Origin of the sequence: Pseudoalteromonas sp. NZS71_1, assembly GCF_015864305.1 — a bacterium.
Taxonomy (GTDB): Bacteria; Pseudomonadota; Gammaproteobacteria; order Enterobacterales; family Alteromonadaceae; genus Pseudoalteromonas; species Pseudoalteromonas arctica.
The window spans coordinates 1-112,140 of record NZ_JADYXM010000013.1 but is presented as its reverse complement, the minus strand read 5'-3'; the positions used below and the strand labels follow the sequence as shown (position 1 = coordinate 112,140).

Here is a 112,140-nt window from a genome sequence, read left to right as displayed (position 1 = left end):
ATGATTGCTTTATATTGTTAAAGAACGTTGCGATTATAAAGTTAAACTTTATCTCGCTAGGGCTGCGCATATTACGCTTTCCTATTTTTTTGTCAACACTTAAATTTAAACTTTCTAAAAAGATTCAAACTAAGTTTTACTTAACACCCTGAGTTGTTCGTGCCTCGCTATGCGTTGGCGTTTCCCGTCTCAGTGGGGTCGCATTATAGGGAGATCCGAAAACAGATCAACCCTTTTTTGAAGAAAACTTGAAATAATGTGCTGTTCGCACATATTTGCATCGAAATGGTTACTTTAAACACTAAAAAGGCCCTGGTGGGCCTTTTTAATTAGTTTACTATGAGCTTCCACCCAAGTTTACCTTGTTGTTTAGACTCTTGTTGTAGCTCGCTGGCCATTAATGGATGATCTTTTAACCAGTTACTTTCAAACTTAAGGTCTAACACTTCATTTTTAGCAGTTAACTTAAACTTAGGCAGTACGTCATCTTGTCTGCGCATTGATAAGATGACTGCTATTCGTAGTAATCTCACTATATATTGCGCTAATAGACTATTTACGCCGAGTGAATTAAAACAGCCTTTTGGAAAATCAGAACGATGCGCATCCGCTACCGCTACTATTAATTTATGCTCTGACTGTGAAAAACCAGGCATATCAGTATTTTCCAAAATATAAGCAGTGTGTTTATGGTACTGCTTATATTCTATTAGTAATCCAATCTCATGAAGCTGCGCTACCGCTTTTAATAGTGGTAACCCATTTAAACTTTCAATTGGCCAATCTTTATCAATACTTACCGCTAACTGCATAGCCAAGCTTGAAACTCGACACGCTTGTTTTTGATCAACGTGATAACGACTCATAAACCCATCAACTGTGCGTTTACGAATGTCGTTATTATGAAACTCCGGAACCATGCTATATAAAACACCTTCACGCAGTGCTCCACCCGCCAACCCCATTTTTTCTATTTCAAGAGATTCAAATAGTGCGATTAAGATTGCAAGTCCTGATACAAATACCAGTCGACGGTCTTCACTTAATCCAGGAAGGTCTAGCGCTGCAATAGTGCTAAATGCAATTGCTTGCTCTTTTATAGTGTTGAGCTTTTCAAGCGTAAGTAAATCGTCAAGATTTTGAGCGACCATAATTTCTTGAATTGCTTGCACTGTGCCAGAAGCACCAGATGCAATTTGCCATCCCGCTGTTTTATATTCTGGAGAAATTTCATCAATGACTGTACGAGCTGCCTTTATGGCTGCGTTAAAGTTACTCTTACTTAATTGGCAATCTTTAAAGTAGCGCTCAAGATAGGTAACACAGCCCATATTGAGGCTTTTGTAATGTAAGGCATCAAATGCTTTACCAATTACAACTTCGGTACTTGCACCACCAATGTCAATAACAAGCTGTTTGCCAGTACAAGATGAAGTATGAGCAACACCTTTATAAATTGTGCGCGCTTCTAATTCTCCGCTAATAACATTAATGTTATGGCCAAGAATCTTTTCTGCATGATTTTTGAATACTTCGGCGTTAGTTGCTAACCGTAAGGTGGCTGTTGCTACTATGGTGATGTTTTTATCTGGGATATCTTGTAGACGCTCAGCAAAAAGGGCAAGGCATTCCCAGCCTCGCTGCATTGCTTCAGTGCTCAATACGTTATCTTTATCAAGCCCTGCGGCTAATCGGACTTTGCGTTTAACACGTCCAATTGTTTGTAGACCGCCAGCAATTGATTTGGCTATAAGCATATGAAAGCTATTTGAGCCCAAATCAATAACTGCGTACACATTTTTTTGCGGTTTAAGTTGCCCCACCGTTCAAAAACCTCTAGTTACTACTACTTATACAAACGGTCGTTTACGACCGTCCTTTTTGGTAACTATTATTTGGGCGACGTCCGCTGTTATTACTACGGTTACGTGGACCTGTTGAATAGTTGCGCTTTCTTTGAATAATAGGCTGAGTTAAATCATCTAGCAATGCTGTTTTATCATAATGTGATAAAGGAATGCTGTGCTCTATATATTCTTCAATTTCATGCAGGTTATATGCATATTGCTCACATGCAAAACTAATTGCGTGGCCTGATGCACCAGCGCGGCCAGTACGACCAATACGGTGAACATAGTCTTCACAATCGTCAGGTAAATCAAAGTTAAATACATGACTTACTTCTGGAATATGAAGACCACGCGCTGCAACATCAGTCGCAACCAAAAAGTCTAAGTCGCCTTTGCTAAACTGCGCTAATATAGTTTGGCGTTTTTTCTGGTTAACATCACCAGTAAGCATACCTACACGATGACCGTCTGACTTAAGCCAAGCATATACTGTTTCACAACTGTGCTTGGTATTTGCAAACACGATTGCTTTCTCTGGCCATTCTTCTTCAATTAAGGTTAACAACAGCTTAATTTTATCTTCTTGCGAAGGATGAAATAGCTCTTCTTGAATACGTTTACCCGTTTTAACGTCAGGTTCAATTTGAACATGTTCTGGGTTTGTCATGTGCTCAAAAGCTAATTCTTGTACGCGATACGATAATGTGGCAGAAAATAATAAGTTTAAACGCTTTGATGTATCTGGCATACGATCGAACATATAGCGAATATCTTTGATAAAACCTAAATCGAACATACGATCAGCTTCGTCAAGCACGACTACCTCAATTTCATTAAGGGTGTAACAGCCTTGCTTATACAGATCAATTAGACGACCTGTAGTACCAATTAAAATATCAACGCCTTTTTCTAGTTGTGCACGTTGTTTTTCGTAATCTTCGCCACCATATACTAAACCTAAGTTAAGATTACAGTGCGGCGCTAAAATTTTAGCATCTTTGTGTATCTGAATCGCAAGCTCCCGAGTAGGGGCCATGATCAGGGCTCTTGGATGTTTACTAGGTGCTTTGCTAGATTGTAATAACCGATGGCACGTGGCAGTTAAAAACGCCAACGTTTTGCCTGTACCTGTTTGAGCTTGGCCCGCGATATCGCGTCCATCACAAATAAAAGGTAGGCATTTTGCTTGAATAGGTGTGCAATATTCAAACCCATTCTCGGTTAAACCGGCAACCACTTCCGGTGCGATAGCAAAGTCTGAAAACTTTTTATCGGTTAAATGTGTCTTAGTCATAGCGTTTAAGCATAACGTTTAAACTTGCAATAAGAAACAAGAGTGTTTAAATACGCACTAAATATTTCGCCTAACTAAATCGGAGAGCGCAATGAGCGAGAAAATAATCCAAATTACTGACGATAGCTTTGAAGCTGACGTATTACAATCTGACAAACCAGTACTAGTAGATTTCTGGGCTGAATGGTGTGGACCTTGTAAAATGATCGCCCCTATTCTTCACGAAGTTGCTGATGAATACGACAGCCGTGTGACTGTTGCTAAATTAAACATTGACCAAAATGCTGGCACACCGCCAAAATTTGGTATTCGTGGTATCCCTACTTTACTTCTTTTTAAAGATGGTCAAGTAGCTGCAACGAAAGTAGGTGCTCTTTCAAAAACTCAACTTATTGAGTTTTTAGAAAACAACATCTAACTGTAAGCTAGAACAATAAAAAGGGCTTTTTGCCCTTTTTTAAATTTATTTTGTATAAAGACTGGACGCTTTGCCAGTGAACTGCTAGTTTATAAAGCCAACTAATCCTTAGTTATATTCAACAAACCTCACTCAACGATCAAAGCGATTTTGAGTATGACAACTGTAATAAAGAACCCACCAATATGCATTTACGCGAATTAAAAGACAAGTCCATTAAAGAGCTTGTAGACTTAGCTGAGTCCATGGGGCTCGAAAACGTAGCCCGCTTAAGAAAGCAAGATATCATTTTTGCCATTCTTAAATCCCATGCCAAAGGCGGAGAGAATATCTTCGGCGGCGGTGTATTAGAGATTTTACAAGATGGTTTCGGCTTCTTAAGATCATCAGAAGCCTCTTACTTAGCTGGCCCAGATGACATTTATGTTTCACCTAGCCAAATTCGCCGTTTCAGCATGCGTACTGGCGATTCAATTTCAGGTCTTATTCGTCCACCTAAAGACGGTGAACGTTACTTTGCTTTACTTAAAGTAAATGAAGTTAACTTTGATAAACCTGAAAACTCTCGAACTAAAATTCTTTTTGAAAACCTTACTCCATTACATGCAAACGAACGTTTTCGCATGGAACGTGGTAACGGCAGTAAAGAAGATATTACAGCCCGTGTACTTGATTTAGCATCTCCTATTGGCCGCGGCCAACGTGGTTTGTTAGTAGCTCCGCCAAAAGCGGGTAAAACAATGCTACTTCAAAATATTGCACAATCAATTACGCACAACCATCCTGATGTAACATTAATGGTTTTACTTATTGATGAACGTCCGGAAGAAGTAACAGAGATGCAACGCCTAGTTAAAGGTGAAGTTATTGCATCAACGTTCGATGAACCAGCTTCTCGTCACGTACAAGTTGCCGAAATGGTTATCGAAAAAGCAAAACGCCTAGTTGAACATAAAAAAGATGTTGTTATCTTATTGGATTCAATCACTCGTTTAGCACGTGCTTATAACACCGTTATTCCTTCATCAGGTAAAGTACTTACTGGTGGTGTTGACGCTAACGCATTACATAAACCTAAGCGCTTCTTTGGTGCTGCACGTAACGTTGAGGAAGGTGGTAGCTTAACAATCATAGCTACAGCTCTTATCGATACTGGCTCTAAAATGGATGAAGTTATCTACGAAGAGTTTAAAGGTACTGGTAACATGGAACTTCACCTTAACCGTAAAATTGCGGAAAGACGTGTATTCCCAGCTATCGACTTTAACCGCTCAGGTACTCGTCGTGAAGAATTACTAACAAAACCAGATGAACTTCAAAAGCTTTGGATTTTACGTAAAATTGTTCATGACATGTCAGAAATTGATGCAATGGAATTCTTAATCGATAAACTATCGATGAGCAAAACCAATGATGAATTTTTTGATTCGATGAGACGCCAATAAAAGCGTTTTAATTGAATAAAAAAGCGCCTTAGGCGCTTTTTTTATGTCTGGATTAAATACAGTTTAACTTTCATTATACTTTTTAAGTACACCCTGCAGCGTATCAACGAGCGCTTTAAAGTCATTTGCACTGCTTTTTTGGCTTCTGCGTAGAAGTGCTCTGTCTAAATTTTTAGCCGATTGCGCAATTTCATCCAAACCAAACATTTGTGCAGCCCCTAAAATGCGATGGCTATCTTTTTGTAGCGCATCTAAATCTTCGCTTATAAAATGCTGCGTAATCGTTTCACTCTCCAAAGCAAAGCTCTGCTTGAAACTAATCACAAGATCGCTCATATCAACTTCATTTTGCTTTGTAATTGGCTGATCTTCTGCATTATGTAGGTGACTAGAAAGCGCTTTATAAAATGACTCTTTGTCTATCGGTTTACCTAAGTAACCAGTAAACCCTAACTCTAAATAACCATCCACTTCATGACTCATAGCATTTGCTGTTAAAGCAAAAATAGGTCGCTCAAAACCACATTGTTTTAATAGCTGAAAAGCAGAACGCCCATCCATCACTGGCATTTGAATATCGAGCAATACCAAATCTGGATATTCTTTTAAGCACTGCTCTACCGCTTGCTCACCATTTTCAACAGCAATAACCTCGAGTCCCATTGAGCGTAAATAACGACTTATTAACCTACGATTATCAGGATGATCCTCCGCAAGTACGACACGACCTGCCAATTGCTTATTTGCCTTAGGAGCACTTTGAGTTTCAATCATGCTTTGAGATTTATTTACTTCTGCGCACGGTAAAAAGAACGAAAACTGACTGCCCTTTTTGTATTCGCTTTGTACGCTGATATAACCGCCCATCATCGCAGCTAATTGTTGCGATAAGCTAAGGCCTAACCCTGTACCACCAAAGCGACGGCTAATGCTGTTATCAGCTTGGCTAAAGCATTCAAAAATAAGCTTTAACTGTTTAGAGCTCATACCAATACCGGTATCTTTTACAATAATAACTAGTCCTTGCTCACTCTTATTTAATGCAATAATGATCTGTCCAGAATGAGTAAACTTAATAGCATTTGCACATAAGTTTATAAGAATCTGTTTTACGCGTATTAAATCCAGCTTAGTGTAAAACTCATTACCCACTTGATTGTCTAAAATAAGGTGTAGATTTTTTGCTTTTGCTTGGGTGATAAACATTGCGTGCACATCATTTACCAGCTCTACAATATCAAAGCACGAAATATTTAACTCTAATCTATTGGCTTCAATTTTACTTAAATCGAGTACATCATTTATTAAGCTTTTTAAATGGTCACTGTGACGCTGAATTACTCTTAATTCATCTTTAAGTGACTCAGGCTCATATAATTCATTAATCAAAGCATCTGTTTGCCCTAAAATAGCCGTTAGTGGAGTGCGAATTTCGTGACTAATATTAGCCAAAAACTGGCTTTTAACATCGTTGGCTTCTCTCAGCTCTTGTGCAATTGCCTGCAATTCTGCAGTACGTTGCGTAACTTGTTCTGTTAACTGCTGCTTAGCGCGTTTTTCTGCACCACGGCGATAAAGCGCGATACCAGTTACGACAACTAAAAGTAATAGTAAAAAAGAGAATAAAGTAAGCTGAGAACGCTGCGACATTTTTAGCTCTTGCACACGGCGATCTTGCTTAAGTTTTTCTATCTCTTGGTTCAATTGCGTTGCTTTAAATTGATGCTGAAGTACCGCTAGTGCATTTATAATTGCCGTACTTCTAAGCTTTCGCAACTCACTAATATATTTTTGTTGCAAAGCCATTGCGCTTGAATAATCGCCTTTACTGGCTTCAAGAAGTGCTTTGGCCCCTAAGCTCTCTCTAATTATTCGCTCACTACCATATTCATGAGCAAGTAAAATAGCTCTATCTAAATTTATTTGCGCCTCTTCTAAGTTACCCTTAACAAACTGAATTTTAGCCAGCGCATGTAGCGCATTAAGCTCTAAATTATGATTATCTATTTTAAGGGCGTAGTACTCACCTAATTTAGCTTGCTCGTACGCTTCATCCACTTTTTTTAATACTAAATTAGTATTTGCTAAATTTGTATATTGTGTAGATAACTTATTGTAATCATTAGCTGAAATATAATAGCGCAGCGCTAACTGATAATAATGCAGTGCTAAGTCAAATTGATTACTCTCCATATGGGCAACACCCATATTGTTATATACCTGCGCAATACCGCTTTTATCATCTAATCGTTGATAAACCTTAAGTACATCTTGATAAAGACCAAACGCACTATCGTAGCGTGATAAGCGTATATAAACGCCTGCTATATTAAGTAGTATATCGGTTTTATCTTGCTCACTACCGTACGCCTCGTAGATAGCTTTTGCTTTTAAATAAAACTCTAGGGTATCGCCTAGCTTATTCATATTAAAATAGGCCAAACCAATATTATTTAATAAGTTTGCCTGCTCTAGTAATTGCTTATTCTTTTCTGCTAATGCTAGGGTACGGGTATATTCAATAATCGCTTTTTGAAATAAGCCTTGATAAAAAAGTACAACACCTTGCATTTTAATTGCACGAAAGTGCTCATCAGGGAAGAAAGTATCCGAAGTATGTTGTTCAAGTAATTTAAAGTAATGTAATGAGTCTTTAAAATTATCAACCGATAACGCAGTATTACCCAATGCCGAATAAACAGCGACACGCTCTTTTTTGGAGGCATTTTTATTAGCAAGTAGCATGTTTGCTAATTGTAATTTAGGCTCCCACTGCACTTCGTTTTTGAATTGCTCAAATAACGAATCATTATTTTGGGCATAGCTAGGAGCTATTAGTACACAGCATATAGTAAATAAGAGGCATTTTAACTTGCCCAGCATAATTTTAATCCTTCAAACCGTTACTTATATCAGTGTAATCTTTATTGAAGATACACCAACTACTAGGGCCTAAACAATGCTTAACCCACTGATTGATGAGATTTTTGAGCTAATACTAACAAAGCAGGTTTGGCAAGTTCATACTTTAGCAGCAGAACTGACAAACCGCAGCGCTATGACCACTCTCGATAAAAGTCCTGAACGTGATTTATTTAAACGTAACTTTTTAATCATGAATGCACTGTACCAACTGCAGGCACAATTACGCCCTCAGAGTTTACTCATTTCAGCTCTGCATATCGAGCTTTTAGAAAAAGGAGATAATAGTTTAGTAACAACAAGCGAAAATTTGCGAGATTATTATTTAGATTGGCATAATTACGATACCAGTGAAGAGCAGATTGATGAGCTTTTAAATAGCTTTTGGCGTCAGTTTAAAACGACATCACCACAACAGGCTTTAAATGAAAATGAATTTAAAGCATTGGCTTTAGAATGGAAGTTACCTGAAAATTTCACTCTTAAAAATGTTCAAAAGCGCTGGAGACAACTTGCATTACAAGTGCACCCAGATAAACCAAATGGCTGTGAAGTTGAGTTTAAAAAAATAAAAATACAATACGAGCAGCTAAAGGTAGCTGCTCGTTAATCTATTAATTTAGAAGTTTAAATTAACGAGTAAGGCGGCGTGCGCGTATTTTACGCCCTTTAATATTGCCTTCGGTTAATTTACGAAGCGCAGGTTTTAATGAGTTACGCTCAACAGCAACAAACGCTACGTTATCAAGTACGTTAATTTTACCCACCTGACGACCTGCAACCCCATCTTTACCCGTTAAAGCACCTAAAATATCACCTGCACGTACTTTTTGTTTTTTACCTGAATCAATCATCAAAGTAACCATTTCAGGGCGGTACGGTGGCTTGTCTAATAAATTAAATGGTGGCATTTGCTCTGGAGTAATATCACGTTCGTAATGTTCGCCTATTTGAGCAATTTTAAACGCTTCTGCTTCACCGTAAATAGAACATGCAATGCCCTTTTTACCAGCGCGACCTGTACGACCAACACGATGCACATGTGTTTGCGTGTCATGTGCTAAATGGTAGTTAATCACCATATCCATGTCGTCAATATCTAAACCACGTGCAGCAACATCGGTTGCAACAAGTATTGAAGCACTTTTATTTGAAAAGTGAATTAACGTACGTTCACGATCGCGCTGTTCTAAATCACCGTGTAGCGAAACAGCACTAAAGCCTTCATCAGCTAAATCGTCACACACTTGTTGTGTTTCTACTTTAGTATTACAAAACACAACACAGCTTTGTGGTGTAAATTTAAGTAATAATAATTTTAGCGTTGGATAGCGCTGCTTATTATTATCCATTTTGTAGAAGTACTGCTTAATTGTGCTTTTGGCTTGCTCTTCTTCTACTTTAACCATTTCTGGATTTTTAAGTACACGCTTAGCAATTGCTTCAATAGCTCTTGGGAATGTTGCACTAAATAACAATGTTTGACGATTTTGTGGAATGCGCTCAATAATTGCATCAAGTGTATCTTGAAAACCCATATCAAGCATTTGATCGGCTTCATCAAGTACCAATGTTTCAACATCATCTAAACGTAAAGTACCTTTACGAATATGGTCATCAACACGCCCAGGTGTACCAACAATAATATGCGCGCCATGTTCAAGCGAGCCTATTTGTGGACCAATTGATACACCGCCACATAACGTTAATATTTTAATGTTATGGATACCGCGCGCTAATTTACGCATTTCAACCGCAACCTGCTCGGCAAGCTCACGAGTAGGACACAAGACTAAAGATTGAATACGAAAGCGTTTTACGTTTAATTTAGCTAACACACCCAAGCTAAACGCAGCAGTTTTACCTGAACCGGTTTTTGCCTGAGCAATGATGTCTTTACCAGCAAGTACAGGCGGTAAACTTTGCGCTTGTACAGGTGTCATATGCGCATAACCAAGTGTTGATAAATTATCAACGAGTCCAGCTGGTAAAGCCAAAGATGAAAAAGCAGTTGAAGTCACAGTAAGTTCCATAGCAATAAAAATAACGTGGGGGAAAGCCCCACTAAATATGCTGCTAATAATAGCAGAATTCGTAATTAGCAACCATTAACAAACACATAATAAAGCACGTTAACAAAAGGTGTTGAAAATGATAGTAGTTTGCATTAAGATCGCGATTGTTTTTTACATATCACTGCTGGAAGCAAACAATGAAACTGAATTCTCTTTACATAGCACTATTAGCAAGCATTACAACAAACACATACGCAAACACTACTGACCTTGAGCGTATAGAAGTAAAAGGTAGCTACTTTAACGATTACAAAGTAGATAACGCTAATGGCGCAATGAGAACATCAGCTTCATTACTTGAAACCGCACAATCTGTAACCGTAATAACCGACACTATTATTAGTGAGCAACTTGCCACTACCCTTGGCGAAGTACTAACAAATGACGCAAGCTTAACTGCAGGCTCACAACAACGAAATCGTGAGGTATTTAACTTGCGCGGCTTTGAGCTAAGCTCATCAACAGGTTATTTACGTGATGGGCATCAGCATTGGTCGCACTACCAACAACCAATCGAAATTTTACAACAAGTTGAAGTAATTAAAGGCCCATCGAGCATTTTATATGGTCAATCAGGTCCGGGTGGCTTGGTGAACATGGTTACTAAAAAGCCTACAGCACAAACATTATTTAATGCCAGTGCCGATGTAGATCAACATGGCTCAACGCGCTTTATGGTTGATGCTGCAGGTGCCTTGACTGAATCTGAAGATTTACGTGCTCGTGGTATTTTAGTTAAACAAGATGTTGATTACTGGCGTGAATACCAAAACGGTGAAAACCGCGAGCGTGACCGCTTTTTAGGTGCTTTAGTTGTAGATTACGATATTAGCGACAACGCATTAGTACGTGTGCATTACGACCGCACAGACGACGAAGCCGGTTTAGATACTGGCGCATGGATAGACGAAAACGCCAATGTAATTGGTGATGATAAAACAATCCGTGATATGTCTTGGGCATTTACCGACATAACCGTAGAAAACCTAGGTGTAGACCTAGAAGTATTTTTAACCGATAACTGGCAAGTAAAGCTTGGCTATAACGAACAAACGTTTGAGCGCCAACGCTTTGAATCAGCACCGAATATGCCAAGTGACTTTGTTGAAGGCGATAGTTATGAATCTCGCCCTTACGACCGTTTTGATGATTGGCAATTTAAAACTGCATTTATTGATTTTATTGGTGAATTTAAAACAGGTAGCTTACAGCACCAATTTTTAATTGGCGCAAACTCGCTTGATTATTACTACGGGCAACGTCGTACCTCTGCCGACTCTTTTGATTTTTCTGCAGGACAAGCAGAACCATCTCGTCCATCAGTAAGCTATAAAACAGATGATACAGTAAGCGAAACTGAATACGACTACTACGGAATTTACGTTCAAGACTTAATTTCGTTCTCGCCTGAGTGGCAACTATCATTGGGTGGTCGTTACGACAAACAAAATAGCACAGGAAATGATAACGAATCATTTGTACCAAAAGTAGGTGTGCTTTATCACCCAAATGCTTCTGCAACTATATACGCTAGTTACTCAGAAGGTTTTGAGCCTCAAGGTAGTGAAACACTGATTGATGAAACAGATGTAAATAACGGCATGAAATTAGATGCTGTTACATCTAAGCAAAGAGAGATTGGTATTAAATGGCAGTTATTTGATGACCGCCTAATGCTTACCAGTGCTATTTTTGATATTAGCAAAGAAGGTACTCTTGTTAGCGAACAACTTGAGACGCCTATTGGCTCATTCACAAGTGAAACAAACCAAGTGGGTGAACAACGCCACAAAGGTGTTGAAGTAAGCGCACAAGGTGCCGCTACTGACCGCTTATTTGTTATGGCATCAACTATGTATCTAGATGCTAACTTTGAACGCGATGAAATATTGGAAGGTAAACGCCCTACCGATGCACCAAAATGGTCGGCATCACTTTGGACGCGTTATGAATTAAACGACGCCATTGCACTTAATGCTGGTGCTTTTTACGAAGGTGAGCGCTTTGCCGATAGCGCTAATACAATTACTAAAGATGCCTATACGCGTGTTGATGTAGGTGCAACTTATAAGTTTAACTTAAGTAATACCGATATTAACTTACGCCTTAACATCGAAAACTTATTTGATAAAAGCTATTTAGGTGGCGGCGGCACAAATAATGTAACTGTTGGCGAGGGCACAAATCTTCGTTTAGCTGCGCAATTTAGCTTTTAAATAAATGCCTTAAATAACAGCTTTAAAATATAGCCCGCGTACATTTACGCGGGCTTTTTTATATCTAAATATTCACACCTAACAGCATTAAACCTATTACAAAGCCTATTCATCTCATCTATTTTTTATCATGTTTGTTACATGCTCTAATAGCGCTAATTATTAAAAAGGCCTACCAAAATGAAAAAATTAATTACCGCACTGCTGCTTACTAGCAGTATGGCTGCAAACGCTAACAGCGCCGAATTTACCCAAAAGCAATTACAACAAGTAGACGAAGTGCGCACCTCTGCACTAAATAGTGATTTAAGTTATAAATTACTAGAGTCATTAACAACTGAAGTAGGCCCACGCCTTCCTGGTACCGAAAACGATAAAAAAGCCGTGGCATGGGCTCAAGCCAAATTTAATGAACTGGGCTTTGATAAAGTATGGTTAGAAAAAGCCACATTTCCTGAATGGCGCCGTTATAGCGAAAGCGGAAAAATACTAACACCAAGCGAGCAACCACTGCACTTAACTGCATTAGGTAACAGTATAAGCACGCCAAAAGATGGGATTACAGCGCCGGTAGTCTTATTCGAAACACTTGATGAATTAAAAGCCGCACCGGCAAACAGTTTAAAAGGTAAAATTGCGTATATTAATTACCGTATGAACCGCGACATAGACGGGAATGGTTACGGACCTGCTGTAAAAGCACGCGGTACAGGCGCTATAGAAGCATCTAAAAAAGGCGCTGTTGCCTACATGATGCGCTCGGTTAGTACCGGTCATCATCGCTTTGCACACACTGGCGGTAGTTACTACAAAGAAGGTGTTACAAAAATACCTAACGTAACAATTGCTAACCCAGATGCAGATCAAATAGCACGCTTAGTTGCTTTAAATAAAGACGTATCGGTAAATATTAATGTGCAAACCGAAAGCCTTGGTGAAGGCACTGGTTATAACGTGATTGGCCAATTTAATGGTACCGAAAACCCTGAGCAATATGTATTAATTGGGGGGCATTTAGATTCTTGGGACTTAGGGACTGGCGCATTAGATGACGGCGCAGGCGTTGCACTAACAATGGCAGCCGCTAAACATATTAGCGATGTAAAACGTCCTAAGCGCAGTATTCGTGTGGTACTTTTTGCAGCTGAAGAGCTAGGTCTTTGGGGTGCAAAAGCTTATTTTGCAGAGCATAAAAACGAGCTAAGCAATATTGTTGCAGCCGCTGAGTCTGATTTTGGCGCCGATGTTGTATATGCTTTTGAATCGAACGTAAGCGCAGAGTCACTTCCTGTAGTTCGCGCTATAGCAAAAGAACTTGCGCCGTTAAATATTGAGCACATTGGTAAAAACCAAGCGAATGGTGGCCCCGATCTAATTCCACTTAAAGCAGCAACGTCAGCGCCTATTTTTGAACTTGCTCAAGATGGAACAGATTACTTTGATTACCACCATACAGCTGACGATACGCTTGATAAAGTAACACCTGCTAAGCTTCGTCAAAATACCGCTGCATATGCTGTATTTGCTCTAATGGCTGCCGATGCAAAAACCACTATCAAGCCTAAAGCTCAAAATAAGTAATAACAGACATACTTACTTACAGTTTGTAGCTTTAACTAACACGCTTCTTGTTTTACCTTTAGGTAATTAAACAAGGAGCGTGCTTTATGTTACTTTTCAATACGAGTGAATCATTTCCACATTTTGCACAAATAACACGCTGCCCTCACTGCCAGAGCGACGCCTACCATTTAGTAAATAAAAGCCGCTATTTACGATTTAGCATTTTACCTATGCTTGCCTTAAAATTAAGCTATAAACGCGAGTGCTATCAATGCGGAAAAAGCGAACCTGTTAAAATACCGCAACTACCGTTAATAGAAAAACTAAGCCTACCTAAATACTTTATTGGCGTATTTTTATTGCTTTGGATTGTTTCGTTTTTTTATCAACAACACCTTGATACCGAGACTCAAAAGCAAAGCTATTTGAATACACCTAAAATATATGACACCTACTTAGTACACGCCGACAAATTTACACACGAACCCTGGACCCTAACCAATTTAAGAATTGCTCAAGTTTTAAGTTTTGACAAGCAGTTTATTACCTTTCAGATAAGCAACTACAGCTATAAACGTAATAATAGTATTACCTTGGCAATGCGTACCAGCCAACTAATTCAAGACAATTACTTCTCCACTAAAACAATCACCCTCCCTCGTGATGAAGTAAAGCGTTTGTATAAAGACGAAGCTATTTATGATGTGCTGCGACCTTATGCCAACAGCCTTTATGGCGGGTTTGTGATGTTTCCTCCCAAACCTAAGCCACTATATAAAGGTTTAAAACTCGATAAAAACAATCAACAAGGCATTATTTATTTTAAAGATAAGTTGTTTTTTGAAGCATTTAATAGCTTTAAGCAAGCTGCTGAAGCGGGTTCTCAATGGGGGCAATTAAATTTAGCGCAAATGTATCGTGATGGTCAGGGAATAGCTCAAAATTATCAACAGGCTATTTATTGGTATAAAAAGGCCATTGAGCAAAAAAATACTAAAGCACAATTTGAATTAGAATCGCTTTGTAAAATAGCTAACTGTGAATGAGTGAATTTAAATATAGCTGGCGCAACAAGTACGCCAGCTATAAACTATTTTTTAAATAACTTTGTATAACTTACATGTATAAGCACAACAACTAAGCCGGCAATAACACCTAGCAAACCATCAAACAAGAGAGGCGCTAATACTTCTCCTGTGCCGCCAGCAACAGACTGAGCATAGCTTGTTACATCCACTTGAGTATGATGCAGTAACTCAACACCATGCACTAAAATCCCGCCGCCTACTAAAAACATTGCAATGGTGCCCGCAAATGCTAAAAACTGCATCAACCTAGGCGCTGCTGCGAGTAAGCCTTTACCAAGTAACTCTTTAAATTTATTAGCTGACACTTTAGATTGGTTGAGTAAATAAAGCCCGGCATCATCCAGCTTTACAATACCGGCCACTAAGCCATAAACGCCAATCGTCATTATAATTGCGATAACACAAAGCACTAAAGCTTGGTTAAGTAATGTAGCGCCTGCCACAGTGCCTAAAGTAATAACAATAATTTCGGCAGAAAGAATAAAGTCGGTTCTTATTGCCCCTTTTATTTTTTGTTTTTCATACTCAACTAAATCTAATTTTTCATCTTCATCTACCACTTCATTGTGATGAGGCAAAAACTTAGCAAATACTTTTTCAGCTCCCTCAAAACACAAAAACAAACCACCCATCATTAAAAGCGGTGTTATTAACCAAGGTAGCCATACGCTTATTAATAAAGCAGCGGGTACGAGTATCGCTTTATTTAAAAATGAGCCCTTTGCCACAGCCCAAACAACCGGTAATTCACGCTCTGCTGCAACACCTGTAACCTGCTGTGCATTGAGCGCTAAGTCATCGCCTAATACACCCGCTGTTTTTTTTGTTGCTACCTTACTCATTGTCGCAATGTCATCAAGTAAAGTGGTTATATCGTCTAATAACGTTAAAAGGTTAGTGCCTGCCATAAAGCTTCCGAGCTCAAAAAATATTGCTATAAACATAACGTAAAGCGCTACTTTCACCAACGGTTAATTTTGCTTTGTTATTCTTACATTAGATTAAAATTTTGCCCTGTGTTTTAACTAACTTTTAAAGAAGATGGGAGGAAAAATGAAAGTATATTTAGCATTAATCGCTATTTTACTAAGCTTGTCCGCATGTAGTGATTTACAAACCAGTACTGCTTACCAATGCGATGATGAGAGCGTAAAACTCAATATCATTAATAATTCTGAAGCCGAACTTATCTTTAACAATAAAGTGCATGTACTTAATCACGAAAAAAGTGCATCAGGGAATAAATATATAAGTGAAGAGGTACTGTTTTGGGGTAAGGGAAATGAGGCCATGCTAATCATTGCTGGTAAAAAAAGACAGTGTATCAAGGTTTAACACAAAACTAACCAATAAATTACAGCAATGCTACAATAATTGAAGACCCATTATTGTGATGAAGTTATGCGTTCAATTGCGATCAAACATAAAATAATTTTAGCTTTTACAGCCATTGGTTTATTGGTGCTAACAAGTAGTGTGTTTTTTTATTGGTCATTAAACAAAATTAGCGTTAACAATACCCGAACCGAAAAATTAGCAGTTCCGGTACAACAGTTCAGTAAAGATTTAAGGCTATCATTACTGTCTATTACCAAATTTAATGCCTTAGCTTACAGCCAAGCAAACCTTGATTTACTTCAACAAAATAAAAAACAGGCGCAAGCTGAACAACAACAATTTAGCGATATGCTCAATTCGTTAAGCACTCAACTAAATCAACAAATAACAATGCAAAATTTACTCACCAGTACCAACGCAGGCTTCGAGCAACTGACTAAAGTAAGTGTCGCAATGTTTAGTGCTAAAGAGAGTAAGTTTGTAGCGCAAAATTCCACCATAGAATTATCAGCAACGTTTAACGAGCAACTTTACAATTTAAGTTCTAACTTACTTGATATAGAACTTTTAGAAGTGCCTGCAAAACAGCAGGCGCTACTTAATGCGATGTTTGGAACAGCGACCCGTATAGATGATTTATTGTTTAACTTAAGCAATAATATAAAAAGCATTACTCAAACTACAAGTATCAATGATTTAAATAGCCATCAGCAAGATACCCTATTTCTACTAGATAACATCCAACCTAATTTCACCTATTTAGAGCAACAAGCGCTACCTTTTAATAATGCGTTTAATGCTAAAAATTTAACGACTAAGTTTAATCAATTAAGAGAGTTACTTAACAACGATACAGGAATTTATGCCCAACAAAATAAAGTACTCAAAAGTACTATTGCTGCGGCTCAAAATTTTGAACACTTTCAACAGCAATTTATAACAACAGAAGGTCAGCTTATTGAACTTAATAAATTGGCTGATGAGCGCTTTAATGCCTTACAAACTAATGCAGAGGCCGCCATAAATACAGGGATTAGTTCTGTAGTAATTATTACGCTTGTTTTAATTATATTGATTATCGCTATCTCTATTTTTACAACTCGCGCAATGCTAAAACCGCTTAAAAAAGTAAACCGCGATTTAGCCCGAATCGCCTCAGGTGATTTATCAAAGCGAAGCCATCCGCGCAGTAAAGATGAATTTGGTACTTTGCTAAATAACATAAATAAACTCAGTGAAGACCTTACCCAGTTAATTGGCGCAATTAGTAGTGACGCCCATGAACTAGACCGCAGCGCTATTAAAACCAGTGAAAAAGGTCAGCAAATGACGGTTGTTGCACAACAGCAGTTGGAGCGAAGCGCGCAGGCAACATCGCTTGCACAAAATATGCTAACCAACTCACAAGCGGTTTATGAACAAGCAGATAAAACATCAAGTGAAATAACCAATGCATCGCAATTTGCCAATGACGTAAACAAGATTGCTAATAAAAATAGTCTAAGTATAGAAACTTTATTACAGCGCCTTGATAAAGCAGTAGGCAGCACTGAGGAACTAGCCCAACACACTCAGCTTATTGAAGCCATTGTTGAAACAATTAGCAGCATTGCCGAGCAGACCAACTTATTGGCACTCAATGCTGCAATTGAAGCAGCGCGAGCGGGTGAAAACGGACGCGGGTTTGCTGTAGTTGCTGATGAGGTTCGATCATTAGCTGCACGTACACAGACCTCGACTAGCGAAATAAACACCATGATCCAAACATTGCAACAGCACACTCAAACAACTCAAGAACACATTACCGATGGCCAACACCAAGCCAAGCAATGTGTTAAAAACAGCACTGAACTAAATAAAGCCGTAGAGCGTATTAAAAGCACATTGTTGTCTGTTAATCAGATGAGTGAGCAGATTGCTCATGCATCACATGAGCAATTGACTAACAGTAACGACATTCAACAAATAATGGCCAAGGTGACAGAGCAAGCAACCTTGAATGCCAAAAACGCGACAACCCTAGCAAGCGAAAGTGAAGACGTAAATCAACTTGCACACTCCTTAACAAGTGCCGTAGAGCGCTTTAAGTTTTAAGTGCAAGTAATGACTTGGCTTGCATGAAATGGGTATAATACTTCAACTCTTTTGCTTAATAGCGGCCCACAATGAAATATAAAGATCTACGTGATTTTATCGATTTGCTTGAAAAAAAAGGCGAACTTAAACGTATCACCCAAGAAATCGACCCGTATCTTGAAATGACCGAAATATCTGATCGCACATTGCGTGCAAAAGGCCCTGCGTTATTATTCGAAAATCCAAAAGGCTACGATATGCCGGTGCTTACCAACCTATTTGGTACACCAAAACGCGTAGCAATGGGCATGGGCCAAACAGATGTTAGCGAGCTTCGCGAAGTGGGTAAGCTACTCGCTTTTTTAAAAGAACCTGATCCACCAAAGGGTATTAAAGAAGCTCTAGGTGCTATACCTATTTTTAAGCAAGTGCTTAATATGCCTGCAAAAGAAGTTAAAAAAGCGCCTTGCCAACAAGTAGTTTTAGAAGGCGATGATGTAGATTTAACTAAATTACCTATTCAACATTGTTGGCCAGGTGATGCAGCGCCATTAATTACTTGGGGCCTTACAGTTACTAAAGGGCCTTATAAAAAGCGCCAAAATTTAGGTATTTATCGCCAGCAATTATTAGGCAAAAATAAAATAATTATGCGTTGGTTGTCGCATCGTGGTGGCGCGCTTGATTTTCAGGAATGGTGTAAAGAAAACCCAGGGCAACCTTACCCTGTATCGGTAGCACTAGGTGCCGATCCAGCTACTATATTAGGTGCAGTAACGCCTGTACCCGACACATTAAGCGAATATGCATTTGCTGGTTTATTACGTGGTAGCAGAACCGAAGTTGTAAAATCTATTTCCAATGACTTGCAAGTCCCTGCCAGTGCAGAAATAGTACTTGAAGGTTACATTATGCCAGGTGAAATGGCGCCAGAAGGCCCTTATGGTGACCATACCGGTTACTATAATGAAGTAGATGATTTTCCAGTAATGACGGTCACTCACTTAACGCATCGTAAAGATCCTATTTATCACAGCACATTTACTGGCCGCCCGCCTGATGAGCCTGCTATTTTAGGTGTGGCACTTAATGAAGTGTTTGTGCCGATACTACAAAAGCAATTCCCTGAAATTGTCGACTTTTACCTTCCGCCGGAAGGATGCTCATATCGTATGGCGATTGTAACAATGAGAAAACAATATCCTGGCCATGCTAAGCGCGTGATGATGGGAGTTTGGTCGTTCTTACGTCAGTTTATGTATACCAAGTTTGTAATTGTGTGCGATGACGATATTAATGCCCGTGATTGGGAAGATGTTATTTGGGCTATAACAACCCGAATGGATCCTGCTCGCGATACAACATTAATAGAAAACACACCTATTGATTATCTCGATTTTGCATCGCCAGTCTCTGGCCTTGGTTCAAAAATGGGAATGGATGCCACCAATAAATGGCCTGGCGAAACCACCCGCGAATGGGGCGAGCCTATTGTTATGGATAAAGACACCAAAGACCGCGTAGATGATATTTGGGAAAGCCTTAATATTCTTTAAGTGTTTATATGTAAGTACATAACAGGCTATAAAATAACCCTGCAGATATGCTAGAATCGAGTTATTCGATTGCGTATCTGCTGTTTAAAGCGCTGCTAAAAGGTAAAAAATGCAAACATTAAAAGCTGAAGTTGTAGCTATCAGCCCACTTACAGAATTTGTTCACAAAGTAATTTTAAAGCCACAACAACCTGTGACCTTTGAAGCTGGCCAATACATGCAACTCGTATTGGGCGAAAAAGACAAACGTGCTTTTTCTATAGCTAGTCGCCCTTCACAGTGCGATGCAATAGAACTGCATATTGGCGCGTCAGGTGCCGATTCGTATGCAATGCAATCGCTGGAACATTTACGAAACGCCCATACCACTGGGCAGTTAGTAGACATTGAAGCTGGCTTGGGTATTTCACAGTTGCGCCTGCAATGTGAGCGCCCTATTATTTTACTTGCCGGTGGCACTGGTTTTTCATACGCAAAATCAATGGCTGATCACTTAGCTGAAATTAAGTGCGACCGTCCTGTATTATTTTACTGGGGTGTAAAAGAAGAGTCAGCTTTATACGCACATACAGAAATGCAAACATGGGCCGATAGCCACAAAAACTTTGAGTTTATCCCTGTGGTAGAAAATCCATCTGCTAATTGGCAAGGTCACACTGGCTATGTACATAAAGCGGTAATGCAAGATATTGTATCACTTGAACCATACGATATTTATATGGCCGGTCGTTTTGACATGATAGGTATTGTCCGTGATGACTTTATTACTCATGGTGCAATTCGTGAAAACATGTACGCAGATGCATTCGCATTTATCAAATAATTGAAATTAACTTTCAGTTATGAATAAAGGCACCTAATCGGTGCTTTTATTTTATATAACAACAAATACTTAATAGTTAAAACCTATCAATCTCATCAACATAAACAATTTCCTAAATCCCTATCTATAAACCATACTTTGTATAGAACATCAGCGGGAGAGACCCAAATGCTAAATACAAAAGTAAAATATTTTATGCAACGCAAGTTGCCAAATATCACACCAGATACAGAAATGACGACAGCCATAGCAGAACTACAAAAATTTAAACTACTTGGCGCACCAGTATTTGATAAAGATAAATGCCTAGTCGGATTTATATCTGAGCAAGAACTATTAAAACCACTTACGCAAAGCAGTTATTTTTGTGATGGGATGGTTAAAGTATCGCAACTTATGCAAACAAAGGTAGTGACCGTTAGCGGCGATACCAATATTATTGAGCTTGCAGAGCAAATGCAGCCCGGTAAACCAAAAAACTACCCTGTTGTAGAGGGTGTTAAAGTAATCGGCATGATCAGCCGAGCAGATGTACTTAAAGCACTTTACGATAATTACATAAGTTGCCAAACACACTAAATTGCAGATAACAAAATGCCGCTTATATAAAGCGGCTTTTTTAATATTCTTAAATTAACGTGCGCTAACGATTGCTGAAAGCTCTTTTTTATCGCCATCGCTTAAAAATGCTATTTCTAATGCATTTTTTTGGGCTTTTTCCATATCAGCTTGAGATAAGCCCGCTTTAGGTGCTGCAACGGTATATTCGTACTCAATTTCAATGCCTTCAACCGCAGGGTCATCAGTATTAATACACGCTAAAATACCGTGATCTAAAAACTGTTTAAGTGGGTGCTTAGCTAAATCGTTTACTGTACTGGTTTGAATATTACTTGTTAAGCACGACTCAATACCAATACGGTTATCGCGTAAGTAATCCATTAGTTTTGGATCTTCAATAGCTTTAACGCCATGCCCTATTCGGCTTGCACCTAGCTCATTAATTGCTTGCCAAATACTTGGAGCACCGAGTGCCTCTCCAGCATGAATAGTCGAAGCTAAATAAGCATTTCGTACTTGTTTAAAGTGCTCTACAAACAACTCACCAGGAAAGCCAATTTCGTCACCGGCTAAATCAACAGCGACTAAATCATTTTTAAATGCGAGTAAAGCATCAAGCTCTTTTTGACATGTTTTTACGCCATAAGTACGCGATAAAATACCAATCAAGTTAGCTTTTATATTTGCACCCTTTGTTGCTGATTTAATACCATCAACAACCGCCTCTACAACCCCTTCTGGGTGTAAACCTTGGCTTTGTGCCATGTAGTAAGGGCTAAATCGAAGCTCTACATAATCAAGGCCTTGTGCTTGTGCATCTTCAATGTTTTCAATCGCTATGCGTCTACACGCATCGTAGTCGCCAAGTACAGTGACACCCCAATCTAACTTTTGTAAAAAAGCCATAAGGTTTGGCTCAGGGTCAATAACTTGAACATGAGGAATTAATGCCTCAACGTTATCTGCAGGTAACTCTATATTAAACTGACGACCAAGTTCTAATATGGTTTGCGCACGTACATTACCATCTAAATGACGGTGAATATCTAGCAAAGGTAATTTTCTATTGATCATAATAGCAACCCAGTTTAGTTAAATTTGCGCGCATGATACGCAGATATAGTTATTTTTCAAGTCTATATGGTTTGCGTTAAGTTTAAGCGGTCATATGTCTGCTTTTTGTGCAAAAAATAACGTTACTTATTTATTTGATAAATAGTGCCAAAGAGTTTTAAAAAGCGTATTTGCATCAATAGGTTTGGTAATATAACTATTCATTCCAGAGGCTAATGCCTTTTTAACGTCATCGTCATGGGCGTTCGCCGATAGCCCTATTATGGGTAAATCAATTAACCCTAAATCACAACGAATTACTTTTGTTGCTTGGAGTCCATCCATTTTTGGCATCTGAATATCCATAAGAACAATGTCGTAGCTATTTTCGGTTAGCTTTTCTATGGCTTCAAAACCATCATTAGCAATGTCGGCAATACACCCTTTTGTTTTTAAAATGGCACTGGCAACATGCTGGTTAAGTGGGTTATCTTCGACTAAAAGTAACTTATAGTTTGCGAATGATAAGGTACTTACATCTATTTCGTCGTATTGCTGTTGAATTTTCTCTGCCTTTGGTAAAGGCGATATAAGCGGCAAACTAAATGTAAATGTAGAACCTTTGCCTTCATAACTAACTAAATCAATTGCACCACCCATTAACTCAACCAGCTTTCTGCAAATACTTAACCCTAAGCCTGTACCACCATATTGACGTGAGGTTGAGCTATCGGCTTGCGCAAACGGTTTAAACAATTGTTTTTGTGCTTCGCTACTAATACCAATACCCGTATCGTTAATACTAAAGTAAGTCATTTTTTTCGACTGCCAAATTTTCAGAGTGATCTCACCTTCCCCTGTAAATTTAACCGCATTATTGAGCAGATTCAGCAGCACTTGTTTTAAGCGGATTGGATCGGTATTAATGACCAAATTTGATGTTTTATCAAAATCGAGACTTAACTTTATTGATTTAATGTCAGCTTCAAACTGAAGTAAATTAAGCATTTCATCCGCTAAACTCGCTACATTAATAGGCTCTTGCATTAAGTCTAGCTTGCCTGCTTCCATTTTTGAAAAGTCGAGCACATCGTTCAATACCCGTAGTAAAACACCAAGTGCCCCATCTGCTTGTTCAATGTAACTTCTTGCTTGTTGCCAATCATTCTGTTGCAGCGCTAAATAATGCAGCCCTTTTATACCGTTAATAGGGGTGCGGACTTCGTGACTCATGTTTGCTAAAAACTGTCCTTTAATATGACTCGCTTCATCTGCTTTTTGTTTTTCTTTGCGTAATGTATGCGTTTGCTTAGCCACTTGTTCGCGAATTTGTATGTTTGTACCTGTAACTGAAATCAAAAATGTAATCAGTAACCACACAAACAACATACCTACTATTTGTGCAAGCCAATACATTAACCAAGACGTTCTAACTATTGGTTCATATAACTCGACCTGCCACATGCGTTTGCCAATCAACAATTGATATTCTTTAAACAGCGTTTGCGAGTTATCGGTATCGGCAATATAAATTGCCTGCTTTTTCCCTGGTATCGTTGTATCAAAAAAACTGACTGAAATTGAGTTGTTGTGATCAAATAATAGTGTTTGCGATAAGCGTTTCAGACTGACAATCGCTGCCACAAAACCTTGAAAATCATCTTCGGTAGACGACTCTCCAAAAACAGGATATAAAAAAAGCACACCGTCTTCAGCTGTATTTTGGACTAAATTAATTGGCTCACTTAGTGCAAGTTCATTAAGCTCTTTCGCTTTGCTAAGCGCTGCACCTCTTACTTTACTAGAAGCTAAATCAAACCCTAAAACACCTTCATTATCTTTTAAGGGATATACATATTTTACAGGAAAGTAATTACTACGAGTACCTGCAGGTTGCCAACCTCCATCAAGTGACTTTTCTTTTATGTATAAAGTTTTGCCTGTGGCTGTATTTTCATGTGTTTCAAAATCTGCGAGTTTATTTGCTGGTACATAAGGTATCCATTCAAATGCTAAAATTTCTTGGCTATAGTCCAACTGCTTTGAAGTAAATTGTTTAAACTCTTTAAAGTTCACGTCATTACTACTAGCAAAAAATGTAGCTAACAATCCTAAGTGAGCAGTAATACCATCGAGCTTCTGGCTTATAGCATTTTGCACAGTAAGTATTTTGGCTTCTTGCTTTTGAATGTCTTTTTCTTTTTTAACACTGGCAGCGCCATAAAAACTAACGCTGATCAGTATATAAATTAATAGTGAAGGTAAAATTACCAACATACGGTGGCGTACTTGCGTGTAATTAAAGGCTGCGAGCATGAGTGGAGTAAATATAAGTACACCGATACTGTCACCAATCCACCATGCTATAAAGCTATCAAAAATAGCATGCGTAGGGATCACATTATTCAATGCTAATAAGCTAGTTCCCACACCTGCAGCAATAACACAGCATATTGGCCCTGCTACTATTAGGCTCTGCACACTGTGTTTTAAAGAAGATAAATCTAGTGGAGCCTTTATAACATTTACTATGATTTGACGACCAATCCAAGCCTGTAAAACAGAGGCTAAAGTGACGCAAATAGCTTGTAAAAGCACATTAAAATGAAGAATATCTACGGTGTTATCAAGATGAATTAAGTTAGTACAGAAAGCACCAAGAATAAGGCCAATAAATGACTTACGTCCCCAAATTAAAAAGCTCGCTAAAGCAATTCCTGAGGGCGGCCAAGAGGCGACCGCATAGCCATCAACAGAAAGAAGTGAGTTGCTAAAATACCCAGTAAAGAAGTAAGCACAAGCCAAGCTAAGGGTTAATATTAAAAACTTTCTCAATGCTTGTGCTCCTGAACTACAAAAAATGCTAAGTAGTTATAGTGTAGTCATTTATTGATATAAAACGAGCGCCTTTTCTGCTTGTGCACTATTTTTATAACTTAAAACAGCTTGTTCAGAGAACTGTTTTTTATTGTCACTATTCAGTGCTTTATCAAAAATTCTAGCTGCTAAGTCATAATCACCTTTAGCATTAGCAAGGCAAGCCAGCGCAAGTAATAGTGAATTATTTGAATCATCCTTTTTAAGGCGTTCTTGTATGTTTATTTGCAACTTAGGCGCGTCGGCTGCTGTTGCTTTACTTAATATATTGGCAAGCTCTAAGTGTTGCTCATTATGCTTAACCATTTTAATTAAGTCACTTTCGATAACAGCCAATTGACCTGCTTGCGCCATTTGCATTAAATATGCGGTGTGGGCATGAGCTTGCAGCTTTTTCGGTAGCTGTTTATATTTTTCACTCAGTTTGTCTGCATCTAACGCATTAAAGTAGGCACTAAATAACTGCGTCCACTGTGCATCAGTAAGTGCTTTTTTGCGTAATAAACGCGGCAAAAAATCTTCCAGCGCACTAAAGTGTTGTTGCTGTACTAATACTTCTGCATAAAGTTTTAACTCAAGTGCGGTGGCTTTTTTAGCTTCTGCGCTAATACGCATTTGTGATTCAATCGCGCTACTGTCGCCACTTGCCAACCATAGCTTTGCTACTTTTAATTGATGCTCTGGGCTTATTTCAAATAAACGCTCAAGTGCTTTATCTGTTTGATTATTAGCAAGCGCTGCTTTTGCAAGTAATGCTAAGCGAATATCTTCAAACTTATCTGGTACGCTATTACCCGATAGAGCCTGCTCTACATGCTCATAATCATCATTAATAGCACTCCACAGAGCCTGCTCAATAGCTACTTGTTTGCGCTCTTGGCTACGTGCAAAAAAGCCATGCTTAGTATTATGATAAATCGATAATAAGTAGCGGATTAGCTTATATGTTAAATATAAAACAACAGCGGTAATGACTGCCATTATACAAAACGATACTATCGTGCCTTCTATCGTCGTATTGTTAAATGAAATAAGTACATAACCTTTTTCATCTAGCACAAATGGAGTAACCGCCAGTACAATAACAATAGCTACAATTAAAATAATTAGCCCTATCATTGCGCCCACTCCTTAACCTTTTGTGTACTATTTAAGGTTATTTTTGGATTAAAATTAAGCTGCTCTTTTTCGAGTTTAGACAACGCTTTAAGTACCGTTTTGGTTGCATCATCGTCTTGCTTAAAGTACTCACCAACTAAACGTTTTGCTTCACTTAAGGCGCTAAAGAAAATACTCGCCTGCTTACTCATAAGTGCATCTTGTGCCTGTGTTATATTAAGCTTGATACGTTGATTAATTAAATGGCGCTCTTGATCTGTAAGTAATGGCTCAATGGAAACACCTTCGTGCTGGCGAATAGTAATAAAGCTATCCACAATTTTATTCCAGCTATTACTCAGGTTTTGCTGCCAATCACTCACGTCATCACTTAAAGCATTTTCATCTATTGCAGCCGCTTCTTCTGGCAAGTTAACCGCATTAAAAACTAAATTATCAACGCTATTAAGTGCACTGTTTAGCTGTAAATAAATAGCCTCTGTTGCTATAGGTTTAAGGCTATCAAGTGTTTGTATGTCTTGCATAATAGCTTGGCGAACTTCAACTGTTCCTGGGTGTTCGCTAAGTAATGCATCTAAGCGCTTTAAAACAGCAATAGTGCCTTGGTAATCTTTTTCAGCCCATAGTTTAAATTCAGCCATACGCTGTAAGCTGGTTACCTCATATGGGTTTAAAGACGAGCCTTGTTGCTGCGCTTTTTGCAGGGCTGCTTTTAGCTCTTGCTGATTTTGAGCTGCACTTTCACTTAGGGTTGCGGCTACTTTTTTCTCACTATTAAACAGCGCTTGCTGCAAATTAGATTGCGCCGATTTAAGTGCTTGCAGCTCTTGAACGAGTAACTTATTTTGCTCGCTTAACTCATTAACGGCTAGGTTTTGCACCTTACCAGCATTTAATTTTTGATAAAACTCGTATCCAACACCAGAGGCCACAATTAACGAAATAAGAAGCGCAAGTGCTGCAACCTTACTTACCTTTTGTTTGTTTTTTTCTGTCGTATTTTTTGTAGCTGCTGGCTCTTGCTTAGCTGATTTAGCTGAGGCCGGGTTAGCTATTGTTGATGTGGCTTTTTCTGCCGTAACTGGCTTTGACTGTTCGCTCATGTTGCTACCTTGCTGATTTATGCAGGTAAACATAGCATTATCGCTAGCCCCTGCTGCAATGTGTATATTAGCCGAACTTACCTGTTGCAACTTTAAATAAGCGGCTATCCGCTCGCTTGCAACATAAAATCGGCACTGTTGTAACCATTGTAGTTGGTGTGCAGTAAGGCTTTTAAATATAGCATCAACTGCTGCATTACTTGTTATGACTATACCGTGTACATTCTGGCTTTTCCAGTGGTCTGTCCAGTTAGGGATGATACTCTCTGTGGGTTCACGTTTGTACACAACACAATTATTTAAAAAAGCACCACGCTCTTTTAGCGTTTTAGCTAACTCAGGGCGGCCACCTTGCCCCTTAACTAACACTATATTACTGCCATCAACCTCGGCGAGTGATTTGAGCGCAAGTAACCCTTCTGAATCATACTGCTTTGGTACTGCTGCGCGCACACCAAATTGCTCATATATAATGTCGGCTGTTTGTTGTCCAACCGCATAAAACTGCGCTTTGGTATTTATATCGGGTTTTAATTGCGAAAGTGCACTGACTGCATCTTGCGATATAAATATTATTTTATCTGCATTTAACAGCGGACTAAGTCCAGTGCTGGAGGGTGTTAAATGCGTTATTTTTAATACCGGAAATAAAGACGCCTGATAACCCGCTTGCTCAAGTTGCTGTGCAAGGGCTGCGCCTTTTCCTTCGGGCCGAGTTATCAGAATATGTGTCATTTATGCGTCTCTATAAACTTCAGCTAATATTTTGTCTGCGCCTTGAGCTAGTAATTTTTTAGCAAGCTCAATACCTAGTTCTTCTGCGTCATTTACATGACCTGTTACTTCGTCACGTAAAATTTCGCTGCCATCAACAGCCCCCACTAAACCACGCAAATGTACCTGCTCGCCATCAACTAATGCATAAGCACCAATAGGAACTTGGCAACCACCTTCTAAATAGCGGTTCATCGAACGCTCTGCATTTACGCGAATACGTGTTTGGGTATGCTCAAGTGGTGCAAGTAATGCTTTTGTTACTTCATCATCAATACGACATTCAATACCTACAGCGCCTTGACCATTTGCCGGTAATGACACTTCTGGCTCAATGTAGTCAGCAATACGCTTACTCATTTTTAAACGAATAAGCCCCGCTGCCGCTAAAATAATAGCATCGTATTGGCCATCATCTAATTTACCTAAACGCGTATTTACATTACCGCGCAAATCACGAATATCTAAATCAGGGCGAAGTGCTTTAATTTGGCACTGGCGGCGTAAGCTCGAAGTACCCACAATGGCGCCCTGTGGTAGCTCGTTTAAATTTGCAAAATTGTTTGATACAAACGCATCACGCGGATCTTCACGCTCACAAATAGTATACAGCTCTAATCCTTCTGGGAACTCTACTGGCACGTCCTTCATAGAATGCACGGCAATATCAGCTCGGCCATCTAACATAGCTTGCTCTAGCTCTTTAACAAATAAGCCTTTACCGCCAATTTTAGCCAATGGCGTATCTAAAATTATATCCCCTTGCGTCGACATTGGGACTAATTCTACGCGCACATCTGCATGAAAACGCTCAAGCTCTGCTTTTACAAATTCGGCCTGCCAAAGTGCTAAGGCGCTTTTGCGCGTTGCGATGCGTACTAATTTTGTTTTTTCTGTCATAGGGGTATCCAATTAATTACTGCGTTTAGCTAGTTTTAGTCAGCTAAAATTCTAAATTCTTTTTGGGCAATTAAATTGCCTTGCTCATCAACTACATCAACACGCCAATGGCCTGTTTGTGTGTCCATGATATTTTTTGTTGAGTACGTTCTGTAGCGAGGCGAAGTAACATTAAGTGTAATTTCAGCCATAGTTTCACCTTCAAACGACCAAACATGCTTAACTTGCTGCCCTTGAAGGTTTTTAATCTCACTAAAAAACGATACGCCTTCATCAAACTGACTTAATCTAATATCAGCAGCAAACACATTAGTGGGCTCACGCTTACTTACTTTACGAGTAAGTACTGCACGGCTAATTTTACCTGTATCTATTTGCGCCCCCAATGCCACACTTGCCACTTGTGCTGTAGGTGAAAAACCTTCAGTGCCACTCAATGCACCATCATCACTTTCTAAATCTAAAAGTAAGTCGCTTTGACTGGCTGGCTCAGCTACGTTTTGAGCTTCTGCGGTTTCTTCTTGCACATCATTATCAAGGTTTGAGTTTAACTCTGTATTAATACTCTCACTTTGATCAATCACAATATCGTTGTTAGCTAATAAAACTGTATCAGTATTTACAAGCTCAGCGTCATCAGATGTATTACTTGAAATGCTTAGTTGAGCCTCATTTTGCTCAGCTGACAACGGTTCAATCCGAGCTTGCATTACCTCTGCAGGCTCATTAGGGGTATTGTTTACTGATGATTCAAGCTCAACATCCGTTACTTCAACGCTTGTCTGGTTTTGAGCGTTACTACTAAAGCTTAAAAATTGCTCCTGCTCATTTGGATGCTCACCTTGCTCTGCACTGGCTGACGTTGTTAAGCCATACACAACTGCTGCAGAGGTCATTAATACCAACATAGCAATACTCACAATACGACGCCAATTCCACTCGTAGCTTACCGTTGGTACACTCTCTTGTGGTTCGCGTTTAACATTTGCTTTAATAACTATTTTTTGACTCATATTGACCTCAGCGGTTCCAAAATTAGCTTAAACGAGCAATTAACCATTGGCGAATAGCTTGCAATTCTTCTGCGCAAACTTGGTGGGCCATCGGATATTCTTGCCAGCTTACATCCATGTTATGTGCTGTTAATACTTCAAACGCACTTCTTCCCGCACTATGCGGTACAACATTATCTTGGCTACCATGAGCCATAAATACGTTTAAATCAGTATGCTTTGCTTCATCAGCAAATTTTTGCGGCACACACATATAAGTAGAAAGCGCCATAACACCCCCAAGCTTTTGCTCAAAGCGCGGTGCTAAATGCAGAGACACAACACCACCTTGAGAAAAACCAGCTAAAATAATTTTATTAGCAGGTATGCCATTAGCAATTTCTTTATTAATTAACTCTTCTACCTTTGCAGCCGAATCCCTTACGCCTTGTTCATCGGCACGCTTATCTAATTCTATAGATTTAATATCGTACCAAGAGCGCATTTCCATACCACCATTTATGGTGACCGGTTGTACTGGCGCATGCGGAAAAACAAACCGTATACCAAGCTCACTTGGTAAATTAAGCTGCGGAGCTACTGGCGCAAAACCATCCCCAGAGTCACCTAAACCATGTAACCAAATAACCGTTGCTTTGTGCTCACTTTGGGCTGCATATTCTACAAATTCTAAACTCATAGTGATGATTGCCACTTAACTTCTTGGCCTGCTTGGCGAGTTGAGGCTTCATTTATAAACGCCCAAAATTCAGCGCCAGAGCGGTTATCAATCCATAACCCATCACGCATTTCAAAATGATGTCCATTAAACTTAGTCGCAACCCATACTTGATGAAGAGGTGCTTGCTTGTTAATCACTATTTTACTTTTATCAGGAAAAATAATTTCTAAAATACCTTGTGCCGATTCGTAATCTAAATCAGCTTCGCAATCATCAACCTGCTCTTCAATAGTGAACATAAGAGCTTCGGCTAATTGGTGATATTCGTGTTCAGTCATTGTTATTTCCTTTGCAGGCGAGCCGCCTAATATTGGGTACGTTTTAGCTTTGAATTAGCTTTAAAAATGTGCAGCTAGTGCCTGTTAACCTTTCAGAATTGAAATTTGTTCTATCTAGGGGCGATTTAATCGCGGCGCGAGATTTGTAACCTAGTGGACTAAGTTAAAACCGAGCAACAAAGAGTAAATCGTTCCTAGGACGAACCCAACGGGCAGCGCAAATTCAACCTCGAGAGATAAACAAGTCCTAGTGTAACAGGAATAAAATCATCCGCGAATAGCTGCATTTTTTAGATATTCTGTTACTCTGCGATTATAAAGCCAGCAACCGTATTAATCTAATGAAAGCGACACATACCTTACAATTAAAAAAACTATTAATAAGCACTGTACTGTTAAGCGCCTTAGCTGGCTGCGGACAAAGCGGTCCGTTATATTTACCAGAGCAACAAACAGAGCAAAACCAACCTCAAAATACAGCTAAACCAGCCACTACCGCTGAGCAAGTCAATACATCGCAAAGTCAGGAGCAATAAATGGATTATTTTAACTACAAAAACAACCAATTATTTGCCGAAGATGTAAGTGTGGCAAGCATCGCGCAGCAATACGGTACGCCGTGTTATGTGTACTCGCGTGCTACATTTGAGCGCCATTACTTAGCGTTTGCTAACGCCACTAAGAATCATAAAAGCTTGGTATGTTACGCCGTAAAAGCAAACTCAAATATAGCCGTGCTTAATATATTAGCGCGCCTAGGATCGGGTTTCGATATTGTATCCAAAGGCGAACTTGCGCGTGTAATTAAAGCGGGAGGCGATGCTTCTAAAGTGGTTTTTTCGGGCGTGGCGAAAACAGCAGACGAAATAGCGTACGCATTAAAATTGGGGATTAAATGCTTTAACGTTGAATCAGCCTCTGAGCTTGAGCGTATTTCTGAAGTGGCTTGCGAGCTTAACTTAGAAGCGCCTATTTCTATTCGCGTAAACCCCGACATAGATGCAAAAACACATCCGTATATTTCTACTGGTTTAAAAGAAAATAAATTTGGTATTGATATACAAACTGCTGTAAGTGTTTATCAACAAGCAGCGGCTTTACCTGGTTTAAAAATTATTGGTGTTGATTGCCATATTGGCTCTCAATTAACTGAAGTTAGACCATTTTTAGAAGCCCTTGATAAACTCATGGCGCTTATTGATGAGCTAAAAACCAACGGTATTGAGCTAACTCACTTAGATATTGGTGGCGGTTTAGGCGTGCCATATAACAATGAGCAACCACCGCACCCAAGTGAATATGCAGCGCAAGTAACCGAACGCTTAGCTAACTACAAACACCTTGAACTTATTTTTGAACCAGGGCGCGCTATTGCAGCTAATGCAGGTATTTTAGTTACTCAAGTTGAATTTATTAAACAAAACCAAGACAAATTTTTTGCCATTGTAGATGCAGGTATGAACGACATGCTTCGCCCTGCGCTTTATCAAGCGTGGCAAAAAATCATTCCGGTATCCGTTCGCGACGACGAAACACCGACTCACAACTTTGATATTGTGGGTCCGGTGTGCGAAACCGGCGACTTTTTAGGAAAAGATCGTGAACTAGCGCTTAAACAAGGCGACTTACTCGCACAACGAAGTGCTGGTGCATATGGCTTTACCATGAGTTCAAACTACAACTCGCGCCCGCGTGTTGCAGAAATAATGGTAGATGGTCAGCAGCACCATCTTATTCGTGAACGCGAAACTATTGAAAGCCTTTATCAAGGTGAGAAAGTTTTACCATAAACGTTTTTGTCTACTAGCTGCTCTGTGGCATGATTAGCACAGAGCAAAACCGAATTAGAGCGCTATGTTAGTTAATTTTTCCAAAATGCACGGCTTAGGCAACGACTTTGTTGTGATTGATAACATTACACAAAATGTTTTTTTGTCGCGAGATCAAATCAAAAAACTGGCAGATCGCCATTTTGGCATTGGCTTTGACCAATTGCTGATGGTTGAAGCGCCGTACTCTCCTGATCTCGACTTTCATTATCGAATATTTAATGCCGATGGTACCGAAGTAGAACAATGCGGTAACGGCGCACGCTGTTTTGCCCGCTTTGTACGTATGAAGGGCCTTACTAACAAGCATAAAATTACTGTGTCGACCAAGTCGGGCAACTTAACGCTCTACATAGAAAAAGACGGTCAAGTAACGGTTAACATGGGTCATCCAAATTTTGAGCCAAGTAAAATCCCTTTAAAAGCGAGCAAGCGTGAGCTTACTTATATTATTAGAACCGAAGAACACACTGTATTTAGTGGCGCGGTATCTATGGGTAACCCGCATTGCGTGCTAGAAGTTGACGACGTAACCACCGCGCAAGTTGATATATTGGGTCCATTACTTGAAAACCACGAACGTTTTCCGCAAAAAGCGAACATTGGCTTTATGCAAGTTGTATCGCATGAACACATTAAATTAAGAGTGTGGGAGCGCGGCGTTAACGAAACCCTAGCCTGTGGCACAGGTGCGTGTGCAGCAATGGTGATTGGTCATATGCAAAATAAGTTATCAACAACTGTTCAAGTAGATTTACCAGGCGGTAGCTTACAAGTACGTTGGAGTGGCGAAGGTCACCCAGTACGCATGACTGGCCCCGCAGAGCATGTGTTCGACGGGCAAGTAGCGCTATGAGCGAGCTAAGTAAAGAACAGGTTATTGATTACTTACATCAACATCCTGATTTTTTAATTCAGCACCCTGAGCTACTCGCACAACTTGAGCTGCAACAGCAAGCTCAAGGTGCAACGTCGTTGGTACATATTCAGCAACGCCAATTACGCGAGCACAACACGCTTTTAAAAAGCCAAATAGACACTATGAGCAAGCATGCAACGCAAAACGAGCTTGTATATCGTTTGTTTAGCCAGTGCCATCGCCAGCTTTGGAATCATAACGATTTTGACACCCTTGCAAATAATCTACGCAATATAATTTGCTCAAGTGAAGATGTTAACGACTGCAAATTAGTGAAATATAATCTCGAATACGACGAACTTATTGCCCATCGCCTTACCCATTCAGGGCATTATTTAGGGCGTATTAATCAGCAAGAGCGCGAATTATTATTTAGTGAAGATACACAATCTGTCGCGATTTATTTAATTGGCGACACTAAACACCCTATCGCTATTTTGGCGTTTGGTAGCAGTAACGTAAACCATTTTGAGCCCGCTCAAGATAACCTCTTTGTACTCGACTTTATAAACGCATTACACCTGCGGTTGCAAAAACTAGCATGAGTGACGATGCGCCTAATATTACCCAGTTAAGCGACAATTGGCGTACACCCATAACGCTATTTAGCGATTATTTAAAGTTTGAAAAACAGTATTCAGCGCACACAGTTAATCAATATGTAAGTCAGCTTGGCTTTGCAGCCCTTTATTTTAGCAAATTATGTGATGACTGGTTTGGCGTGCAAGGCGAGCATATTCGCCGCTACAGCATGGCACTACGCTCAAAACAATTAAGTGGGCGTACTATTAGTTTAAAGCTCAGCTGCATTCGTAGTTTGTATAAGTTTTTAAAAGCAAAAAACATTGCCGAGCAATCGCATTACCATAATCCGGCAATAGGTATAAAAGGCCCTAAATTTGCAAAGCCCCTGCCTAAAAATCTCGATGTAGATCAAATGGCACGCTTGCTCGAAATACCCGACGACGAACCTCTCGCTATTAGAGATAAAGCAATGATGGAGCTTATGTATTCATCAGGGCTGCGTATAAGCGAGTTAGTTGGCGCTAACATGCAAGATATTAGCGCTGCCAATGGTGAAATTTTAGTGCGTGGTAAAGGCAATAAAGAGCGATTAATTCCGGTGGGCAAAAAAGCGTTAGACGCATTAAAAAAATGGCTCACAATACGCCCTCAATTTACAAAGCCCGATGAAATAGCAGTATTTTTAAGTAGCCAAAAAAATCGTATTTCGATTCGCCAAGTGCGCCTACGCATGCAAGAGTGGGGAATAAAACAAGGCATTAGCTCGCAGGTTCACCCGCATAAGCTGCGCCACTCGTTTGCGTCACATATTTTAGAATCATCTGGTGATTTACGCGCCGTGCAAGAATTACTAGGGCACAGCAGTTTGTCGGCTACACAAGTGTATACGCATTTAGATTTTCAACATTTAGCCAAGGTGTACGACAACACTCACCCTCGCGCAAAAAAACGAACTGATTAGGAAAATAAATATGATCCGATTTAATCGTGCTATTAAGCCATTTTCTGTCATGAGCTTTGATTTAGACGACACGCTATACAGCAATCACCCTATTATAAAAGCAGCCGTTAAAGCCCAACAAAATTATTTAAACGCGCTACTGGGCTATCAAGAGCAAGGTCCAAAGTACTGGCAACTATGTCGCGAACTTGCCGTAATACAAAACCCAGATCTCGCAGATGATGTAACTAAATGGCGCAAACACACCCTACGTTTAGCGCTTTCTAAACTTGGGTTTACCGCAGATGATGTAGAGCGCCATGCAAATGCCGCCTATAACGCCTTTGCCGATGCGCGCAGCAACATAGTCGTAAGCGATGACGTACTTAACTTACTAGATAACCTAGCCAAACACTTTACGCTTGTTGCGATTACTAACGGTAACGTTGAAATTGAACGCTTTAACTTACACGATAAATTTGAACTCGTACTGCAAGCAGGTATGCACGGTAAAGCAAAACCTCACAGCACCTTATTTGATAAAGCAGCCACACATTTAAACGTTGCTAAAAGTGAAATTTTACACATTGGCGATAGCCTAGATACCGACGTACAAGGCGCAAATAATGCCGGTTGCCAATCAGTATGGTTAAACGATCAAGGCGCCAATTATGCTTATAAAGGGCTGGCTGATATTGAAATAGTCAACATCCATGCTTTAACGCACTTTATTAAATAATACCAATTGCATTAAATAAGTGTTCTATTATAGCGCTAAGAAAATAGCACAATAACAAGGCGAAAATTGTGACATATAGTTGTTCTATATAAATAATTTTTAACGCAGTTAGTGAGTTATTTAATGCGATAAAATGATCATGTTTTAATAAAATTGGTATAAACTCGTTTAAAAATAAGAGGTCACAATGAGCCACTATACCAAGCTAATCACCTTGCTATTAATTGGCTCGCTTAGCCTTAACGCTTATTTATTATGGCCGCAGCCTGCGTTAACTACACCACAAAAAACGCAAAGTGCCCAGCAAAGCATATCGCCTAAACAACAAGATACGTTACTAAATACGGCAAAGCAGCAATTTAAACAACACCAATTTGAAGCCGCACTTAGTAGCTATCAACAACTCAAAAACAACAATCCAGAAAGTGCAAAAAACCTTTATTCATCGTGGCTGATACAGCTTAAAACATGGCTAAATAGCAATTTATTACTTAGCGAATCATTTCTCAATGCGCTATTAAATAACAGCCCTTATAACGTAGAATTACTTAATTTACAGGTTGAGTATTTAATAAATAGTGAGCAAACACAAAACGCCATTATTGCTTTATTTGAGCTGAATTCATTACTACCTGCTGATCAGCAAAACAACGTAAATACACGCTTAAATACGCTCACTCAAAACGAATTACACACATTAACTGAGCAACAAAATTGGCAAGCTATTATTGAGCAAACACAAATTTGGCTTGATTATAAAAGCGATAACGCGCAGTTTTTATATCCGCTTGCGTACGCCTACTTTCAGCAAGGCGATTTAATTAGCGCACAAGCAACCCTTGATAGAATGCCACACCAGCACAATCTAAAAAGCCAAGTGCAAACACTGCAAGCTATGATCAATAAAGCGCAATCGCAAGACGACTTCGTTGCTTTAACGCCTTACGGCGCGCATTACTTAATAAACACCGAAATAAATAATAATCTATCAACCGAACTAATGATTGATACAGGCGCAAGCGTAACCTCACTACCTACAAATATTATTGAGAAAATTTCGCCACAGCCTTTATATTTAGGCGATGTAACGGTAAATACAGCGAATGGTCAAATTGTTGTAAAGCGTTATCAAATTGAATCGTTTAAAGTGGGCTCGCAAATTATTTATGGTTTTGAAGTGCTAAGCATTGAAAACACCCGTGGACAAGGTTTACTAGGAATGAACTTTTTATCGCGATTTAAATTCAATATAAATCAGCAAACAGATGAGCTAGAGTTAAGCGCTAAATAATTAAAAACCCAAAGGTAACACATGACACTAAATGACTATTTAAAAACCCTTGCAGAAAACCCAAAAAGCATTCAATTTACCGATACAATGGCGGTGATAGAAGCAAATTACACATTTACTGCATGTGGCTTTAATAACCATGGATTACTTAGCGCTGCGAGTGAGAACAACGGCTCATGTAAAATTTTTGCGTTTGCTAAATTAAACGATTTAAGTAAACAAAATACGTTGGATTGTTTTGGTAAGTTTTACCGAGACGACGTGCTGCAAAACCCAAAAGGCGATGATCACCTAAATATTCGCACTTTTATGTTAGCACCAGAGGCAACACCTTTTTTAGGTATTACCTTTGAAGGCGAGCCACTAAAAGAAAAATAGCCAGCAAAAATTAAAGTGGCTTTTCCATAAAGTAACGCGTACCTGAGCGTGGGTAATTATTAAGTTGATACTTAACACTATAACCGCGCTTTTCGTAAAAAGGTTTTGCTTGAAAATCAAGTGTATCAAGCTGAGCAGTTGTTGCTCCTAGCTCAACAGCAGCTTGTTCAAGTTCCGTTAGCAGTTTATCTGCAAGCCCTTTACCTCGTGCACTATCGCTACACCAAAGCCAACTAATCATCAGCCAATTTCCAAACACACACCCACTAATACCGGCAACAAGCTCGCCTTGCTCATCAGTAAATTTATAGCCTAATGGCACTCTTTGCGCATCAAAATGCTGGGCGTTAAATTCAACCATTTGTGCGCGAAGCGCTGAGTTTAACGCATCGGTATTATCTACTTTTAATTGATACATTTATCGCCCTTAAAAAGCAGATACTAGCAAATTAGCTCAATCAATAAAGATTATTTTTACCGTAAGGTACTTCAAGCATATTGCTACCGGTTTTTTCTGGCTGACCGCACATTTCGTCGTAAGCGCTTGTTTGGCGCAGTACCATTTCGGCATACGCTATTTTGTCAAAACGCTTTTGAACATGCAGTGGGCTTAGCGCTCTTAAAAACTCACCGCTGTCTTCTGTTACATAGTATTCAACGTTATTAATCATTACTGATACTTGATAAAGCGCCATATCTAACGAGTGAACAATGACTTTTTGTAGCGGCTCGTGCTTTTTTAACTGTGAAAATTTAATACCCATCCTGGCTACCTTTTTATATTTAACCTGAGTTCTGGTTATTTAACATTATCGATACGCAGCTTTGCTATAATCACGATCAAATTTTTATTAGCCGCTGGCGTCACACGTTATGAGCACAAAAGTCCGACTCGCTAAATATATTGCCCATGCAGGTATTTGTTCTCGTAAACAGGCATCGCGTTTAATTGATGAAGGTGTTGTGACTGTAAATAATCGCCCAGCGAATCATATAGATCACGTTGATGAGCAAGACATTGTAATAGTGAATGAAAAAGAAATTAAAGGTGCTGCCGATTTAGTTTATTTTGCGTACCACAAACCAGTAGGTATTGACTGCAAATTAAATATTGATGACCCAGCCAGCCTTATTCACCATTTGCCCACACTCACCCGCGTTTACCCTATTGGTCGATTAGATAAAGACTCTCGCGGTTTGCTTATTTTGACCAACGATGGGGATTTTTGTAATCAACTAATACATCCTGACTTCCACCAGCCTAAACATTATTTAGTCACCGTAAATAAGCCTTTAGACGATGCTTTTTGTAAAAAAATGGCAGCAGGCGTACCCGTTGATAAACACATAACCCTGCCTTGTGAAGTAAATAAAATAGCCAGCAATCAGTTTAGTATTGTTTTAAAACAAGGGCTAAACAGACAAATACGTAAAATGGCGCATTACTGCGGATATAAAGTAATTGATTTATTTAGAGTGCAATTTAGTGACCTCACCCTTTCAAAACTAAACCTACCTGAAAACCAATATATACAAATTAATAAAAACGATATTTCAAAAATCTAATACCAAGTCACTTAATTACATCTCAAAAAGTTAAAAATAAACTTGCAATTAAAGATTACAGGTGTAGTCTTTAATTAAAGATTACATTTGTAGGCAATAGCATGATTGAGTTATCAAAAGCAGAGTTTGACGTGCTCGACGCACTTTGGATTAACTACCCCGCCACCGCAAGCCAAATAATTGAGCGCTTAAGCGACGATAAGCAATGGCACGAAAAAACCATTAAAACCCTACTAGGTCGACTAGTAAAAAAAGGCGCACTTACATTTGAAAAAGAAGGTCGTCAGTATATTTATATGCCGTGTATGGAGCGCGCCGACTACACCTTAAAAGAAAGCCAAAACTTTATTGAGCGCTTTTTTAGTGGACGTATTGCGCCACTTGTAAGCGGCTTTGCTAAATCGGAGCAGCTTTCTCAGCAAGATATAAACGAGCTTAAAAAAGTTATAGATGACTGGGAAAAAAACCAAAAGTAAGGGATTAACATGGTTATTCAAACTGGGTTTAATTGGTTAATTGAGCAACAACTACTATTAAGTATCTTGTTTTGTGGATTTATTTTACTCGAGCGATTTAGTTTAAAAGCCCTTGGCTCGCGGTTTGTATATAAATTAGCATGGCTATTACCTGCAGCATTGGTTATTGCTAATTTACCAAATGCGATTAAACCACTGCAAAATAGCAATATTAGCCATTACTTAATCACCCCTAACCAGCCTTTTACACATGAAATGGGTATTAGCTGGGCGCTCATGTATGTACTTATTACCGCAGGGTTATTAATAGCTAGCTTTATTACGCATACCCGCTTTGTTAAAAGCCTGCAGTTAACTGAGTTAACACAATTTGAAGGCACTCTTACCGCTGATGTTAAAACTTATACCAGCCAACATGTAGCCACGCCAATGGTGGTCGGTATTTTAAACAGCAAGCTGGTGTTACCGAGTAACTATAATACCCAGTTTGATAAAGCCACATTAGCGCTTATTTTAGAGCACGAAAACGTACACATTAAACGCAAAGACAACTTAACAAACGCACTTATATTACTGCCTACTATTTTACTGTGGTTTAACCCACTAGCTTGGTTTTGTTACGCAAGCATGCGCCGACTACAAGAGCTGACTTGTGATGAACGGGTATTAGCCGATAAAACCACTCAACAACATATTTTATATAGCAAAGCCTTAATAAACTGCGCGGCAAATGTGCCCACAGGACTTATGGCTTATTCACACTACGGAGATAAAAAAACCATGTTACAACGACTAATTAATATAAAACACAGCGGGGAGCGTTCAAAGCTTGCTAAAGGTGGCTTATTACTTGTAGCCGCAAGCATGCTAAGCGGCTTAGCAATTGCAAAGCAACCAGAAGTAAATAAAACGCAAGAGGAACATATTTCACCAACAATACGCATTGAACCTGCTTATCCAATACAAGCAGCTCAACAAGGGATCAGCGGCTCTGTTGTATTAAAATACGATATTGCAGCAAACGGTAAAACAAAAAACATTAGTGTTATTCAATCTAAACCTAAAGATGTTTTTGATAAATCAGCGAAAGAGGCGCTAGCAAAATGGAAATATAAAGCATCAGATTCAGGTTTTGAAGATGTACTTGTGCAACTAGATTTTGCGATTAATAGTGAAGTGGCACCTACCGATTTAATTGAGCGAATTAAAGTATCGCATTAACGCCACGAGTTCTTCAAGACTACAAAGCAAGCGCCCTTTTAGGCTGCTTGCTTTGTGGTTTTAAAGTATAAACCTACAAACTCACCACAATCATGGCAATGGCTGTACCCAAACCAATAAACCACACTAATGAGCGAATTATATCTAGGTTCATATAGTAAAATACGCAATACAAAATACGCGACACAATATGCGTAACAGCTAGCATTTCGGTCACTGCACCTACAGAGTTAGTACCCAGTACAACTGCAATAGCGACAGCAAAAACAGCAAGCGATTCAAAACAGTTTTGATGAGCAGCGAGCGCCCGTGCACCAAAGCCGGTTAATTTTTTTTGTTGCGCCCTAGGATGTTTATTGTCGTATCGACCTAATTTTGCCATTGCTATAGCAACCGGCACTTTTGCAAAGTAAGGCATTAATACCGCAAGTAATGCACATACAACTAATGTTGTCATAATTTATCCTTTTGATGTTTCGGATAATTTATACCAATCTGATTAAATATGGTATCTATAACTAGGCAAGTATTTATATAGGTATAAGCGTAGTTAAAAGCCGCCAGATACGTTTTATGACGACCCCAGCGGATTAAACAATAAACAGAGCAAAGCAAAGCAAACTAGACTGCCACTCTAATTGTATTAGGAGCATGGCACATGATAAACATGACGCCATAGCTCGAATATATGTCAGTACCTTTGCTTTTAAGCAAGCTTTTGACGCATCATTACTGTGAAATGGGATACACGATAATAAAATAAAAGCATCGATTCTGATGTTTATAAACTAACTCGCCTTTGTTTCAAGCCGAGCCTTACTGTATCAAGAGCATCTCGCAGCGACTTATTTTGATATGATTCTTCTGAGGAGTCATACATTAAGCAAAAATCAGTAAAACCCCCATTTAAGATCTGAACTTCCACATCATGCCCTACTAAACAATCTGGGATTTCAGTCATATAAGGGTCAAATACTTGTACTAACTTTCCTGATTTAGAAGCCCAAGCACTCAGAATATCGTTTATATGTTCATCTCCAAAACTATACCCAATAACGGTTAGTTCAATGATTTCATTCAAGCTTTTCTTAAAGTAATCAAGTAAAGTAGCAGGTGCGATTTGTGACATTTCATTTTTAAACTTATGACCACCAGAAAGCAAAGATCTTCGCAGAAACTGTATTTCCCCAGTATCATCTTCAACGGTTAACTCATTTGTCATGCGATATTGATCACGATGGCAAATCAGACTATTAGCTTTCTCTATAGATATAATTGAATCAATATGACCACCAACGTACTGACCTAAAGCCTTAGCTTTAATGAAGTAGTCCATGTCTTCAATCGCAAATATATCCAGTGAGCCATGTAATTTTACAAGATTAAACCCAAGTGAACTTCCTTTAAAGAAGTTAAATTCGCCACTTTCTAATTGTTTAGATGATATTGACGAAAATGGAGCTACATTTCCAAAGCCTCGATAGTCATCATAGAACCCGTCGGAGAATGGGATCGATAGATATGTACACACTTCTTCGAATACTACGTCATGATTTAATGAGCACACTAAAGTGGGTTCTCTTTTAGAAAGGTACTCTTTCAGACCATAATAATTTTTTATACGATGAGTCAGTAACTCTTTGATTAAACTTTGATCCTCTAGAAGTAAAAGCTGGATCGTTTCTATTAACTGAATAATGATACCGTGAACAGCATCCCTTTTATCAACATTACCTCGAGAGTTAAGATAGATATCCTCAAGGTGTGCGACTATTTGCTCGTAGTGCAAATCATGATTTTCAAATAACGAAATGAACTCGTTTTTCAACTCTGAGTCATTTTTGAAATTAAAAAGGTTTGAATCTAACCGTTTTAAGATAACTCGCCTTAGCACATTAGTAAATTCCCATACTAATGGCATGCCTACTTCGTAAGACGCTCCAGCTCCCAAAAATAAAGCTTTCATCAAACCTCCAAACCTAACAAGCCTGTAGATTAACTCGTTTTTTATTTGTTTTTATTAATAAACAAACCATAGCTGAGTTCCTATTTTGGTTCAATCGACAACTGACTTTCACGTAAAATTTAAAAAGCGCTTTATAGGTTGCTTTAATGGACGTTTTGGAAGGGATTACAGGTGTCTGTGTGGCTTTATTGAGCTTAAAAGGTCTACCCTTCTTAATGCATCGTGTTTTGCAGCTTTTCTATATAGCAGCTAAACTAGACAGCCACTCTAATGGTAAAAACTAAACTGGTTCACTGAATCTACCTTTCAGATTAAAAATGTATCTTTTATCGCAGGGTTACTTTCATCCCACCTATTAAATGAATCATTATCGCTATTAAAACCTAAATTACACGTATCGGAATGGCTGCATGATTGCACTTTTAATTTTTAACTCTGTGGTTTTAAATTTCCGCCTGTAGCTTTTCGCAGTTACTAATATAAGCTCAAACGGCAACCCTTTTGCTATAACCTGGCGCGACATCCCAGCAAAGCGAAGCCGTTTTTTTATGCTGGTATGGTCTGGCTCTTCTGGTACTTTTGCCATTTTAGCTCTGCTCGGGTTTAAACCGCCATATAGTCGGAAAGTGCGGCTTCGTCCAAAAGTGTTTGTTAATTCTCACGATAAGAACTAGGCAAGTATTTATATAGGTATAAGCGCAATAAAAAAGCCGCCAGATACGTTTTATGACAAACTCTGGCGGCTAACAATAACATCAGGCTTACTATAGCTAAATTTATCCTCAAACCCGTGCGACATAATGTCGCAGATGATGAATATTCAACATCATAGTTAATGCATCGCTTTACTTCACAAAGCTTGTTAACTTTACTGCCTTACATTTTAACGATGACGACCATGACCTGGATATTTTTCACTTTTTTAGCCGCCTTTATGCAAGCATGGCGTAATGCCTTGCAAAGTAAATTAAGTAACGATGTGAGTGTGGCTGGCGTAACCCTCTCTCGCTTTATTATTGCAGGCCCTATTGCTGCCGTGTATTTATATGGCCTTTATCAATATCAAGATACCGCCATGCCTACGTTTAATAATGCCTTTTGGGGATTTATTGTAGGCGCAAGTGTTATGCAAATACTTGCCACTGGTTTAATGGTTAAGTTATTTAAAATGAATAATTACGCCGTAGGTGCTGGTCTTGCCAAAAGCGAGGCGTTAGTGGCTGCTATTTTAGGTGTATTATTTTTTGGCTCGGCACTTTCTTTACTCGGTTGGCTTGGTGTGTTTTTTGGCGCTATTGCCGTATTGCTACTCAGCGGCATAACAAGCGTTAAACACTTTAATGCTAAAACGGCATTACTAGGCCTTGCTTGTGGTACTTGCTTTGCACTTACCTCACTGTGGGTACGTGAAGCGAGCTTAAATTCAGGATTATTATTCCCACACTCAGCCGCTTGGGTTTTGCTGTTTGTAATTAGCTTACAAACACTAATACTACTGGGCTATTTATTATTAAAAGAGCCGCAAACGCTCAGTAAATTGTGGTACTACAAAGGCACTACAGCCGCTATTAGTGTTTTTAGTTGTATCGGCTCTATTGGCTGGTTTAGTGCAATGAGCTTACAACATGTTGCTTACGTTAAAACACTTGGACAGGTTGAAGTATTTTTTACCATGCTAATTGCCGTACTTTGGTTAAAGCAGCCACTTAAAAAACAAGATACTGCAGGCTTAATACTCATAGCCATTGCCGCTGTTTTGGTTATGTTGCCGAATTAATGGCAACATAAAAAAGCGCAGGCTTTTATACCTGCGCTATTCATAATTAAGCGTTTATTCAAATTACCAATTAAGAGCTTATTTTAAGTGTTATCACACCGCTAATAATCATTAATACTCCCGCAATACGACCAAATGTAGCTGCATCGTTATAAAACAATATACCTACTAAAAACGTACCCGCAGCGCCAATACCTGTCCACACCGCGTATGAGGTGCCCATTGATATTTGCCTTTGCGCAAGCCACAACATAAAACCACTAGCGACTAAAAATGCCACCGCTATTGCGATGCCCTGCCAGCGAGTATCTGAGTTTTGCGAAATTTTTAAACCTATCGGCCAGCCAATTTCAAGTAAACCGGCAATAACCAAATAAATCCACGCCATTAAACATCTCTCTTTTTCAATATAACTTCATATAAATCTTCGCGGCGATCTTTTAAGTTACGCACTGTGCCTTCGCTGTGAAGAATTTTTAACTTATCCATATCAAGGTCACTAAATAACAGCATTTCTGTATTAGGTGTGGCTTCGTTAAGTGTTGCATCGTGCGGGAACGAAAAGTCCGATGGCGTTAACACAGCCGATTGTGAGTACTGCACATCAAGGCTTTCTACTTGTGGTAAGTTACCTACCGAGCCTGCAATAACCACATAACATTCGTTTTCTATTGCACGCGCTTGTGCACAATGGCGCACACGTAAGTAGCTGTTTTTAGTGTCGGTCCAAAATGGGACAAACAAAATATCTAACCCTTGTTTTGCTAATATGCGTGAAAGCTCAGGAAACTCTACGTCATAACAAATTTGAATACCTACACGCCCAGCATCGGTTTCAAATACAGCAATTTTGTCGCCGCCTTGAATAACCCAATCGTTTTGTTCATGCGGGGTAATATGTATTTTACGTTGCTCGTCTATTTTACCGCTGCGGTGGCATAAATAACTTACGTTATAAATTTTATCGTCTTCGGCAAGCGGCATAGAGCCGGTAATAATATTGGCGTTGTATTCTATTGCCATACGCGACATCGCGTTTTTAAACGTTTCGGTATATTCCGCTAAATAACGAATCGCTTCAGTTTGGTTGCTTTGATTTCCTAAGCCCATTAATGGCGCGTTAAAAAATTCAGGGAATAGTATAAAGTCGCTTTTGTAGTCTGATACGGTATCTACAAAGTATTCAACCTGCTTTAGCATTTCTTCAACCGATTCAACACAACGCATTTGCCATTGCACAGCACCTACACGCACGATTGATTTAGTTGACTCGAGTACAGTGTCGGTTGGTTCATACATAATGTTATTCCACTCAAGTAAAGTGGCGTAACCAACTGACTCTTGATCCTCCGGTAGGTACTTTTTAAGTAAACGCTTTACCTGAAAATCGTTAGATAACTGAAAGCTTAAAATAGGATCGTATAGCTCTCTCTGATCTACTTTTGCAATGTATTCCATTGGCGTCATTTCACTACTGTGATTGTAATAACGTGGAATACGACCACCCGCTAAAATAGCGCGTAGGTTATATTGGCGGCACAGTTCTTTACGGGCATCATAAAGGCGACGACCTAATCGCATGCCTCTGTGAGTTTCGCTAATGGCCACATCTAAGCCGTATAGCGCATCGCCGTCGGTATCGCTAAATACACGGTCGTGACCATCTGCAATGTCTTCGTACGTATGCGGGTTTGAAAAACGTGTGTAATCAACTTGTACACTTAATGCTAAGCCCACCAGCACACCGTCATCTACAATACCTATTTGCCCTTCAGGAAATTGGTCTATTAATCTAAAAATGGTATGACTTGGCCACGCACCACCTAAGTCGGGATACGCTTGATCCATCAAGGTTTTAATTTGCGGATATTGCTCTCTGGTTAAGTTACAAATTTCAAGATGGGTTTTTTCTGCCGACATACACAACTCCTTTAGGCATAAGAAAATAAAAGCCGAATGTACGCTCGATTAAATCAAGAATACACTCAGCTTTGTATCATGTTTTTTACTTTAGATGTACTACTTTAAACTGCGATAAAAGAGTGTGGTTACTTTCTCTTTTGGTAACCAGCCTGCGTATTCAAGACCAAGTTCTGCCAATGGATCGGCTTTAAGTACTTGCTCTAAGCTTGCATTATTTTGCATTGCTTTTAGCATTACGTCTTTCGCGTTTTGAACTAGTTTACCATACGCTATCAGTCCTGAACGGTCACTTACCTTACCGTGTCCTGGTATTACTTTAGTGTTGTCGTCAATTTGTTTAACTACATCGTCTACTGCCGCTAAAATACCATCAACGCTACCGCCACTATCTACATCAACAAACGGTAAGCTGCCAAAATTAAAGTAAATATCGCCCATGTGCACTATGTTGTCGTTACTAAAAAAGACAACCGAGTCTCCATCGGTATGTGCATGTTCGTAATGCACTACATGGGCATGTTCATTATTAAAATGCAGTTTTAAATCGTGACCAAAACTAATGCGCGGTAAAAAGTCTGACCCTTCGCCATGCTGCTCTTCTAAACGTTTATGTACATTGTCGTGTGCTATAACGTGCGCACCCGCTTTAGCAAAGTTTTCGTTGCCACCGGTATGATCGCCATGATGATGCGTATTAATAACAAACTCTGCACTGCCTGGTTTTAAATCGCTAATCGTTTTTTTAATATCATCTGAGAGTTTGGCAAACTGATCATCAATAATATAAATGCCATCATCACCTACACTTGCTGCAATATTACCGCCTTGCCCAAATAATACGTATACATGCTCACTTAGCTTTTGTGCTGTTACTGGTCCCTCGTCGGCTTGCGCTGCTGTACTTAGTAATAAACCTGTTATTAATGCGGGTAGTATTTTTTTCATTTTTGTTCTCTGTTGTATGAATTAATAAATATAGAACGTTTTTATCACTATTTAAGCTCACTCACTTATCACTTAAACGTTATTTAATAGGACTTATGACTATTTGATGCATAAGTGTTTGCGGCAATAAAGGTGTATGTTTACCCTCTACGTAATCACTAAAACCCGCTCTATAAAATTCAGATAATGGATGCCCCGATTGCCCACCAGGAATAGCCATAATTGCATGCTCTAAATGCCCAGGTTGAGCAATAAAGCGTTGCGATGCGCCAAAACTACGCCCTTGTACGGCGGGCATGTAGCTATCACCAAAACCCGTAGCTGTAGGCATATTTAATAACTTAGCAAGTAACGGCATTTGCTTTGCAAATGGATGCTCTATCACTAACTCATTTACCTTGCCCCACTGCCAGCTTTGTACGTTATTGCCAAATTGTTCTGTAAGCTTAGTAATAGTTTGGTTAAATGCACCGTGTAATTGTGCATCCCAGCTTTTAAATTGCGGGTTTATCCACGTATCGGGTTTGTTATTAATAAGCTGCCATACTGCGGGCTCTAAATCTCGTTTTACGTATTTAAGTGTGCCTTGTTGTTTATTTAATTGGCTTTCAATATTACTAAATAAAATATTAATCACTTCATCGCGGTAGCGCTTAACTAAGGTATACCCTATGGAGGTTGAACACGCACATTGCTGCCAATTTTCGAGCGCTGTTATATATTGCTGATTTTTAGTTGTATCGGTTTTTAATTGCTTTAATAGCAAAGCATGCCAAGGCATTAAAAAGCGAGCCTGATTATCGAGCTGTAGTGCGTAAAAGTCGCTCTCTGCAAATGTTTGTTTTTCAAATAATCTATCGCGAATTTGGCTCGAACGTGCACCGAGTGCATAGCCACCATTGCCAAAACGGGCGTTATCCTCAGCCGATACCACGCGAGAATTACCAGTCCATAATCTGCCGCTTTGTGGGTTTTTAATAAAGGGACGTTCTAATTCGGTTTGCTGCCAAAGCACTGAGTAGTCATCGGCATTTACACCGAGCTCACTTGGCGTTTTACGAGCCGGTATACCGCCCATATTTTTCCACGCTGCGCTACCAAGGCTGTCGACCACCATTAGGTTTTGCACAGGTATTCCTACATCGCTTGCTACAGCAAGTGCATCATCTACTGTTTTGGCTTGCTCTAACTTTAAGAGTTGCATATTAACGGCGTAAGGCTGATGTGCAGCCCAGCTCAATGCATAAGGTTTTTCGTTAATGTATTTTACAGGGCCATATTCGCTGAGTAGTAATGAATAGTTTTCAACCTCCCCATCGGGTAATGCAATAGGTTCATCTACTTGCCATGTTTTACTATCATCGTTTAATGCAATCCAATCGGCTGTATCTAAATAACCGTTAGTAAATCCCCATGCAACATTGTTGTTAGTGCCAACAACAATGGCAGGTGCTCCGGGCAGCGATACACCGGTCACCTGAGTCTGCTCACCACTGTGCATGTAATTTAATTGTGCCCTGTACCAAATTACAGGTACTGCCATCGATAAATGCATATCATCCGACACCATACCCGCACCTGTTTTAGTAAGCGTTCCCGTAACAGCCCAGTTATTACTGCCGCGCTCTTGGTTGGCTTCAATACTTTTAACTGTATGCTCTGTTTGAGTGGGAAAAGTAGGTATACCGGCGTTATAAGGCGTTAATTTACTGCCATCAAGTGCGGCTTGGTACTTACTTGGTTGCGTTAAAAAATCAACCATTTGCTTTGTGTACGCTTGCTCAATTTGAATGAGTGCTTGGTCACGTTCAAATGTCGCGCTTTGTAAATCAAGGTACATGCTAAATATCACAAGTAGGCTGTCTTCGCTTTGCCATGGCTTTTGTGTTGCACCTGTTAGTAAATATTCAAAGCTTGAATACCCTACTTGCGCTAAACCTTCGTTTACACCTTGAGCGTAACTTTTAAGTAATTGCTTATCGGTCTCAGCCAGCGTTTGTAAAATAATTTGGCTGCGTTTACGCAATTGATGAAAACGCATTTTTTTATCGAGCCCCAACGCGGCTTCGCCAAATAATTCACTTAACTCGCCTGCGGCATTACGTCTTAGTAAATCCATTTGAAAAAATCGGTCTTGCCCATGCGCATAACCTAAACCATAGGCAGCGTCGTTTCGGCTATTGGCGTTTATTACTGCTTGCCCTAGTGCATCGCGCGAAATTTTTACAGGATCTACTACCGCGTTACTACGTCCGTTTCCATCAAGGGCAGGTAAACTTAAACTAAGCACACCATAAACAACGGCGGTACTTGCCAGCCCTAAAATCACAATTAATAATAACAAGCGTTTGATTACTTTAAACATCAACCTTTCCTTTGCACGTTTTGACCAAGCGTTAAGAACATATAATAACCACAGTTTTATTAAATAATAATGTTCTTGCTCGCAAAGGGTGAAATAAACATCAAAATCCACGATAATGTCAGCTCCACACATCGTGCAGAACTAGTTGAGATCAATATGACTGAAAAAACATTTATCAAAGGTAAAGACCGCGACCTAGAATCGTCAATCTCTACCATGCAAAACAAGCTTGAAGCCCTACACATTAATGTTGAAGAAGCGCTTTGGCTTAACCCTGTAGCTAACTGTTATTCGGTTCATATAAAAGACAGTGACTGCGGTGTTATGTTTACCAATGGTAAAGGCGCAACCGACAAAGCCTCTATTGCCTCAGCACTCGGTGAATACTTTGAGCGTTTAAGCTGTAACTACTTTTTTGCAGACTTTTATCTAGGTGAAGAATTTGCCAATGGCGAGTTTACTCATTACCCAACCGAAAAATGGTTTAAAGTTGAAGGCGACGAAGTACCACAAGGTATTATGGATGAAAGCTTATGGGATTACTTTGACCCAGAGCGCGAACTTAACGCATCACATCTCTTTGATTTTAACTCAGGCAATATTGATCGTGGCATTTGTACCCTGCCCTACACTCGCCAACGCGATAACCAAGACGTATACATTCCGGTAAACGTTATTGGTAATATTTTTGTATCTAACGGTATGAGCGCAGGTAACACAAAATTTGAAGCGCGCGTACAAGGTTTATCAGAAGTATTTGAACGCGCTATTAAAAACCGCATCATCGCCGAAGGCATTTGTTTACCAATCGTGCCTGAAGACGTTGTTAAGCAATATCCTAAAATTCACGAAGCGTGTGAAGAGCTTCGCAGCCATGGCTTTCATTTACGTATTGCCGATGCATCACTTGGGGGGATTTACCCAGTAATGAGCGTAACGCTTATTAACCCAACTGATGGTTCTGTATTTGCTTCTTTTGGTGCTCACCCATCATTTGAAGTTGCACTTGAGCGTACCGTTACTGAGTTACTACAAGGTCGTCGTCTTGATCAGCTAGATGTATTCCAACCTGCAACATTTGATAACGATGAAGTAGCAACACCAGAAAACATTGAACTGCACTTTATCGATTCAAGCGGTTTGATTTCGCATGATTTCTTCCGTGCAAAACCTGACTTTGAATTTGTACACTGGGACTTTAGCGGCACAACAGAGCAAGAATATAACTTCTGTACTGACCTGATTCACAGCATGGATCACGATATATACATCATGGATTACACGCACCTAAACGTATACGCATGTCGTATTTTAGTACCGGGCATGTCAGATATTTATCCAGTTGATGAGCTTATTTGGCGCAACAACAACGAAGGCGCAAAATTTCGCGAAGCATTCCTATCGCTTGATCAGTACGATGCAGAGCAATGGATGGAAATTTACGACAGCCTAGAAGAAGCCGGTCATAGCGATATTATCCGCGCCGCAGAGTTTATTGGTTTAGCAACCGATGCCGACACACCATGGCACACACTGCGTATAGGTGAGCTTAAAGCGCATCTATGTTTAGCTGCTGGCAGCGAAGAAGCAATCGATTGGGTTGATTGGATACTTCATACAGGTCAAGTAAACGAAGATGCAATGCGCCATTTTCGCTGTTTAAAAGCGATTCTTGAAATTAAATACGATGACGAGCGCGAATACGCCGATTATCAAGATGCTTTAGGCTTAATGTTTGGTGCTAATAATGTAGCGCTGGCTATAGAAATTGCCGAGGGTGAAAAGCAGTTTAACGGTTTAACTTTCCCAGGTTTATCGCTTGAAGGCTTTAAAAAGCATGCGGCACTACTTGATGGTTACCGTAAATTACACGTAGCAAAGCAAAATCATTGGGCGCGTGAAGTTAGCGATAGCTAAACTACTAATTATAAAAAATAAACGGCGCATTTGTTAATGCGCCGTTTTCATTTGTGTCATAAATTAGCTATAGTTAATTTGCCTAAATTAACGCCACGATGTAGCTAATGCCACCGTCTAGTAACAACAAAAAAATGAATGTTCATAACTTTAAGCTGACCTTTTGGTTATCGCTTACGCTAACAGCACTAGTTGGGATAGTTCTTGATCGAATTAACTATAATCGTGTTAAAGATACCCATCGTTTGCAAATTCTTTCAGAAGTAAGCACATATAGAGCTCAACTCGAATCTACTTTAGTTTCTAATATTCAACTAGTACGAGGTTTAGGTGTTGCCGTTGCTGCAGAACCTGATTTAACACAAGAACGCTTTGCACAAATTGCCGCCCCTCTTTTTAAAACATCAAACGAGTTACGTAGTATTGCCGGTGCTCCAAACATGATTATTCAAATGAGCTATCCGCTAAAAGAAAACCAAAAAGCAATTGGTCTTAACTTTTTAAAAAATGAAAAACAGCGCGAAAATGCAATTAGAGCTCGCGATACAAATACAATAGTTATGGCGGGCCCTCTCACTTTAGAGCAAGGTGATTTAGCGCTAGTGGCACGCGTTCCTGTTTATTTACAAACGGATAATACCTTTTGGGGTTTATTATCCGTTGTTTTAGATATTGAAAAAGTATATGTGAATTCAGGAATTCACGAACTCGAAAAAGAATACACCATAGCTATACAAGGGCGTAATGGATTAGGTAAAAAGGGCGAATTTTTTTACGGAGATCAAAGTATTACAAACATGAACCCGATTGAATTCACTTTAAATTTCCAAGGTGGCAACTGGCAACTCTATGTCGTTCCTAAGGTAGGCTGGAGCCCTCCTAACTCAGCTATATGGCCACTACGCTTAGCAATAATAATTATTTGTGGGCTATTAATTTGGGCATTTTTGTTCTTTTTAAAAATGCTTGAGCGCCAACAACAAAACGAAAAAATGCTCGAAACCATGAGTGATCTAGCTCAAATTGGCGCATGGTCTTTTAACCTCGAAGATCAGCAAGTGTACTGGTCAGATATGACTAAAAAAATATTTAAATACCCCCTTAATACACAACCCGAATGGCCTAAAGATTTAAGCTACTTTGAAAAAGGCACTAGCAGAGAAGCCATTAAACCCTTAATTGAACGTGCTATTAAATATGGTGAAAGCTACGAAGTTGAGCTCGAAATAATAAATACTGAAGGCAACCCGGTTTGGGTGCTTGCACATGGCGAAGCAGAAATGAAAAGCGGGCGCTGTGTAAGAATTTTTGGGTCATTACAAAATATCGATACTCGTAAAAAAATTGAATTAGAAAATAATAAAACCGCGCTGCATAACGAAATTTTAGCTTCACTTACGGTAAATAAATTAATTTTAAACGGTCAATTAAGCCAATCGAAGGACATTATTACGCAAGCTGTTTGCCAAGCATTTAATATTGAACGTGCCAGTATTTTACTTTTTAATAAAGATAAAAGTCAGCTAAACCCTTTTGCTGTACATAGCAAACTTTCACCCGCAAATGAAGTAGAGCCAATTTGGCTTAGACAAAATACGCCTAACTTTTTTAATGCTATAGATCATCAGGCTGTTTTTAATGCTCCTGATACTTTAAATAATCCTATTTTAGAACCTCTCAAAAAACGTTATTTAACACCATTAAACATTAAGTCTATGCTATGCGTAATAATTCCTGCTGGCAGTGGCGTAATAGGAATGGTATGTGCCGAACAGTGTGAATCAAAACGCTATTGGTCTAAAAATGAAGAAAGTTTTTTAATTGCTGTCGCTGCATTAATTGGTAGCTTACATTCAAGCCAACAACGAATAGAAACAGAACAGCAATTAGTTACCGCTAAAGAAGGCGCAGAAAAAGCAGTTGCTGCAAAAAGTGAATTTTTAGCGAGTATGAGCCACGAAATTCGCACTCCAATGAATGGCGTTTTGGGGATGTTAAACATTATAAAGCAAACTCAATTAGATCAGCAGCAAGAGCATCATATTGAACTTGCGCAATCATCAGCGCAATCACTGCTTAATATAATTAACGATATTTTAGATTTTTCAAAGATTGAAGCCGGTAAGCTCGATATTGAAAACGTGCAGTTTAATCTCCCAAGATTATTAGGAGAAGTGGTTGAATCATTTGCCTTAAAAGTAGAGCAAAATAATACCAAACTTATTTTAGATGCCACTCAAATTACAGTGAGTGAAATAATCAGCGATCCAAATAGGTTACGCCAAATTTTAAATAATTTAATTGGTAACGCAGTTAAGTTTACTTTAAATGGAGAGGTGATAGTAACGGCAAAAATAGATGAAACAACCGATGGTTCATTTTTACAATGCTCAGTGATCGACACTGGTATTGGTATTGATCCTAAGCAACGAAGTTCATTATTTGAGTCTTTTACGCAAGCGGATACTTCTACAACTCGCCAATTTGGTGGAACAGGATTGGGTTTAGCGATAGTTAAACAACTTTGCGAACTTATGCATGGCGAAGTGAGTGTAAATAGCATGGTAGGCGAAGGCAGTACGTTTTCTTTCACCATAAAAATACAGCCGCGATTAAGTAAAGAGCAAGATTTACCTAGTCATTTAATTAAAAATAAACGTATTCTTATTATTGATGAATGTGCTTTAAATGCGGGCACCGCAAATAAACAACTCACTGTTTGGGGGGCTACTGTTAATTGCATACATAGCTACCTTGATGTAGCTGATTATCTAAAAAATATAACCATTCAGCCAGATGCTATCTTAGTAGATTACTACTTTTTTGAAAAAGCCACTCCGTCAGATATTGCTACCCTCAAAAACTTTATAGTTATGTACAATTGTAAGTTAGTGATAATGGCTCCTATGAGTTACTCACGAGAAGAGTCAAAGCTTGGTATGGAGGTCAACAGTATGATTTTCAAACCACTCACCCCCTCTGATTTATTTGACTCGCTAACAAACGAAAAATATATAGAACAACAACAAAATCAAGCGCAACTACAAAATAAACTAACTAAAGCAACAACAGTTGATTCATCAGAACCAACTATTTTATTAGTTGAAGATAATAAAATTAACCAAGTTGTTGCTTCTGCTTTATTAAAACAAGCAGGAGTGGTTTTTGATATTGCTGAAAATGGGCTTGAGGCAATTGTAAAACTCAATGCAAAACAAGGGAAACCATACAAGCTAGTTTTAATGGATTGCCAAATGCCTGAAATGGATGGCTACCAAGCAACTAAAGCTATTAGAGAAGGCGATGCGGGTAAAGGTAATGAAAATATTACTATTATTGCATTAACAGCCAATGCCATGCAGGGCGATAAAGAAAAATGCTTAGCCGCAGGCATGAACGACTATTTAAGTAAGCCTCTCGATTTAGCTGCATTACAACCAAAGCTTCAACAATGGCTTGGTACTCAATAAAGGTGTAAGCTAATAAAATACGCTTACTAATTTGAGATTATTTATGCAGTTATCAGCAAATCAACAACGTATTATTGGGTGTTTATTAGAAAAACAAAGTACCACGCCGGAGCACTATCCTTTATCTTTAAATGGATTGGTCAATGCGTGTAATCAAAAATCAAATCGCGACCCAGTTTTGAGCTTAACCGAAAGCGATGTACAAAATACACTTGATGAATTAATAGAATTGCGTTTAGTTACCATTGATGAAGGGCTTTCTGGTCGAGTAAATAAATACGATCATCGTTTTTGTAATACCGAGTTTAGTAATCTGCAATTTTCTGCTCAGCAACGTGCCATTGTTTGTTTATTACTTTTACGTGGTGCCCAAACCCCAGGTGAATTAAGAACTCGCAGTGCTAGGCTTGCTGATTTTAATAACGTAAATGAAGTAGAAACAGCGCTCAATAAACTGATTGAAAGCGATTACGCCCGTAAATTAGAACGAGAAGCAGGTAAACGCGACAGCCGATACATTCATTTATTTGGCGAACAACAAAATAATCCCGCCGATGCCTTTGTTGCTCTACCAAGCGAAGTAATTAAAGATAAAGAATTAAGTGATTTACTGGCAGAAGTAGAAGAATTAAAAGTAGAGCTTCGCAGAATAAAAGCTCATTTAAAACTTTAATTAATTAAAACTAAATCACATAATAAGTTTATTGCGTATCACATATTAAATTTTATAAGGAGCTGGCAATGCGCGCCGAAATTATGGCTGAAATGAAGGTTCAGCCAACTATTGATGTAAATGCTGAGATAACTCGCCGGGTTGCTTTTATTAAAGCACGTTTAGTAGCAGCTCACTCACGATCACTAATATTGGGTATTAGTGGTGGTGTTGACTCATCAACTTGTGGCCGCTTATGTCAACTTGCCGTAAACGAGCTAAATAAAGAACACGATACTGACAAATACCAATTTATTGCTGTGCGCTTACCTTATGGCGTACAAGCCGATGAAGACGAAGCGCAAATGGCGGTTGATTTTATCCAGCCAAGTAAACGTATGACCGTAAACGTACAACCTGCTGCTGATGCACTGCATGAGCAAGCGATAGCTGCTGTAGTTGGCTGTGGTGAAGCACTGCCTGAGCAAGCTCAGATAGATTTTATTAAAGGTAATGTTAAAGCACGCCAACGTATGGTTGCTCAGTACGAAATTGCAGGTTTTTGCCAAGGCTTAGTAGTGGGTACCGATCATAGTGCTGAAAACATTACTGGTTTTTATACTAAATTTGGTGACGGCGCGTGCGATTTAGCTCCGCTATTTGGTTTATCAAAACGCCAAGTGCGTGCACTTGCTACTGCACTCGGTGCCCCAGCTTTATTAGTAGAAAAAGCACCTACAGCTGATTTAGAAAGCGACCGCCCAGGCTTAACAGATGAAGAAGCACTTGGTTTGAGCTATGAGCAAATTGATGACTTTTTAGAAGGTAAATCTGTTTCTAAAGACGTTGAACAAAAGCTTGTAAGTATTTACATGCGTACACAACATAAGCGCCAACCAATTCCGACAATTTACGATTAATGTTTTAGTAAATAAAATAAAGCAATTAACGCCTTTGAGGATTAATTGCTTTTTTGATCGACAGATTAAGAAACTGCGTATATTTTAGTAAATTAACGCTTTAAATTTTATAATACCAATTGCGTTAAATTAGTGATCTATTATAGCCCTAAGAAAATAGCGATAGATCGATCTTGTTTTAATAATATTGGTATAAGTTACCCGCCAAAGAGAACACTGCCTTATATGACATCGCCCATCTTAATTACCGGCGCAGGCCAACGTATTGGTTTAGCGCTCGCTCAGCATTATATAGCCCAAGGGCAGGCTGTTATTATTACGTATCGTACTCGCCACAACGCTGTTGATAAATTAGAGCAACTAGGCGCTGTATGTATTTATGCCGATTTTAGTACCGATGACGGTATAAGTGCATTTATAAATACGCTCAATATGCATACAACATCGCTGCGCGCTATTGTTCATAACGCATCAAGCTGGGACTGCGAAGCTAACAACCCTGACTTTGCAGCACTGTTTGATAATATGATGCGTATACACGCCAAAACACCGTATTTAATTAATTTAATGTGCGCTGAGCTGCTTTTAAACTATCAGCAAAGTGCAAAAGTACCTGCTGATATAATTCACCTTACTGATTATGTAGTTGAAACAGGCAGCCCTAAACACTTAGCTTATGCAGCAAGTAAAGCAGCTCTCGATAACTTAACTAAATCGTTTAGCGCTAAATATGCGCCAAACATAAAAGTGAACTCGGTTGCTCCATCACTCATTATTTTTAATGAACATGACGATGAGCAATATCGAGCTAAGACCCTTAAAAAATCATTAATGGGCATTGAACCCGGATGCCAAGAAATTATCAATAGCATTGATTTACTATTACAAAGCCACTACATCACAGGGCGCTCTTTGCCTGTTGATGGCGGCCGTCATTTAAAGTAAATATAAATAAACTGAGATATTTATGCACAATGAATTAAAAGAAAGTTACGAAAAAATCATCACCGCAGTAGGCGAAGATGCTAACCGCGAAGGCTTACTTGATACGCCAAAACGTGCTGCAAAAGCAATGGAATATTTAACGCAAGGATATCGTCAAACGCTTGATGAAATAACTAATAAAGCGGTATTTACATCTGACGCTGACGACATGGTGTTAGTGCAAGACATAGAGCTTTACTCTATGTGTGAGCATCATTTACTACCTTTTATTGGCCGTTGCCATATTGCTTATATTCCAAACGGTAAAGTATTAGGCTTGTCTAAATTTGCACGTATTGTTGATATGTTTTCACGCCGTTTTCAAATTCAAGAACAGCTAACGCATCAAATCGCTAAAGCAGTTGAAGAAGTTACTGGCGCTAAAGGTGTGGGCGTTATTGTTGAAGCAAAACACATGTGTATGATGATGCGTGGTGTAGAAAAGCAAAATTCAAGCATGCGTACATCAGTAATGTTAGGTAACTTTAGAAGCGACCCTAAAACACGCAACGAATTTTTGCAGCTTATAAAAGGTTAACCCTATGGCTAATGCAATTATTAACGTTACTAATTTGCGCCTGCGTACGTTTATTGGCTTTAACCCCGATGAGCGTGAAAAAAAGCAAGATGTAGTGATCAACCTAGAGATTCACTACCCTGCTGATGACGCGTGTAAAACGGATGAAGTTGACCAAGCACTTAATTATAAAGTGATCACCAAAGAAGTAATTAGCTTAGTAGAGCAAGGGCACTTCTTATTGCTCGAAAAATTAGTGGCTGAAATTCTTGCGGTTTGTCACGCACACCCAAGTGTTCATTACGCTAAAGCACGTGTTGATAAACCGCATGCACTGCGTTTTGCCGACTCGGTGTCGTTAACGCTTGATTGGGCTAAATAAGGCCTTAAAAAACTTATTTAAAAAAGCTTTTCGAATCCTACGGCAAGGGCGATAACCGCTAAATAGCGCGCGCCTTTGCCTAGTGTTACTAGTAATAAAAACAGACTAAAGCGTACTTTAAATATCCCCCCAATTACAGTTAGCGGATCGCCTACTACTGGCAGCCAAGCAAACAACAAACTATACACACCGTATTTATTAAATTGCTTTTGTGCGTTATCAAGCCCTTTTTGCGATACCGGAAACCATTTTTTATCTTTAAAACGCAGTACCTGCGTGCCTAACCAGTAATTAACGCAGCTTCCCAATACATTTCCAAGTGTTGCTACGCACCACATAAGCCATAAATTAACTTTACCTTGGGCAATCATCCCCACCACTATCACCTCAGAAGAGCTAGGCAGTAATGTGGCAGATATAAATGCGCTAATAAATAACGTGAGATAAAGCATAATGTCCTTATGGCTAAACGTAAAAACCCAGCCTATAGCTGGGTTTATAATACCAATTTTATTAAAAACATGATCATTCTAGCGTATTAAATAACTCACTAACTACGTTAAAAATTATTTATATAGAACAACTATGTATCATAATTTTAGCCTTGTTATTGAGCTATTTTCTTATCGCTATAATAGATCACTAATTTAATGCAATTGGTATAAAAATAAACTGAGGTTTTATTTTATCAAATTTAAACTAAACGGGTAATTAAACTCTTTACCTTCGTTAGCTTTAATACTCGCCATTACAACCATTACAAACCCAAAAATTGCCACTATAGGTAGTAATATTAAGCCTACTGCTACAAACATCAGTAAAAAACAAACTACATATGCAATTGCCATCGTTATTTGAAAGTTAAGCGCCTTTTTACCGTGCACGTCAACAACTGGCATCTCATCTCTTTTAATTAACCACACAATTAATGGCCCAATTATTGAGCCAAACGGCACAATAAATCCGGCAAGCGCACTCAAATGGCATAACATAGCCCACATACGGTCATCTTTATTAACTGGTTCAACCTGTTGATTTTCTTCCATAACACTCTCCTTTTTGTTTTATGTATGTTGCCTCTTAACTAAACAAATGTCTACAAATCAACCAACGTATTTGTATTTAAAAATCACAGCGTAAAATCTTGTGATAAAAAAGTGATAAGTTTGTGAGAGTTTCTGGAGACGATTATTCAATACTTAACTCGAATCATCACTTACAGGAATAATAATGAAAACTTCTACATTAACAATTGCAATTCTTTTAGCGGCAGCTAGCCAATCGACTATGGCCGCAGAATTAGACCTAAAAGTTACTAACCTAACCAAGGGTATTCACTTCACTCCACTGTTAATTACAGCACACAACAGCGAAGACACACTATTTGAAGTAGCAACGCAAGCATCTACAGCATTACAAACAATGGCTGAAGGCGGCAATATTGCAGAGCTAGTTGCACAAGCAACTGCAGCGGGCAGTGATATGGCTGCAAATCCAGCTGAAGGCTTACTTGCACCAGCCGCATCTACAACGGCAACACTTACCACTACCGACGGTAACGAGTACCTATCTTTAACTGCAATGATGCTACCAACTAATGATGGCTTTGTAGGCTTAAACAGCTGGAAAATCCCAACAGAAGCGGGTACTTACACAATTAATTTAAATGCTTACGATGCAGGCACAGAACAAAACAATGAGCTTGTAGTTGAAGGCTCTGGCGCTCCAGGTACTCCGGGTATTCCTGCGGCTCCAGGTGGCGACGCTGGCACTGGCGGTACAGGTATATTAAGTGGTGATACAAATACAAGCATCCATATTCACCCAGGTAGCTTAGGTGATGACGATTTAGAAGCGGGAAATAGCGATTTAAGTAATACAGTACACAGATGGTTAAACCCAGTAGCGCAATTAACCGTTACAGTTAAGTAGGAGCATGATTATGTCATCTGCTAACAACCTTAAAAAAAGTCTACTAGTGCTTGCACTTGCAACCACACTTGCAGCGTGTAGCGATAATGATAACGACCCAGTGGTTGAAGAGCCGGTCGTTGTTGAGCCAATTGTTGTAGAACCTGTGATCAGTGAGTTTACTATTACTTTTAGTAACTTAACTGCAGGACAGCCTTTGTCACCACTCTCTGTCATTGCTTTTGAAGATGAAGCACCTTGGTCATTCGGTACCACAGCTTCTGTTGGTTTAGAAATGCTTGCAGAAAGCGGTGCAAATGAAGAATACCTCAGCTACGAAAGTGCACTTGCTGCAGTTTCAGCTGAAGGCGCTATTGGCCCTGGTGAAACCACCACAGTAATAATTACTGTTGAAGAGCAAGAAACGCTTAATTTGTCATTTGCTGCCATGCTTGGGAATACAAATGATGCTTTTACCGGTCTTAGTTCTTTAGATGTATCAACATTAGAAGTTGGTGGTTCGTTATCACGCACTACGACTGCTTATGATGCGGGTACGGAAGCAAATACAGAAACAGCTGAAACTGTGCCAGGTCCTGCCGCTAGCGGTGAAGGGTTTAACGAAATACGTGACGATACAGCCGATATAATAACGATGCATCCAGGCATTGTTTCAAATCAAGATGGATTATCTACATCAGCACTTGGTGTTGAACATAAGTTTGATAACCCAGTATCGAAAATAGTAATTACGCGCACGCAGTAACGTTCCAGCTTGTAATGGGGAAGTAAGGGAGCACGGATGCCCCCCTTTTTACGAGGTAATACATGCGTCACGAAAAAATATTAGTAGTAGAAGATGACAGAGAAATAGGTAAGTTAATTACCACGCAGCTAACGTCGCTTAACTTACATGTTGATCATGTTGTAAGCGCAGAACTTGCCTTAAAAAAAATAGCTAAGCATCCCTACGGACTTATTTTACTCGATATAAACTTACCCCAAATGGATGGTTTGAGCTTATGCCGAAAAATAAAAGAGCATTACCCAACTACCTCCGTAATTTTACTCACCGCGCTTAGTAGCGATATGGACAGAGTTATTGGCCTTGAAATGGGCGCCGATGATTATATTTGTAAACCCTTTTTTGCACGCGAATTACAAGCCAGAGTAAAAACCCAATTACGCCACAGAGCACAGCTACTCGCTAGCCAAAATAACGACAACTCCCCCGTTGATAGCGAACAAACACTAAATGTAGGCTCACTCAATATAGAATTTAGTTCGCACCAAGTGTATTTAGGCAAGCAAGCCCTTAACCTTACCGCCACCGAATTTGATTTACTCGTTTACTTTGCACGCCATCCTAATCATGTTTTTAGCCGCCAGCAGTTACTCGATAAAGTATGGGGTTACCAACACAGTGGGTACGAGCATACGGTTAATTCACATATAAACCGCTTACGTGCCAAGCTAGAAGAACACCAACAAGCGCCTATCATCGAAACAGTTTGGGGTGTTGGTTACAAACTAAACCCTAGCCAACTCAATTAAGACACCTATTATGAAATTATCTTTGTATCAAAAATTAGCTATATCGCTAGTCGTGATTTTTTGTTTTATTTGCGCCCTAGTTTACGGCTGGAGCAAGCAATTAGAACTGACTTCAAAACACCACGCCGAACAAAATCTGCACTTAGCGTTAGCGGAACATTTAGTACAAGATAACCCACTAATAAAAGAAGGGGTTTACGACTATAAAGCGCTTGAAAACCTCTTCCATACCTTAATGTTATTAGGTCCTGCGTTTGAATTTTATTTTGTAGACGAAACCGGAAAAATTCTTACTTACTCAGCAAAGCCGGGTAAAGTTAAACGCACGCATATTAGTTTAACGCCTTTAAAAAGGCTGATTAACGACCCAAGCGCTGCACCTATTTATGGTGATAATCCTCGTAATAAAGAGCAACAAAAAATATTTTCAGCCGCGCCAGTATTTAATCAAGATAAGCTACAAGGTTATTTATATGTAATTATTGGTGGTGAGGCTTACGATACCTCACTAAGCACTGTAAAAAATAATGATAAGTTATGGCTAGCTGCTTTATGGCTTGGCTCTGCACTCGCATTTTTATTTATTGCGATGCTAATTTTACTACGTTTTTTTACCAACCCAATTCAGCGCTTAGCACGCGATGTTAGTAATATTGAAGCCGCTAACTACAGCCTTACCGACACCAAGCTAAGTAACTATTCAACGCAAAAAAGTAACGAAGTGCATAGTTTAGGGCGAAGTATTCAAGCCATGTTAACCCGTATTAATGAGCAGTTTAAAGCGCTTGAACAAGGCGATAAACAACGCAAAGAGTTGCTGACCCATCTATCGCACGACCTACGTACACCACTTGCTTCACTGCAGGGGTTTTTAGAAGTATTAAATCAGTCAGGCGAGCAGCTAAGTAAAAAAGAGCAGCAAGAATACTTGCAGGTATCGCTTAATAATTGCGGGCAATTAAAGCTACTCATAGAGCAAATATTTGAGCTTGCTCACTTAGAAAATGGCGAAATAAGTATAAATAAAGAAACCTTTAATTTAGGTGAACTCATTTACGATTGCATGGCAAAATTTAGTTTAGCCGTTGATAAAAAAGGCATTAGTTTGTCGGTAGAGCCTGCGATTTGTGATTTTCCTGTGGTTGCCGATATAGCTAAATTAGAGCGCGTGTTAAGCAACTTAATTGATAACGCAATTAGGCATACCCCTCGTGGCGGCAGCATTGCAGTACATGTAAAACGCAGTGACGATAATCAACTATTTGTGCATGTATCAGACACGGGCGTAGGCATAAAAGAAGATGAGCTGAATGCTATTTTTGATCCGCACTACCAAGCAAGTAATTCTAATAAAGAAGGGCGCCAGCAAGGTGGTTTAGGATTGGCTATTTGCAGAGGGTTATTAAAACTGATGGATAGCGAAATTTACGTACAAAGTGAAATTGGTAAAGGCACTATGTTTAGCTTTAACTTGCCACAAAAAAAGGTGCTTTCTTAAAAAGCACCTTATTGAGTTAAATCTATTTAAATATTAATTACTTCTTAATACCCGCTAAATCAAGCATAAATGCATAGTTTAGCGCGGTATCTTCTAAGCGTTTAAAGCGACCCGATGCGCCGCCGTGCCCTGCTTCCATATCTATTTTAAACAATAACTTATTGTCATCAGTTTTATAGTCACGAAGCTTAGCAACCCATTTTGCAGGCTCAAAGTATTGAACTTGTGAATCGTGCAAACCAGTCGTTACCAGCATATTAGGGTACGCTTGCTTAGATACTTGGTCGTATGGCGAGTAAGACAGCATGTAATCGTAATACGCTTTTTCGTTCGGATTACCCCATTCGCCGTATTCATTTGTTGTAAGCGGAATACTCGCATCAAGCATCGTTGTTACTACATCCACAAACGGTACCGCAGCAACCATCCCTTTATAAAGCTCAGGTGCTTGGTTTGCTACTGCGCCCATTAATAAGCCACCAGCACTGCCACCCAGTGCAAATATTTCATCTTTTGCGCCATACTTTTGAGAAACCAATGCTTTGGTTACGTCAACAAAGTCATTAAATGTATTCTTTTTAGTGAGTAGCTTGCCGTCTTCGTACCAAGGACGACCTAGCATTTGCGAGCCACGTACATGGGCAATTGCAAATACAAAACCACGGTCTAATAAGCTCAAGCGTGAGCTTGAGAACGTTGGATCCATGGTTGCACCGTACGACCCATAACCATATTGCAGTAGCGGGTTAGTGCCATCTTTTTTAAACGCATCTTTACGGTAAACTAAGCTTACCGGTACTTTTATGCCATCGCGTGCTGTTACAAAAATACGCTCTGAAGCGTAATTGTCAGCATCAAAATCACCTAACACAACCTGTTGCTTAAGAAGCGTTTTATCGCCAGTCGCTAAATCTACATCGTACGACGAGCTTGGTGTAGTCATGCTTGTGTAGTAAACACGTAACGTGCTGCTATCTATATCGTTATTGCCATAAGTACCAATTGTATAAGCGCTATCGTTAAAGCTCAGTGGTAACTCTTTGCCTGTTTTTAAATTACGCGCAATCAACTTTGATTGGCCCATTTCACGTTCTTGGTAAACTAAGTAGTCATTAAATAAATCAATGCCTTCGAGTTTAATATCATCGCGCGCAGGGATCACACTTTGCCAATTAGCCTTGTCGCCTGCTTTATCAATATCAACTTTCATCAGCTGAAAATTTACAGCATTTAAGTTAGTTACAATGTAGTAAGTATTCCCTAGCTTCGAAATATCATATTCAAGCCCTGCTTCGCGCTCAATTAAGCGTTTAGGCATTGCTTTGGTATCATCAGCACTTAATACAGATACGCCTGATGCAGCCGTGCTACTGTGCCAAATATAAATCTCTGACTCATCTTTGCTTTTACTCATACCCATGTAGTAACTGGTATCAGTCTCTTCGTAAATTAGCTCGTCATCAGCTTGCGGTGTACCTAATGTATGACGATAAACTTGGTAACCTAGTAGAGTTTGTAAATCTTTTTTAATGTAGTAAACCGTTTTATTATCGTTTGCCCACACAATGCCACCGTTAGTGCCCTCAAGTGTGTCTTCGAGTAATTTACCGGTGGTTAAATCTTTTATTTTTATGCTATAAATACGACGGCTAACAGTATCTTCGCCATAAGCCATTAAATTGCCATTCGGGCTTACATCTAAGCCACTTACCGCATAATAATCATGACCTTTAGCAAGCTCATTTACATCTAAAATAACTTGCTGATCGGTACCTGCAAAATCGCTGCTGCGTAAATAAGTGGTGTACTCGTTATCGCCACGTGTTTGCGTTGAGTAAAAATAATCACCGTTTTTAACTGGGACTGAATCATCGTCTTTTTGAATACGCCCTTTTAGCTCTTCAAACAACTCACTTTGCAGCGTTTTAGTATGTGCAAGCATTGCATCAGTGTATGTATTTTCAGCTTCTAAATAGTTAATTACCTCTGGCGCTTTACGCTCATCATCACGCAGCCAATAGTAATCATCTATACGCGTATCACCATGAATAGTCATTTCATGTGGCACTTTTTTAGCAACCGGGGCAACAGCTTGGACTACTTGAACTGTTTTAACTTGTGTATTACTTTTTTTGGTTTCTTCAGGGGCTTGATTACAGCCACTTAAAATAGCGAGCGATAGTGCTGCGAGTGCGAATGGAGTACGTTTCATCAGTCAAAGTCCTTGTTGTATTTTTATTTTTTATTAAGTAGTTAAATATACCTATAAATTAGAGTTTGTAGTTGTTTAGTTTGTGAAGCAATGTAAAAAGGGAGCCGTAGCTCCCTTTGTATAACTATTAAGTTATAAAATTACTTTTGTTTACGACGACGTATAAATGCAAATGGCGCTACTAGTAATGTTAACCATGCAAGTGAGCCAGATGAGCTCTTTTTGCTTTCTGGTGCTACAGTCTCTACTACTGGTGGTACAACTTTAGTAATACTTACAGTAACTACAGCAGGAGCAGATACATTACCGCGTACATCAATTGCAACAACTTGAAGTTCAGCTGATGAATCACCAGTTAACAATTCAGTATTAGTTACAACCACTTGTCCATCCGCATCAATACCAAAACCTTGGTGAGTACTTGATTGAACGTAGTATTCTGACACATCTAAGTCTTGCTCAGACTCAGTGATAGTTAGTGCACCAACAACCGTTCCGTTAGCAGCATCTTCTGAAACACTAAACTCACCACCAACTAGCATTGGGGCGTCGATTGCAGGAAGCTCTAACTCAGTACTACTCATCACTTTAACAATATCCAAACCAGATGTTTGTGATAATGCAAATGGACCGCTTGCTTCAACAATTGCTTTTTCACCCGGTTTAAGTGAAGTAACTGCTTCGCCAGTTTCCATAGAAGTAAGCGTTACACTTGGAGATGCTCCAAATGTAGTTGAGCCTTCAATACTATCGGTCTGAGTGAATACACCGGTAACATATGAAGGGTAACCCACAGATGCTTTAAAGTTCATATTCTCACCAAGCAATGAACCATCAACGTTTAGTAGCTCACTACAAGTTGAGAAGGTAATAGTATCTTCACCGGCTGAGTGATAAAGCGGAGTAACCCATGCTAACGAATCGTTACCAGCGCCATCAGTTTCACCAATTACTGTACGGCTACGGCCAGGGAATGCTGTTTCACGACCGCGGTCGTTATAGTTTTGCATAACTTGATCATAAACACCGTCATTATCAGTATCAACTTCTAATCTGTAGCCTGCTTGGAATACATGCGTTAACGGGTCACGTAATTGAATTGATGACGTTACAAAAATACCAGAGTCACAAGAGCTATCTGCAAATGCAGAGAAAGTAGTCGCTAAAATATTAAACTCAGCTTCTTCTCGTGTTTTCTCTGTGCCTGTTGCAACAATGCTTTCTGCAAAAGGAGTAATATCTGTTTGGCCGCTATTTTCAACAATAAGTGCCATTTCGTTATCAATGATTTGAGACGAAACGCTTAATTCTGTCGCAGCTTTTGGCATTGCATGATATACAACGTGTAAATCGTGGTCTGTATCAGTGCTTGCGTCATTAAATACCAATGCACCATCAAACTCTACTGAAGTAAGAGCAGCGCTTCTTGCAGCAATGTCGTCTGCACTAAATGGGTTTTCTAATTCCCACGCTGGTAGTTTTGTTGGATCAACAGTTAGCGTCACATCAAAGTTAATTGACTGACCTGCAGGGATTGTTACCGACTCAGGGAAATCCCAGCTAATTGCAGCTGTATCGTCATCATTTTGGTAGCGAGCTTCAGTACGCAGCGCATACGTTTTAGCATCTGATGAGAAGTTCTTAACAGTCACTGTTTTAGTTAGAGACTCTGTTCCAGCCATTGACACAAGGCCGAATGAAAGAGCCGCTTGTTTAGTATTAAACTGTGTATTATTAACCCATGCAGCAACTGGTAAGTTGACTGCTTTAGTTACATCAACCAAGCCTGAACCAATCATACTAATTGGAGCCAGTTCTGAGTCAGGACTGCTTGCTAAAGGCTCATTTGTTACATTTAAGTCAGCTGCATTCATTATTGTAGCTTTAATCTCAAATGCATTACGTTCAGGGTGAGCTTCACGTACCATTGCAACAGCACCGGCTGTAATAGGGCCTGAAAAAGATGTTCCAGATACAGGAGCTAGCTGATCTTGCGTGCCTGCTGCTGCAACTAATATACTAGTACCAGGGGCAGTAATTTCTGGTTTTAATAAACCATCCATCGAAGGGCCACGAGAAGAGAACGTAGCTACTGCACCTGCTGTAGTTTTAATTTTTACATCAATATCAAATGTTGCCGTATCGCCTGCAGCTAATTGAGCTTTTAAAGCAGCACCTGCAGCAAAATTAATACCTACACTTTTAATAGTTACATTGTCATCACTGCCACCCATTGGTGCAGGAGTGCCATCATCTGTGTTATTTGCAATCAGTACAAATTCAGCACCTTTCTTCTGTGCACTAAGTACTTTAACTGTAAATGCACATGCACCACGGTCAATTAAAACCGCTTTACCAGTAAAATCAACATCATCAGCAAAATCAACACAACCATCTTGGTTTGTGTCAGGGTACACTAAATCAATATCTGCACCTGTAATTACAAAGTCAGTTTGCGGACCAAAGCCTGATGCTTGAATATTACCTTCGATACCAGCAATAGTACCTGTAGCAGTACCAACTTCAGTTGTAGGATGAGTCATTGCGCCTACTGATAACGCATTTGGTGTCGTGCTTGGGCCACCAATACGGAATGGATGATCACCATCATTACCAGCTGAAATAACCATATTCACACCTAAATCAACAGCACGTTGAATTAGGTATTGCGCACCACCACCTGTATATGTATCGCCAAACTCGCCACCTAATGACATGTTCATAACATCTACGCGGTCTGAAATATCACCATCGCCATTTGGATCCATTGCAGCTTCTAATGCCGCAGCTTGAGCGGCACTTGGACAGCCACCACCACAAACAGAGTAAACATATAATTCAACATCTGGTGCAATACCATTTACTGAGTTTGAAGAAGACGTACCATGATTCGTTGCATCACCTGTAGAAGGAGAATTTGCAGCATCATTTTCAATTGGATCAGCATCGTCACGAATAAAATCGTAACCGCCTTGTACAATACCTTGTGGCCAATCAACCGTTGTAGGATCAGCTTGAGCAGCCTCGTATGCTTCTACAGTACCCTCACCACCAAATGCTTTGTGGGTATAGTCAATACCAGTATCTAGAACAGCCACACGCTGACCTTTACCAGTTACAATACCATCAACAATTAAAGGCTTAGCATTAATATATTCAGACGTTGCAGCTACATGTAATTCGTAGTCAAACATCGGTAATACTTTAGCCACTCGTGAATCTTTAGCTATTTTAGCTAAGGCTTCTGGTGTCGCCTGCACAATTAATGTTGGTGCTAATATTTTTGTTTTACCAATTATTTTTGCATCAAAGTCTAAGCTACTAAGCTCGTTGGCCATCGTGTTTTGAAGCAGCTCAACGTTAGCAATCATTTCACGACTGCTTGACGCTTCATAAGTGCCAGAAGCCACAGCATCAACAGAAGTTGCTGCACGTAAAACAATCATATGTGCTGAAGGCTGTTTTTGCTCAGATGCTAATTCTTTCAGCTGCTCTGCAGCTTGAGGTGCAATCGTTGCATTAGGTAAAGTTGCCGCATTAACAAAAGTAGCAAGAAATGCACTTGAGACTGCCGTAGCTATAGCAGTTTTTTTTATTATATTTTTAGCCATGAGTTCCCCTTGGATAGGTTATGTATTATTGTATTTGTATTAATCAAAATGATTATATTGTTGTACTGAATATAAAACTTTTGGTACAACCCAAGCAACACCTTGGTTACAAACACATGACATCAAATCCAAAAAACAAGAAAACACCACCTCAGCAAATTGATTTAAAACAATAAAGTTAAAGAATCATATTTGTGAACTAATGTAAACAACTCTAACTTTTTCTTGAGAAATGAATGAATAACGAAGTAATTAACATTTTAACCATGGCTAAAGTAATTCAAACGGCCGTTGCCCCTGTATTCTTAATCACGGGTATTGCTGCTACTTTAGGTGTTTTATCTAATCGTTTAGCACGAATTACCGATAGGGCACGTCAGCTAGAACGCAGACTAAAAGTAAGTACTGACGAGGACTTTAATAAATCACTCGCTACAGAGCTACGCGCCCTTTTAAAGCGTTCTCGATGTATACATATTGCTTTTAGTTTAAGTGTATTAAGCGCACTACTTGTATGCGCTGTGGTTATGTTGTTATTTTTATCGCATATTCAATCTATAAACTTAGGCGTTACAATTGCCTGTTGTTTTGTAGCAGCAATGGCATTACTTATATGTGCATTTATGTCGTTACTTGGTGAGGTATTCTTAGCAACTAGAAGCATGCGTCGCGGGATGATATTTGCAGATATTGATATAAACGATTAAGTTTTAGTTAAATCTATCGTATTCACTTGAATAAATACGATGTTAGATACAAGATACCGAATTAAGAATTACAATTTTCAACAGGGGCAAACATGAAATTAAAAAAAGTATTAGCAACAATAGCACTGGCAACGTGTGCATTTAGCGTATCGGCAAATTCTGCATTTAAAGAGCCAAGTGACGCGATTGAATACCGCCAAGCTGCGTTTTCAATGATCTCAGTGCAAATTGGTGACATGGGCGCAATGCTAAAAGGTAAAGTACCTTTTGACGCAGAGCAATTTAAAATGCGTGCTAACAACGCTGCTGCACTTTCAAAAATGCCATGGGAAGCGTTTTACGAAGGAACAGATAAAGGCGACACAGCTGCACTTGCTGCTGTTTGGGCCGAAAATGCAACCTTTGTTGAAAAAGCGAATGCTTTTGCAGCAAATGCGGATAAGCTAGCGTTAGCTGCTCAATCGGGCGATAAAGCCGTAATTGGTAAAGCTTTTGGCGCATGGGCTAAAGGCTGTAAAGATTGCCATAAGCAATTTAAAGATTAATTATTGTTGTAGCCAGTTTAACAACAATAAATAGATAATAAAAAGCACTGAGCGTTAATAACGGTCAGTGCTTTTTTTATGTTTTTTATCTACGAGACTTTCACAGCTCGGCTTTTAAATGGGCGTTTAAATACGGCACCAATATCACCTAAAATAATATATAAACACGGTACTAATATAAGCGTTATTAACGTTGCAAACATAACAGCAAAGCCAAGTGCTACTGCCATAGGTATTACAAACTTAGCCTGCAGGCTTGTTTCAAACATAATAGGTAATACACCAGCAAAGGTTGTTATAGACGTTAATAGTATTGCTCTAAAGCGGGCACAACCAGCTTCTATTACTGCATTTTTAACGCTAACACCTTCGCGGCGAACTTGGTTTACATAATCTGTCATTACAAGTGAATCATTTATAACAACACCTGCTGCGGCAATTAAGCCAAATCCCGACATTAAGCTCATATCTAAATCAAACCAGTAATGACCCCAAATAGCCCCGGTTAAACTAAACGGAATAACCGACATTACAATAAGCGGTTGTGAATAGCTTTTAAGCGGCACAGCTAGCAGTATGTATACTAAAATCATTCCGCCAATAAAAAACATTATTTGCTCATTAGCTTGAGCTTGCTGCTCTTCTATTGCGCCACCAAGCTCTGATTTAACACTTGGGAATTCTTCTATTAGCTGTGGCAGTAGATTTTCTTTTACTTGCTTAACCACTTCGCCTGGCTCAATTTGCTCTTCATCAATATTGCCATAAACATATACGGTACGGTAACCACCTTCGCGTCGTATATAGCTAATACCTGGCGTTTCGGTTAGCTCTACTACATCACCAAGAAGTACTTCTCGCCCTTGTGGGGTCGTAACAACGGTGTGTTTAAGCGATGAAAATGCTTCTCGAGTCAGTTTAGGGTAACGTACCATTACGCGTACTTCTTCGCCGTTTCGGATTACACGCTGTGCCTCGCCACCATAAAAACTAGCACCCACTTGATTTGCAATACCGGCTAAATCTAAGCCTAAATCGTATGCAACAGGTTTAAGGCTCATTTGCACTTCTTTGCTCGCAGGATCTATGGTTGAGCTAATATCAAACAATCCTTTTTGCTGTTGAAGTAATTGAATAAAACGACGACCCGCTTGATTTAAAGTATCTATGTCTGAGCCATACAGTAAATAGCCAAACTCGCCGCCGCCATTACCACCGCCGCCACCAACATCGTCTTGAATAGTTAACGACTTAATACCAGCAATAGTCGGCATAGCCTCACGCCATCGGCGAGAAAGCTCAAATGCATTGTATGGACGTGAATCTTCGTCAACTAATGGAGCTAGTAACTGCGACTCGGTTCTGCCTTGATTAAATACCAATACATCACGAATAATCTTTTGGCCAAACTCACGTTCTGTTTCTTCATCGACTCTAAGTACCATAGCTTCTATTTCACGAATAGCAGCAATGGTTTGTAAGTCAGAAACGTTGTCGTTCATTTCTACTTGAATTTGTGGAAAGTCGTGCGGCACTTTAGGAGTTGGAACTGTACGTACTTTATTAGACGTAATAAGTGCAATACTGATTATAAACATTGCAATAAAAGCAAACAAAACAGTCCAGCGCCAATCAACACACTTAGCAATAAAACGTTTGTATGGGCCATTTACGAAACCAAAAAAGCGTGTATTGAAGCGATCGCGCCAACCACCCTTTTTAATCGGCGAAAAGTGCGTATGAGCAATGTGAGCTGGCAGTATCAGCTTTGATTCAATTAAACTAAATACTAAACACAGCATTACTACAACGGCTATACCATAAAAGAAGGCACTTTCTGGCCCGCTCGACATTGTGAATGGTGCAAATACAGCAATTGTTGTTAACACACCAAAGGTTGCAGGGGTCGCGACTCGGTTAGCGCCACGCACAACATTTTCTACACCACCGCCGCTTTTTTCAACTTCGGTGTAGGCAGCTTCCCCTATCACTATGGCATCATCCACCACTATGCCGAGCACCATTATAAAAGCGAATAACGAAATAATATTAATGCTAATGCCAAATAGTGGCATCATCATCATGGCCCCTAAAAAACAAACAGGTAAGCCAATCATTACCCAAAGCGCTAGTTTAAAACGCAAGAATAACGACAACATAATTGCCACCAAAATGGCACCTTGAAACAGGTTAGCTTTCATCATATCAAGGCGAGCATTTAGGTAGTAGGTCATATCCATTAATGGCTCTAATCGAATACCTGGCGGTAGCTGCTTATTTTTTTGATCAATAAACGCTTTAACCGAATCCGCAACGGGAATCATGTTTTGCTCTTGCGTTGCTTTTACCGATAAATACACCGCGTTTTCGCCATTAAACTTAAAGTAGCGCTCACCTTCGGTAAATTGATCTTTAATAACTGCAATATCTTGCAGTAAAACTTTAGCGCCATACTCGCCAATTTTTACCGGAATTTGCCTAAACTCTTCACCCGAGTAAAACTGATTCTCGACGCGAACAGAAATAACACCTGCGTCTGTTTTTAGCTGCCCCGCCGAAAAGTTAGCTGAGTAACGGCGTACCGCATTCATCACATCACTAAGGGTTAGATTATATTGGCGCAGCGTATCGGGCTCTATTTCAATTGCTATTTCATCAAGAGGAACATCGTTTACCACTAACGACACGTTAGATAACTGTAGTAACTCATCCTCTATTTGGTTTGCTATAGGCTTAAGCTCTGTAAGTGGTAAGTCAGCAACGAGCGTCATACCTATTACGTCTTGCCTAAACTCAACCTGACTTATGGTGACCGGTTCCATACCTGCCGGAAAAGTCGCAATACCATCAACACGCAACTTTACTTTATCAAGCACATCGGTAAGTTTTGCATCGGTGTTTATTTCCAGGCTGGCTGTACCGCCATTTCTAAATGCGCGATACACGCCTTTTTTAATTTCGGTTATATCTTTAAGTGACTCTTCAACTTTTATAAGAATACTTTCTTCTATTTCCTGAGGAGAGGCACCTGGGTAATTAGCCTCAATATTAATGTAGTTAATCTCTACATTAGGAAACATTTGACGCTGAATCGTAAAGTAACTTATAGCCCCCATAATAATGATAAAAAACATCATTAAATTAGCGGCTACTGAATTATTAGCAAAGTAGGCAATTAGCCCTGTTTGTTTTTGTTGTATTGACTCGCTCATAACTATTACACCCTACAGCTGTTGCGTGTTTGAAGTGCTCGTTTCTGAGCTTTCAGGTTTTGCAGCTACACCTGCAATTTTAACCTGCATTCCTTTTTGCGGGTATTCAGGTAGAGTAATAACAAGTTTGTCATCGGCATTTAAACCGCTGCTAATATAAAAATACTCACCCTCTTCACGAATAACCGTTACTTTGCGAGGCTCTAGTTCTTGATTTTCGTTTACTACCCACACAGTTTGGTTGTTAACCAAAGCTTGCGGTAAACGGTAAATATTATTAAGCATTGCACCTGCAAAATTCACCTGTACGTAGCTGCCAAACTTAATGGCTGGTTGTATGTTTTTAAGACCGTATGGGTCTTCTATACGCACGACTAGACTGCTCATACGCGTAGCGTTATCAACAATCCCTAGGTCGCGGTCAATTACACCTTCACGGGTGAAGCTGTTTAGGCCCTTTTGAATAATCGTCGCGGTAATGCCTTTAATACGTTCTGGCAAAAAAACGCTATCGAACCCTGCTATAGGAATAATCACTTCAGCAGTTTCAATATTATTGAGCTCAGCAACTTGCGAACCCATAGTGACAAATTGACCAACACCTACATTTCGGCTAATAACCAATGCATCGTAAGGGGCTGTTACTTCACAATTATCTAAGTCACGTTGTGCACGTTTTAATGCAGCTTGCGCCGACTTTACAGATGCCTGTGCACTTAACACTTGAGGCTTACGTAAAAATAAGTCGGTACGCGCTTTACTTGGAAAACGCTTTGCTTCATCTGCGGCCACTTGAGCTTGGGCCTGCTCTTCAATCAAGCCTGCTTGTGCACGAGCAATTTCTGCCTCTGCAACAAGTACTGCTGCTTCGTAGTTGTCTTTTTCGATAGTGAATAACGTTTCACCGCGAGCAACGATGCCACCGGCTACAAAATTAGGATGCCAACTTAACACTTCACCCGACACCTGCGCCGAAAGCTGTGTACTTTCAAGAGGCTTTACTTCACCGTAGCTATTAATAATAACTTGATGATCGTTTGCAGCCACTGGCTCAACTTGCACTGTTGGACGAGTATCAATTACTTCTTTTTTTTCTGGCTCTTGTGCAATGGCATTTATTCCCATAAAGCCAACAACACCAACAATTAGCGCTACAAATGGAAAAACCCATCTAAGTGAATTTGTTTGCATATCCTATTATCCCCAAAATTCTATTAACGTCATAATACCAGAGCCATATGAAACATTAAGGTGACATTTGTAAGCAACTGTTGCAAATACATATAAACCACTGCTATTTAGGGCTATAAAAATAACTTTGCATGCAGCTCACCTCATTCGTTATATTTTGTTACAAACTTTTGTTTATTAATATCAGTTAATTAGCGTTGTACACTTAAATTTCGTCGCGAAGATGTGCGAAATTAAATTAATTTACGTACAGTCCAATTAAATTAACAAATATTAAAAGTCTCAAAATGAAATTAACGACCATCACCCTTGCGCTTAGCTTAGCGTTTGGCAGCCATGCATTTGCAGCCGATAAAAAAGACGAAAAAGAGCCAAAAACACTTAGCGAAATGATCAAAGGACAAACCGAATTTGCCGGTATATTTAGCCTTTATCAAGACGAAAAAACCGGTAAGCACCTTATGGTGATTAACGAGTCCCAACTTAATACGCCGTTTGTATATTTTGCGCACACTGTCGATGGCGTTACAGATGCAGGCCATTATCGTGGTTCGTACCGTGAAACTAAGTTAATTGAATTTAGAAAATACTTTGATCGTATCGATATCATTAGCAAAACACCTCGCTACAAATTTGACGAAAACAGTGCAATTTCAAAAGCGAGTGATGCCAATATTAGTGAAGCGGTACTTGCGAGCATTAAAATAGAAAAAGAAGAAGACGGTAAAATAGCATTTAACGTAAATAAGTTATTTTTAAGCGAAGCACTTCATAAAGTATCACCTACGCCAAATCCAGCTGATAAAAACGCCAAAAAGCGCTTTAAAGTAGGCAAATTAGACGATAAAAAATCACGCATTATTAAACAGCGTCCATACCCTAATAATCTAGACGTGGTTGTTGATTACGTATTTACTAACCCAAGCCCAACGGTACGTGGCTCAAATGCAGTAAGCGACCCACGTAGCGTATCGGTAAAAGTTCAGCACTCGTTTGTTGCCCTACCTAGCAATAACTACGCACCACGTATGGATGATGCGCGCATTGGTTATTTTACAAATCAATTTGATCAAATGACATCTGCCGATTGGGCACCTTATGAAGATGTTATAAAACGTTGGGATCTACAAAAGAAAGACCCTAGTGCAGCACTTTCAGAGCCAGTAAAACCAATTACTTGGTGGATAGAAAACACCACACCTATCCAATGGCGCGATACTATTCGTGACGCTGTTTTAACGTGGAATACTTCTTTTGAAAAAGCCGGTTTTAAAAATGCCTTAGAGGTAAAAGTACAACCAGATGATGCAGACTGGGATGCGGGCGATATTAATTACAACGTACTGCGTTGGACTTCGTCACCTAAGCCTCCATTTGGCGGATACGGACCAGCACTTGCTAACCCATTAACAGGCGAAATACTGGGCTCAGACATTATGCTTGAGTTTGTATTTATGAAAAACCGTTGGATTTACGACACACTTTTCACTCAAGGAACAATGAGCCACGGTGAAGCAACAAATACCGGTGAGCTAAATTGCTCGCTAGGGCATGAGATTCAACAAAATCTAATGCTTGCCAAAGGTCTTGCTAGCGGCGACAAAATTGAAGATAAAGAAATGCTTCGCCAAGGTCTAACGCAATTGGTACTTCACGAAGTTGGCCATACTTTAGGTCTTAACCACAATATGAAATCATCTATTTTGTGGGATGAAAAAGAAGTACACGACAAAAACAAAACCCAAGGCATAGTAACCGGTTCTGTTATGGATTATGCACCAGCTAACATTGCCCCAATTGGTATGCAGCAAGGTGATATTTTTCAAACAAAACCAGGCCCTTATGATGATTGGGCTATTAACTATGGCTACAGCGTAGCACTTGCAGATGAAGCTGCTGAGCAAGCTAGACTTGAAAAAATACTTGCTCGTTCAAGTGAACATGCCCTTGCCTTTGGTAACGATGCAGACGATATGCGCGCACCAGGTCGCCATATCGATCCACGTGTCATGATTGGTGATTTGTCGTCAAATCCTGCGGCCTATGGCGCAGATCGTATGGCGTTAATTAATAAATTATTTACTGAGCTAAAAGATAAAGCAACGGTTAAAGGTGAGTCTTACCAACAGCTTGTTACCTCTGCTAATAGCTTATTTGGTCAATACCGAGCTCAAGCAGGTGTTGTTTCTCGCCAAATTGGTGGTGTGTACGTTGAGCGTGCTGTAGTGGGTGATGCAAACGCAGATAAACCATTTACACCGGTATCTCTTGAACGTCAAACACAAGCGATGGATATATTAGCCAAGTTTGTATTTGCACCAGACGTACTACAAAACATGCAACCTCTATATAGCTACTTGCAACTGCAACGTCGTGGCTTTAATCACTTTGGTAAAAATGAAGACCCTAAAGCACACAAAATGATTTTAGGTATGCAAAAGTCTGTACTTGCGCAGCTATTACACCCAGCCGTATTACTGCGTATTTCTGATACTGCTTTGTACGGCAATGAATATAGCCTAACTCAGTTTATGCAAGATTTAACCGCTAATATTTTTGTGAAAAGCAAAGACGCAAATTCTATTAGTCACAACTTACAAATTGAGTATGTTAATCAGCTAATCGCAATTGCAGGTCTTGGCAAAGCAAGTAAGTACGATAACTTAGCTAAAACAGCTGCGTTATATCAGCTAACTCAAATAGCCGATACCAGCACTGCTTGGGGTGCAGATACAGCAACTAAAGCGCATAAAAAATATATTGATCGCTTAATTGCAAAAGCACTAGAAGCGTAAAATATCTCTACAAATTGAGTAAACCAAGGCCACGTTTAACGTGGCCTTTTTTATAACTTAATTCACAGATCAAATATAAATAGTGCCTTTTAAATACCTTACAGCATGCCCCGTTAAGGTGACGGTTGTATCACCCACTTCACATAGTAAATACCCGCCTCTGCTTGAAGCCTGATAAGCGCTTAACGTAGTTTTACCCAATTGCTGCGCCCAGTAAGGTGCCAAACCAGTATGAATAGAGCCTGTTACATAATCTTCGTCGCCACCGCTTGCAGGCCAAAAATAACGAGATATAAAATCATATTCGGCACTTGCAGCAGTGGCCACTACATCAAGTGGATAAAGCGTTTTTAAAAGCTCTGAGCTAGTTTTTAATTCAAGTATTTGATCACCGCTTTCATAAATAACAAAGTAGGCTTGGCGATTTTTAAGCACTTTGCTCGGTTGCATAGACAGGCCATCAAGCAGTTGCTGAGGCACATTTTGCACTTCAACCGGTGCTTGTTTTGGAAAGGTCATTGCAAAGCTACCATCAGCGTTTTTATTAACGATTAGCTCGCCCACTGCATCAGCAATAAAGCGAATTTGCGATATATTATGCTCTTCACATAAAACATAGGCAGCCGCAAGTGTGGCGTGACCACAAAAATCGATTTCCATTAACGGCGAAAACCAACGAATAACAAAACTTCCATCGTCTTGCAGGCAGGTAAAAGCAGTTTCAGATACGTTATTCTCAGCGCCAATCTTTAGCATTAAATCGTCACTTAACCACGATTCTAGTGGGATCACTGCCGCATAATTACCTTTAAATAACTCATTCGTAAACGCATCAATTTGATGAATAGCTAATTGCACTTTAATCCCCTAAACTATTTTATATACACGCTGAAGGTAAAATTTCTTTTGGTACTGTTGTTTTATTTTCGCCAACCGCTTGCATGCCAGTTACCGGTTCGTCAAACCCACATAACCACGCAATCGGGCTTGTAGGGCTTCCCGTTACAACTGCGGGTCTGAATGTTAAAACTGTATTTTGCAAAAGCTGTGAAGCTTTATTACCCAAGCTAATATGAATAGCACCATTATCAACTGTAATACCTGTTACTCGATTGCCAATCAAAAATTTACTTGCAGGCACACCTGCTTGTTCATTACTTGCTGGAAAACGCCTGTTTTCAAGATAATAAACCGTAACGTCTTCTCTAATGGCAGCTGCCATTGCAAGTGGGTCAACAAGTTCTGCTCGTTGTATATACTTACTGTATTGAGGTAGCGCAACCGCAGCTAAAATACCAATAATGGACACCACCACCATCAACTCTATTAACGTAAATCCTTTTGTTCTCATAGCACTTCTCCTAGCATAAATAGTGGTTGATAAGCCGCTTTCACAAATAAGCAAATAGACACAACAATGACCAAACCATAAACAATAACGAGCTTATTTATAAAGCTTTTAATATGTGTATTAAGTAACTTTAGCTGCTGCTTTAATAACGCTTTAAATTCTTCTTGGGTTTCTAAACCTAGCAGCTCGCATTGAGCTAAGTGCTGGGTTTGAGGTGTAGAGGCTTTAACACCCTTTTTATGATTACTTGGAAATAATAGCGTGGTAATTAAAGAGTTATGCTCATTAATTAATTGACGAGGAATAAGAAATTTAAATAAACCCGAAAAAGGCTTTAGCTCTGTGAGAGCACTTACATTTTTTAGCTTTAAAATAACGGTAAAAATAACACTCAGCAATAAAACGAGTAAAATAATTGGCACATACCAGTACGTAAAATAATCATCAAATACATGATTTAAAGAAACAGTATGCTTGCTATATATCTCAACAAAAGTAGGCACAACAAAAGACTGATACAACAAAGAGGATAAAACATAAATAACAAATACAATGGTTAAGTAACTAAGCCAGCCCTTGTGCTCAAACTTAAATTCGTTAACTAATTCCGGTAAACATTGATAATACGTAGCTTGCTTTTGCGATGTTGCTTCATCTTGAGATGCAATTTGCGTCACCAGATTATGCGCTAATTTACTATGCGACCCGCTATTGGCATACATATTTAAATGGGGCGGTGTACTCAGCTCATCTTTTTGCTCTGTACTTAGTGTTTTAGAGCTATTAACACGGCAAATATAGCCAAACTGATTCCAATTCATACTTTACCCTTTTATTAGATAAAGTAATTTGCCATAAATTAGGCTAAATAGGAACTTAAGTAGCTTGTTTTTAAGCCATTACAGGCCGCATTCTATAATATTGCATACAACCAAATTGCACAGCATTGGTAAGCAACAGCATAATAAACATAAGTAAGTGCGCCGTGCTTGGAGCCGCTGTTGTAAGCTCAACAACTAAGCCGCAAATACCAGCAATAAACTGCAAGCTAAAGTAGCGCGCGCTTAAATTACTTACATTACCCGTACGCAATGTTTTATAAGTTTGCGGCATAACACGTACCGAACTCATCACAAGGCCAACATACGTTAAAGCGCTTAATACCGTTGCAGTATCTAGGTTCGAATTCAAAAGTAGTGAAAAAGGCAGTAACGAAAAACCTAGCATAGTAAACAACTGTACCCGTTCTCGTTTAGCTGCGTTATAACGTGCAAAAAAATACAAAATAAGTCCGCTTAACGCACCGGTTACAATAAATGGTAACGCAATATAAAAACGCTCAAAATAAATATTGTAGGTTATAAAATAAAGGCTTTGTGCTAATCCAAATGTCATCATTAATAGTGACAAACCTGAGACACTACGATTTTTTCGAATTTTGTTTAGTAATGGTAAAAAACTAAAAACCAAAATAAATGAAGACAATATAGGCAAATAATGCGCCAAAGCAACCTCGCTCGTTACATAAATGTTAATTAAAAGCAGAAATAAAAACATTTAATAAACATTTGTTTTAAAAGGCTTTTACTATGAGCGCCGCATTGTAGAGCCGCGTAAATTTAACTCAACTAAATAAGAAATTCTTGTTTTAGGTACTGGCAAGCTAGGTATACAAAAACCGTAGAATTAAGTTCACGGTTTACCGGTTTAATAGAAAGCCTCACCGCCAAACTATTAAATAAAAATGATAGTTGTTATCATGCGCAAGTCATTAACTGCTGTATATAAAACTACCTATGAGAAAAACTCTTTTTAAAATTCACAGTTGGATCGCTCTAATAGCTATCATTCCATTGATTGTTATTAGTATTACAGGGAGCGTATTAGTTTTTAAAAGTGAAATAGATGGCTTACTTATGCCAAGCAGCCACTTTGTTGTAAATGCACTGCCAGAGCGCATGCCAATCGACACGTTAATTGCAAAAACAGAGCATGCTTACCCTGAATATGTAGTAGGTAGTTGGGAAATATTTAACAATGATACAGCTGATCGGGTTTACTTAGTCAAACGCGGCACAGAGCAATGGTATAAGTTTCATTTAAACCAGTATACGGGTGACATTTTGTCTGAACCTGTTGGTACCAGCCATTATTTTACCGATTGGTTTTTAGAACTACATTACACTTTTTTACTGAACGACTTTAAAAACCTGCCAGGGCAAACAGGCACTGTACTAGGCTTCTTTTTTGCTCTGTTTTTATTGGTATTAGGTATTACTGGGCTTATTATTTATCGTAAATTTTGGCAGCGTCTATTTAGTGTGCGCTGGCGTGCAACACTGCAAATTGTACTTAGCGACATTCATAAAATGACGGGGGTTATAGGATCTCCCATCATTATTATTTTAGCTATCACAGGTGGCTACTTTAACTGGGCGGTGTGGTATCACGAAGTTATTGAACACGCAGAGGAAGAGCACTTTGTACTAACCAAAAACCTACACAGTAGCGATATTTCGTTTCAACGCATACTTGATGACAGTAAAAAGCAAATCCCCACTTTTAACGGTACGTTTTTAGTTATGCCACTCGAGCCTGACGAAAACATTACCTTATTCGGCGAAGTCGATACCGCCAACCCACTTGCTAGTGAGTATGCCAATACGGTTAGCTATAACAAGCTAACAGGCGAGCACATAGCTAACTGGGATATTCGCGAAGTAGGCGTTGGCTGGCAGGTAATTGATAGTTTTAGAACACTTCATTTTGGCTACTTTGCAGGGCTAATAAGTAAAATACTGTGGTGCGTAATTGGTTTAAGCCCAGTGTGGCTAGCAGGTACTGGTTTTTACTTATGGTTTACTCGCCGAAAACGTAAAAAACAATCACAAAAAAACCGTTTAAATAAACGCCAAGTCACTAGGGCGTGTTGATCTTTGGTGGGTGAATTTGCAGCAGTATGTTTGGTTTTTAGGCAAGGCAGAGCCTATGTAGTGTGGTTATTCCCCATGAATAGGCGATAACGCAGCATAAATACCAAACATGCGCTGCCCTTTGGGTTCTTTCTAGGGACGATTGACTCTTTGTTGCTCGGTTTTTACTTAGTCCACTAGGTTACAAACCTCGCGCCGCGATTTAATCGCCCCTAGATTGAACAAATTTCAATCCACAAAGTTCAACATGCCCTAGCGTTTAAAAATAATAGCTTATGATTCATTTAATAATAAGCTATTTATAAATTATAAAAACAGCACTCTACATATTATTTATAGAAGAGAGTGCGCAATAATACTTAGTCATTTTGAGGGAGTAAACCTAACGCTAGTTGCATTAAAAACGTCTCATTTAGAACAACTAAGTAACGAAATTTTTGCCTTACTATCGACAAGATTTTTCTGCCTAAAAAGAATTATTAATTAATCTTCGCACATCCAAAAAAATGTTATCGCCAGCCTTTTAGTATTTAAATCATCTCCAAAATACTCAGATGCACTGTGAACAATACTACCTTTAAATATAATTAAACGATTAAAGCGATTCTCAATATCTATGTCTTTATACCATGCGCTATATGGAAGGCTACTTACATTAAGTGCATCAACAAGGTTAGCATAAGGAGGATCGACAATATTTCCTCCTGCCGCTTCATTTGCATACTTTAAACGATAAAAAGAGGTACCGGCAGAGGTAATTGGATCAGGATTTAAATACAAAACAGCAGCGTATCTACATAAATAACGATTATCTACATGAGGCCTAGAAGCCCCTTCTTCAGCCCCCACTAAAATTGCAGTATTGGTATCAACTACAACCTTATTGGAATCAGCAACCCATAATTTATTTTTTTTGATAACTGACTTAACATATTTTTCTATTTTTTTAAGCTGTTTACTATTTAGAGCATTAGGAGTGCGCATTCCAGGCCAAAGTTCTTTGGTATACGGCTTACCGTACTTCCAAACCTCTTTTTTTAAACATGAAGAACGAATAGCCATTGCTTCTTCATGTTTAAAAAACTCATCAACAACCCAATAGTTACTACCTAGTTCTGGCTTTTCATACCTTAAACCAGGTGCGTCGGAGGGGACGCTTGGAAGTACAACGCTCTTGGGAACTTTCTGATGCTTAAATGACATTGTCAAAATACTTATTTTATTAAAATAGCTCAGAATATAACATTTACTTAACAGTCATTTAAAGTGAATAATAAAACTCTACTTAGCGCATACCCAAAGCTACTACCGTTATTTTGCCTACAGCTCTGTATTAGGGCTGAGGGCATAGTTTATTAGTGTTTCATTATAAAACTATGGTCACATTAGTATTTAAGCCAAAATTTTATACATCGTAAATTTAGCATTAGTCCATTTATAAAATTTTTAGAAAAAACATCTATAACATTGATTAAAAACCCACCACATTGTAATGTAAAAATTAACAAAGGAGTGGGTTATGATATTTATCAAAATAGTTATTAGTATTACCTTTTTATTTTTAGTTGGATGTAACACAACCAAGGTTCAGCAAGTAGAACAACAAGTAGGGCTTGAACAACTATTAAACCATTCTTTGTTTAATAAACTCGACACACCTTCCGAGCACAGTATTTTTGAGTTACCGGATGCTGAAAAAGAAATGTTTTTAGCTTACGCCGAAAACCAAAAGCTATCCCAAATCCGTGATGACCGCATAATTTACAACTACCTCGAAAGCCAGATAGCTAACTTTAAATACCATGGCGATACACTTACTTCAGCTCAAACCCTAAAGCGTTCGCAAGGTAATTGCATTAGTTTAGCCATTTTAACGCAAAGCTACGCACAAGCTCTTGGGTTAGAAACAAGCTTTCAAGAAGTTACAAGTAAGCCCATATACGCAAAAGAAAATAATGTTGTTTATGTCGCTAATCACTTTAGAACAAAAGTATATGCTCCAAAAGTAGAGAAAAAAGATGATAATATTATTGAGTTTTTCAGAGCGGGCACATTAATCGACTACTTCCCTACCCGTCGCAGTTTTTATTCAAGCAGCGCAGACTATAACGATTTAGTTTCTAAGTTTTATAGTAATTTAGCTGCCATAGCATTGGCAGACAAACAGCTGGATATTGCTTACTCACTTATTTTACAAGCAAACAAATACACCCCCAATGATCCTGAATTATTTAATATAGCGGGCATTTTGCATCGCCGAGCTGGTGATTTACAAAGCGCTAAAAACATCTATCAAACAGCACTTAGTAATAACGAAATAAGCATTAATTTAATCAGCAACTATCAGCTTTTAGCTAAAAAGTTAGGCGACAAAGAGCTTGTTAAAGAGCTCACCTCACAATTAGTTAATAAAGAAAAAGACCCATACGAATTACTAGTGATCGCTAAAAACAACTTACAAGCTGGCCACGCTCATCAGGCTAAAGCACACCTTGAGCAAGCGATTACTAAAGCGCCTTACATTGCTGAGCTATACTTGGAACTCGCAAAAGTTCGCTATCAACAAGGTAATATTAAACAAACACAAACCTTACTTGAGAAAGCAATTGAACTAGAACGTGATAATCAAAAACTCGATGTATATCAAGCTAAGTTACTATCCTTGCAGATGGATAAGTAACTTAGCCAATTAATATTTATAACGAATAATAAAAGCTCAGCCACGCTCGCATTTCATCTTCAAAACTGTCGCCTTCTACTCGCGACAGTCCCATATTAAACGTTAAATCGTTTACACCTGCTGGCCCCATTCCAAAACTAAAGTCACCTTGGTATTTTAAGCCGTAGCTTTGTGCGTATACGGTATCGTCGAGTTGATGTTGCTTATAATAAAGCCACGGCATGCCTTCTTTAAAGCTAAAGCCGCCACCGTAGCCTTGATAGCGCTTTGCAGTTGCACTGTAAAAAGGCAGCTCAGATGAAAGTACATATTCACTATTTTGCTGCTGATTAATAAGATTTGAGCTAAAGCCACCTAATGCAAGGCCCCTGTCGTCACGTTGCTTTTGAAAAAAGTTTGCATAAAGAGGAATACCAAACGCTTTACCAAAAATTTTGGCGGCTAAATCATAACCTTGCCAATTATTACTTTTGCTACTGCCATCGTACCAACTCGCATAAATACTTTGGCCTATAGCAAAGTCTTGACGATCATATTGCCAATTTTGAGCAATACCTAAACGCGTCCAACTTTTATGGCTTTGCTTATAATCAGTGTAATTGTAGGCAAGCTCTGGCGTTAAACTTAACTGCCCAAATTTAACGGGGTAACTTATTGCGGCAAAACCACCACGGGCATCCATGTCTGCACTTAGACTTTGCTGAGACTGGCGCGATGTATCTAAATTGTAGTCAAACAGTGCAAGTTTCAGTTTTACATCAAGCGCATTATATTTTGCCTGCACATAACCACCGTGCAATGCCCCATCGTGTAAATCAGTGCTATAACCCGCTTGTAAGTCGAGCTGCTTTAATAAGTCGCTACTTTTAATGCTTAAATCTAACAAACTGGTAGAAGCCGAATAATATTGAGAGCCAATCGCGAAAGTAGCGTGCTGGTCGAGCACGTTGTAATTTGTTTGCTCTGTAGTTTCGTGCTTATATATTTTAGCTTTTGGAAGTGTATGTTCGTTTACTATTAGCAGCGGTGCTTTTTTGTTAGCTGCAAACTCAGTAACTACAGTGCTTTTTATAACTTTTGGCAGTGTTTTTACATTTGGCCCATCTGCAGTTATCGAAAAATAGAGTAACGAGCCATCGGCCATTTCAATTGGGTGGGCAACGGCATCTTGCCCTTGGGTTAACTTGGTGAGTGTTTTACTCTCTATGTTGTAGTTATAAATATCGGTGGCGCTATTTAAACCTGCAACAAAGTAAATTGACTCGCCATTAAGACTAAAGCTCGGCTGACTTAAATATTGATACCCGTTTGGCATAGGTACTAATTGCTGCTGATTGCCGCCTACATCTTGTATATACAATTGCCAGTTTTCATTTAATGATGTTGATAAATAAGCTAATTTAGTTTCATCAGGACTGAGTATTGGGTAATCGTAAGTTGTCTCAAGGCTTTTTGTAAATAATGGTGTGATGGTTTGCGTATTGAGATCAACCTTTACTAATTCAGAGTAGCCATCTCTTATTTGCTCGCCATACAAGGTTTCGCCGTTACTGGTTACGTTAAAACGACGTATACCAGCAAGTTCGGTAAGTTGTGTAATATTTCCAGTGTCAGTGTTATAGCTAAATATGTCAGACACTTTGTTATAAATACCCGACTCTTCATTGCTGTACGCATTAAAATATAACGTTGTGTTATTTACCCATTGAGGGTTTGCAATACTGGCTCGGTTAATTTGATTAAGCACTTGTTTTTGTTCGCGCTTAAACACACTGGGCGCTGTATCGGGAATATCTTGTGCATCGTTTTCGAGTAGCTCTTTTTGCGCTTTAGTAAACTCTTCTTGCGCTTTAATGTTGTCATCAGTGCTATAAATTATAAGCTTGGTATTACTTTCTTTATCTCGCTCAACAATCGCAATTTTACTACCATCTTTTGAAAGTGCTGGGTTGCTTGCATATAAGTTAAGCTCAAGCCAAAGTTCACTATTAAGTAACGGCTCCCCTTGTTCTATTTGCATTGCTTTATAGGTATATTCAGCTATAAATCGGCGATATAGCTTGGCTGCACTTTGCCCAAACACACCGCTAAATGCCTCATCAAAATCACGCGTTTTTACGCCTTGCATTCGCGTCCAAACACTATCGAGTGTTTGTTCTGAATAGTTTTTCTCTAACCAATTTAAAAAGCGACTACCCATTAAATACGCCATTGAGCCGCCCATAAAGCCCTGCTCGCCATTTAACTGCCCATAGGTTGGCAGTGCGCCCTGTTGAGCAAATTCTCGCAGTATTGACTCTGAGTAGTTATCAAACAAACGTCCACGACCCGTCATTTTAGACTCAATCAATGTGGCATAACCTTCGGCTACCCAGCGCGGCGTATCACTGTAGGTTAAGTCGTATAAATCCCATATACCACGTACTTTCTGCTGCCAGTCATTGCGTGTAGGCTGTGCTAAGTGCACTAAGTGAATATATTCATGCAACACAAGCAACTGCTGCCAGCCAGAGCTGTTTGATATAACTGTGTCGGATTGTGGTGGGGTTGTAAAAAGTGCCATTACAGGGTTACTTGAGGTAGGTAGCGCAAAGCCATTTGCCGCATTTAGGGGATCAAACACCACTACATCGACTGTTTTATCAAGTGCTCTGTTTTGCTGCTCAAGCACTTTGGTGCGTACTATTTCAAGCTCTGCTGCAGTTGATTTAGCAAAATCAGCATGCTCAACACTGTAGTGAATGTTGAAATGTTCAGTATGAATAGTTTGCCAATCGGCTGCAAAGCTCGGTGCTGCTAGTAATAAAGCTGATGCGATAAGTGTTTTTTTCATGAGCGTCCCTAAAAGAATTCCTTAATACCATCTAGGGTATTATTAAATGTCTTTCATGGGCAGTAAGAAAGTGTAATAAAGCATGTGCAAATGTGTATTTACACATGTTTTATTAGGGGAGTTTACATCCAGCTGCGAGTATCTGACTCAATCTGCTTAATTGTAAAATTGATAATAAAGTCAGCATCTTGCTGCTTTATGTAGGGCATAAATGCAAAGCCTGAAGCAAGTTGTATATACAGGCTTTTTAAGCCTGATCTTCTCATTAAGTACGTACTTATACTGCGCGCACTTTGCGCTTTATAAAGCTCAAACACACGGTAATGCACACCAATCATACCTTTGCGTACAACCATGTAAAATCGACCATTATCCTCATGCATGTAATAACCATAACGCTGATACGATAAAGTTACCAAGCCAGAAAACACCACCAAAACACCAAGGCTTATCAAAGTATTAATATCAGCAATAAAACAAAAGCCAAACACTAATGCACTGGGTAACAGTGAATAAAAGCCTAAATTTTTATACAAAAGCGCTCGCTCTGCGCGCTTAAAAGCGAGTTTTTTACTATTAAACCACGGGTAAATCCATTGGCATACACTATCAACTTGTTCGCTATTTAATACAGGTAATACTAAGGTTTGTTTATTTTTTTTAGCCGCAACACCGGCTGCTATTCCGCCGCTACTTGCTTGCAAGCACTCAACGGTAAATCGCTTTAGCAATCGCCCCATTAGGTTTTGCTTAATAACAATAGATTGCACTTTATCCATGCTCATTGAAAGCTGATGGCGCTCTAACAAGCCAGCAATACGTTTAAACTTTTGACCTTTAAAATAAAGCTCAAAGTTATAAAAACGAATAAGCGACATAGTCACCGATAGCATCACCGCTACCAAAACTAGCAAAACAATTAAGGTGATCATCGCAAAGGTAGCAGCACTTGCCAGCATACCAAGCTCTTGTTGATAAAAGCCTTCTACTTTCGCAATAATTTGCTTCTCTAAAAAATCGATAATCAAGTTTATAAAAGGGGCAAAAGCAGCGATTGCTAAAATAGCCATATTCGACATTAAACCAAATTTAGCTATTTCTTTATTGCTAATGCTTAGGCTGTTTTCGATAATGTCTATTTCGCTTTGTTCAGTATTTTGTATTTCTTGCTGTTGCTGCGCTTTAAAATCAAATATTTGTTTACGCATTTGCTGTGCGTAATCTTTAGTGACGCCAGGTAAAACAACTTCTTGCGACACACTGCCAGCAGCATCAAAAATACAATTAACTAAGTTTACGGGGGTAAAGTAAAATGGCTCGGCAATATTAACGTTTTGCACACGGCCAAATTTAAGCGTAAGTCGCTCTTTTTTAAATACACCTTTGTTAAGCAATATTTCGTTGTCGCTACTAATACAAAACTTAAAATTTAAATAATATAAAAATGAGTAAATAAGCAACGAAATTAGCGCAATCCCACCTGCAACCTGTGCCCAAAACAACTTATTTTCTACTTGAGTAACAAACACGACAAGCATAGGCAGTAAGTTTAAAAGGCCATCTTTTACAAAGCGCACACTAAAGTGCACAACAAAGTATAAAAGCGCCCAGGGCGATACTTTTTGCCAGTAAATAGGGCTCGCTTTATCTTCGATAGTTGCATTACTCATCGACTAAAGTTGCCTGAGTAGTTGCGTCGTCTTGGCGATAGTTTTGTACAAATTGGCGCATATTTTTACAATCATCATGGGTTAGCCCACTAATTTGTAAATCGGCACTTACACCGCCAGCGCTAAATAATTTAATACTCGCAAGGCTAAGCTTTCGCTCTATTGGCCCTTGATGTATTTCCATATGCTGTACACGCGCTAAAGGTAATACCGTCACTTGTTGCCAAATAACGCCTTTTTTAAAAGCAATGTCATGATTTCGCACTGCAAAACCTCGCAACCTCACACTTATTATGTTGTACGCCATAGATACGGCCACCAAAATTGGCATACCAATTAGCAAATACGTTTGTGCATTATTAGCAAAGGCTTCATTAAAATAACAAACAGCAATAAGCGCTCCAATTAGCGGTATATAAAACAGAAGCGAGCTAAGCTGTGTATGTAATAAGGCTTTATCAGCCAATGGCTTAAAGCTAATATCACTATGCTTTGGTAAATCCATTATTTGTTGATTGTTAAACACTATTTGTCCCTATTCCTGCTTTTAATTATGACTAGCTTACCAACTAATGGTGGTTATTAAGGTGTGGCTTTGTTTTGGCTCAAGCGTTACTTTATCTGTCAGTACATTAGCAGCCTCTAAGCAGAGCATTGTTTTATATTCATCATCAGCAAAGTTAGATAAGCGTTTTGATTTTTCTATCCATGGGTTCCACAGTACACACGAACTTGAGTTTTCGCGGCTCACATTAATAACACCTTCTGGCGTATTAATGGTTTGCACTGTACTTGCTTGTGTATAAACCATATCGGTTTCGCGATTAAAGCTTACAACATCATTTTGTACAAATGGCCCTTCACTAAACTCAATATATTGCGCGCCTTGCAAACCATCTACATGGGTATTTGTAATGTCTGATGTAGGAAAATAGGTATGTAGCGCTTGAGTAAAGCTAAATGGCGCACTCCCTAAGTTAGCGGTCGTTAAGCGAACCTGTAATTTGTCGCTTAACACAAACTCAACTTTTAATGCTGACTGATGTGGCCAATACGTCGTATTAACAAGCTTCATGGGTAGCTTTAAACTAACTGTAATTTGCTCATCAGATTCGTGTACTTCATCAGCTTGCCAAACGCTTGTGCGCGCAAAACCATGGGCAGGCCAGCCATCATTAGCGTGTGTACCAAACCACGGCCAACAAATAGGAATACCACCTCGAATACTTGCTCCTTCTTGATAGGTTTCGTCTTGTGAAACCCAAATAAGTGGCTTGTTATTTTTAGGGATAAACTCGGTAATTTGCCCACCTTGCAAAAATATTTTTGCGTCGCACTTTGAGCTAGCTATTTTAATAAACTCAAGACCGGATTCGCTTTGCTCAATGCTAACTGATGGCGATAATTTCATACCTTCCCCTATAATACTGATACTAAAGATTTTTAATATTTGTGCAGAAACAATAATGCATGCTTAAAGTATACGCTATTGATATTAAATATTGATTGCTGAATTTGTTCATTGCCGATTAATACATATACAGTAAACTCACAAACAATTACTTTGTACTAACAGCTGTAAATGAATAATACTAAAGTCTATACAATAAGACTTGCCAATTATTCACAACATACGTACTGTGCGCAACTTAATGCACACAAGATGCTAAGAAAATTTACTATAATTTAAACAATATAATTTTACATTAGTTACTGCTCTAACTATTAAAAACCAACAAAAGCGGCCTAATGTGCAATATATTGTTTGAATTCAATTTATTTGATGTGTAACATTTCGCGATTACGGCAAACTACCGCCCCATCGATGAGATAAGCAAATGCAAAAATATGACGAGTTATTGGTTTCTTTACGTAAAGTGATCCGCGCGATTGACTTACATTCTAAGCAGCTAAATAAAACTTCGGGTTTAACTGGCCCACAATTGCTTATAATGCAAGAAGTTAAAAAAACCGATGGAATAACGGCGAGCCGTATTGCTCAAAACGTAAATTTAAGCCCAGCAACGGTTACCAATATTCTCGACAGAATAGAAAGCAGAAACTTAGTAACACGCGTACGCAGTCAAATGGATAAACGCAGAGTGAGCTTATACCTCACCGAGAAAGGAAAAGAGTTACTTGATAAAGCACCTCAGCCATTGCAAGAACACTTTATTGAAAAGTTTTCTGCGCTTGCTGAGTGGGAACAGAGCCTTTTACTCTCATCAATGCAGCGTGTAGCCGCGATGATGGATGCAGATAAATTAGATGCATCGCCCCTTCTAGAAGTTGGTGCACTTACTCAAGCTCCTAAAGAATAAACAATAAAAAAAACACATAGTTTTGTACTTACTCTAAACGTAAGGCGTTTTCTGACGTCTTGAATTTTTTATTTTTTAATCACAAGCAGAGCGGCTATTATGACTAAACTCTCAAAATTAACACTAGCACTAGTCCTAGGTGGTGTTACAAGCACTTCTTATGCGTCTGATGATCTAGACACACTACAAAGCCAACTTAAACAGCTAAAGCAACAAATGCAATTGCTTGAAAATAAGTTAGCTGATGAAAAAACAAAACAACAGCAAATTAATAAGCAGCACGAACAACAAGTTGCAAACATCAGTAAAAAATCTGATCAAAAAGTAGTTGAAGTTGCCGCAGCTGAACCTGAGAAAAAAGATGAAGGCATTAAAGTTGGTGGAGCAATACGCTTTAATTACAGCACCAACACATACGATGAAGATACCCAAGATCGCGGTGGCGATTTTGATTTTGATATTTTCCGTATAAATGTATCTGGTGAAATTAACGATATTTCACTTAACGGTGAAGTACGTTTTTACGATTATATGACCGTTGTTAAATATGCTTACTTAGGTTATGAGTTTGCAGATGGCTGGGAAGGACAAGCAGGTATTGCACCCGTGCCTTTTGGTAATGGCCCTTACAACTCACACAGCTACTTTTTCAGTACTAACTATTACGTAGGCCTAGAAGACGACTATGATTTAGGTGTAGTAGTAAAACGTAAACTTAAAGATAACTGGAAACTAGATCTAGGCTTTTTCAAAAATGACGAACGTGGCGGAGTAGAAAGTTCAACAGATATTAACCATCGTTACTCTTACGACATTATTGGTAGTCGTTCAGCAGAGGAAGGTACATACGATGCTCCAGGCTCTCGCATAGGTGAATACAATACCTTTGCAGGGCGTGCAACTTATCAAATTGAGCACAGCAAAAACGTAACTACCGATGTGGGTGTATCACTATTAAGTGGTGGCTTACATGACGGTAACGACCGTGCAGGTAACTACGGTGCATGGGCACTTCATGTTGATAGCACAATTAACAACTGGAATATCCAATTTCAACACGGTGAATACGACTACGACCTAGACGACAGTAACGACCGCTTTGTTGTTGGCGCATATAATTATTACGATACCGTATCTAGCGAAGCAACTATGACTAACTTTAACGTTGCTTATAATTACTCGCTTGATTGGGGCCCAGTTACCGACATTCAATTTTACAACGATTACGGCATTATTTATGACAAGTCTGACGACAGCGCAGATACATGGATGAACGTAACAGGTATGAGTGTTGCTGCAGGTGGTTTCTTTAGTTACTTCGACTTTATTCAAGCACGTAACCAGCCATTTATTGGCGGAACAATTATTGGTGATGGCGATACAGAACGTCGCTTCAACATAAATATTGGTTACTACTTCTAAACTGTTAACCGCATTTATTTTTAAAAGGGCAAACTTAGTTTGCCCTTTTTTATTGATTTTAAGCTTCGAATTAATAGCTATTTAGCCTACAATTAGAGATACCATAACACGCCTAAAAAGAGCCTAAGTGAATATAAAAGCAGTGTTTATTTGTTATAAAAACTTATGGTTTAAAGCGCTTGGCTTAATACTTGTAGCCTTGGGTATTATTGGCATTGTGTTACCGGTCATGCCTACCACTATATTTTTTATTTTAGCGCTCACCTGCTTTACTCGCTCATCACCCGCGCTTGAACAATGGCTGTTAAACCACCCTCGTTACGGTGTAACTCTGCAGCAGTGGCAAGCTCATAAAGTAGTGCCTGTTAAAGCCAAATGCTACGCCGCCATTGGCATGTTAATTGGATTTATATTTTTACTGTACTCAGCCGCCCCTATTTGGGTTATTTATCTCGTTGCAGTAATAGAAGTATCGGTAATGATTTACCTTATTTTAAGACCCTCCAGCCCTCCTAAGCATTAAATATTCATTTTTTACCTGCATACCACCTTTGTTTTAAAGTTTTTATGTAAAGATAAGTAAGTAAATTTGTAATAGCTAATGCAAATCATTATCATGTTGTAAATTTAATTTATTTACTGTTTTTATGTCGTTTATTAATAAGCGGGCTTTGTATAGTACAAGCCGAGCTCTACATATTTATATTTCTACAGCTTTGTTTTTTTTGCTTATTTTATTTTGCGTTAGCGGCATTGTGCTTAATCACGTTGATTGGCTTAAAAATGATAAAAATAACGGTCAAGTAACTGCAACAATTCCAGTAGAGCTAGTTACTAAAGCAAATGAACAGCTAAATACGCTGCCAACGCTTTACCCAGAAATAGAAGCTTACTTAGCTGAGCAATATGCACTTACAAAAGTAAAAAGCATTGAGTGGGAAAAAGAAGACGCGCTAGTAATGCTCGACTACCCACTGCCTGCAGGATTTGCCTACGCAGAGCTCGACTTTACAACCGGCGAGTTAAACCTAGATTACCAAACAGGAGGCTTTTTAAGCCTTATTGGCGACTTACATAAAGGCCGCCACAGTGGTGAAGTATGGAGTTGGGTGATTGATATATCTGCCGTACTAATGATTTTATTTGCCATCACCGGCATGATTATTTTGTTTCAAAATAGAAAAAAACGCTTAGCAGGAATATGGATAACCTTACTAGGAGTCGCAACTCCAATGGTTATTTATTTATGTTGGGTTCCACAAATAAAAGGAGTGTCTTAATGGTTAAATTTAAATTATTTATAAGCGCCGCATTACTGCTCGTAGCTGCGTTTTTTCAAACAACGGCGCATGCGCAAACACCACAGCTAGAGGTTGAATTAACGCTTCCCGACTTAGAAGTACAACCGTATCACCGTCCATACGTTGCAGTTTGGCTTGAAACACCAGAGCGCAAACACGTTACAACGCTTGCACTTTGGGTACAAAAAGCAGAATGGTTTAAAGACTTACGCCAATGGTGGCGTAAAGCCGGTAAAAGCGATGCCAACTTTGACGGCATTAGCGGCGCAACAAAACGCGCGGGTACTTACACTATAAATTGGCAAGGTAACGATTTAGACGGTAACCCAGTAAAACCAGGTAAATACTTACTAAATATTGAAGTTGTACGCGAAGAAGGCGGCAGAGATTACACCCGCGTTGAGCTCGATTTAACCAAATCAGGCAAGCTGACAATTGATGGTAAAAACGAGTTTTCACAAAGTTTCGTCACTGTAAGCACTAAGTAACTGCTACTTAATTATTTGAATTTAAGGAAATACAATGAAAATTAATTTATTAAAAACTGCATTAATCGGCGCATTGAGCTTATCTGCTTTAGTGTCAACTTCGGCAAGTGCACACGGACGTTGGTTACTACCTTCGCATACATCTTTATCAGGCGATAAAGCGCATTACGTAATGATTGACGCAAGTATTTCAAACGAAATTTTTGCACCAGACAAAGCCTTTAAACCTAAAGAAAAAGGCGCCGAGTACGACGACACATTATTAATGGCACTTGCGCCTAATGGTGAGCCAGTAAGCGACACCATCCGTGCTTATTACTTAAAACGTAAAAGCTCAGCTGCGGTAAGCTTAACAGAGCAAGGCACTTACCACATTGCAATGACCCAAAAGCCAATGTACATGACCTTCTATAAAAACGAAGAAGGTAAGCGCAAGCGCGTATTTGGTAAAAAAACAGAAGCCGAGTTACCTAGCAATGCAAAAGATGTAACTACAACGAAGGTTGTTTCAACAGTAGATACATTTGTAAGCCGAAATGGCACCTCAAAGCCTGCACAGTTAGGTTTAGGCTTAGAGCTTAGTGGCCCAACGCATCCAAACGATTTATTTGTAGGTGAGCAAGCACGTTTTCAATTACTACAAGATGGTAAATCTGCTGGTGAAGGCATTGAAGTAAGTATTTTAAAAGGCGACACACGCTACCGTAACGATCGTGGCGAAGTAAAAGTAACGACCGATAAAGACGGTATGTTTACAATTACATGGAAAGAACCAGGCCTATACCTAATCGAAACCTCTAACAAGGTTACCGTAAATGAAGAAGGCGTAGATGCAGGACGTTATGCATTATTTACAACGCTTGAAGTTGCCCCTGAATAATTTAAATCACTAAATTTAAAAAATTGAAAGGCCAAGCATTTGCTTGGCCTTTTTACGTCTTACTAACTTTTATCTAAAATTCCCTTGAATTCGCAACCATTCGACACAAGATTGCAACTACAACGATCCAAACGCCTATATCGCGCGTAAATAGTGGCTTCACGTGTTAACAACTTAGAATATCTTAGATAGTTTTTATCTTTGCACTAGGGTAGTCGCTTCTATATGATGCGCTCCTTTTCGACTAGCAGCTCTTGGGGAACAATTAATGACTTTTAAGCGTTTATCTGCAAATAAACTAGCACTTAGCTTGGCCGTTACCACTGCACTTAGCACTCCTTACTCTATGGCCGTTGCCGCAGAGCAAGATAATCAAGCAGAAAAGAATATCGAAGTAATTTCGGTTACCGGTACTCGCAGAAGCTTACGCAGTATTGCCGAAAGTACGGTACCCGTAGACATTATTACCAGCGGTGATATGCAAAGTACGGGTCAGCTAGAAATAAGCCAAATACTAGCAAACCAAGTACCTAGCTTTAACTACCCAAGTGCCACTATGGGTGATGGTACTGACCATGCAAAACCAGCTGTTTTACGTGGATTAGCACCCGATCACACATTAGTACTTATAAACGGTAAACGCCGCCACGCTGGTGCGCTATTAAACTTAGCGGGCGTTGTTGGCCGAGGCTCTACAGCTGTTGATTTGAACATGATCCCAACCTCTGCAATTAAGCGTGTTGAAGTACTACGTGACGGCGCAGCCGCACAGTACGGTTCTGATGCAATTGCTGGGGTAATTAACATTGTACTTAAAGATGCCTCAGAAGGCGGTAGCGTAAGCGTAACGTACGGTAAATACGATACTCAAATGGCTGGTGTATCTCAGCTAGACAGCACCTATGCAGATGCAAACGGCGACTTAGCGTTTAATACCGGTGGTGACAGAGAAGTAAACGACGGTGCAACACGCACTGTTAGCGCAAACTCTGGTTTTGCGTTATCTGATAACGGCTTTGTAAACGTATCAATTGAATACCGCGATAACGACTCAACGCAACGCTCAGGCTTTGACCCACGCGAACAATACAGCCGTCTTGATGATGGCAGCCTAGACCCACGCGAATTTACTATCGATCGTTACAATCACCGTTTTGGTAAAGCCGACCTTGAAGATTACGCGTTGTTTTACAACATGGGTTACGATTTAGATAACGGCTTAAACCTTTATTCATTTGGTAGCTACTCAAAGCGTGAAGGTAATTCAGGTGGTTTTTACCGCCGAGCAAAAGACAGCCGTAACGTTTTAGAAGTGTACCCAGATGGCTTTTTGCCGCAAATTGAAACAGACGTACAAGACTACTCATTTGCATTGGGCTTACAAGGCGAAACTAACGACTGGACATGGGATGTAAGTACCAACTACGGCCGCAACGACTTTGGTTTCGGTGTTGTAAATAGCATTAATACATCACTAGGTGCCGACAGCCCAACCGAATTTGACAACGGTGCATTGGTTTACGATCAGTTTTTAGTAAACGCAACAGCCAATACCACTCTCGATTTAGGCTTACCTGATGACGTATTTTTTACCGTAGGTACTGAATACCGCCACGAAAGCTACAAAATAGAAGAAGGCGAAGAAGCGTCTTACATCACCGCACTTGATAGCGATGGTAACCCAATTGCAGCCGGTGGCGCGCAAGTACTTGCTGGTTTTGGACCAGAAAGTGCGACTGACGAAAGCCGTCATAACATCGCTTTATTTGTTGAGTTTGATACTTACTTAACAGAAAAATGGAATGTAGTTTTAGCAGGTCGTTATGAAGATTACAGCGACTTTGGTGACACATTTACTTCTAAGCTTGCTTCGCGTTACAGCATTACTGAAAACCTATCGCTGCGCGGTGCAATTAGCACAGGTTTCCGTGCGCCATCTTTAGCGCAAAGCTCGTACCGCCAAATATCAACCGTACTTGAAAACAACCAACCATTTGAAGTTGGTCTATTCCCAACCGATTCTGCAGCAGCGCAAGCGCTAGGTGCACAGCCGTTAGATGCTGAAGAGTCAGTAAACGTTACTGCGGGCTTTATTTACACTCAAGGCAGCTTTAGCTTAACTGTTGATGCGTACCGTATTGATATTGATGACCGTATTGTATTGTCTGAAAACTTAGAAGGCGATGCAGTTGTTGAAATACTACAAAATGCCGGTGAGCTAAATACCGAAAGCGTACGTTACTTTACCAACGCTATCGACTCACGCACGCAAGGTGTAGATATAGTTGCCACTTATAACCTAGATTTAGACAACTTAGGTGATTTACGCCTAAACGTAGCAGCTAACTTTAACGATACCGAAGTAACACACGTAAACGACAACCCAGCGCAGCTTAACTCACTAGGTGACGACTACGTAGTGTTTGCACGTCGTGAAGTAGGTCGCTTTGAAGAAGGCACGCCAGATAGCAAATGGAACCTATCAGCAGTGTGGAACTTTAACGAATGGCAAACAACGCTTCGTGCCACACGTTATGGTGAAGTCGCTGATATATCAACTACAGCTGATCGCGATGAATACCTAGACCCTAAATGGATCACCGACCTAGAAGTGGCATACCGTCCAGACGAATATTGGAAATTTGCCGTTGGTGCAAACAACTTGTTCGATCAGTACCCACAAGCCACCGTGGATAACATTGGTTACTCTGACTTTGGCCAAATATTCCCGTACACACCGTATGCGCCTTACGGATTAGACGGACGCTTTTTATACGGTAACATTACTTACAGCTTTTAATAATTAACCTAAAAGCAAACACTTAAAAAGGATGCCATGCGCATTAATGCCGTTCACTTAAGGTGAGCGGCTTTATTGAATCACAACAAAAGTGGCCTATTAAATAAATTGAAGATATTAAAAAAACTAGCATGCTCTACTCCATCTGAACTATCTATTTTTAAATTATCTCACATACCGATATTCAGGCTATAAACCTAGAAAGGGTTAAAAACCATGCCGCAAGGTGTTTTTTTGCACTATTAAATTTCAATGGTGCACAAGGGCAAACCCAGCAATTACATTTAACAATAAATTGAAAATAATTTAAATTCATAACCTTACATTGCGTTAGGCACTGTTTCACTATGACTTATACGAAAGTGAGCTTATATTAACATCGAACAAGAGACTTTATAAAGGCAAGAAGAAGAGATTTAAAAGCCCTTTTCAGGGCTGTATTTTTGTGCGTTTCTGAAGCTAAATTATTTGTTTTCGCTCTTTGACATACTCAAGCACCTTGTGCAACGGAGCTAATCTCTTATTGTTAGATCTGATTGCCAGAGTAGTTATGCCTATAAACCCACCGATAAAAAGAAGGTAACCGGCATCCTCGCTTTTAGTCATAAAGTACGTAATAAGTGAACCTACCCCTCCAACGATTATCCAAAGTAATGAAAAAGATATTAGCTGCATAGTAAACACTACCTTCATGGCCGTTAACGCAGGTTTGATCTCTACGTCAGAAATATGGTCAAATTTTCCCGCTTCAGTGGTGATACCTAAGATGGTTCTTTTTAATGTTGAGCGCTCTTTTAATTCTATGTAATCAAACGTAAACTCTTCACCAATTCCATGCACAAGATGCCTATTTATAACGTCGGGCACTTGCATGTTGCCATATTTAACACCGTCAATTTCCAAGTAATCATAGACATTTAAAGTAGTTTTATCCGTTACTTGCCTATGACTTTCAGTTATGTCGGTGAGCTTACCTTTAAGTTGTTGTATCATTTTAAAAACCTTATTTATTAATAACTTAAGAACAAACTAATCTGAAAAAATTGTTGCTATACCACTAAAAAGCGCAAAGAGTGCTTCAGCAGATGTATAGTTGAATTTATCAAATATTAAAAATTACGCTACAGAATGGATTTTATGAAACGAGCAGAGGTTTTCTTGGCTTTAGCCATAAAAATAATCCATTACTTTTTAGCAAAAAAAATATTGTAGAAGAAAATGATCACCTGAAGCACTTTATTGCTACATATTAAATATAGCATACAACTTTAGCATTGCAGCGTGTCAGAAGAATTATTTTTAGATGTGTTTTTGTTTAGAGCACACGCAAATATAGAAGCTAAAAGGCTGGGCAGAATTATATAGTTGCTATTAACCATAGCGAGCAGCAATAAAGCAGCATTGGTTTTACTAGTTACGCCTAATTAGTGCATAAAACCCTCCAGCTAATGCAAACAGGATTAAAGAAATACTACTAATGTTGCAATTTGAATTGGAGGGCATTCAAAATTCCATACTCAGGGTAAGCAGCTGACAGAGTTTACTTATAATGGATTTATCAAATTCAACACCTGCCTTTTCTGGTTAAAAAATCAATTGTAACAGCTTGCTGGTTCACTTGCACAAGCAACTCAAGCCTACTCTCATTGATGCCATGCGCATCTTTTTTTAATTACTTCTTAGTGTATTTAGCCACTTATTAGTAAATCTGCTTTTCATAAACACACCCTACATTAATAAAAATAACAACTTATAATTGGTCTCATTTTTGCTCTATATTGTTTATATAAATACAAACAATAAATACCAAAGGACTAAACATGAGCTCATCAACTGTATCTAACATTACAAAACCACTTTCGCTTATTGGCGGCATTTTATTATTAAGTGGCTGTGTATTTCATATATCGCCAAGCGTGGCCTCTGTAAAACAAACCAAGCAACTGTCATTACCGAGCAAAAATCTTGAGTATTTAAATTTGTTAAGCGGTGCAGGTAGCCTTGAAATAAAAGGCTCAAAAACAGCCACCAGCATTAGTGTTAACGCCACCATTTACACAGCCGATATTGAAGACGAATACGAGCTAACGCTCGAGCAAAACGGTAAACAGGCAAAACTTGTTGCCCAAAATAAAAGCCGTAATGGTATTAGCTTTTACAATGGTCAGTCTCCACATATTGATTTAGTGGTTACTGTGCCAAGTAATCTAAATTTAGATATTGATGATGGCTCTGGCGACATTTTAATAAATGCTATGCAAAGCAATATTGATGTAAAAGACAGCTCAGGAGATTTAACTATAAGCGGTGCTAAAAACCTAACTGTTGACGATGGCTCAGGTGAAGTAAACCTTGAAAACATCGCAGGTAATTTAGAATTAACCGACGGCTCTGGCAGTATTCACATTAACAACGTAAGCAGCAATGCAACTATTGACGATGGTTCTGGCGAAATGCACGTGAGCAACATAAGTGGTTCGCTAAACGTTGAAGATGGATCGGGTGATTTAGTGATAAGCCATATTAGCGGTGCTGTTAATGTGGATGATAACTCTGGCGACATGGTCATTGAGCATATTGGTTCAAGCGTAACAATTGAAGACGGTTCGGGTGATATTCGCGTTAACCATGCAAAAGGGCTGACTATTACTGAGTCGGGCTCGGGCGAAGTAAGTATCGATAATATTAGCGGTTCAGTAAAAGTAGCTGACTAACAGTATGAGCTAAAAATAACGTATTTTCAGCCACATGAATTATTGTATTTTATAAGAACCTAAGTCATTCTATTTATGCTCAAATACCTTGAGCATAAATAGAATGACTTAGGATAAACGCGTGTTAGAAATTGCTTTAATTTACTTAGCAGCAGCCATTGTAGCTGTCCCTATTGCAAAACGAGTCGGACTTGGCTCTGTGTTAGGTTATTTAATTGCCGGAATACTCATTGGCCCTTATGCGCTGGGTGTTGTGGGCGATCAAACCGATGTAATGCACTTCGCTGAATTTGGCGTAGTAATGATGCTGTTTTTAGTGGGCCTTGAGCTACAACCTTCGCGTTTATGGACATTACGCCACTCTATTTTAGGGCTTGGTGGCTTACAGGTTGTGCTATCGGCAGCGGCTATTTTTGCATTTTGTTATTGGTTTTTTGCCATGCATTGGCAAACCGCACTCGCCATTGGTTTAATGCTGGCGCTCTCCTCTACCGCTATTGTACTGCAAAGCCTTGAAGAAAAAGGCTGGCTAAAGCAAGAAGCCGGACAAAACGCATTTTCGGTATTGCTGTTTCAAGACATCGCAATTATCCCTATTTTAGCCCTATTGCCACTGCTTGCATTTGCCCCGCAAACTAGCACAAAAGAAATCAGCGACTCGATTATTGCAAGCTGGCCTGTATGGCAACAAGTATGTGTATCGGTTGCGGTTATTGCCGCTATTATTGCCGGCGGTAAATATGTATCGGCGCCGTTATTTAGATACATTGCCCAAACACACATGCGTGAAATATTTACTATTTTTGCACTGTTTTTAGTGGTCGCTATTGCGCTGGTTATGCAAAGCATTGGTTTATCGCCTGCTTTGGGTACTTTTTTAGCGGGTGTGGTACTTGCCGAGAGTGAGTTTAGACACGAATTAGAAGCCGATATAGAACCCTTTAAAGGCTTACTTTTAGGATTGTTTTTTATAACTGTTGGCGCATCAATTAACTTTGAACTGCTATTTAACGAGTTTAGTACTGTTATAGGCTTAGTGGTTTTACTTATTGTAGTTAAAGCCTGCATTTTATTTGCCCTTGCCGTTACCTTTAAAATTAACAGTAAACAGCAGTTATTATTTGCCTTAGCCCTTGCCCAAGGGGGTGAGTTTGCCTTTGTACTGTTAAGCGTAACCACCACCTTAAGTATTTTAACGCCCGAGCAAACCAGCCTTGTTACCTTAGTTGTGGCGGTATCAATGCTAATAGCGCCGTTACTACTTATGGTTTATGAGCAAATACAAAAACGCAGCAGCAGTGCTCTGCCTGAGTTTGATAAGCCAGAGCAAATTAGCACCGCTAAGCACGTAATTATTGCGGGCTACGGGCGTTTTGGTCAAATTATGGGACGTTTACTGCACGCGCAAGGCTACGAAATTACCGTACTTGATCACAGCCCGAGCCAAATAGAATTACTACGCCGTTTTGGCAACACCGTATTTTATGGCGATGCCGCACGCCAAGAACTCCTTGAAGCCGCAGGTGCGCACACCGCGCAAATGCTGGTAATTGCAATTGATAACCCCGATAAAACCATTGAGATAATTAAGCTCGCGCATAAAAACTACCCGCAGCTTAAAATAGTTGCTCGCGCAATCGATCGCCGCCATGCGTATCAGTTACTTAATTTAAAAGTAGATGCGTTTAACCGCGAAACAGTCGACTCAGCCATTAACCTTGCAGTAGAGGCACTCGAGCTATTAGGTAACACTAAGCAAGATGCAGAGCGCGCAGGTAAGCTGTTTAGAGACCACGATCGCGCTGCAGTACTGCAACTTGCTGCATTATGGGGAGACGACGCCAGCTACGGCGTAGCAGTTCGCCAACGTATGGAAGATTTAAAACAAGTTCTGCAACAAGATAAACAAGCACAAAGCGATTTAAATACCTGCGACAGCGGCGATTGCGAAGACGGCTTAACAGAAGTAGCAAGTAAACCTAAAAAGCCTGATGATGCTCATTTGGAGTAGCATCAGGTCGTAGTAAGGCTTCAATAGGTTGAAGCTAAAAAGGAACACAGAGCTAACATCTGTGTTCCTTAAAATAATTTGTCAGGTAACCTTACTAACTTTGCCTACTGGGAAGAAACCAATATCTCCGAGCCACTATAATAGAACAACAAGCATAGAGAAACTGAACATCGTACTATGCAAAAAATAGTGGGTTAAAATTTATAGCAACGCAAAATATAAATTACTATCCAGGTTGAATTTAAATGATTTATAATCTGCTTTTGGATAACATTTCAAACGCCCATTCAGCAAAAACTCTTTCTAGTTGCCAACGGTCATCTACTCCCTCCTGATACACGCTACCCTTAACTATTTCGTCTTGTTTTTGGACAAATTCTTTATATATATTAAGAAAACTTATTTCTAAGTCTTTTAATTCCTGCTCGCCATTAACTATATAAAATGGCAATTCAATGATTGGCGGCTTTATTTGACTTGTTATTGGCGTACTAAAAGATGGAGTGTCAGTCTCAATTTTCCTTAAGTGCAAAAGCAGTGAATATTGAAGAGTACCTTTTTGAAAATAAAATAGGTCGCAATAAAAACTTGCATTAAGTCCATCGAGCTTTTCTGGATGAGTAACAAATTCAATATCTGGGAATGGGATACATAAATTCTCATTTTGAAAATGAACTACTGGAACTTCATGCATTATTGTATTTTTAAATTTTAGCATGTAGTTATACTTTATGGGCTTTTCAAAAAAGCAGTTTTGCCACCAATATTGTCCACCTTCACATTCAGTATCACCTATCTCAATAGTGAAATCTGGGTCCAATGTGTAAAACGCTCCATTAATACCATTATAATTCCAGTTTTCTGTATCCTCTAAAATGAAACTAAAACGCTTCGACGCAGATAAATCCAAGCCAAACCTTTCTCTCCACATTGCTTCGATATCACGTGGATTTGCACAAGAGTCTTTTGGTGTATTTGTATCTTTAACGCGAGAATATACTGTTCCAGCTCTAAGAAACCTACCTCGTAATTTGATTTCTTTGGTCAGAAAATATGGTTTTACACGCTCGTTTTCAATAGTAAGGATTGCGATGTCTTTGTTTTGGTATTTAATGAATTTTAAATTAATGTTCGGTGCTTTATTTTCAGCGAATGGCTGTTTCCGTAGTAAGTCTAATATATCTGCTTGTGTATAGGTTTCCTCTGACTTCAACCCAACCACGTCAAGCTCATCTGATATTCCAAAAATTATATAACGCTCACCATCATGAATAACATTGGATAGACAAATAATATCATGCAATAAATCATAACGATCGTCATGAAATTTTTGCTTAAAGTCCCACCATAGTCCTTCGCACTTCTTGGAAATTAAATTTGAAACGATTTCGTGCATGTAACCTCGAATTGCATATAACAGCTTTGCTTGGGGGAATTTCCGTATTTTCACGAAAAACGTCCCTATTGTGTGAACTGCTATTAATATCAAATAGTGTAAATTATTACCAACTATAAATAGGGCGGGTTATTTTAGTGACTGTGATTTAAATTAACTCACTTTTTGAATGTTTGCTTGTAGCCCATAAAGTCTATCTGCTGAAGTGTAAACTCAACCTCAAAAAAGCAAACAAACTATGAACTACAACATTTAAAAACCTAGTGGTGATGTCCGCCTTGAATAGCCTCGCCTTGCTGGTTATAAAACCCCGTTGCGCTGTGCTCTATAAAACCAAGGTTTATCATTTTAGCTAAAAATGGGTCGCCTTCGTTATCGCCAATGTCGGCGTAATCGGTGGTTTGAAAGCGATCCCACTGTGCAAATTGAGCGGTAATTAATGGCTTATCAGTGTTTACATTATTAAGGCTTAGCAATGTAGTTGTTTGGCTTTTTTTATTACTAATACTAAATGTTTTAACTAATTTTGAATGCGTAAAAAAGGCGAGGTTAAAGTCGTTGCCATTTTCGCTCAGTGTATAGTTTTTTACTTCATCACAGCCGCTGCCTTGGGTGTTAACTAGGGTCATTTTTTCGATTAAATGTGTATCCACCAGCTGGTTTTTAGCACTCCAATTTTGTACGCCGCGTACCTCAGATGGTTGGTATTCAATACCGCGTTGCTGGGCGTTAAAGTAACGTATTGGTCGTATTTGATTATTGGCTAAGTGCTGCCAAAGCTCGGTTATTACTTCACTTTTATGTGCTACTTGCTGGTTGTTTCGCCAAAGGGTAAGTGACTCGCTACTTTGCTGCGCTTTATGGCTGTTGGTAATTTTATAATCCGCTTTTAAATGCTTGGCATCAATATCACATTGCGAGGCAAAGCTACTTGCACTTACAAGCGTGGCAATTATTAATAACGCTTTTTTCATTTAGCTATCTCTTATTTATATTTCAAGTTTATGGCAATAACATAACGATTATAAATGTCAGTTTAATGACAAAAACCCCGCACAGTATGCGGGGTTTTTTATTTAGCTGTATTTAACTAAATTTATAACTAGCCGGTATTTATTGCGCTAGTTTTTCGTCTGCTGTTTTTACAAAGTCAGCGGCAAAGTCCATTACATGGAACAAAAAGCTTTGCTCGTTTGTGCCTGTTACCAAGTGTGCACCTGGTCCCATTGCATAAACGCCTACGTCTTCACCGGCATGTGTTTCAGAGCCCATTGGTACCAGTGCTTCTTGATGAAAACCAGGTGTTGTTGTATCAACATCTGTTAAATCAACACGCCCTGTAACCGGTGCAAACGCGTAACCTGCATCGGCATCAGTCTCGCTGCCTAGGTTTCTAAAGCCACCACCATTGGTGTAGCCAACCGTTGTATAAGGCATATCGTCGGCAGCTAAACTTGGCTCAGTAGCGCCCACTGCAACCACTTTACCTAAAATTGGGTTACCGCGTTTAGGGTAACCGGCAATGGTAAATACATGGCTGTGATCGGCAGTTACAACAATGAGTGTTTCTTCTGGGTTGGTGTTTTCCATTGCCACTTTAACGGCTTTGGCAAGCTCAATAGTGTCGTTTAACGCGTTATAAGCGTTACCCGCATGATGCGCGTGGTCAATTCGACCCGACTCAACCGTTAAGAAAAAACCTTGCTCGTTGTTATCAAGTACGTTTATTGCTTTTTCGGTCATTTGTGAAAGCGAAGGCTCGCCTGCTACATCGTTTGCGCGGTCAGCTTCGTACTGCATGTGGGATTCGTTAAATAAGCCAAACACTTTAGTGGCGTCGTCACTTATTGCATCAAAACCGGTTTGATCCATTACGTACGTGCCATTTGGATATTGCGTTTTCCACTCTGCGGTTAAGTCGCGGTTATCTGTTCGATCCCCTTCAACAGCACTTACTGCATCGGCTGAGTTAAACGCGGCATCTTTTGGTAAAAAGTGACGACGACCGCCGCCCATTACTACGTCAATACCGTCTACATCAACACCACTAAAGCGTGCTTCTAGGTTGGCTTCAAAGTTAACCAGTTGCGATGCAATGTCTTCACACGTTGCGGCACTTTCTGGCATATCGGAGATATCTTCCCAGTTACGCTCTGCCGATTTAGCATACGTTGCAGCTGGTGTTGCGTGAGTAATACGCGCTGTAGAAATAATCCCTGTTGCTTTGCCTGCAATTTCAGCAAGCTCTAACGAGGTAACAAGTTCGTGCCCTTTGCCTGATGCACAATTACCGCGTTCAACCGCTTCATCTATACCTAAAACGCCCGCGTCGGTTTTAACACCCGATGCCATTGCGGTCATAGTGCCTGCCGAATCTGGCGTTTGCGCATCTACGTTGTATGTTTTTACAAAGCCCGAAAAAGGCATAGTTTCAAAGCTTAACTGGTGCTCTTCACCCATTTCGCCTTCTAACTGACCCGCTAAAATACGTGCTGCGGTTATGGTAGAAATACCCATACCATCGCCCACAAATAAAATAACGTTTTTAGCTTTGCCTGATTCAGTAACAATGTTGCTACTGGCTGTTTGTGCAGCACCTAATTTTGTTTGTGCTTCACTAAACCATGCATTACTAGTAAGCGAGGCTAACTGCTCGTTTGTGAGCGACGTTGCAGGTGCATTACACACTAAATTAGTTGAGTTAACTTCGTCGCTGTCTAGCACGTCGTTATTATTGGTATCTGCGCCGACTTGAGTCTCTACACCGCCATTAATGCACTGCTCAGAGCCCACTGCAATAGCGTTATCTACTGCGATAATATTATTTTCATTTTTGTTATCGTCACTCGAGCAACCTGCTAGCGCGACCATTACTGCTAAAGAAAGTACTGTTAATTTGTTCATGTTAGCCGCCATTATTGCTGAGTTAGTTCAAGAGCTTGATTAATTAGATGAAACACTACGTTTTGTTCAATTACGCCTTGTGCTAGCTGAGCACCTGGGCCTTTTGCATGCAGTGAAATATCTTCACCCGCGTGTGTTTCTGAGCCCATTGGTACAGTTGCTTCTTGGTGAAAACCTGGGGTCGTTGTATCAACGCCATTTAGCTCAACACGCCCTGCAACAGCAGCACTTGTGTAACTTGCATCCGCATCAGTCTCACTGCCCAAGTTTCTAAAACCTAAACCATTTGCGTAACCTACGGTGGTGTAAGGCATATCGTCGGCAGCTAGGCTTGGTGTAGTTTCGCCTACTGCAACTACTTGACCCAAAATTGGATTGCCACGCTTAGGGTAGCCTGCAATAGTAAATACATGGCTGTGATCGGCGGTTACTAAAATAAGGGTTTCTTCTGGATTGGTGTTATCTACCGCTGCTTGCACGGCTTTAGCAAACTCAATGGTGTCGTTAAGCGCGTTGTATGCATTACCCGCATGATGCGCGTGGTCAATTCGACCCGACTCAACCGTTAAGAAAAATCCGTTATCGTTTTTACCAAGCACTTCAATTGCTTTAGTAGTCATATCGGTAAGCGAAGGCTCGCCCGCTACATCGTTTGCGCGGTCAGCTTCGTACTGCATGTGGGATTCGTTAAATAAACCAAATACTTTAGTTGCGTCATCTGCAATTGAATCAAAGCCTGTTTGATCCATTACGTACGTAGCATCTGGGTATTGTGTTTGCCACTCAGTTACTAGGTTGCGCTCGTCAGTACGGTCGCCTTCTATAGCGCTTACTGCGTCTGTTGAGTTAGCTGTTTCATCTTTTGGTAAAAAGTGACGACGACCGCCACCCATTACAAAATCAAGACCGTCTACGTCGGTCCCTACAAATCGTGCTTCTAGGTTTTTTTCAAAGTTAACCAGTTGCGATGCAATGTCTTCACAGCCACCCGTTACGGCATCTTCTGGCATATCTGATACGTCTTCCCAGTTACGGTCAGCCGATTTAGCATACGTTGCAGCAGGAGTTGCATGAGTAATACGTGCTGTAGAAATAATACCGGTAGATAGCCCTTTAATTTCAGCTAATTCGGTCGCGGTAATTAGCTCATTACCTGCTACTGTTGAACACACGCCGCGTTCAATATCTTCATCTACACCAATAACGCCCACATCGGTTTTTACACCCGAAATAATAGCCGTCATCGTGCCTGCTGAATCGGGCGTTTGAGCATCTACGTTATACGTTTTAACTTGTGCAGAGTATGGGAACTCTTCAAAGCTTAAATAACCTTCTTCGCCAGATTGGTTATTACGCTGCCCTTGCAAAATGCGCGCGGCAGTAAGAGTAGATATACCCATACCATCGCCCACAAATAAAATGACGTTTTTAGCTTTAGTGGCTTGTGTAGCCTGCGCTTGTGCTGTTTTTGTTGTTAGTTTAGTTTGCGCAGCGCTATACCAGCTGCTGTCTTTTTGGCTTTGCGGTAGTACATCAGCATGGCTAACTGCGCTAAACGCAAATGTTAGCGCGATTGCCGCAGCGACTTTTTTAATTTTCATCCGTAATTCCCATTGTTTAGTGGTTATTTTTTGAAATGTGTAAACACAAAAAAGATCAACCGCTGCACTATAGAAAACAGATGTGACTGATAAAGGTAATTTTGATGAAAGTAAGATGACTAAACTATTACAAAAATAAGTCACAAAAAAAGCGCAACGTGTTAAACGTTGCGCTTTTAAGGGAAATTATTGAGGGAGTTATTTAAAATCTGGCGAAAATGCTATATCTAACCCAGAGCGCCTGTACATGAAACCACTACTACCTTTGCCGGAGAGTTAAATTCGTCAATTTCAGCTTTAGTGTAAGTGATATCACCGGTACTACGGGTAAATTTAATCGAGTAATTGTATTTATAACACTGAAAAACGAGTGGCAAACCCATTGAAAAAAAATCCATCAAGTAATGTGCTTACTCCACCTGAGATTAAAATGAATAAGGACGATTTTTAAACATAATATGCAGTTTGCCTCAATAGAAAATTACTGCGGTAGCATACGCTTAATCAAGAAACGCAAATATGCGTAAAAGGCTTCACCTATGATATAACTACAAGTGGACTAAATTTAATGGTAAATAACAATGAGTAACTCTATGTTTGATCACAAATTAAGTAGCCCAAGCTTGGATTTTCAACCACTCTACTTACAAGTCGCTGATAGTATAAAGCAACTCATTGTTAAACGGCATTGGTTGCCCGGCGAGGCTTTACCTAGCGAATTTCGCCTTGCTGAAGAATTTAACGTAAGCCAAGGTACTGTTCGTAAAGCGCTTAATTTATTAACCGACAATAAAATAGTAACTCGTCGCCAAGGCGTTGGTACATTTGTATCAGAGCATACCTCGCAAGATGCCTTATTCAGGTTTTTTCCGTTACAAGCCGACGGTGAAAGTGACAACTCACCAAAGGCGGAACTGCTATCGGTTGAGCTTTGTGTAGCGCCTGCTGAAGCTATAAAGGCTTTGCAGCTAAATAAAAAAGACAAAGTTACTAAGCTAGTTCGCAGGCGTATTCTCGATAACGAGTTTTGCATGAGCGAAACTATATACCTACCGCAAAGCTACTTTCCTGATATACATAAAAGTAGTGATATACCGCACACTTTATATCATTACTATCAGAGTAAATTTAACCAAACGGTGCACAAAACCCAGGACAGTATTAAAGCCGTACTTGCTACAATAGATGATGCAAAAATGCTTGCTATAAATGCAGGCGATCCATTGCTGTTAGTATCGCGTATTACCGAATCAATCGAAGGTAAACGTATTGAATACCGCCTAAGTAAATGCCGTAGCGATCACTATCATTACCAAATTGAGCTCGACTAGTTAAACGGACTTAAACTACTAATTAGCAATCTTAGCGCGTAACCATTAAATATTTTTTAAAGACAGCAAGCCTTACCTTGATGGCTTTCTGCTGGCTTTCCATTCACTAATCTGCCGCTTTGCTGTAAACGCAGCATGATTCACATATTACATAACGCGTCTTCGAGATAAATGCCTATTGAAATAATTAAGTACCCTCCTTCCAGTAGGGTTCTATTTATTAAGCTTAGAGTAAGAATATTGTGTACAAACGGTATGAAAACTAATTTAGGAAAGCTTACCGAAGTAGATATGAAACCCATTATTTTAATTGTGGCTGAAACACTTTGGATTGCATTATTAATACTTGGATTTGTAATTTGGAGCTAATGAATCAAGTTATTTAAGGTATATATCAAAAAAATCAGTAGGTAATTAGGTCATGTTTTAACCACTTAAAACTTGCATTTTACCTACTCTAGAACCGCGTGCCAATACAAACGTAAAGCATTGATTAAATTAAAATTAACTTAAATTCAGTCGCAAAAAAGATCACCTGAATCATGACTGGTTAGTTAAAAAACAAACAAACTAATAAAGCACTTACTCTAAAATAAATTTACAATAGGGCTTGGTATATAGCTCAATTTACTGTTATCCTGCTTGGCATCGGGTTGACAGAAAACCCTATTTATTTGTAAGTACCACGTTGTTTTAGTAATAATCCTTCGCGTTATCCTCAGTTAAATGTATGTTTTCTTCCTGTTAAATTGCCTAATTTAAGGCGCACTTTTATTAATTCTTAGGATACTATTATGTCTAATACTACAACTGGTACAGTTAAATTTTTCAACGAAGCAAAAGGTTTTGGTTTTATCGAGCAAGAATCTGGTCCTGACGTTTTCGCACATTTCAGCGCAATCTCTGGCGACGGTTTCAAAACTCTAGCTGAAGGCCAACGTGTACAGTTTACTGTTACTCAAGGTCAAAAAGGTCCACAAGCTGAAAACATCGTTAGCATCTAATTGCTTTCGTTAAAATGGGTTAGCAATAACCCATTTTGAATACTAGTTTGAAAGAAGTTTTGTTTTATTTGTTAGTACCCCGTTGTTTTAGTAATAATCCTACGCGATATCCTCAAGTTAACTATTTTTTCCGGCGCAATCGCCTCTTTTCAGGCACACTTATATTAATTTTTTAGGATACATATGATGTCTACTACAACTACTGGTTCAGTAAAATGGTTTAACGAAGCAAAAGGTTTTGGTTTTATCGAGCAAGAATCTGGCGCAGACGTGTTCGCACATTTTAGCGCAATCTCTGGCGACGGTTTTAAAACTCTAGCTGAAGGCCAACGTGTACAGTTTACTGTTACTCAAGGTCAAAAAGGTCCACAAGCCGAGAACATTGTTAGCATCTAATTGCTACACAATTTAATGGGTTAGTAATAACCCATTTTGAATACTAGTTTGAAAGAAGTTTTGTTTTATTTGTTAGTACCCCGTTGTTTTAGTAATAATCCTA

93 protein-coding genes and 1 pseudogene are annotated in these 112,140 nt (G+C 39.4%); 52 read left to right on the top strand and 42 right to left on the bottom strand.

What is annotated here, in order from left to right:
* Nucleotides 1-329: 329 nt before the first annotated feature.
* Entirely contained in the window at nucleotides 330-1,823 is a 1,494-nt protein-coding gene (gene gppA, locus I6F43_RS16465) for a guanosine-5'-triphosphate,3'-diphosphate diphosphatase (RefSeq protein ID WP_010555420.1), read from the bottom strand.
* Nucleotides 1,824-1,866: 43 nt separating this feature from the next.
* Entirely contained in the window at nucleotides 1,867-3,144 is a 1,278-nt protein-coding gene (gene rhlB, locus I6F43_RS16460) for an ATP-dependent RNA helicase RhlB (RefSeq protein ID WP_002960940.1), read from the bottom strand.
* 91 nt (nucleotides 3,145-3,235) lie between these two features.
* Between rhlB and trxA the strand changes: the two genes are divergently transcribed.
* Nucleotides 3,236-3,562 carry a thioredoxin TrxA gene (trxA, locus tag I6F43_RS16455; protein ID WP_002960942.1) on the top strand — a complete coding sequence of 109 codons (327 nt, stop codon included), beginning with the start codon at nucleotides 3,236-3,238 and terminating at the stop codon, nucleotides 3,560-3,562.
* 185 nt (nucleotides 3,563-3,747) lie between these two features.
* A complete protein-coding gene (rho, locus tag I6F43_RS16450; RefSeq protein ID WP_002960945.1) occupies nucleotides 3,748-5,007 on the top strand; it encodes a transcription termination factor Rho in 1,260 nt (419 codons plus the stop codon).
* Between the two features lie 63 nt (nucleotides 5,008-5,070).
* Here rho and I6F43_RS16445 read toward each other — a convergent pair whose 3' ends face one another.
* Nucleotides 5,071-7,890 (bottom strand): ATP-binding protein, encoded by a 2,820-nt coding sequence (locus tag I6F43_RS16445; RefSeq protein WP_007580583.1) that lies wholly within the window; start codon nucleotides 7,888-7,890, stop codon nucleotides 5,071-5,073.
* A 76-nt stretch (nucleotides 7,891-7,966) separates the two neighbouring features.
* Between I6F43_RS16445 and I6F43_RS16440 the strand changes: the two genes are divergently transcribed.
* On the top strand, nucleotides 7,967-8,539 hold the full coding sequence (locus I6F43_RS16440; RefSeq protein ID WP_007580582.1) for a DNA-J related domain-containing protein: 573 nt from the start codon (nucleotides 7,967-7,969) through the stop codon (nucleotides 8,537-8,539).
* A 22-nt stretch (nucleotides 8,540-8,561) separates the two neighbouring features.
* Here I6F43_RS16440 and dbpA read toward each other — a convergent pair whose 3' ends face one another.
* Nucleotides 8,562-9,950 (bottom strand): ATP-dependent RNA helicase DbpA, encoded by a 1,389-nt coding sequence (gene dbpA, locus I6F43_RS16435; RefSeq protein WP_007580581.1) that lies wholly within the window; start codon nucleotides 9,948-9,950, stop codon nucleotides 8,562-8,564.
* Between the two features lie 191 nt (nucleotides 9,951-10,141).
* Here dbpA and I6F43_RS16430 point away from each other — a divergent pair, with 191 nt between their 5' ends.
* From I6F43_RS16430 to I6F43_RS16420, 3 genes are all read left to right on the top strand, one after another.
* On the top strand, nucleotides 10,142-12,220 hold the full coding sequence (locus tag I6F43_RS16430; RefSeq protein ID WP_165736047.1) for a TonB-dependent siderophore receptor: 2,079 nt from the start codon (nucleotides 10,142-10,144) through the stop codon (nucleotides 12,218-12,220).
* Between the two features lie 180 nt (nucleotides 12,221-12,400).
* The gene (locus I6F43_RS16425) at nucleotides 12,401-13,801 is read left to right on the top strand and encodes a M20/M25/M40 family metallo-hydrolase (RefSeq protein WP_165736046.1); all 1,401 of its coding nucleotides are present in this window, start codon (nucleotides 12,401-12,403) and stop codon (nucleotides 13,799-13,801) included.
* Nucleotides 13,802-13,887: 86 nt separating this feature from the next.
* The gene (locus I6F43_RS16420; RefSeq protein WP_197103220.1) at nucleotides 13,888-14,829 is read left to right on the top strand and encodes a tetratricopeptide repeat protein; all 942 of its coding nucleotides are present in this window, start codon (nucleotides 13,888-13,890) and stop codon (nucleotides 14,827-14,829) included.
* A gap of 44 nt (nucleotides 14,830-14,873) precedes the next feature.
* Here I6F43_RS16420 and I6F43_RS16415 read toward each other — a convergent pair whose 3' ends face one another.
* On the bottom strand, nucleotides 14,874-15,779 hold the full coding sequence (locus I6F43_RS16415) for a DUF808 domain-containing protein (RefSeq protein ID WP_024592606.1): 906 nt from the start codon (nucleotides 15,777-15,779) through the stop codon (nucleotides 14,874-14,876).
* Between the two features lie 145 nt (nucleotides 15,780-15,924).
* Here I6F43_RS16415 and I6F43_RS16410 point away from each other — a divergent pair, with 145 nt between their 5' ends.
* From I6F43_RS16410 to I6F43_RS16390, 5 genes are all read left to right on the top strand, one after another.
* Nucleotides 15,925-16,206 carry an MliC family protein gene (locus I6F43_RS16410; RefSeq protein WP_197103219.1) on the top strand — a complete coding sequence of 94 codons (282 nt, stop codon included), beginning with the start codon at nucleotides 15,925-15,927 and terminating at the stop codon, nucleotides 16,204-16,206.
* Nucleotides 16,207-16,272: 66 nt separating this feature from the next.
* Nucleotides 16,273-18,303 (top strand): methyl-accepting chemotaxis protein, encoded by a 2,031-nt coding sequence (locus tag I6F43_RS16405; protein WP_197103218.1) that lies wholly within the window; start codon nucleotides 16,273-16,275, stop codon nucleotides 18,301-18,303.
* Between the two features lie 71 nt (nucleotides 18,304-18,374).
* Nucleotides 18,375-19,841, top strand: a complete 1,467-nt coding sequence (gene ubiD / locus I6F43_RS16400) for a 4-hydroxy-3-polyprenylbenzoate decarboxylase (protein WP_197103217.1) — start codon at nucleotides 18,375-18,377, stop codon at nucleotides 19,839-19,841.
* Nucleotides 19,842-19,950: 109 nt separating this feature from the next.
* Nucleotides 19,951-20,664, top strand: a complete 714-nt coding sequence (fre, locus tag I6F43_RS16395; RefSeq protein ID WP_024589658.1) for an NAD(P)H-flavin reductase — start codon at nucleotides 19,951-19,953, stop codon at nucleotides 20,662-20,664.
* A gap of 168 nt (nucleotides 20,665-20,832) precedes the next feature.
* Entirely contained in the window at nucleotides 20,833-21,243 is a 411-nt protein-coding gene (locus tag I6F43_RS16390) for a CBS domain-containing protein (protein ID WP_197103215.1), read from the top strand.
* A gap of 54 nt (nucleotides 21,244-21,297) precedes the next feature.
* Here the strand turns inward: I6F43_RS16390 and add are convergent, their stop codons facing one another.
* From add to cyaY, 8 genes are all read right to left on the bottom strand, one after another.
* Nucleotides 21,298-22,299: an adenosine deaminase gene (gene add, locus I6F43_RS16385; RefSeq protein ID WP_007580566.1), complete on the bottom strand. Its 1,002-nt coding sequence runs from the start codon at nucleotides 22,297-22,299 to the stop codon at nucleotides 21,298-21,300.
* A 126-nt stretch (nucleotides 22,300-22,425) separates the two neighbouring features.
* Nucleotides 22,426-25,113 (bottom strand): CHASE domain-containing protein, encoded by a 2,688-nt coding sequence (locus tag I6F43_RS16380; protein ID WP_197103213.1) that lies wholly within the window; start codon nucleotides 25,111-25,113, stop codon nucleotides 22,426-22,428.
* Nucleotides 25,114-25,164: 51 nt separating this feature from the next.
* A complete protein-coding gene (locus I6F43_RS16375; RefSeq protein WP_197103222.1) occupies nucleotides 25,165-26,274 on the bottom strand; it encodes a heme biosynthesis HemY N-terminal domain-containing protein in 1,110 nt (369 codons plus the stop codon).
* On the bottom strand, nucleotides 26,271-28,112 hold the full coding sequence (locus tag I6F43_RS16370) for a uroporphyrinogen-III C-methyltransferase (protein ID WP_197103211.1): 1,842 nt from the start codon (nucleotides 28,110-28,112) through the stop codon (nucleotides 26,271-26,273). Before I6F43_RS16370 ends, I6F43_RS16375 begins: the two co-directional genes overlap by 4 nt.
* Complete coding sequence (gene hemC, locus I6F43_RS16365) at nucleotides 28,113-29,051, bottom strand: hydroxymethylbilane synthase (RefSeq protein ID WP_010554568.1); 939 nt, start codon at nucleotides 29,049-29,051, stop codon at nucleotides 28,113-28,115.
* Nucleotides 29,052-29,086: 35 nt separating this feature from the next.
* Complete coding sequence (locus I6F43_RS16360) at nucleotides 29,087-30,064, bottom strand: DUF2914 domain-containing protein (RefSeq protein ID WP_197103209.1); 978 nt, start codon at nucleotides 30,062-30,064, stop codon at nucleotides 29,087-29,089.
* Between the two features lie 22 nt (nucleotides 30,065-30,086).
* Nucleotides 30,087-30,743, bottom strand: a complete 657-nt coding sequence (locus tag I6F43_RS16355; RefSeq protein WP_007580555.1) for an alpha/beta hydrolase — start codon at nucleotides 30,741-30,743, stop codon at nucleotides 30,087-30,089.
* Nucleotides 30,740-31,063 carry an iron donor protein CyaY gene (gene cyaY / locus I6F43_RS16350; protein WP_002960979.1) on the bottom strand — a complete coding sequence of 108 codons (324 nt, stop codon included), beginning with the start codon at nucleotides 31,061-31,063 and terminating at the stop codon, nucleotides 30,740-30,742. Before cyaY ends, I6F43_RS16355 begins: the two co-directional genes overlap by 4 nt.
* Before the next feature lie 341 nt (nucleotides 31,064-31,404).
* Here cyaY and lptM point away from each other — a divergent pair, with 341 nt between their 5' ends.
* The 8 genes from lptM to I6F43_RS16310 all read left to right on the top strand — a co-directional run bounded on the left by lptM (nucleotide 31,405) and on the right by I6F43_RS16310 (nucleotide 37,684).
* Nucleotides 31,405-31,599, top strand: a complete 195-nt coding sequence (lptM, locus tag I6F43_RS16345) for an LPS translocon maturation chaperone LptM (protein ID WP_197103207.1) — start codon at nucleotides 31,405-31,407, stop codon at nucleotides 31,597-31,599.
* The gene (lysA, locus tag I6F43_RS16340) at nucleotides 31,600-32,853 is read left to right on the top strand and encodes a diaminopimelate decarboxylase (RefSeq protein ID WP_024589650.1); all 1,254 of its coding nucleotides are present in this window, start codon (nucleotides 31,600-31,602) and stop codon (nucleotides 32,851-32,853) included.
* 64 nt (nucleotides 32,854-32,917) lie between these two features.
* Complete coding sequence (gene dapF / locus I6F43_RS16335; protein ID WP_007580548.1) at nucleotides 32,918-33,748, top strand: diaminopimelate epimerase; 831 nt, start codon at nucleotides 32,918-32,920, stop codon at nucleotides 33,746-33,748.
* Complete coding sequence (locus I6F43_RS16330) at nucleotides 33,745-34,356, top strand: DUF484 family protein (RefSeq protein WP_197103205.1); 612 nt, start codon at nucleotides 33,745-33,747, stop codon at nucleotides 34,354-34,356. The genes dapF and I6F43_RS16330 overlap by 4 nt, the downstream gene beginning before the upstream one ends.
* On the top strand, nucleotides 34,353-35,297 hold the full coding sequence (locus tag I6F43_RS16325) for a tyrosine recombinase XerC (RefSeq protein ID WP_197103203.1): 945 nt from the start codon (nucleotides 34,353-34,355) through the stop codon (nucleotides 35,295-35,297). The genes I6F43_RS16330 and I6F43_RS16325 overlap by 4 nt, the downstream gene beginning before the upstream one ends.
* Before the next feature lie 10 nt (nucleotides 35,298-35,307).
* Nucleotides 35,308-36,015, top strand: coding sequence for an HAD-IA family hydrolase (locus I6F43_RS16320; protein WP_197103201.1), 708 nt, complete (start codon nucleotides 35,308-35,310; stop codon nucleotides 36,013-36,015).
* Between the two features lie 187 nt (nucleotides 36,016-36,202).
* Entirely contained in the window at nucleotides 36,203-37,306 is a 1,104-nt protein-coding gene (locus tag I6F43_RS16315) for a retroviral-like aspartic protease family protein (RefSeq protein ID WP_197103199.1), read from the top strand.
* Nucleotides 37,307-37,327: 21 nt separating this feature from the next.
* The gene (locus I6F43_RS16310; protein ID WP_197103197.1) at nucleotides 37,328-37,684 is read left to right on the top strand and encodes a HopJ type III effector protein; all 357 of its coding nucleotides are present in this window, start codon (nucleotides 37,328-37,330) and stop codon (nucleotides 37,682-37,684) included.
* Between the two features lie 10 nt (nucleotides 37,685-37,694).
* On the opposite strand, the gene I6F43_RS16305 is transcribed toward I6F43_RS16310, so the two are convergent.
* Nucleotides 37,695-38,102, bottom strand: coding sequence for a GNAT family N-acetyltransferase (locus I6F43_RS16305; RefSeq protein WP_197103195.1), 408 nt, complete (start codon nucleotides 38,100-38,102; stop codon nucleotides 37,695-37,697).
* Nucleotides 38,103-38,142: 40 nt separating this feature from the next.
* Nucleotides 38,143-38,448: a DUF6482 family protein gene (locus tag I6F43_RS16300; RefSeq protein WP_024589642.1), complete on the bottom strand. Its 306-nt coding sequence runs from the start codon at nucleotides 38,446-38,448 to the stop codon at nucleotides 38,143-38,145.
* A gap of 109 nt (nucleotides 38,449-38,557) precedes the next feature.
* Between I6F43_RS16300 and I6F43_RS16295 the strand changes: the two genes are divergently transcribed.
* The 3 genes from I6F43_RS16295 to I6F43_RS16285 all read left to right on the top strand — a co-directional run bounded on the left by I6F43_RS16295 (nucleotide 38,558) and on the right by I6F43_RS16285 (nucleotide 40,947).
* On the top strand, nucleotides 38,558-39,250 hold the full coding sequence (locus I6F43_RS16295) for a pseudouridine synthase (protein ID WP_197103193.1): 693 nt from the start codon (nucleotides 38,558-38,560) through the stop codon (nucleotides 39,248-39,250).
* A 101-nt stretch (nucleotides 39,251-39,351) separates the two neighbouring features.
* Nucleotides 39,352-39,726 carry a BlaI/MecI/CopY family transcriptional regulator gene (locus tag I6F43_RS16290; RefSeq protein ID WP_007580531.1) on the top strand — a complete coding sequence of 125 codons (375 nt, stop codon included), beginning with the start codon at nucleotides 39,352-39,354 and terminating at the stop codon, nucleotides 39,724-39,726.
* Nucleotides 39,727-39,735: 9 nt separating this feature from the next.
* Nucleotides 39,736-40,947, top strand: coding sequence for a M56 family metallopeptidase (locus tag I6F43_RS16285; protein ID WP_197103191.1), 1,212 nt, complete (start codon nucleotides 39,736-39,738; stop codon nucleotides 40,945-40,947).
* Between the two features lie 73 nt (nucleotides 40,948-41,020).
* Here the strand turns inward: I6F43_RS16285 and I6F43_RS16280 are convergent, their stop codons facing one another.
* The 3 genes from I6F43_RS16280 to I6F43_RS16270 form a co-directional block, all read right to left on the bottom strand.
* Nucleotides 41,021-41,404, bottom strand: coding sequence for an MAPEG family protein (locus I6F43_RS16280; RefSeq protein WP_010554555.1), 384 nt, complete (start codon nucleotides 41,402-41,404; stop codon nucleotides 41,021-41,023).
* A 324-nt stretch (nucleotides 41,405-41,728) separates the two neighbouring features.
* Nucleotides 41,729-42,913 (bottom strand): hypothetical protein, encoded by a 1,185-nt coding sequence (locus tag I6F43_RS16275; RefSeq protein ID WP_197103189.1) that lies wholly within the window; start codon nucleotides 42,911-42,913, stop codon nucleotides 41,729-41,731.
* Between the two features lie 388 nt (nucleotides 42,914-43,301).
* The gene (locus I6F43_RS16270; RefSeq protein ID WP_197103223.1) at nucleotides 43,302-43,499 is read right to left on the bottom strand and encodes a hypothetical protein; all 198 of its coding nucleotides are present in this window, start codon (nucleotides 43,497-43,499) and stop codon (nucleotides 43,302-43,304) included.
* A gap of 312 nt (nucleotides 43,500-43,811) precedes the next feature.
* On the opposite strand from I6F43_RS16270, the gene I6F43_RS16265 reads away from it, so the two are divergent.
* On the top strand, nucleotides 43,812-44,690 hold the full coding sequence (locus tag I6F43_RS16265) for a DMT family transporter (protein ID WP_197103186.1): 879 nt from the start codon (nucleotides 43,812-43,814) through the stop codon (nucleotides 44,688-44,690).
* A gap of 70 nt (nucleotides 44,691-44,760) precedes the next feature.
* On the opposite strand, the gene I6F43_RS16260 is transcribed toward I6F43_RS16265, so the two are convergent.
* The 4 genes from I6F43_RS16260 to I6F43_RS16245 all read right to left on the bottom strand — a co-directional run bounded on the left by I6F43_RS16260 (nucleotide 44,761) and on the right by I6F43_RS16245 (nucleotide 49,923).
* Nucleotides 44,761-45,078: a DMT family transporter gene (locus tag I6F43_RS16260; RefSeq protein ID WP_007580521.1), complete on the bottom strand. Its 318-nt coding sequence runs from the start codon at nucleotides 45,076-45,078 to the stop codon at nucleotides 44,761-44,763.
* A complete protein-coding gene (locus tag I6F43_RS16255) occupies nucleotides 45,078-46,610 on the bottom strand; it encodes a bifunctional GNAT family N-acetyltransferase/carbon-nitrogen hydrolase family protein (protein ID WP_010554553.1) in 1,533 nt (510 codons plus the stop codon). The genes I6F43_RS16260 and I6F43_RS16255 overlap by 1 nt, the downstream gene beginning before the upstream one ends.
* 99 nt (nucleotides 46,611-46,709) lie before the next feature.
* Entirely contained in the window at nucleotides 46,710-47,558 is an 849-nt protein-coding gene (locus tag I6F43_RS16250) for an MBL fold metallo-hydrolase (protein ID WP_007580517.1), read from the bottom strand.
* 79 nt (nucleotides 47,559-47,637) lie between these two features.
* Nucleotides 47,638-49,923, bottom strand: a complete 2,286-nt coding sequence (locus tag I6F43_RS16245; protein ID WP_197103184.1) for a penicillin acylase family protein — start codon at nucleotides 49,921-49,923, stop codon at nucleotides 47,638-47,640.
* A gap of 156 nt (nucleotides 49,924-50,079) precedes the next feature.
* Between I6F43_RS16245 and ycaO the strand changes: the two genes are divergently transcribed.
* From ycaO to folX, 7 genes are all read left to right on the top strand, one after another.
* Nucleotides 50,080-51,840, top strand: a complete 1,761-nt coding sequence (ycaO, locus tag I6F43_RS16240; RefSeq protein ID WP_197103182.1) for a 30S ribosomal protein S12 methylthiotransferase accessory factor YcaO — start codon at nucleotides 50,080-50,082, stop codon at nucleotides 51,838-51,840.
* A 107-nt stretch (nucleotides 51,841-51,947) separates the two neighbouring features.
* A complete protein-coding gene (locus tag I6F43_RS16235) occupies nucleotides 51,948-55,310 on the top strand; it encodes an ATP-binding protein (protein WP_197103180.1) in 3,363 nt (1,120 codons plus the stop codon).
* Between the two features lie 43 nt (nucleotides 55,311-55,353).
* Entirely contained in the window at nucleotides 55,354-55,983 is a 630-nt protein-coding gene (locus I6F43_RS16230; protein WP_197103178.1) for a YceH family protein, read from the top strand.
* Nucleotides 55,984-56,051: 68 nt separating this feature from the next.
* Entirely contained in the window at nucleotides 56,052-56,882 is an 831-nt protein-coding gene (gene nadE, locus I6F43_RS16225) for an ammonia-dependent NAD(+) synthetase (RefSeq protein WP_165722692.1), read from the top strand.
* 225 nt (nucleotides 56,883-57,107) lie between these two features.
* The gene (gene folM / locus I6F43_RS16220) at nucleotides 57,108-57,827 is read left to right on the top strand and encodes a dihydromonapterin reductase (protein WP_197103176.1); all 720 of its coding nucleotides are present in this window, start codon (nucleotides 57,108-57,110) and stop codon (nucleotides 57,825-57,827) included.
* A 22-nt stretch (nucleotides 57,828-57,849) separates the two neighbouring features.
* Nucleotides 57,850-58,404, top strand: a complete 555-nt coding sequence (gene folE, locus I6F43_RS16215; protein ID WP_002962341.1) for a GTP cyclohydrolase I FolE — start codon at nucleotides 57,850-57,852, stop codon at nucleotides 58,402-58,404.
* 4 nt (nucleotides 58,405-58,408) lie between these two features.
* Nucleotides 58,409-58,765 (top strand): dihydroneopterin triphosphate 2'-epimerase, encoded by a 357-nt coding sequence (gene folX, locus I6F43_RS16210; protein ID WP_002962340.1) that lies wholly within the window; start codon nucleotides 58,409-58,411, stop codon nucleotides 58,763-58,765.
* Nucleotides 58,766-58,782: 17 nt separating this feature from the next.
* Here the strand turns inward: folX and I6F43_RS16205 are convergent, their stop codons facing one another.
* Together I6F43_RS16205 and I6F43_RS16200 are read right to left on the bottom strand one after the other, a co-directional pair.
* The gene (locus I6F43_RS16205) at nucleotides 58,783-59,217 is read right to left on the bottom strand and encodes a YqaA family protein (RefSeq protein ID WP_197103174.1); all 435 of its coding nucleotides are present in this window, start codon (nucleotides 59,215-59,217) and stop codon (nucleotides 58,783-58,785) included.
* A gap of 228 nt (nucleotides 59,218-59,445) precedes the next feature.
* Nucleotides 59,446-59,811, bottom strand: a complete 366-nt coding sequence (locus tag I6F43_RS16200) for a DUF4870 domain-containing protein (protein WP_007580507.1) — start codon at nucleotides 59,809-59,811, stop codon at nucleotides 59,446-59,448.
* A gap of 184 nt (nucleotides 59,812-59,995) precedes the next feature.
* Here I6F43_RS16200 and I6F43_RS16195 point away from each other — a divergent pair, with 184 nt between their 5' ends.
* The 4 genes from I6F43_RS16195 to I6F43_RS16180 all read left to right on the top strand — a co-directional run bounded on the left by I6F43_RS16195 (nucleotide 59,996) and on the right by I6F43_RS16180 (nucleotide 63,728).
* Entirely contained in the window at nucleotides 59,996-60,697 is a 702-nt protein-coding gene (locus I6F43_RS16195) for a spondin domain-containing protein (protein ID WP_007580506.1), read from the top strand.
* A 10-nt stretch (nucleotides 60,698-60,707) separates the two neighbouring features.
* A complete protein-coding gene (locus tag I6F43_RS16190) occupies nucleotides 60,708-61,442 on the top strand; it encodes a spondin domain-containing protein (protein ID WP_002962335.1) in 735 nt (244 codons plus the stop codon).
* A 62-nt stretch (nucleotides 61,443-61,504) separates the two neighbouring features.
* Nucleotides 61,505-62,230: a response regulator transcription factor gene (locus tag I6F43_RS16185; RefSeq protein ID WP_007580488.1), complete on the top strand. Its 726-nt coding sequence runs from the start codon at nucleotides 61,505-61,507 to the stop codon at nucleotides 62,228-62,230.
* A 10-nt stretch (nucleotides 62,231-62,240) separates the two neighbouring features.
* Nucleotides 62,241-63,728, top strand: coding sequence for a sensor histidine kinase (locus I6F43_RS16180; RefSeq protein ID WP_007580487.1), 1,488 nt, complete (start codon nucleotides 62,241-62,243; stop codon nucleotides 63,726-63,728).
* Nucleotides 63,729-63,765: 37 nt separating this feature from the next.
* Here the strand turns inward: I6F43_RS16180 and I6F43_RS16175 are convergent, their stop codons facing one another.
* Together I6F43_RS16175 and I6F43_RS16170 are read right to left on the bottom strand one after the other, a co-directional pair.
* Nucleotides 63,766-65,940: a S9 family peptidase gene (locus I6F43_RS16175; RefSeq protein ID WP_197103172.1), complete on the bottom strand. Its 2,175-nt coding sequence runs from the start codon at nucleotides 65,938-65,940 to the stop codon at nucleotides 63,766-63,768.
* 140 nt (nucleotides 65,941-66,080) lie between these two features.
* Nucleotides 66,081-69,551 (bottom strand): S8 family serine peptidase, encoded by a 3,471-nt coding sequence (locus tag I6F43_RS16170; protein WP_165722686.1) that lies wholly within the window; start codon nucleotides 69,549-69,551, stop codon nucleotides 66,081-66,083.
* A 236-nt stretch (nucleotides 69,552-69,787) separates the two neighbouring features.
* Between I6F43_RS16170 and I6F43_RS16165 the strand changes: the two genes are divergently transcribed.
* Nucleotides 69,788-70,258: a DUF2721 domain-containing protein gene (locus tag I6F43_RS16165; RefSeq protein WP_007377300.1), complete on the top strand. Its 471-nt coding sequence runs from the start codon at nucleotides 69,788-69,790 to the stop codon at nucleotides 70,256-70,258.
* 92 nt (nucleotides 70,259-70,350) lie between these two features.
* On the top strand, nucleotides 70,351-70,803 hold the full coding sequence (locus tag I6F43_RS16160; protein ID WP_007580483.1) for a c-type cytochrome: 453 nt from the start codon (nucleotides 70,351-70,353) through the stop codon (nucleotides 70,801-70,803).
* 89 nt (nucleotides 70,804-70,892) lie between these two features.
* On the opposite strand, the gene I6F43_RS16155 is transcribed toward I6F43_RS16160, so the two are convergent.
* Nucleotides 70,893-74,015 (bottom strand): efflux RND transporter permease subunit, encoded by a 3,123-nt coding sequence (locus tag I6F43_RS16155; RefSeq protein ID WP_010554540.1) that lies wholly within the window; start codon nucleotides 74,013-74,015, stop codon nucleotides 70,893-70,895.
* A 12-nt stretch (nucleotides 74,016-74,027) separates the two neighbouring features.
* Nucleotides 74,028-75,206: an efflux RND transporter periplasmic adaptor subunit gene (locus I6F43_RS16150; RefSeq protein ID WP_007580481.1), complete on the bottom strand. Its 1,179-nt coding sequence runs from the start codon at nucleotides 75,204-75,206 to the stop codon at nucleotides 74,028-74,030.
* Nucleotides 75,207-75,493: 287 nt separating this feature from the next.
* Here I6F43_RS16150 and I6F43_RS16145 point away from each other — a divergent pair, with 287 nt between their 5' ends.
* Nucleotides 75,494-78,001, top strand: coding sequence for a zinc-dependent metalloprotease (locus tag I6F43_RS16145; RefSeq protein WP_165722685.1), 2,508 nt, complete (start codon nucleotides 75,494-75,496; stop codon nucleotides 77,999-78,001).
* Between the two features lie 69 nt (nucleotides 78,002-78,070).
* On the opposite strand, the gene I6F43_RS16140 is transcribed toward I6F43_RS16145, so the two are convergent.
* The 4 genes from I6F43_RS16140 to I6F43_RS16125 form a co-directional block, all read right to left on the bottom strand.
* A complete protein-coding gene (locus tag I6F43_RS16140) occupies nucleotides 78,071-78,859 on the bottom strand; it encodes a PhzF family phenazine biosynthesis protein (RefSeq protein WP_197103170.1) in 789 nt (262 codons plus the stop codon).
* A 19-nt stretch (nucleotides 78,860-78,878) separates the two neighbouring features.
* On the bottom strand, nucleotides 78,879-79,352 hold the full coding sequence (locus tag I6F43_RS16135) for a pilin (protein WP_010554538.1): 474 nt from the start codon (nucleotides 79,350-79,352) through the stop codon (nucleotides 78,879-78,881).
* Nucleotides 79,349-80,173: a hypothetical protein gene (locus tag I6F43_RS16130; protein ID WP_197103168.1), complete on the bottom strand. Its 825-nt coding sequence runs from the start codon at nucleotides 80,171-80,173 to the stop codon at nucleotides 79,349-79,351. The genes I6F43_RS16135 and I6F43_RS16130 overlap by 4 nt, the downstream gene beginning before the upstream one ends.
* A gap of 70 nt (nucleotides 80,174-80,243) precedes the next feature.
* Nucleotides 80,244-80,858: a PQ-loop repeat-containing protein gene (locus I6F43_RS16125; RefSeq protein WP_197103221.1), complete on the bottom strand. Its 615-nt coding sequence runs from the start codon at nucleotides 80,856-80,858 to the stop codon at nucleotides 80,244-80,246.
* A 290-nt stretch (nucleotides 80,859-81,148) separates the two neighbouring features.
* On the opposite strand from I6F43_RS16125, the gene I6F43_RS16120 reads away from it, so the two are divergent.
* The gene (locus I6F43_RS16120; RefSeq protein WP_197103165.1) at nucleotides 81,149-82,285 is read left to right on the top strand and encodes a PepSY-associated TM helix domain-containing protein; all 1,137 of its coding nucleotides are present in this window, start codon (nucleotides 81,149-81,151) and stop codon (nucleotides 82,283-82,285) included.
* A gap of 483 nt (nucleotides 82,286-82,768) precedes the next feature.
* Here I6F43_RS16120 and I6F43_RS16115 read toward each other — a convergent pair whose 3' ends face one another.
* Nucleotides 82,769-83,488, bottom strand: a complete 720-nt coding sequence (locus tag I6F43_RS16115) for a DUF6445 family protein (RefSeq protein ID WP_007580474.1) — start codon at nucleotides 83,486-83,488, stop codon at nucleotides 82,769-82,771.
* A 316-nt stretch (nucleotides 83,489-83,804) separates the two neighbouring features.
* On the opposite strand from I6F43_RS16115, the gene I6F43_RS16110 reads away from it, so the two are divergent.
* A complete protein-coding gene (locus tag I6F43_RS16110) occupies nucleotides 83,805-84,965 on the top strand; it encodes a tetratricopeptide repeat protein (protein WP_197103163.1) in 1,161 nt (386 codons plus the stop codon).
* A gap of 16 nt (nucleotides 84,966-84,981) precedes the next feature.
* Here I6F43_RS16110 and I6F43_RS16105 read toward each other — a convergent pair whose 3' ends face one another.
* The 4 genes from I6F43_RS16105 to I6F43_RS16090 form a co-directional block, all read right to left on the bottom strand.
* Nucleotides 84,982-87,798, bottom strand: a complete 2,817-nt coding sequence (locus tag I6F43_RS16105) for a TolB family protein (RefSeq protein ID WP_197103161.1) — start codon at nucleotides 87,796-87,798, stop codon at nucleotides 84,982-84,984.
* A 122-nt stretch (nucleotides 87,799-87,920) separates the two neighbouring features.
* On the bottom strand, nucleotides 87,921-89,468 hold the full coding sequence (locus tag I6F43_RS16100; RefSeq protein WP_197103159.1) for a PH domain-containing protein: 1,548 nt from the start codon (nucleotides 89,466-89,468) through the stop codon (nucleotides 87,921-87,923).
* Nucleotides 89,461-89,994, bottom strand: coding sequence for a PH domain-containing protein (locus I6F43_RS16095; RefSeq protein ID WP_121953468.1), 534 nt, complete (start codon nucleotides 89,992-89,994; stop codon nucleotides 89,461-89,463). Before I6F43_RS16095 ends, I6F43_RS16100 begins: the two co-directional genes overlap by 8 nt.
* A 36-nt stretch (nucleotides 89,995-90,030) precedes the next feature.
* Complete coding sequence (locus tag I6F43_RS16090; RefSeq protein ID WP_169061266.1) at nucleotides 90,031-90,879, bottom strand: D-hexose-6-phosphate mutarotase; 849 nt, start codon at nucleotides 90,877-90,879, stop codon at nucleotides 90,031-90,033.
* A 427-nt stretch (nucleotides 90,880-91,306) separates the two neighbouring features.
* On the opposite strand from I6F43_RS16090, the gene I6F43_RS16085 reads away from it, so the two are divergent.
* The 7 genes from I6F43_RS16085 (at nucleotide 91,307) to I6F43_RS16055 (ending at nucleotide 98,680) form a co-directional block, all read left to right on the top strand.
* On the top strand, nucleotides 91,307-91,789 hold the full coding sequence (locus tag I6F43_RS16085) for a MarR family winged helix-turn-helix transcriptional regulator (RefSeq protein WP_010554531.1): 483 nt from the start codon (nucleotides 91,307-91,309) through the stop codon (nucleotides 91,787-91,789).
* Between the two features lie 99 nt (nucleotides 91,790-91,888).
* Nucleotides 91,889-93,211, top strand: a complete 1,323-nt coding sequence (locus I6F43_RS16080) for a carbohydrate porin (protein ID WP_197103157.1) — start codon at nucleotides 91,889-91,891, stop codon at nucleotides 93,209-93,211.
* Nucleotides 93,212-93,338: 127 nt separating this feature from the next.
* Nucleotides 93,339-93,734 (top strand): YbaN family protein, encoded by a 396-nt coding sequence (locus I6F43_RS16075; RefSeq protein WP_007580453.1) that lies wholly within the window; start codon nucleotides 93,339-93,341, stop codon nucleotides 93,732-93,734.
* 124 nt (nucleotides 93,735-93,858) lie between these two features.
* Nucleotides 93,859-94,491, top strand: coding sequence for a PepSY-associated TM helix domain-containing protein (locus I6F43_RS16070; RefSeq protein WP_197103155.1), 633 nt, complete (start codon nucleotides 93,859-93,861; stop codon nucleotides 94,489-94,491).
* On the top strand, nucleotides 94,491-95,000 hold the full coding sequence (locus tag I6F43_RS16065; RefSeq protein WP_165722677.1) for a DUF2271 domain-containing protein: 510 nt from the start codon (nucleotides 94,491-94,493) through the stop codon (nucleotides 94,998-95,000). The genes I6F43_RS16070 and I6F43_RS16065 overlap by 1 nt, the downstream gene beginning before the upstream one ends.
* Before the next feature lie 34 nt (nucleotides 95,001-95,034).
* Entirely contained in the window at nucleotides 95,035-95,880 is an 846-nt protein-coding gene (locus I6F43_RS16060; protein ID WP_165722675.1) for a DUF4198 domain-containing protein, read from the top strand.
* A gap of 268 nt (nucleotides 95,881-96,148) precedes the next feature.
* Entirely contained in the window at nucleotides 96,149-98,680 is a 2,532-nt protein-coding gene (locus I6F43_RS16055) for a TonB-dependent receptor plug domain-containing protein (protein WP_197103153.1), read from the top strand.
* 459 nt (nucleotides 98,681-99,139) lie between these two features.
* Here I6F43_RS16055 and I6F43_RS16050 read toward each other — a convergent pair whose 3' ends face one another.
* The gene (locus I6F43_RS16050) at nucleotides 99,140-99,673 is read right to left on the bottom strand and encodes a hypothetical protein (protein WP_197103151.1); all 534 of its coding nucleotides are present in this window, start codon (nucleotides 99,671-99,673) and stop codon (nucleotides 99,140-99,142) included.
* A gap of 827 nt (nucleotides 99,674-100,500) precedes the next feature.
* Between I6F43_RS16050 and I6F43_RS16045 the strand changes: the two genes are divergently transcribed.
* Both I6F43_RS16045 and I6F43_RS16040 read left to right on the top strand, forming a co-directional pair.
* Nucleotides 100,501-101,394 (top strand): hypothetical protein, encoded by an 894-nt coding sequence (locus I6F43_RS16045; RefSeq protein ID WP_197103149.1) that lies wholly within the window; start codon nucleotides 100,501-100,503, stop codon nucleotides 101,392-101,394.
* A 121-nt stretch (nucleotides 101,395-101,515) separates the two neighbouring features.
* Nucleotides 101,516-103,405 (top strand): monovalent cation:proton antiporter-2 (CPA2) family protein, encoded by a 1,890-nt coding sequence (locus tag I6F43_RS16040; RefSeq protein ID WP_010554522.1) that lies wholly within the window; start codon nucleotides 101,516-101,518, stop codon nucleotides 103,403-103,405.
* A 250-nt stretch (nucleotides 103,406-103,655) separates the two neighbouring features.
* Here I6F43_RS16040 and I6F43_RS16035 read toward each other — a convergent pair whose 3' ends face one another.
* From I6F43_RS16035 to I6F43_RS16020, 4 genes are all read right to left on the bottom strand, one after another.
* On the bottom strand, nucleotides 103,656-104,855 hold the full coding sequence (locus I6F43_RS16035) for an AlbA family DNA-binding domain-containing protein (protein WP_197103147.1): 1,200 nt from the start codon (nucleotides 104,853-104,855) through the stop codon (nucleotides 103,656-103,658).
* Between the two features lie 206 nt (nucleotides 104,856-105,061).
* A complete protein-coding gene (locus tag I6F43_RS16030) occupies nucleotides 105,062-105,775 on the bottom strand; it encodes a hypothetical protein (protein ID WP_197103145.1) in 714 nt (237 codons plus the stop codon).
* A 139-nt stretch (nucleotides 105,776-105,914) separates the two neighbouring features.
* Complete coding sequence (locus I6F43_RS16025; protein WP_197103143.1) at nucleotides 105,915-107,705, bottom strand: alkaline phosphatase; 1,791 nt, start codon at nucleotides 107,703-107,705, stop codon at nucleotides 105,915-105,917.
* Nucleotides 107,706-107,716: 11 nt separating this feature from the next.
* Nucleotides 107,717-109,306: an alkaline phosphatase gene (locus I6F43_RS16020; protein WP_182738040.1), complete on the bottom strand. Its 1,590-nt coding sequence runs from the start codon at nucleotides 109,304-109,306 to the stop codon at nucleotides 107,717-107,719.
* A 581-nt stretch (nucleotides 109,307-109,887) separates the two neighbouring features.
* Between I6F43_RS16020 and I6F43_RS16015 the strand changes: the two genes are divergently transcribed.
* The 4 genes and pseudogenes from I6F43_RS16015 to I6F43_RS16000 all read left to right on the top strand — a co-directional run bounded on the left by I6F43_RS16015 (nucleotide 109,888) and on the right by I6F43_RS16000 (nucleotide 112,037).
* A complete protein-coding gene (locus I6F43_RS16015) occupies nucleotides 109,888-110,637 on the top strand; it encodes a GntR family transcriptional regulator (RefSeq protein ID WP_197103141.1) in 750 nt (249 codons plus the stop codon).
* A 252-nt stretch (nucleotides 110,638-110,889) separates the two neighbouring features.
* Nucleotides 110,890-111,006, top strand: a pseudogene (locus tag I6F43_RS16010) (putative sulfate exporter family transporter); the annotation flags it as partial.
* A 425-nt stretch (nucleotides 111,007-111,431) separates the two neighbouring features.
* Nucleotides 111,432-111,641, top strand: coding sequence for a cold-shock protein (locus I6F43_RS16005; RefSeq protein ID WP_006792548.1), 210 nt, complete (start codon nucleotides 111,432-111,434; stop codon nucleotides 111,639-111,641).
* A gap of 186 nt (nucleotides 111,642-111,827) precedes the next feature.
* Nucleotides 111,828-112,037 (top strand): cold-shock protein, encoded by a 210-nt coding sequence (locus I6F43_RS16000; RefSeq protein ID WP_010554515.1) that lies wholly within the window; start codon nucleotides 111,828-111,830, stop codon nucleotides 112,035-112,037.
* The last annotated feature ends 103 nt before the right edge of the window (nucleotides 112,038-112,140 follow it).

What these genes read in the sequence shown, in the direction of transcription:
- I6F43_RS16050 (WP_197103151.1), bottom strand. Translation starts at nt 99,673, where the DNA reads ATGATACAACAACTTAAAGGTAAGCTCACCGACATAACTGAAAGTCAT.
- I6F43_RS16235 (WP_197103180.1), top strand. Translation starts at nt 51,948, where the DNA reads ATGCCACCGTCTAGTAACAACAAAAAAATGAATGTTCATAACTTTAAG.
- I6F43_RS16190 (WP_002962335.1), top strand. Translation starts at nt 60,708, where the DNA reads ATGTCATCTGCTAACAACCTTAAAAAAAGTCTACTAGTGCTTGCACTT.
- I6F43_RS16310 (WP_197103197.1), top strand. Translation starts at nt 37,328, where the DNA reads ATGACACTAAATGACTATTTAAAAACCCTTGCAGAAAACCCAAAAAGC.
- I6F43_RS16130 (WP_197103168.1), bottom strand. Translation starts at nt 80,173, where the DNA reads ATGAATTGGAATCAGTTTGGCTATATTTGCCGTGTTAATAGCTCTAAA.
- I6F43_RS16080 (WP_197103157.1), top strand. Translation starts at nt 91,889, where the DNA reads ATGACTAAACTCTCAAAATTAACACTAGCACTAGTCCTAGGTGGTGTT.
- I6F43_RS16255 (WP_010554553.1), bottom strand. Translation starts at nt 46,610, where the DNA reads ATGTCGGCAGAAAAAACCCATCTTGAAATTTGTAACTTAACCAGAGAG.
- dapF (WP_007580548.1), top strand. Translation starts at nt 32,918, where the DNA reads ATGTTAGTTAATTTTTCCAAAATGCACGGCTTAGGCAACGACTTTGTT.
- I6F43_RS16115 (WP_007580474.1), bottom strand. Translation starts at nt 83,488, where the DNA reads ATGTCATTTAAGCATCAGAAAGTTCCCAAGAGCGTTGTACTTCCAAGC.
- fre (WP_024589658.1), top strand. Translation starts at nt 19,951, where the DNA reads ATGCAAACATTAAAAGCTGAAGTTGTAGCTATCAGCCCACTTACAGAA.
- folE (WP_002962341.1), top strand. Translation starts at nt 57,850, where the DNA reads ATGCACAATGAATTAAAAGAAAGTTACGAAAAAATCATCACCGCAGTA.
- I6F43_RS16090 (WP_169061266.1), bottom strand. Translation starts at nt 90,879, where the DNA reads ATGAAATTATCGCCATCAGTTAGCATTGAGCAAAGCGAATCCGGTCTT.
- I6F43_RS16300 (WP_024589642.1), bottom strand. Translation starts at nt 38,448, where the DNA reads ATGGGTATTAAATTTTCACAGTTAAAAAAGCACGAGCCGCTACAAAAA.
- I6F43_RS16405 (WP_197103218.1), top strand. Translation starts at nt 16,273, where the DNA reads ATGCGTTCAATTGCGATCAAACATAAAATAATTTTAGCTTTTACAGCC.
- I6F43_RS16260 (WP_007580521.1), bottom strand. Translation starts at nt 45,078, where the DNA reads ATGGCGTGGATTTATTTGGTTATTGCCGGTTTACTTGAAATTGGCTGG.
- I6F43_RS16430 (WP_165736047.1), top strand. Translation starts at nt 10,142, where the DNA reads ATGAAACTGAATTCTCTTTACATAGCACTATTAGCAAGCATTACAACA.
- I6F43_RS16245 (WP_197103184.1), bottom strand. Translation starts at nt 49,923, where the DNA reads ATGTTTAAAGTAATCAAACGCTTGTTATTATTAATTGTGATTTTAGGG.
- I6F43_RS16175 (WP_197103172.1), bottom strand. Translation starts at nt 65,940, where the DNA reads ATGAAACGTACTCCATTCGCACTCGCAGCACTATCGCTCGCTATTTTA.
- I6F43_RS16275 (WP_197103189.1), bottom strand. Translation starts at nt 42,913, where the DNA reads ATGAAAGCTTTATTTTTGGGAGCTGGAGCGTCTTACGAAGTAGGCATG.
- I6F43_RS16360 (WP_197103209.1), bottom strand. Translation starts at nt 30,064, where the DNA reads ATGAGTCAAAAAATAGTTATTAAAGCAAATGTTAAACGCGAACCACAA.
- cyaY (WP_002960979.1), bottom strand. Translation starts at nt 31,063, where the DNA reads ATGACTGAACACGAATATCACCAATTAGCCGAAGCTCTTATGTTCACT.
- I6F43_RS16015 (WP_197103141.1), top strand. Translation starts at nt 109,888, where the DNA reads ATGAGTAACTCTATGTTTGATCACAAATTAAGTAGCCCAAGCTTGGAT.
- folX (WP_002962340.1), top strand. Translation starts at nt 58,409, where the DNA reads ATGGCTAATGCAATTATTAACGTTACTAATTTGCGCCTGCGTACGTTT.
- I6F43_RS16330 (WP_197103205.1), top strand. Translation starts at nt 33,745, where the DNA reads ATGAGCGAGCTAAGTAAAGAACAGGTTATTGATTACTTACATCAACAT.
- I6F43_RS16230 (WP_197103178.1), top strand. Translation starts at nt 55,354, where the DNA reads ATGCAGTTATCAGCAAATCAACAACGTATTATTGGGTGTTTATTAGAA.
- I6F43_RS16045 (WP_197103149.1), top strand. Translation starts at nt 100,501, where the DNA reads ATGAGCTCATCAACTGTATCTAACATTACAAAACCACTTTCGCTTATT.
- I6F43_RS16100 (WP_197103159.1), bottom strand. Translation starts at nt 89,468, where the DNA reads ATGAGTAATGCAACTATCGAAGATAAAGCGAGCCCTATTTACTGGCAA.
- I6F43_RS16375 (WP_197103222.1), bottom strand. Translation starts at nt 26,274, where the DNA reads ATGATAGGGCTAATTATTTTAATTGTAGCTATTGTTATTGTACTGGCG.
- I6F43_RS16030 (WP_197103145.1), bottom strand. Translation starts at nt 105,775, where the DNA reads ATGAAAAAAGCGTTATTAATAATTGCCACGCTTGTAAGTGCAAGTAGC.
- I6F43_RS16270 (WP_197103223.1), bottom strand. Translation starts at nt 43,499, where the DNA reads ATGGCAAAAGTACCAGAAGAGCCAGACCATACCAGCATAAAAAAACGG.
- I6F43_RS16370 (WP_197103211.1), bottom strand. Translation starts at nt 28,112, where the DNA reads ATGACACATATTCTGATAACTCGGCCCGAAGGAAAAGGCGCAGCCCTT.
- add (WP_007580566.1), bottom strand. Translation starts at nt 22,299, where the DNA reads ATGATCAATAGAAAATTACCTTTGCTAGATATTCACCGTCATTTAGAT.
- folM (WP_197103176.1), top strand. Translation starts at nt 57,108, where the DNA reads ATGACATCGCCCATCTTAATTACCGGCGCAGGCCAACGTATTGGTTTA.
- I6F43_RS16120 (WP_197103165.1), top strand. Translation starts at nt 81,149, where the DNA reads ATGAGAAAAACTCTTTTTAAAATTCACAGTTGGATCGCTCTAATAGCT.
- I6F43_RS16060 (WP_165722675.1), top strand. Translation starts at nt 95,035, where the DNA reads ATGAAAATTAATTTATTAAAAACTGCATTAATCGGCGCATTGAGCTTA.
- I6F43_RS16445 (WP_007580583.1), bottom strand. Translation starts at nt 7,890, where the DNA reads ATGCTGGGCAAGTTAAAATGCCTCTTATTTACTATATGCTGTGTACTA.
- I6F43_RS16410 (WP_197103219.1), top strand. Translation starts at nt 15,925, where the DNA reads ATGAAAGTATATTTAGCATTAATCGCTATTTTACTAAGCTTGTCCGCA.
- I6F43_RS16135 (WP_010554538.1), bottom strand. Translation starts at nt 79,352, where the DNA reads ATGAGAACAAAAGGATTTACGTTAATAGAGTTGATGGTGGTGGTGTCC.
- ubiD (WP_197103217.1), top strand. Translation starts at nt 18,375, where the DNA reads ATGAAATATAAAGATCTACGTGATTTTATCGATTTGCTTGAAAAAAAA.
- I6F43_RS16320 (WP_197103201.1), top strand. Translation starts at nt 35,308, where the DNA reads ATGATCCGATTTAATCGTGCTATTAAGCCATTTTCTGTCATGAGCTTT.
- I6F43_RS16055 (WP_197103153.1), top strand. Translation starts at nt 96,149, where the DNA reads ATGACTTTTAAGCGTTTATCTGCAAATAAACTAGCACTTAGCTTGGCC.
- I6F43_RS16155 (WP_010554540.1), bottom strand. Translation starts at nt 74,015, where the DNA reads ATGAGCGAGTCAATACAACAAAAACAAACAGGGCTAATTGCCTACTTT.
- rho (WP_002960945.1), top strand. Translation starts at nt 3,748, where the DNA reads ATGCATTTACGCGAATTAAAAGACAAGTCCATTAAAGAGCTTGTAGAC.
- I6F43_RS16295 (WP_197103193.1), top strand. Translation starts at nt 38,558, where the DNA reads ATGAGCACAAAAGTCCGACTCGCTAAATATATTGCCCATGCAGGTATT.
- I6F43_RS16415 (WP_024592606.1), bottom strand. Translation starts at nt 15,779, where the DNA reads ATGGCAGGCACTAACCTTTTAACGTTATTAGACGATATAACCACTTTA.
- I6F43_RS16145 (WP_165722685.1), top strand. Translation starts at nt 75,494, where the DNA reads ATGAAATTAACGACCATCACCCTTGCGCTTAGCTTAGCGTTTGGCAGC.
- I6F43_RS16440 (WP_007580582.1), top strand. Translation starts at nt 7,967, where the DNA reads ATGCTTAACCCACTGATTGATGAGATTTTTGAGCTAATACTAACAAAG.
- I6F43_RS16020 (WP_182738040.1), bottom strand. Translation starts at nt 109,306, where the DNA reads ATGAAAATTAAAAAAGTCGCTGCGGCAATCGCGCTAACATTTGCGTTT.
- I6F43_RS16265 (WP_197103186.1), top strand. Translation starts at nt 43,812, where the DNA reads ATGACCTGGATATTTTTCACTTTTTTAGCCGCCTTTATGCAAGCATGG.
- I6F43_RS16185 (WP_007580488.1), top strand. Translation starts at nt 61,505, where the DNA reads ATGCGTCACGAAAAAATATTAGTAGTAGAAGATGACAGAGAAATAGGT.
- hemC (WP_010554568.1), bottom strand. Translation starts at nt 29,051, where the DNA reads ATGACAGAAAAAACAAAATTAGTACGCATCGCAACGCGCAAAAGCGCC.
- I6F43_RS16195 (WP_007580506.1), top strand. Translation starts at nt 59,996, where the DNA reads ATGAAAACTTCTACATTAACAATTGCAATTCTTTTAGCGGCAGCTAGC.
- trxA (WP_002960942.1), top strand. Translation starts at nt 3,236, where the DNA reads ATGAGCGAGAAAATAATCCAAATTACTGACGATAGCTTTGAAGCTGAC.
- I6F43_RS16425 (WP_165736046.1), top strand. Translation starts at nt 12,401, where the DNA reads ATGAAAAAATTAATTACCGCACTGCTGCTTACTAGCAGTATGGCTGCA.
- I6F43_RS16200 (WP_007580507.1), bottom strand. Translation starts at nt 59,811, where the DNA reads ATGGAAGAAAATCAACAGGTTGAACCAGTTAATAAAGATGACCGTATG.
- I6F43_RS16315 (WP_197103199.1), top strand. Translation starts at nt 36,203, where the DNA reads ATGAGCCACTATACCAAGCTAATCACCTTGCTATTAATTGGCTCGCTT.
- I6F43_RS16000 (WP_010554515.1), top strand. Translation starts at nt 111,828, where the DNA reads ATGTCTACTACAACTACTGGTTCAGTAAAATGGTTTAACGAAGCAAAA.
- I6F43_RS16070 (WP_197103155.1), top strand. Translation starts at nt 93,859, where the DNA reads ATGTCGTTTATTAATAAGCGGGCTTTGTATAGTACAAGCCGAGCTCTA.
- I6F43_RS16280 (WP_010554555.1), bottom strand. Translation starts at nt 41,404, where the DNA reads ATGACAACATTAGTTGTATGTGCATTACTTGCGGTATTAATGCCTTAC.
- I6F43_RS16025 (WP_197103143.1), bottom strand. Translation starts at nt 107,705, where the DNA reads ATGAACAAATTAACAGTACTTTCTTTAGCAGTAATGGTCGCGCTAGCA.
- I6F43_RS16390 (WP_197103215.1), top strand. Translation starts at nt 20,833, where the DNA reads ATGCTAAATACAAAAGTAAAATATTTTATGCAACGCAAGTTGCCAAAT.
- I6F43_RS16065 (WP_165722677.1), top strand. Translation starts at nt 94,491, where the DNA reads ATGGTTAAATTTAAATTATTTATAAGCGCCGCATTACTGCTCGTAGCT.
- I6F43_RS16160 (WP_007580483.1), top strand. Translation starts at nt 70,351, where the DNA reads ATGAAATTAAAAAAAGTATTAGCAACAATAGCACTGGCAACGTGTGCA.
- nadE (WP_165722692.1), top strand. Translation starts at nt 56,052, where the DNA reads ATGCGCGCCGAAATTATGGCTGAAATGAAGGTTCAGCCAACTATTGAT.
- ycaO (WP_197103182.1), top strand. Translation starts at nt 50,080, where the DNA reads ATGACTGAAAAAACATTTATCAAAGGTAAAGACCGCGACCTAGAATCG.
- I6F43_RS16250 (WP_007580517.1), bottom strand. Translation starts at nt 47,558, where the DNA reads ATGAAAAAAATACTACCCGCATTAATAACAGGTTTATTACTAAGTACA.
- I6F43_RS16005 (WP_006792548.1), top strand. Translation starts at nt 111,432, where the DNA reads ATGTCTAATACTACAACTGGTACAGTTAAATTTTTCAACGAAGCAAAA.
- I6F43_RS16290 (WP_007580531.1), top strand. Translation starts at nt 39,352, where the DNA reads ATGATTGAGTTATCAAAAGCAGAGTTTGACGTGCTCGACGCACTTTGG.
- I6F43_RS16150 (WP_007580481.1), bottom strand. Translation starts at nt 75,206, where the DNA reads ATGCAAACAAATTCACTTAGATGGGTTTTTCCATTTGTAGCGCTAATT.
- I6F43_RS16205 (WP_197103174.1), bottom strand. Translation starts at nt 59,217, where the DNA reads ATGCTTTATCTCACGTTATTTATTAGCGCATTTATATCTGCCACATTA.
- I6F43_RS16180 (WP_007580487.1), top strand. Translation starts at nt 62,241, where the DNA reads ATGAAATTATCTTTGTATCAAAAATTAGCTATATCGCTAGTCGTGATT.
- I6F43_RS16105 (WP_197103161.1), bottom strand. Translation starts at nt 87,798, where the DNA reads ATGAAAAAAACACTTATCGCATCAGCTTTATTACTAGCAGCACCGAGC.
- I6F43_RS16325 (WP_197103203.1), top strand. Translation starts at nt 34,353, where the DNA reads ATGAGTGACGATGCGCCTAATATTACCCAGTTAAGCGACAATTGGCGT.
- I6F43_RS16165 (WP_007377300.1), top strand. Translation starts at nt 69,788, where the DNA reads ATGAATAACGAAGTAATTAACATTTTAACCATGGCTAAAGTAATTCAA.
- I6F43_RS16110 (WP_197103163.1), top strand. Translation starts at nt 83,805, where the DNA reads ATGATATTTATCAAAATAGTTATTAGTATTACCTTTTTATTTTTAGTT.
- I6F43_RS16285 (WP_197103191.1), top strand. Translation starts at nt 39,736, where the DNA reads ATGGTTATTCAAACTGGGTTTAATTGGTTAATTGAGCAACAACTACTA.
- I6F43_RS16355 (WP_007580555.1), bottom strand. Translation starts at nt 30,743, where the DNA reads ATGAGTTTAGAATTTGTAGAATATGCAGCCCAAAGTGAGCACAAAGCA.
- I6F43_RS16170 (WP_165722686.1), bottom strand. Translation starts at nt 69,551, where the DNA reads ATGGCTAAAAATATAATAAAAAAAACTGCTATAGCTACGGCAGTCTCA.
- lptM (WP_197103207.1), top strand. Translation starts at nt 31,405, where the DNA reads ATGAAAGCGACACATACCTTACAATTAAAAAAACTATTAATAAGCACT.
- I6F43_RS16420 (WP_197103220.1), top strand. Translation starts at nt 13,888, where the DNA reads ATGTTACTTTTCAATACGAGTGAATCATTTCCACATTTTGCACAAATA.
- I6F43_RS16305 (WP_197103195.1), bottom strand. Translation starts at nt 38,102, where the DNA reads ATGTATCAATTAAAAGTAGATAATACCGATGCGTTAAACTCAGCGCTT.
- lysA (WP_024589650.1), top strand. Translation starts at nt 31,600, where the DNA reads ATGGATTATTTTAACTACAAAAACAACCAATTATTTGCCGAAGATGTA.
- rhlB (WP_002960940.1), bottom strand. Translation starts at nt 3,144, where the DNA reads ATGACTAAGACACATTTAACCGATAAAAAGTTTTCAGACTTTGCTATC.
- I6F43_RS16085 (WP_010554531.1), top strand. Translation starts at nt 91,307, where the DNA reads ATGCAAAAATATGACGAGTTATTGGTTTCTTTACGTAAAGTGATCCGC.